This is a genomic window from Paracoccus subflavus (assembly GCF_004310345.1).
GTDB lineage: Bacteria > Pseudomonadota > Alphaproteobacteria > Rhodobacterales > Rhodobacteraceae > Paracoccus > Paracoccus subflavus.
In genome coordinates this window covers 1-110,882 of record NZ_SISK01000009.1, presented here as the reverse complement: position 1 = coordinate 110,882, position 110,882 = coordinate 1, and the positions used below count along the sequence as shown (strand labels likewise).

At 63.9% G+C, this 110,882-nt stretch carries 113 protein-coding genes and 7 pseudogenes (1 of these 120 running past the window's edge); 55 read left to right on the top strand and 65 right to left on the bottom strand.

What is annotated here, in order from left to right; genetic code table 11:
• Both secY and rplO read right to left on the bottom strand, forming a co-directional pair.
• A protein-coding gene (gene secY, locus EYE42_RS12430; RefSeq protein ID WP_130991640.1) for a preprotein translocase subunit SecY crosses the window boundary here: on the bottom strand, window positions 1-389 show its start. Its footprint begins 982 nt before the window's first position; only the first 389 of its 1,371 coding nucleotides appear in the window; its start codon is at window positions 387-389; its stop codon lies beyond the left edge, outside the window.
• Window positions 390-497: 108 nt separating this feature from the next.
• Complete coding sequence (gene rplO / locus EYE42_RS12425; protein WP_130991639.1) at window positions 498-977, bottom strand: 50S ribosomal protein L15; 480 nt, start codon at window positions 975-977, stop codon at window positions 498-500.
• Between the two features lie 216 nt (window positions 978-1,193).
• Here rplO and EYE42_RS12420 point away from each other — a divergent pair, with 216 nt between their 5' ends.
• The gene (locus EYE42_RS12420; RefSeq protein ID WP_130991638.1) at window positions 1,194-1,811 is read left to right on the top strand and encodes a hypothetical protein; all 618 of its coding nucleotides are present in this window, start codon (window positions 1,194-1,196) and stop codon (window positions 1,809-1,811) included.
• Here EYE42_RS12420 and EYE42_RS12415 read toward each other — a convergent pair.
• Window positions 1,808-2,527 carry a hypothetical protein gene (locus EYE42_RS12415; RefSeq protein WP_130991637.1) on the bottom strand — a complete coding sequence of 240 codons (720 nt, stop codon included), beginning with the start codon at window positions 2,525-2,527 and terminating at the stop codon, window positions 1,808-1,810. The genes EYE42_RS12420 and EYE42_RS12415 overlap by 4 nt on opposite strands.
• 155 nt (window positions 2,528-2,682) lie before the next feature.
• On the opposite strand from EYE42_RS12415, the gene EYE42_RS12410 reads away from it, so the two are divergent.
• On the top strand, window positions 2,683-3,369 hold the full coding sequence (locus EYE42_RS12410; protein WP_130991636.1) for a VPLPA-CTERM sorting domain-containing protein: 687 nt from the start codon (window positions 2,683-2,685) through the stop codon (window positions 3,367-3,369).
• A 63-nt stretch (window positions 3,370-3,432) separates the two neighbouring features.
• Here the strand turns inward: EYE42_RS12410 and rpmD are convergent, their stop codons facing one another.
• The 24 genes from rpmD to EYE42_RS12290 form a co-directional block, all read right to left on the bottom strand.
• Window positions 3,433-3,618 (bottom strand): 50S ribosomal protein L30, encoded by a 186-nt coding sequence (gene rpmD, locus EYE42_RS12405; protein ID WP_130991635.1) that lies wholly within the window; start codon window positions 3,616-3,618, stop codon window positions 3,433-3,435.
• 12 nt (window positions 3,619-3,630) lie between these two features.
• Complete coding sequence (gene rpsE, locus EYE42_RS12400; protein ID WP_130991634.1) at window positions 3,631-4,200, bottom strand: 30S ribosomal protein S5; 570 nt, start codon at window positions 4,198-4,200, stop codon at window positions 3,631-3,633.
• A gap of 123 nt (window positions 4,201-4,323) precedes the next feature.
• Window positions 4,324-4,683 carry a 50S ribosomal protein L18 gene (gene rplR, locus EYE42_RS12395; protein WP_103173019.1) on the bottom strand — a complete coding sequence of 120 codons (360 nt, stop codon included), beginning with the start codon at window positions 4,681-4,683 and terminating at the stop codon, window positions 4,324-4,326.
• 12 nt (window positions 4,684-4,695) lie between these two features.
• Complete coding sequence (gene rplF / locus EYE42_RS12390; RefSeq protein WP_130991633.1) at window positions 4,696-5,229, bottom strand: 50S ribosomal protein L6; 534 nt, start codon at window positions 5,227-5,229, stop codon at window positions 4,696-4,698.
• Window positions 5,230-5,241: 12 nt separating this feature from the next.
• Complete coding sequence (gene rpsH, locus EYE42_RS12385; RefSeq protein WP_130991632.1) at window positions 5,242-5,640, bottom strand: 30S ribosomal protein S8; 399 nt, start codon at window positions 5,638-5,640, stop codon at window positions 5,242-5,244.
• Between the two features lie 9 nt (window positions 5,641-5,649).
• Window positions 5,650-5,955: a 30S ribosomal protein S14 gene (gene rpsN, locus EYE42_RS12380; RefSeq protein WP_103173022.1), complete on the bottom strand. Its 306-nt coding sequence runs from the start codon at window positions 5,953-5,955 to the stop codon at window positions 5,650-5,652.
• Between the two features lie 17 nt (window positions 5,956-5,972).
• Entirely contained in the window at window positions 5,973-6,533 is a 561-nt protein-coding gene (rplE, locus tag EYE42_RS12375; RefSeq protein WP_130991631.1) for a 50S ribosomal protein L5, read from the bottom strand.
• On the bottom strand, window positions 6,533-6,838 hold the full coding sequence (rplX, locus tag EYE42_RS12370; protein ID WP_130991630.1) for a 50S ribosomal protein L24: 306 nt from the start codon (window positions 6,836-6,838) through the stop codon (window positions 6,533-6,535). The genes rplE and rplX overlap by 1 nt, the downstream gene beginning before the upstream one ends.
• Window positions 6,838-7,206 carry a 50S ribosomal protein L14 gene (rplN, locus tag EYE42_RS12365; protein ID WP_010400243.1) on the bottom strand — a complete coding sequence of 123 codons (369 nt, stop codon included), beginning with the start codon at window positions 7,204-7,206 and terminating at the stop codon, window positions 6,838-6,840. Before rplN ends, rplX begins: the two co-directional genes overlap by 1 nt.
• A 77-nt stretch (window positions 7,207-7,283) precedes the next feature.
• On the bottom strand, window positions 7,284-7,529 hold the full coding sequence (gene rpsQ, locus EYE42_RS12360; protein ID WP_130991629.1) for a 30S ribosomal protein S17: 246 nt from the start codon (window positions 7,527-7,529) through the stop codon (window positions 7,284-7,286).
• A gap of 11 nt (window positions 7,530-7,540) precedes the next feature.
• On the bottom strand, window positions 7,541-7,747 hold the full coding sequence (gene rpmC, locus EYE42_RS12355; RefSeq protein WP_130991628.1) for a 50S ribosomal protein L29: 207 nt from the start codon (window positions 7,745-7,747) through the stop codon (window positions 7,541-7,543).
• 709 nt (window positions 7,748-8,456) lie between these two features.
• On the bottom strand, window positions 8,457-8,870 hold the full coding sequence (gene rplP, locus EYE42_RS12350) for a 50S ribosomal protein L16 (RefSeq protein ID WP_126156001.1): 414 nt from the start codon (window positions 8,868-8,870) through the stop codon (window positions 8,457-8,459).
• A gap of 11 nt (window positions 8,871-8,881) precedes the next feature.
• A complete protein-coding gene (gene rpsC, locus EYE42_RS12345; protein WP_130991627.1) occupies window positions 8,882-9,598 on the bottom strand; it encodes a 30S ribosomal protein S3 in 717 nt (238 codons plus the stop codon).
• Window positions 9,598-9,978, bottom strand: coding sequence for a 50S ribosomal protein L22 (gene rplV / locus EYE42_RS12340; RefSeq protein ID WP_130991626.1), 381 nt, complete (start codon window positions 9,976-9,978; stop codon window positions 9,598-9,600). Before rplV ends, rpsC begins: the two co-directional genes overlap by 1 nt.
• 5 nt (window positions 9,979-9,983) lie before the next feature.
• Window positions 9,984-10,262, bottom strand: coding sequence for a 30S ribosomal protein S19 (gene rpsS, locus EYE42_RS12335; protein ID WP_130991625.1), 279 nt, complete (start codon window positions 10,260-10,262; stop codon window positions 9,984-9,986).
• 3 nt (window positions 10,263-10,265) lie between these two features.
• A complete protein-coding gene (gene rplB, locus EYE42_RS12330; RefSeq protein WP_130991624.1) occupies window positions 10,266-11,105 on the bottom strand; it encodes a 50S ribosomal protein L2 in 840 nt (279 codons plus the stop codon).
• Window positions 11,106-11,201: 96 nt separating this feature from the next.
• The gene (locus EYE42_RS12325; protein ID WP_130991623.1) at window positions 11,202-11,498 is read right to left on the bottom strand and encodes a 50S ribosomal protein L23; all 297 of its coding nucleotides are present in this window, start codon (window positions 11,496-11,498) and stop codon (window positions 11,202-11,204) included.
• Window positions 11,495-12,115, bottom strand: a complete 621-nt coding sequence (gene rplD, locus EYE42_RS12320; protein ID WP_130991622.1) for a 50S ribosomal protein L4 — start codon at window positions 12,113-12,115, stop codon at window positions 11,495-11,497. The genes EYE42_RS12325 and rplD overlap by 4 nt, the downstream gene beginning before the upstream one ends.
• Entirely contained in the window at window positions 12,115-13,011 is an 897-nt protein-coding gene (rplC, locus tag EYE42_RS12315) for a 50S ribosomal protein L3 (protein ID WP_130991688.1), read from the bottom strand. The genes rplD and rplC overlap by 1 nt, the downstream gene beginning before the upstream one ends.
• Before the next feature lie 10 nt (window positions 13,012-13,021).
• Entirely contained in the window at window positions 13,022-13,330 is a 309-nt protein-coding gene (gene rpsJ / locus EYE42_RS12310; protein ID WP_089386317.1) for a 30S ribosomal protein S10, read from the bottom strand.
• Window positions 13,331-13,623: 293 nt separating this feature from the next.
• On the bottom strand, window positions 13,624-14,949 hold the full coding sequence (locus EYE42_RS12305; protein WP_130991621.1) for a PorV/PorQ family protein: 1,326 nt from the start codon (window positions 14,947-14,949) through the stop codon (window positions 13,624-13,626).
• Window positions 14,950-14,957: 8 nt separating this feature from the next.
• Window positions 14,958-15,566 carry a polysaccharide biosynthesis/export family protein gene (locus EYE42_RS12300; protein WP_130991620.1) on the bottom strand — a complete coding sequence of 203 codons (609 nt, stop codon included), beginning with the start codon at window positions 15,564-15,566 and terminating at the stop codon, window positions 14,958-14,960.
• Between the two features lie 183 nt (window positions 15,567-15,749).
• Window positions 15,750-18,344, bottom strand: a complete 2,595-nt coding sequence (locus EYE42_RS12295; RefSeq protein WP_130991619.1) for a tetratricopeptide repeat protein — start codon at window positions 18,342-18,344, stop codon at window positions 15,750-15,752.
• A 72-nt stretch (window positions 18,345-18,416) separates the two neighbouring features.
• Window positions 18,417-19,106 carry a sugar transferase gene (locus EYE42_RS12290; protein WP_246020777.1) on the bottom strand — a complete coding sequence of 230 codons (690 nt, stop codon included), beginning with the start codon at window positions 19,104-19,106 and terminating at the stop codon, window positions 18,417-18,419.
• A gap of 409 nt (window positions 19,107-19,515) precedes the next feature.
• Between EYE42_RS12290 and EYE42_RS12285 the strand changes: the two genes are divergently transcribed.
• The 4 genes from EYE42_RS12285 (at window position 19,516) to EYE42_RS12270 (ending at window position 24,471) form a co-directional block, all read left to right on the top strand.
• Entirely contained in the window at window positions 19,516-20,451 is a 936-nt protein-coding gene (locus tag EYE42_RS12285; RefSeq protein WP_425466568.1) for an ExeA family protein, read from the top strand.
• Window positions 20,448-21,968: a GumC family protein gene (locus tag EYE42_RS12280; protein ID WP_130991617.1), complete on the top strand. Its 1,521-nt coding sequence runs from the start codon at window positions 20,448-20,450 to the stop codon at window positions 21,966-21,968. The genes EYE42_RS12285 and EYE42_RS12280 overlap by 4 nt, the downstream gene beginning before the upstream one ends.
• 21 nt (window positions 21,969-21,989) lie before the next feature.
• Window positions 21,990-22,862, top strand: a complete 873-nt coding sequence (locus tag EYE42_RS12275) for a CpsD/CapB family tyrosine-protein kinase (RefSeq protein ID WP_130991616.1) — start codon at window positions 21,990-21,992, stop codon at window positions 22,860-22,862.
• 226 nt (window positions 22,863-23,088) lie between these two features.
• Window positions 23,089-24,471: an oligosaccharide flippase family protein gene (locus EYE42_RS12270; protein WP_130991615.1), complete on the top strand. Its 1,383-nt coding sequence runs from the start codon at window positions 23,089-23,091 to the stop codon at window positions 24,469-24,471.
• Window positions 24,472-24,484: 13 nt separating this feature from the next.
• Here EYE42_RS12270 and EYE42_RS12265 read toward each other — a convergent pair whose 3' ends face one another.
• The 8 genes from EYE42_RS12265 to EYE42_RS12230 all read right to left on the bottom strand — a co-directional run bounded on the left by EYE42_RS12265 (window position 24,485) and on the right by EYE42_RS12230 (window position 35,073).
• A complete protein-coding gene (locus EYE42_RS12265) occupies window positions 24,485-25,468 on the bottom strand; it encodes a glycosyltransferase family 2 protein (RefSeq protein WP_130991614.1) in 984 nt (327 codons plus the stop codon).
• Window positions 25,465-26,919 (bottom strand): hypothetical protein, encoded by a 1,455-nt coding sequence (locus EYE42_RS12260; protein WP_130991613.1) that lies wholly within the window; start codon window positions 26,917-26,919, stop codon window positions 25,465-25,467. The genes EYE42_RS12265 and EYE42_RS12260 overlap by 4 nt, the downstream gene beginning before the upstream one ends.
• Before the next feature lie 373 nt (window positions 26,920-27,292).
• The gene (locus EYE42_RS12255) at window positions 27,293-30,022 is read right to left on the bottom strand and encodes a hypothetical protein (protein WP_130991612.1); all 2,730 of its coding nucleotides are present in this window, start codon (window positions 30,020-30,022) and stop codon (window positions 27,293-27,295) included.
• Complete coding sequence (locus tag EYE42_RS12250) at window positions 30,019-30,921, bottom strand: hypothetical protein (RefSeq protein ID WP_130991611.1); 903 nt, start codon at window positions 30,919-30,921, stop codon at window positions 30,019-30,021. Before EYE42_RS12250 ends, EYE42_RS12255 begins: the two co-directional genes overlap by 4 nt.
• Window positions 30,918-31,178, bottom strand: coding sequence for a spike base protein, RCAP_Rcc01079 family (locus EYE42_RS12245; RefSeq protein WP_130991610.1), 261 nt, complete (start codon window positions 31,176-31,178; stop codon window positions 30,918-30,920). Before EYE42_RS12245 ends, EYE42_RS12250 begins: the two co-directional genes overlap by 4 nt.
• Window positions 31,179-31,701: 523 nt before the next feature.
• A complete protein-coding gene (locus tag EYE42_RS12240) occupies window positions 31,702-32,925 on the bottom strand; it encodes a glycosyltransferase (RefSeq protein ID WP_130991609.1) in 1,224 nt (407 codons plus the stop codon).
• Window positions 32,925-34,058: a polysaccharide pyruvyl transferase family protein gene (locus EYE42_RS12235; protein WP_130991608.1), complete on the bottom strand. Its 1,134-nt coding sequence runs from the start codon at window positions 34,056-34,058 to the stop codon at window positions 32,925-32,927. Before EYE42_RS12235 ends, EYE42_RS12240 begins: the two co-directional genes overlap by 1 nt.
• A gap of 91 nt (window positions 34,059-34,149) precedes the next feature.
• Window positions 34,150-35,073, bottom strand: a complete 924-nt coding sequence (locus EYE42_RS12230; RefSeq protein ID WP_130991607.1) for a glycosyltransferase family 2 protein — start codon at window positions 35,071-35,073, stop codon at window positions 34,150-34,152.
• 305 nt (window positions 35,074-35,378) lie between these two features.
• On the opposite strand from EYE42_RS12230, the gene EYE42_RS12225 reads away from it, so the two are divergent.
• Both EYE42_RS12225 and xrtD read left to right on the top strand, forming a co-directional pair.
• A complete protein-coding gene (locus EYE42_RS12225) occupies window positions 35,379-35,960 on the top strand; it encodes a VPLPA-CTERM sorting domain-containing protein (RefSeq protein WP_246020773.1) in 582 nt (193 codons plus the stop codon).
• Window positions 35,961-36,158: 198 nt separating this feature from the next.
• Entirely contained in the window at window positions 36,159-37,760 is a 1,602-nt protein-coding gene (xrtD, locus tag EYE42_RS12220; RefSeq protein WP_130991605.1) for a VPLPA-CTERM-specific exosortase XrtD, read from the top strand.
• A gap of 4 nt (window positions 37,761-37,764) precedes the next feature.
• Here the strand turns inward: xrtD and EYE42_RS12215 are convergent, their stop codons facing one another.
• From EYE42_RS12215 to EYE42_RS12205, 3 genes are read right to left on the bottom strand one after another with little or no spacing between them, the layout of a single operon-like run.
• The gene (locus EYE42_RS12215; RefSeq protein WP_130991604.1) at window positions 37,765-39,060 is read right to left on the bottom strand and encodes a glycosyltransferase family 4 protein; all 1,296 of its coding nucleotides are present in this window, start codon (window positions 39,058-39,060) and stop codon (window positions 37,765-37,767) included.
• Between the two features lie 37 nt (window positions 39,061-39,097).
• A complete protein-coding gene (locus tag EYE42_RS12210; RefSeq protein ID WP_130991603.1) occupies window positions 39,098-40,276 on the bottom strand; it encodes a glycosyltransferase in 1,179 nt (392 codons plus the stop codon).
• Window positions 40,273-41,487, bottom strand: coding sequence for a glycosyltransferase family 4 protein (locus EYE42_RS12205; protein ID WP_130991602.1), 1,215 nt, complete (start codon window positions 41,485-41,487; stop codon window positions 40,273-40,275). The genes EYE42_RS12210 and EYE42_RS12205 overlap by 4 nt, the downstream gene beginning before the upstream one ends.
• A gap of 194 nt (window positions 41,488-41,681) precedes the next feature.
• Between EYE42_RS12205 and EYE42_RS12200 the strand changes: the two genes are divergently transcribed.
• Entirely contained in the window at window positions 41,682-42,752 is a 1,071-nt protein-coding gene (locus tag EYE42_RS12200) for a glycosyltransferase family 2 protein (protein WP_165455782.1), read from the top strand.
• Between the two features lie 19 nt (window positions 42,753-42,771).
• Here the strand turns inward: EYE42_RS12200 and EYE42_RS12195 are convergent, their stop codons facing one another.
• From EYE42_RS12195 to EYE42_RS12180, 4 genes are all read right to left on the bottom strand, one after another.
• Window positions 42,772-43,749 carry a glycosyltransferase gene (locus EYE42_RS12195; RefSeq protein WP_165455781.1) on the bottom strand — a complete coding sequence of 326 codons (978 nt, stop codon included), beginning with the start codon at window positions 43,747-43,749 and terminating at the stop codon, window positions 42,772-42,774.
• A complete protein-coding gene (locus EYE42_RS12190; protein ID WP_130991599.1) occupies window positions 43,746-44,345 on the bottom strand; it encodes a hypothetical protein in 600 nt (199 codons plus the stop codon). The genes EYE42_RS12195 and EYE42_RS12190 overlap by 4 nt, the downstream gene beginning before the upstream one ends.
• A 284-nt stretch (window positions 44,346-44,629) precedes the next feature.
• A complete protein-coding gene (locus tag EYE42_RS12185) occupies window positions 44,630-47,713 on the bottom strand; it encodes a right-handed parallel beta-helix repeat-containing protein (protein WP_130991598.1) in 3,084 nt (1,027 codons plus the stop codon).
• Between the two features lie 433 nt (window positions 47,714-48,146).
• Complete coding sequence (locus tag EYE42_RS12180) at window positions 48,147-49,664, bottom strand: phospholipase D-like domain-containing protein (protein ID WP_130991597.1); 1,518 nt, start codon at window positions 49,662-49,664, stop codon at window positions 48,147-48,149.
• A 184-nt stretch (window positions 49,665-49,848) separates the two neighbouring features.
• On the opposite strand from EYE42_RS12180, the gene EYE42_RS12175 reads away from it, so the two are divergent.
• The 4 genes and pseudogenes from EYE42_RS12175 to EYE42_RS12160 form a co-directional block, all read left to right on the top strand.
• On the top strand, window positions 49,849-51,030 hold the full coding sequence (locus tag EYE42_RS12175) for an MFS transporter (protein ID WP_246020779.1): 1,182 nt from the start codon (window positions 49,849-49,851) through the stop codon (window positions 51,028-51,030).
• Window positions 51,023-52,060, top strand: coding sequence for a glycosyltransferase family 4 protein (locus tag EYE42_RS12170; RefSeq protein WP_130991596.1), 1,038 nt, complete (start codon window positions 51,023-51,025; stop codon window positions 52,058-52,060). The genes EYE42_RS12175 and EYE42_RS12170 overlap by 8 nt, the downstream gene beginning before the upstream one ends.
• A complete protein-coding gene (locus EYE42_RS12165) occupies window positions 52,057-52,698 on the top strand; it encodes a glycosyltransferase family 29 protein (RefSeq protein WP_130991595.1) in 642 nt (213 codons plus the stop codon). Before EYE42_RS12170 ends, EYE42_RS12165 begins: the two co-directional genes overlap by 4 nt.
• 146 nt (window positions 52,699-52,844) lie before the next feature.
• A pseudogene (locus EYE42_RS12160) lies at window positions 52,845-53,005 on the top strand (transposase); the annotation flags it as partial.
• Window positions 53,006-53,368: 363 nt separating this feature from the next.
• Here EYE42_RS12160 and EYE42_RS12155 read toward each other — a convergent pair.
• The 3 genes and pseudogenes from EYE42_RS12155 to EYE42_RS12145 all read right to left on the bottom strand — a co-directional run.
• Window positions 53,369-53,745, bottom strand: a pseudogene (locus tag EYE42_RS12155) (transposase); the annotation flags it as partial.
• A 25-nt stretch (window positions 53,746-53,770) separates the two neighbouring features.
• Window positions 53,771-54,280: a hypothetical protein gene (locus EYE42_RS12150; RefSeq protein ID WP_130991594.1), complete on the bottom strand. Its 510-nt coding sequence runs from the start codon at window positions 54,278-54,280 to the stop codon at window positions 53,771-53,773.
• A 64-nt stretch (window positions 54,281-54,344) separates the two neighbouring features.
• Window positions 54,345-55,358 (bottom strand): substrate-binding domain-containing protein, encoded by a 1,014-nt coding sequence (locus tag EYE42_RS12145; protein WP_130991593.1) that lies wholly within the window; start codon window positions 55,356-55,358, stop codon window positions 54,345-54,347.
• 231 nt (window positions 55,359-55,589) lie between these two features.
• Here EYE42_RS12145 and EYE42_RS12140 point away from each other — a divergent pair, with 231 nt between their 5' ends.
• The 5 genes from EYE42_RS12140 to EYE42_RS12120 are packed head-to-tail and all read left to right on the top strand — an operon-like array spanning window position 55,590 to window position 61,158.
• On the top strand, window positions 55,590-56,636 hold the full coding sequence (locus tag EYE42_RS12140) for an ABC transporter substrate-binding protein (protein ID WP_130991592.1): 1,047 nt from the start codon (window positions 55,590-55,592) through the stop codon (window positions 56,634-56,636).
• Window positions 56,637-56,695: 59 nt separating this feature from the next.
• Complete coding sequence (locus tag EYE42_RS12135; RefSeq protein ID WP_130991591.1) at window positions 56,696-57,523, top strand: ATP-binding cassette domain-containing protein; 828 nt, start codon at window positions 56,696-56,698, stop codon at window positions 57,521-57,523.
• Window positions 57,520-58,776, top strand: coding sequence for a sugar ABC transporter permease (locus EYE42_RS12130; protein WP_130991590.1), 1,257 nt, complete (start codon window positions 57,520-57,522; stop codon window positions 58,774-58,776). Before EYE42_RS12135 ends, EYE42_RS12130 begins: the two co-directional genes overlap by 4 nt.
• Window positions 58,777-58,798: 22 nt before the next feature.
• Entirely contained in the window at window positions 58,799-59,530 is a 732-nt protein-coding gene (locus EYE42_RS12125; protein ID WP_130991589.1) for an SDR family oxidoreductase, read from the top strand.
• Between the two features lie 2 nt (window positions 59,531-59,532).
• Window positions 59,533-61,158, top strand: a complete 1,626-nt coding sequence (locus EYE42_RS12120) for an FGGY-family carbohydrate kinase (protein WP_130991588.1) — start codon at window positions 59,533-59,535, stop codon at window positions 61,156-61,158.
• A 36-nt stretch (window positions 61,159-61,194) separates the two neighbouring features.
• On the opposite strand, the pseudogene EYE42_RS16500 reads toward EYE42_RS12120, so the two are convergent.
• The 5 genes and pseudogenes from EYE42_RS16500 to EYE42_RS12095 form a co-directional block, all read right to left on the bottom strand.
• Window positions 61,195-61,398, bottom strand: a pseudogene (locus EYE42_RS16500) (DUF6362 family protein); the annotation flags it as partial.
• Window positions 61,399-61,664: 266 nt separating this feature from the next.
• Window positions 61,665-62,201, bottom strand: a complete 537-nt coding sequence (locus EYE42_RS12105) for a hypothetical protein (RefSeq protein WP_130991587.1) — start codon at window positions 62,199-62,201, stop codon at window positions 61,665-61,667.
• A 466-nt stretch (window positions 62,202-62,667) separates the two neighbouring features.
• Window positions 62,668-62,931, bottom strand: coding sequence for a hypothetical protein (locus tag EYE42_RS16380; RefSeq protein WP_246020772.1), 264 nt, complete (start codon window positions 62,929-62,931; stop codon window positions 62,668-62,670).
• A gap of 99 nt (window positions 62,932-63,030) precedes the next feature.
• Window positions 63,031-64,965, bottom strand: coding sequence for an AAA family ATPase (locus tag EYE42_RS12100; protein WP_246020770.1), 1,935 nt, complete (start codon window positions 64,963-64,965; stop codon window positions 63,031-63,033).
• Window positions 64,962-65,306, bottom strand: coding sequence for a hypothetical protein (locus tag EYE42_RS12095; protein ID WP_246020768.1), 345 nt, complete (start codon window positions 65,304-65,306; stop codon window positions 64,962-64,964). The genes EYE42_RS12100 and EYE42_RS12095 overlap by 4 nt, the downstream gene beginning before the upstream one ends.
• Window positions 65,307-65,656: 350 nt before the next feature.
• Here EYE42_RS12095 and EYE42_RS12090 point away from each other — a divergent pair, with 350 nt between their 5' ends.
• Entirely contained in the window at window positions 65,657-66,790 is a 1,134-nt protein-coding gene (locus EYE42_RS12090; protein WP_130991586.1) for a Fic family protein, read from the top strand.
• Window positions 66,791-67,390: 600 nt separating this feature from the next.
• Here the strand turns inward: EYE42_RS12090 and EYE42_RS12085 are convergent.
• Complete coding sequence (locus tag EYE42_RS12085) at window positions 67,391-69,979, bottom strand: DEAD/DEAH box helicase (protein WP_130991585.1); 2,589 nt, start codon at window positions 69,977-69,979, stop codon at window positions 67,391-67,393.
• A 360-nt stretch (window positions 69,980-70,339) separates the two neighbouring features.
• On the opposite strand from EYE42_RS12085, the gene EYE42_RS12080 reads away from it, so the two are divergent.
• Entirely contained in the window at window positions 70,340-71,599 is a 1,260-nt protein-coding gene (locus EYE42_RS12080) for a tyrosine-type recombinase/integrase (RefSeq protein ID WP_130991584.1), read from the top strand.
• Between the two features lie 35 nt (window positions 71,600-71,634).
• Here EYE42_RS12080 and EYE42_RS12075 read toward each other — a convergent pair whose 3' ends face one another.
• Window positions 71,635-72,231 (bottom strand): hypothetical protein, encoded by a 597-nt coding sequence (locus EYE42_RS12075; RefSeq protein WP_130991583.1) that lies wholly within the window; start codon window positions 72,229-72,231, stop codon window positions 71,635-71,637.
• Window positions 72,232-72,673: 442 nt separating this feature from the next.
• On the opposite strand from EYE42_RS12075, the gene EYE42_RS16105 reads away from it, so the two are divergent.
• From EYE42_RS16105 to EYE42_RS11995, 16 genes and pseudogenes are all read left to right on the top strand, one after another.
• Entirely contained in the window at window positions 72,674-72,919 is a 246-nt protein-coding gene (locus tag EYE42_RS16105; RefSeq protein WP_170309508.1) for a helix-turn-helix transcriptional regulator, read from the top strand.
• Complete coding sequence (locus EYE42_RS12065; RefSeq protein WP_130991582.1) at window positions 72,916-73,197, top strand: hypothetical protein; 282 nt, start codon at window positions 72,916-72,918, stop codon at window positions 73,195-73,197. Before EYE42_RS16105 ends, EYE42_RS12065 begins: the two co-directional genes overlap by 4 nt.
• The gene (locus EYE42_RS12060; protein ID WP_130991581.1) at window positions 73,194-73,589 is read left to right on the top strand and encodes a VRR-NUC domain-containing protein; all 396 of its coding nucleotides are present in this window, start codon (window positions 73,194-73,196) and stop codon (window positions 73,587-73,589) included. Before EYE42_RS12065 ends, EYE42_RS12060 begins: the two co-directional genes overlap by 4 nt.
• Window positions 73,586-74,596 (top strand): helix-turn-helix domain-containing protein, encoded by a 1,011-nt coding sequence (locus EYE42_RS12055; RefSeq protein ID WP_130991580.1) that lies wholly within the window; start codon window positions 73,586-73,588, stop codon window positions 74,594-74,596. The genes EYE42_RS12060 and EYE42_RS12055 overlap by 4 nt, the downstream gene beginning before the upstream one ends.
• 5 nt (window positions 74,597-74,601) lie before the next feature.
• A pseudogene (locus EYE42_RS12050) lies at window positions 74,602-75,054 on the top strand (DNA cytosine methyltransferase); the annotation flags it as partial.
• A gap of 241 nt (window positions 75,055-75,295) precedes the next feature.
• Window positions 75,296-75,685 (top strand): hypothetical protein, encoded by a 390-nt coding sequence (locus tag EYE42_RS12045; protein ID WP_246020783.1) that lies wholly within the window; start codon window positions 75,296-75,298, stop codon window positions 75,683-75,685.
• Window positions 75,682-76,356, top strand: coding sequence for a hypothetical protein (locus EYE42_RS12040; RefSeq protein WP_130991579.1), 675 nt, complete (start codon window positions 75,682-75,684; stop codon window positions 76,354-76,356). The genes EYE42_RS12045 and EYE42_RS12040 overlap by 4 nt, the downstream gene beginning before the upstream one ends.
• Window positions 76,357-76,420: 64 nt before the next feature.
• Window positions 76,421-77,959: a class I SAM-dependent DNA methyltransferase gene (locus tag EYE42_RS12035; RefSeq protein ID WP_130991578.1), complete on the top strand. Its 1,539-nt coding sequence runs from the start codon at window positions 76,421-76,423 to the stop codon at window positions 77,957-77,959.
• A complete protein-coding gene (locus tag EYE42_RS12030) occupies window positions 77,956-79,260 on the top strand; it encodes a restriction endonuclease subunit S (RefSeq protein WP_130991577.1) in 1,305 nt (434 codons plus the stop codon). The genes EYE42_RS12035 and EYE42_RS12030 overlap by 4 nt, the downstream gene beginning before the upstream one ends.
• Window positions 79,257-79,688 carry a hypothetical protein gene (locus tag EYE42_RS12025; protein ID WP_130991576.1) on the top strand — a complete coding sequence of 144 codons (432 nt, stop codon included), beginning with the start codon at window positions 79,257-79,259 and terminating at the stop codon, window positions 79,686-79,688. The genes EYE42_RS12030 and EYE42_RS12025 overlap by 4 nt, the downstream gene beginning before the upstream one ends.
• A gap of 15 nt (window positions 79,689-79,703) precedes the next feature.
• Window positions 79,704-80,465 carry an abortive infection family protein gene (locus tag EYE42_RS12020; RefSeq protein ID WP_130991575.1) on the top strand — a complete coding sequence of 254 codons (762 nt, stop codon included), beginning with the start codon at window positions 79,704-79,706 and terminating at the stop codon, window positions 80,463-80,465.
• Entirely contained in the window at window positions 80,465-83,596 is a 3,132-nt protein-coding gene (locus EYE42_RS12015; protein ID WP_130991574.1) for a type I restriction endonuclease subunit R, read from the top strand. The genes EYE42_RS12020 and EYE42_RS12015 overlap by 1 nt, the downstream gene beginning before the upstream one ends.
• 72 nt (window positions 83,597-83,668) lie before the next feature.
• Window positions 83,669-84,646, top strand: coding sequence for a hypothetical protein (locus tag EYE42_RS12010; protein ID WP_130991573.1), 978 nt, complete (start codon window positions 83,669-83,671; stop codon window positions 84,644-84,646).
• 332 nt (window positions 84,647-84,978) lie between these two features.
• Window positions 84,979-85,149: pseudogene (locus EYE42_RS12005) on the top strand (ParB N-terminal domain-containing protein); the annotation flags it as partial.
• A gap of 79 nt (window positions 85,150-85,228) precedes the next feature.
• The gene (locus tag EYE42_RS12000) at window positions 85,229-85,486 is read left to right on the top strand and encodes a type II toxin-antitoxin system ParD family antitoxin (protein ID WP_130991572.1); all 258 of its coding nucleotides are present in this window, start codon (window positions 85,229-85,231) and stop codon (window positions 85,484-85,486) included.
• The gene (locus tag EYE42_RS11995) at window positions 85,486-85,830 is read left to right on the top strand and encodes a type II toxin-antitoxin system RelE/ParE family toxin (RefSeq protein WP_130991571.1); all 345 of its coding nucleotides are present in this window, start codon (window positions 85,486-85,488) and stop codon (window positions 85,828-85,830) included. Before EYE42_RS12000 ends, EYE42_RS11995 begins: the two co-directional genes overlap by 1 nt.
• Before the next feature lie 200 nt (window positions 85,831-86,030).
• On the opposite strand, the gene EYE42_RS11990 is transcribed toward EYE42_RS11995, so the two are convergent.
• From EYE42_RS11990 to EYE42_RS11980, 3 genes are all read right to left on the bottom strand, one after another.
• On the bottom strand, window positions 86,031-86,564 hold the full coding sequence (locus tag EYE42_RS11990; RefSeq protein WP_130991570.1) for a DUF3489 domain-containing protein: 534 nt from the start codon (window positions 86,562-86,564) through the stop codon (window positions 86,031-86,033).
• A gap of 97 nt (window positions 86,565-86,661) precedes the next feature.
• Complete coding sequence (locus EYE42_RS11985; RefSeq protein WP_170309507.1) at window positions 86,662-86,889, bottom strand: hypothetical protein; 228 nt, start codon at window positions 86,887-86,889, stop codon at window positions 86,662-86,664.
• Between the two features lie 263 nt (window positions 86,890-87,152).
• Window positions 87,153-89,516 (bottom strand): heavy metal translocating P-type ATPase, encoded by a 2,364-nt coding sequence (locus tag EYE42_RS11980; RefSeq protein ID WP_211657942.1) that lies wholly within the window; start codon window positions 89,514-89,516, stop codon window positions 87,153-87,155.
• A 100-nt stretch (window positions 89,517-89,616) separates the two neighbouring features.
• Between EYE42_RS11980 and EYE42_RS11975 the strand changes: the two genes are divergently transcribed.
• The 5 genes from EYE42_RS11975 (at window position 89,617) to EYE42_RS11955 (ending at window position 91,565) form a co-directional block, all read left to right on the top strand.
• Window positions 89,617-89,898, top strand: coding sequence for a metal-sensitive transcriptional regulator (locus EYE42_RS11975; protein ID WP_130991569.1), 282 nt, complete (start codon window positions 89,617-89,619; stop codon window positions 89,896-89,898).
• Complete coding sequence (locus EYE42_RS11970) at window positions 89,898-90,221, top strand: hypothetical protein (protein ID WP_130991568.1); 324 nt, start codon at window positions 89,898-89,900, stop codon at window positions 90,219-90,221. Before EYE42_RS11975 ends, EYE42_RS11970 begins: the two co-directional genes overlap by 1 nt.
• Before the next feature lie 93 nt (window positions 90,222-90,314).
• Window positions 90,315-90,794 carry a DUF411 domain-containing protein gene (locus EYE42_RS11965; protein WP_130991567.1) on the top strand — a complete coding sequence of 160 codons (480 nt, stop codon included), beginning with the start codon at window positions 90,315-90,317 and terminating at the stop codon, window positions 90,792-90,794.
• Between the two features lie 4 nt (window positions 90,795-90,798).
• Entirely contained in the window at window positions 90,799-91,254 is a 456-nt protein-coding gene (locus tag EYE42_RS11960) for a c-type cytochrome (RefSeq protein ID WP_130991566.1), read from the top strand.
• A gap of 38 nt (window positions 91,255-91,292) precedes the next feature.
• Window positions 91,293-91,565: a hypothetical protein gene (locus tag EYE42_RS11955; protein WP_130991565.1), complete on the top strand. Its 273-nt coding sequence runs from the start codon at window positions 91,293-91,295 to the stop codon at window positions 91,563-91,565.
• A gap of 27 nt (window positions 91,566-91,592) precedes the next feature.
• On the opposite strand, the gene EYE42_RS11950 is transcribed toward EYE42_RS11955, so the two are convergent.
• From EYE42_RS11950 to EYE42_RS11925, 6 genes and pseudogenes are all read right to left on the bottom strand, one after another.
• Entirely contained in the window at window positions 91,593-92,243 is a 651-nt protein-coding gene (locus tag EYE42_RS11950) for a L,D-transpeptidase (RefSeq protein WP_130991564.1), read from the bottom strand.
• Between the two features lie 81 nt (window positions 92,244-92,324).
• Window positions 92,325-92,846 (bottom strand): DUF305 domain-containing protein, encoded by a 522-nt coding sequence (locus EYE42_RS11945; protein ID WP_165455780.1) that lies wholly within the window; start codon window positions 92,844-92,846, stop codon window positions 92,325-92,327.
• 24 nt (window positions 92,847-92,870) lie between these two features.
• Complete coding sequence (locus EYE42_RS11940; RefSeq protein WP_246020766.1) at window positions 92,871-93,488, bottom strand: DsbA family protein; 618 nt, start codon at window positions 93,486-93,488, stop codon at window positions 92,871-92,873.
• A 10-nt stretch (window positions 93,489-93,498) separates the two neighbouring features.
• Window positions 93,499-94,994: pseudogene (locus EYE42_RS11935) on the bottom strand (multicopper oxidase family protein).
• A 69-nt stretch (window positions 94,995-95,063) separates the two neighbouring features.
• Entirely contained in the window at window positions 95,064-95,390 is a 327-nt protein-coding gene (locus EYE42_RS11930; protein ID WP_130991563.1) for a hypothetical protein, read from the bottom strand.
• A 135-nt stretch (window positions 95,391-95,525) separates the two neighbouring features.
• Window positions 95,526-96,635, bottom strand: a complete 1,110-nt coding sequence (locus EYE42_RS11925; protein ID WP_130991562.1) for a TDT family transporter — start codon at window positions 96,633-96,635, stop codon at window positions 95,526-95,528.
• A 211-nt stretch (window positions 96,636-96,846) separates the two neighbouring features.
• On the opposite strand from EYE42_RS11925, the gene EYE42_RS11920 reads away from it, so the two are divergent.
• From EYE42_RS11920 to EYE42_RS11910, 3 genes are all read left to right on the top strand, one after another.
• Window positions 96,847-97,686, top strand: coding sequence for a LysR family transcriptional regulator (locus EYE42_RS11920; RefSeq protein ID WP_130991561.1), 840 nt, complete (start codon window positions 96,847-96,849; stop codon window positions 97,684-97,686).
• Window positions 97,679-98,278 (top strand): uracil-DNA glycosylase family protein, encoded by a 600-nt coding sequence (locus EYE42_RS11915; RefSeq protein WP_211657941.1) that lies wholly within the window; start codon window positions 97,679-97,681, stop codon window positions 98,276-98,278. Before EYE42_RS11920 ends, EYE42_RS11915 begins: the two co-directional genes overlap by 8 nt.
• A gap of 76 nt (window positions 98,279-98,354) precedes the next feature.
• Window positions 98,355-99,338, top strand: a complete 984-nt coding sequence (locus EYE42_RS11910) for a malate dehydrogenase (protein ID WP_130991559.1) — start codon at window positions 98,355-98,357, stop codon at window positions 99,336-99,338.
• Window positions 99,339-99,763: 425 nt separating this feature from the next.
• On the opposite strand, the gene EYE42_RS11905 is transcribed toward EYE42_RS11910, so the two are convergent.
• A complete protein-coding gene (locus EYE42_RS11905) occupies window positions 99,764-100,171 on the bottom strand; it encodes a DUF7282 domain-containing protein (protein WP_130991558.1) in 408 nt (135 codons plus the stop codon).
• 180 nt (window positions 100,172-100,351) lie between these two features.
• Here EYE42_RS11905 and EYE42_RS11900 point away from each other — a divergent pair, with 180 nt between their 5' ends.
• The 5 genes from EYE42_RS11900 to sorU all read left to right on the top strand — a co-directional run bounded on the left by EYE42_RS11900 (window position 100,352) and on the right by sorU (window position 104,378).
• Window positions 100,352-100,852, top strand: a complete 501-nt coding sequence (locus EYE42_RS11900; protein WP_130991557.1) for an RNA polymerase sigma factor — start codon at window positions 100,352-100,354, stop codon at window positions 100,850-100,852.
• Complete coding sequence (locus tag EYE42_RS11895) at window positions 100,849-101,613, top strand: anti-sigma factor family protein (protein ID WP_130991556.1); 765 nt, start codon at window positions 100,849-100,851, stop codon at window positions 101,611-101,613. Before EYE42_RS11900 ends, EYE42_RS11895 begins: the two co-directional genes overlap by 4 nt.
• A 113-nt stretch (window positions 101,614-101,726) precedes the next feature.
• The gene (locus tag EYE42_RS11890; RefSeq protein WP_130991555.1) at window positions 101,727-102,542 is read left to right on the top strand and encodes an extracellular solute-binding protein; all 816 of its coding nucleotides are present in this window, start codon (window positions 101,727-101,729) and stop codon (window positions 102,540-102,542) included.
• A 128-nt stretch (window positions 102,543-102,670) separates the two neighbouring features.
• Entirely contained in the window at window positions 102,671-103,855 is a 1,185-nt protein-coding gene (gene sorT, locus EYE42_RS11885) for a SorT family sulfite dehydrogenase catalytic subunit (RefSeq protein WP_130991554.1), read from the top strand.
• 61 nt (window positions 103,856-103,916) lie between these two features.
• Window positions 103,917-104,378 carry a SorU family sulfite dehydrogenase c-type cytochrome subunit gene (sorU, locus tag EYE42_RS16215; protein ID WP_211657940.1) on the top strand — a complete coding sequence of 154 codons (462 nt, stop codon included), beginning with the start codon at window positions 103,917-103,919 and terminating at the stop codon, window positions 104,376-104,378.
• Between the two features lie 159 nt (window positions 104,379-104,537).
• On the opposite strand, the gene EYE42_RS11875 is transcribed toward sorU, so the two are convergent.
• From EYE42_RS11875 to EYE42_RS11865, 3 genes and pseudogenes are all read right to left on the bottom strand, one after another.
• Window positions 104,538-105,242, bottom strand: coding sequence for an anti-sigma factor family protein (locus EYE42_RS11875; RefSeq protein ID WP_130991553.1), 705 nt, complete (start codon window positions 105,240-105,242; stop codon window positions 104,538-104,540).
• The gene (locus tag EYE42_RS11870) at window positions 105,239-105,748 is read right to left on the bottom strand and encodes an RNA polymerase sigma factor (protein ID WP_130991552.1); all 510 of its coding nucleotides are present in this window, start codon (window positions 105,746-105,748) and stop codon (window positions 105,239-105,241) included. The genes EYE42_RS11875 and EYE42_RS11870 overlap by 4 nt, the downstream gene beginning before the upstream one ends.
• A 296-nt stretch (window positions 105,749-106,044) precedes the next feature.
• Window positions 106,045-106,278: pseudogene (locus EYE42_RS11865) on the bottom strand (integrase core domain-containing protein); the annotation flags it as partial.
• A 5-nt stretch (window positions 106,279-106,283) separates the two neighbouring features.
• Here EYE42_RS11865 and EYE42_RS11860 point away from each other — a divergent pair.
• The 6 genes from EYE42_RS11860 to EYE42_RS11835 all read left to right on the top strand — a co-directional run bounded on the left by EYE42_RS11860 (window position 106,284) and on the right by EYE42_RS11835 (window position 110,791).
• A complete protein-coding gene (locus EYE42_RS11860; protein ID WP_130991551.1) occupies window positions 106,284-106,598 on the top strand; it encodes an EamA family transporter in 315 nt (104 codons plus the stop codon).
• A gap of 232 nt (window positions 106,599-106,830) precedes the next feature.
• Window positions 106,831-107,052 (top strand): hypothetical protein, encoded by a 222-nt coding sequence (locus EYE42_RS11855; RefSeq protein WP_130991550.1) that lies wholly within the window; start codon window positions 106,831-106,833, stop codon window positions 107,050-107,052.
• Between the two features lie 211 nt (window positions 107,053-107,263).
• Window positions 107,264-107,845 carry a PepSY domain-containing protein gene (locus EYE42_RS11850; protein WP_130991549.1) on the top strand — a complete coding sequence of 194 codons (582 nt, stop codon included), beginning with the start codon at window positions 107,264-107,266 and terminating at the stop codon, window positions 107,843-107,845.
• Between the two features lie 69 nt (window positions 107,846-107,914).
• Complete coding sequence (locus tag EYE42_RS11845; RefSeq protein WP_130991548.1) at window positions 107,915-108,586, top strand: winged helix-turn-helix domain-containing protein; 672 nt, start codon at window positions 107,915-107,917, stop codon at window positions 108,584-108,586.
• Window positions 108,583-109,914 (top strand): sensor histidine kinase, encoded by a 1,332-nt coding sequence (locus EYE42_RS11840; protein ID WP_130991547.1) that lies wholly within the window; start codon window positions 108,583-108,585, stop codon window positions 109,912-109,914. The genes EYE42_RS11845 and EYE42_RS11840 overlap by 4 nt, the downstream gene beginning before the upstream one ends.
• Before the next feature lie 235 nt (window positions 109,915-110,149).
• Window positions 110,150-110,791, top strand: coding sequence for a lysylphosphatidylglycerol synthase transmembrane domain-containing protein (locus tag EYE42_RS11835; protein WP_165455779.1), 642 nt, complete (start codon window positions 110,150-110,152; stop codon window positions 110,789-110,791).
• The last annotated feature ends 91 nt before the right edge of the window (window positions 110,792-110,882 follow it).

The following is a 110,882-nucleotide window of genomic DNA, read 5'->3' as shown; positions in this document are numbered from 1 at the left end:
GCCACAGTGCCATAGCGGGTGTACTGGTTGATCTTCTTGCGGCCCTGCTCGCCTTCCTTCTTCAACTGCTCCAGCGACGGTACCATCGCCGTCAGAAGCTGCACGATGATCGAGGCCGAGATATAGGGCATGATGCCCAGCGCAAAGACGCCCATCCGGCCCAGCGCGCCGCCGGTGAACATCGACAGGATGCCGCCGATCCCGGACTGCGCCTGGTCCATGAAGTTGCGCAGCGCCGCCCCGTCGATGCCCGGCACCGGGATATAGGTGCCCAGACGATAGATGATCAGCAGCCCGAGCGTGAACCAGATGCGCTGGCGAAGTTCGGTGGCCTTGCCGAACGCGCTCCAGGAAAGGTTCGCGGCCATCTGTTCTGCGGCTGACGCCATGTGTGTCGTTCCCGTGTCAAGACAGCGCCGCCGTGTCCGTTTCCGGGACCGGCGGCGCCAGGAAAAGCTGATTGCTGCATAAGGGGCGGTGCCGCCCCGTTCAACAGCTTATTCCGCCGCCGCCTGGGCCGCGACCGGCAGCGACACGCGGCCGCCCGCCTTTTCGACCGCCTCGACGGCCGATTTCGACGCGCCGGTCACGGAAATCGTCAGGGCCGAGGTCACCTCGCCCTTGGCCAGCAGACGGATGCCGTCCAGCTTGCGCCGCACCAGGCCCGAGGCGACCAGGGCATCCTCGGTCAGCTCAGTGCCCGCGTCGATCTTGCCCGCATCGACAAAGGACTGGATCTGGCCCAGGTTCACCACCGCAAAGGACTTGGCGTTCGGCTTGGTGAAGCCGCGCTTGGGCAGGCGGCGATAAAGCGGCATCTGCCCGCCTTCATAGCCGTTCAGGGCAACGCCCGACCGCGATTTCTGGCCCTTGATGCCCCGGCCGGCGGTCTTGCCCTTGCCCGAGCCCGGACCGCGCGCCACGCGCTTTTTCTTGCGGTTGGCGCCGTCGTTGTCGCGGATTTCATGCAGTTTCATGTCGCTTCTCCTTGGCCGGACACGCCCCCGAAGCGAAAACAGGGCGGACACGGCATATGGTTATTGAATCGGTGCCCCTTGGCACCCGCGGGCGTATAGACCGAACCGATCCACGGGGCAAGGGCGGCCTGGTCACGCCGCAGACAAGCGGATGTGAATTGCGCATCAGCGCCCCGATCCTATCACGGAAAACGATTTGCCCGATGGACCCTTTCCATGATCCGCCCCCTTCTTTGCGTCCTGTGCCTGTCCGCCGCCCCCCAGGTCACGAATGCCGCCGAGCCCGAGTTCTGCACCGCGCGCATCAGCGGCAAGGACGTGCCACTGGCCTATGACCGGGACGAGCCCGGGCTGAGCGATCATTTCAGCCGGCGCGAGGTCCTGTTCACCGCCTGGAAACGCGACACCTGTCCCAGCTATGTCGTGCTGCGCAGCCTGACCCCCGGCCTGTCGGATGCCGAACGCGGTCCCTTTTGCCTGCGTCACGATACCGGCAGCGATTCCATCATCGGCTATGACCTGGGGCGCCGCGACGCCTATGGCCGGTGCGAGGCGCCTGCCCGCACCGCCTGCCAGCGCGTGAACCAGACCCGCAATGCCGCCATGGCCATCAGCGGGGCAGCGGCGCGGGGCGCGGTGAACGGCCTGCGCGTCCTGCCCGACGGATCGGGGGCGGTGATCCTCAGCGGCACGCAGGGTTACATCTCCGGGGCCTTGTCCTCGATCGGCGGGGCGGCGGCGGCCATGGCCTCGTCCCCCGCCATCGCCGCAGGGGCCGCGGTGTCGGTGGTGGCGGTCGGCGGCGCGGTCTATGCCTGCCGCGAGAAAGGCTAGAACTCCAGCCAGGTACCGATCTTCAGCGCAGGTTCGCCCGGCCCGGCCAGGGGGGCGATCACGCCGGCCTCGATCTGGGCCGGGCCGGGCACGTCACGGACCAGCGAGGTCGCCAGCCGGGCCGACAGATCGCGGTCCCGTGCCGCCTCTACCCTCAGTTGGTTCACCACGGCCCAGGCCGGCGATGGCCGCAGCCCCCATGTCAGATCCAGCTTGGTCACCACCTCGGGCGTCAGATAGGCATATTCCACCCCGGTGAGGCCTTGGCGGGTGCGCAGGGATTCGGCCTTGCCCGAGACGGTGATCCGCCCCTCGGCCGTCAGCCAGCCGCCCTCCCACGGCCCCTGGAGGCCCCGCCCCCACATCAGGGCGATCCGGCTCGAGGGCAGCACCCTGCCATCGCGCCGGATGGCGCCGATCCCCATCGACCAGGACAGCCGGTTCGGCCCCGTTTCCTTGTCCAGGGACCGCTGATACCACAGCATCGCCGTGGTTTCGCCGACATCCGTGTAACCGATCTCGACCCCCAGGGTCCGGCGGCGCGTCAGGCCGTATTCCGCGTAAAGGCCGGTATGGGCATTGCCGGCGCGATCCTGTTCGCGCGTCACCGACACAAAGGCCTGGCCGGCCTCGCGGGCCCAGGGCCCGGCCCAGGCCGCCGGCACGGACACCAGCCCGGAAAGGGCCGCGCAAGCCAGGATCACACGTACCGTCACGGGATGCTCCGCCCAAGGGATTCCGCGGCAGGTTAGACACAACCGCGCGTTGCGGCGAGCGTTTTTTCCCGGCGGGGCGGGCTTCAATCCTTTTCGGGACCGATCGGACCCGTGCTATACTGTCGCCGGTTTCCATGTTGCGATCGAGGTGGATCATGAGACTCAGGGTTCTTGCGGCATTTCTGGCAGCCGGCGGGCTGGCAGGCGCGGCCGAGGCTGCGACGCTGATCGACGGCAGCACGCCGGGCCGCTACAACAGCGGCATCGGCACCGTTCTGGACGGAACCAACCCGTTCGGAGGCACCTTCATGTTTCCCCTTGCCGATGTCTTGGGCGGCGATCCGGCCCTGGACATCCCGGCAGGCAACGAGCCGGACCTGTCTGCGGCGTCCACGGCCCTGGGATCGTGGCTGACCAATCCGGCGGCACCGGGCGGCGCCTGGTCGGCCGGTCCCGTCGGGATCCCCGCCTCGTGGCCCATCAACAGCGAAACGGCCATCATCTACGAACTGGATGGCGGGGTCGGCGGCATCGGCAACGTCAGCGCGTCCTTTGGGGTCGATAACGGGCTGTTCGTCTGGCTGAACGGCACATTCCTGGGCGGTTACCTGCGCCCCGGCGGGGTGTCGCCGGGCGAATTCACCCTGTCGCTGGGAAGTCTGGGGTCCGGCATGAACTATCTCCAGATCCTGCGCGAGGATCACGGGGGCGCGTCCGGCTATGACGTATCCGTCACGGGGGACATGAACCCCGCGCCCATTCCCCTGCCGGCCTCGGGTCTGCTGCTGGCCGGTGGCGCGGCGGCCCTGGCTGGCCTGCGCCGGCGCCGGCGGGCCGCCTGACCGAAACCCAACGAAAAACGCCCCGGATGTCTCCGGGGCGTTTCGTCTGGCGATCCCTGCGGATCAGGCCTTTTCTTCGATGATCGCCACCAGATGCGGGATCTTGGCGACCATGCCGCGGATCGAAGGCGTATCCTCCAACTCGCGGGTGCGGTGCATCTTGTTCAGGCCCAGGCCCTTCAGCGTCTCGCGCTGGATGGCGGGGCGGCGGATCGGGCTGCCGATCTGCTTGACGACGATGGTTGCCATGCGCCTGTCTCCTTACGCTTCGACCGGCTCGGCGGCCGGTTTGTTGTCCTGCGGCAGGATGTCGGCCACCTTCTTGCCGCGACGCTGCGCGACCGAGCGGGGGCTGGCTTCCTTTTTCAGGCCGTCCAGGGTCGCGCGGATCATGTTATAGGGGTTCTGCGACCCCTGCGATTTCGCCACGACGTCCTGCACGCCCAGCATCTCGAACACGGCGCGCATTGGGCCGCCGGCGATGATGCCGGTTCCCGGAACGGCGGTGCGCATGATCACCTTGCCCGCGCCGTGGCGGCCTTCGATGTCATGATGCAGGGTGCGGCCGTCGCGCAGCGGCACGCGGACCAGCGAACGCCTGGCCTGTTCGGTCGCCTTGCGGATCGCCTCGGGCACTTCCTTGGCCTTGCCCTTGCCGAATCCGACGCGGCCGCGCTGATCGCCCACCACGACCAGGGCCGCAAAGCCGAAGCGCTTGCCGCCCTTGACGGTTTTCGACACGCGGTTGATCGCAACCAGACGATCCTGGAATTCCGGGTTTTCCTCGCGTTCTTCGCGGCGGCCGCCCCGGCGGTTGTCACGTTCTGCCATAAGGCATTCCTTCTGTGCTGGCGCGCGATCCGCGCCCGTTGTGCCAATCCTGGTGGGCGCCCCGAAAGACGCCCCCGGATCATCGGGACGGCGCGCCGGTTTCCCCGGACGCCGGCCGCATCATCAGAACTTCAGTCCGCCTTCGCGGGCGGCGTCGGCCAGGGCCTTCACCTTGCCGTGGAAGATGAAGCCGCCACGGTCGAAGACGACTTCCTCGATCCCGGCAGCCTTTGCCCGCTCGGCAATCGCGGCGCCGATCTTGGCGGCGGCCTCGACGTTGTTCTTGCCGACCAGGCCAAAGTCCTTCTCCAGCGTGCTGGCCGAGGCCAGGGTCACGCCGTTCAGGTCGTCGATGACCTGAACCGAGATGTTCTTCGACGACCGATGAACCGACAGCCGCGGACGGCCGTTCGACATCGCCCGCAGTTTGTTCCGCACGCGCAGGCGGCGCTTCTGGAACAGCTCTTGCTTTTTCAGTGCCATTTCATGCGCCCCTTACTTCTTCTTGCCTTCCTTGCGGAAGACGAACTCACCCTTGTAGCGGATGCCCTTGCCCTTGTAGGGCTCGGGCCGGCGCCATTCGCGGATGTTCGCGGCCACCTGACCAACAAGCTGCTGGTCGATGCCTTCCACAACGATTTCGGTCTGCTTCGGCGCCGTGATCGTCACACCCTCGGGCGTTTCGAAGTTCACGTCGTGCGAATAGCCCAGGGCCAGCTTCAGGGTCTTGCCCTGCATCTGTGCGCGATAGCCCACGCCCTGGATTTCCAGCTCTTTCTTGAAGCCTTCCGACACGCCGACCGTCAGGTTTTCCACCATCGAGCGGGTCATGCCCCATTGCTGGCGGGCACGCTTGGAGGTGCCGCGCGGCTTGACCGCAACCGACCCTTCCTCCAGCACCAGATCCACATCGTCGGTCGCCGTGAAGGTGCGGGTGCCCTTGGGCCCCTTCACCTCGATGGTCTGACCCTTGATCTCGGCCGTCACGCCCTTGGGCAGAGCGACCGGCTTTTTACCAATCCGAGACATCTGCTGCCCTCCTCAGAACACGGTGCAGAGGACTTCGCCGCCGACATTGGCGTTGCGAGCCGCTGCATCCGACATGACGCCCTTGGGGGTCGAGACGATGGACACGCCCAGACCCTGACGGACCTGCGGGATTTCCCTGGCGCCTGCGTAAACGCGGCGCCCAGGCTTCGACACCCGCGACAGTTCCCGGATCACCGGAGAGCCGTCGTGGTATTTCAGACCGATTTCCAGTTCGGCATGGCCGGCCTCGGTCGTCACTTCTTCATAGCCGCGGATATAGCCCTCGGCCTTCAGCACATCCAGAACCCAGGCGCGCAGCTTGGAGGCCGGGGTGCGCACGGTCGATTTGCCGCGCATCTGCGCATTGCGGATGCGGGTCAGCATATCGCCCAGAGGATCGTTCATCGACATGTTGCCCCCTTACCAGCTGGACTTGACAAGACCGGGGATCTGCCCCTGCGAGCCAAGCTCGCGCAGCATGATCCGCGACAGTTTCAGTTTGCGGTAATACGCATGCGGACGACCGGTCAGTTGGCACCGGTTGTGCAGGCGCGTTTCCGACGAATTACGCGGCAGTTCGGCCAGCTTCAGGCTTGCCTTGAACCGCTCTTCCATCGGGCGGGACTGGTCGTTGATGACCTCCTTGAGGGAGGCGCGCTTGGCGGCGAACTTCGCCACCAGACGCTCGCGCTTCTTTTCGCGCTCGACCATGGATTTCTTTGCCATATCTCTTACCTCCGCGATCAGCTATTGAAGGGCATGTTGAAATGCTTCAACAGCGCTTTCGCTTCCGCGTCGGTCGGCGCGGTGGTGCAGATGATGATGTCCATTCCCAGAACTTCGTCGACCTTGTCGAAGTTGATTTCCGGAAACACGATGTGTTCCTTCAGGCCCATGGCATAGTTGCCGCGGCCGTCGAACGAGGTGCCCTTCACGCCACGAAAGTCGCGCACGCGCGGCAGGGCCACGTTGATCAGCCGGTCCAGGAATTCGAACATCCGGTCGCCGCGCAGCGTGACCTTGGCGCCCAGGGGCATTTCCTCGCGCACGCGAAAGCCCGCGATCGAGTTCTTGGCCTTGGTGATGACGGCCTTCTGGCCGGCGATCAGCGACAGCTCCTCGGCGCCCTGCTTGACCTTCTTGGTGTCCTTCACGGCCTCGCCGATGCCCATGTTCAGGACGATCTTGTCCAGACGCGGGATCTGCATGTCGTTCTTGTAGCCGAATTCCTCCCTGAGGGCGGGCCGGATCGTCTCGCGATAGACCGACTTCAGGCGCGGTGTGTATTTGCTTGCGTCCAGCATCAGATCACGTCTCCGGTGGTCTTGGCAAAACGGACCTTCTTGTCGCCTTCCATGCGGAAGCCGACGCGGGTCGGTTTGCCATTGGCATCCATCAGCGCCAGGTTCGACAGGTCGATCGGCATCGCCTTGGGCGTGCGGCCGCCCTGGGTGGTCTGGGTCTGGCGCTGGTGACGGATCGCGACGTTGATGCCGTCAACGACCGCCTTGTTGTCCTTGGGCATGACGGCGGTGATTTCGCCCTGCTTGCCCTTGTCCTTGCCGGCCAGCACGACGACCTTGTCGCCCTTTTTCAGCTTGGCAGCCATCACAGCACCTCCGGCGCAAGCGAGATGATCTTCATGAAGTTCTTGGCGCGCAGCTCGCGCACGACCGGCCCGAAGATACGGGTGCCGACCGGCTCGCCCTGGTTGTTCAGGATGACGGCGGCGTTGCGGTCGAAGCGGATCGAGGTTCCGTCCTCGCGCTTCACTTCCTTGGCGGTGCGAACGACGACGGCCTTGCGGACGTCGCCCTTCTTCACCCGGCCCCGAGGGATGGCTTCCTTGACGGACACGACAATGATGTCGCCCACCGACGCATAGCGACGGTGCGAACCACCCAGGACCTTGATGCACTGAACCCGGCGTGCGCCCGAGTTGTCAGCGACATCCAGATTGGTCTGCATCTGGATCATTTGGTTTCTCCCGACCTTTGGGGACCGCCACGCGCGGCCCCAGGGTTTCGATCATGGTCTGATCTGTGATAATGGACTTACGCGGAAACCGCTTCGTCCGTCAGGACAGTCCAGCGTTTCGTCTTCGAGATGGGGGCGCATTCGACGATGCGAACCTCGTCACCCATCTTGAACTGGTTGTTCGCGTCATGCGCCCGGTATTTCTTGGACGAGCGAACGATCTTGTGCAGCAGCGGATGCTTGAAGCGGCGCTCGACCAGAACGGTGATGGTCTGTTCGTTCTTGTCGCTGGTGACACGGCCTTGCAGGATGCGTTTGGGCATGAAACCGCTCCTCAGTTCGCTGCGGCGGCATCGGCCGCCTTCTGGTTCAGAATGGTCTTCACACGGGCCACGTCGCGGCGCACCTCGCGCATCCGGGCGGTGCTTTCCAACTGGCCGGTGGCCTGCCGGAAGCGGAGGCTGAAGGCCTCCTTCTTCAGCGCGACAAGCTGATCCTTCAACTGGTCGGGCGTCTTTGACGTCAGATCCTGCGCTTTCATGGCGCTTTCCTTTCAACATCACCGGAGAGCCCCTGCATCGCAGGGCCACCCTGATTCCCGGTGGAGTTTCGTGATGAAGGCCGGCTTATACGGGTATTTCTGACAGGTTGCAAGTATTTACACCAGCTCAGGCGACCGAGGTCAGAACACTATCTTCTACGGGAGTATTGACCCATAGATACGTTTATTTGATCTCAGGACCAATTTTTTGTTGACACCCTACTAACAGATCAGGTATAGGCCCTTATAGATCGATCTTACAAATCTGGAGATCAGGATGCCTCAAGTTACAGATGAGAAAATTAGAGAAGTAGCTGAGACACTTTGGAGAGACGTATACGAGGCTAGTTTTCGCGGAAAGGAGCGCGGTAGATTTTGCCTTACACGCGAGCAAGTCAAAGCGGCTCTCGATACAAAAAGGCTGCACAACTCAACGGTATTGCGGCTACAGGAAGAAGCTCTTAGCCTTGGTTTGGTCATCATTGATCTGGATGACCTCTTTCCCTGCATCGAAGTTGACGTCGTACGTAAGTATCGGCGTCCCCCATCTGAAATTTTTAAAGCTTTCTTTTCAGTTCCCTCAAACACTGAGGAGGAAACTGATGACGACGACAGCTAACTCCAGCAAAATTATACGACTTGACTAAAGCGCATAGAGAAAGGCCCCCGGACTACCTCCGAGGGCCTTTCGACTATAATTGGTGCAGCCTTACCAGTCTTCGCGCGCCACGATGCGGGTCAGCACCGGCAGCTTGTTGGCGCCCAGGCGCAGGGCCTCGCGCGCGATCTCGTCGGACACGCCGTCGATCTCGAACATGATCCGGCCGGGATGGACGCGCGCGGCCCAGAAATCGACCGAACCTTTGCCCTTGCCCATCCGCACTTCGGTGGGCTTCGAGGAAACCGGCACGTCCGGGAAAATCCGGATCCAGACGCGGCCCTGACGCTTCATGTGGCGGGTGATCGCGCGGCGGGCCGCCTCGATCTGGCGGGCGGTCACCCGCTCGGGCTCGGTGGCCTTCAGCGCGAAGGAGCCGAAGTTCAGGGCGAAACCGCCCTTGGCTTCACCGTGGATCCGGCCCTTGTGCTGTTTGCGGAACTTGGTCCGTTTCGGTTGCAGCATGATTCAGCTCCTTAACGCGCGTCGCGGTCACGGCGCGGACCACGGGGGGCCGGACCTTCCTGAGCCTCGGCGGCCTTGCGGTCGCGGGCCTGGGGGTCATGCTCCATGATCTCGCCCTTGAAGATCCAGGTCTTCACCCCGATGATCCCGTAAGGGGTCGTGGCTTCGGCCAGCGCATAGTCGATGTCGGCGCGCAGCGTGTGCAGCGGCACCCGCCCCTCGCGATACCATTCGGTCCGCGCGATCTCGGCACCGCCAAGGCGGCCCGCCACGTTCACCCGGATGCCCAGGGCGCCCATGCGCATCGCATTCTGCACCGCGCGCTTCATGGCGCGGCGGAACGACACCCGACGCTCAAGCTGCTGGGCGATCGATTCCGCCACCAGGGCGGCATCGACTTCCGGCTTGCGGACCTCGACGATGTTCAGGTGAACTTCCGACTTGGTGAAGTTCGCCAGCTTGGTGCGCAGCACCTCGATATCGGCGCCCTTCTTGCCGATGATCACGCCCGGACGCGCGGCATGGATCGTCACCCGGCACTTGCGGTGCGGACGCTCGATGATGACGCGGCTGATGCCGGCCTGCTTGGCTTCCGTCTTGATGAAGTCCCGGATCTTCAGGTCTTCCAGCAGCAGGTTGCCATAGTCCTTGTCGTCGGCGTACCAGCGGCTGTCCCAGGTGCGGTTGACCTGGAGGCGCATGCCGATCGGATTGACCTTCTGACCCATTACGCTTGCTCCTCGACTTGGCGCACCTTGATGGTGATTTCCGAAAACGGCTTCATGATCTTGCCATACCGGCCCCGCGCCCGCGGACGGCCGCGCTTCATCACCAGGTTCTTGCCGACCCAGGCCTCGGCGACGACCAGGTTGTCGACGTCCAGGTTATGGTTGTTCTCGGCATTGGCAATCGCCGATTGCAGGCACTTCTTCACGTCGCCCGCGATCCGCTTGTGCGAGAAGGTCAGGTCGGCCAGGGCCTTGTCCACCTTCTTGCCGCGGATCAGTTGCGCGACCAGATTCAGCTTCTGCGGCGAGGTGCGAAGCATCTTGGTCTTCGCGAACGCCTCGTTCTCCGCCACGCGGCGCGGATTGTTTTCCTTACCCATGACGATTACTTCCTCTTGGCTTTCTTGTCCGCCGCGTGACCGTAATAGGTCCGGGTGGGCGAATATTCACCGAATTTCTGGCCGATCATTTCCTCGGACACGGCAACGGGAATGTGCTTCTGCCCGTTGTAGACGCCAAAGGTCAGGCCGACGAATTGCGGCAGGATGGTCGAACGACGCGACCAGATCTTGATGACATCGGATTTCCCCGAGTCGCGGGCCTTTTCCGCTTTCTTGAGCACATAGGCGTCAACAAAGGGGCCCTTCCAGATAGAACGTGCCATGGATCAGCGGCCCTTCTTCTTCGCGTGACGCGAGCGCAAGATGTACTTGTCGGTCGCCTTGTTGCTGCGGGTCTTCTTGCCCTTGGTGTCCTTGCCCCAGGGCGTGACCGGCGTGCGGCCGCCCGAGGTGCGGCCCTCGCCGCCGCCATGCGGGTGGTCGATCGGATTCATGGCGACGCCGCGCACGCTGGGACGAATGCCCTTGTGACGGTTGCGCCCGGCCTTGCCCAGGTTCTGGTTCGAATGATCGGCGTTCGACACGGCGCCGATGGTCGCCATGCATTCCTGCCGCACCAGACGCAGCTCGCCCGAGGACAGGCGGATCTGGGCATAGCCGCCGTCGCGGCCAACGAACTGGGCATAGGTGCCCGCCGAACGGGCGATCTGTCCGCCCTTGCCGGGCTTCAGTTCGACGTTGTGGACGATCGTGCCGATCGGCATCCCGCTGAACGGCATGGCGTTGCCGGGCTTCACGTCCACCTTGGCGCCGGCGATCACCTTGTCGCCCACGGCCAGGCGCTGCGGCGCGATGATATAGGCGCGCTCGCCGTCGTCATAGGCGATCAGCGCAATGAACGCGGTGCGGTTGGGATCGTATTCGATCCGTTCCACCGTCGCGGCCATGTCGAACTTGGTGCGCCGGAAATCGACGATGCGATACAGGCGCTTTGCCCCGCCGCCCTTGCGGCGCATGGTGATCCGTCCGGTGTTGTTCCGACCGCCGTTCTTGGTCAGGCCTTCGGTGAGGGCCTTGACCGGGCGACCTTTCCAAAGCTCCGAACGGTCGATCAGAACCAGCCCGCGCTGGCCAGGCGTCGTCGGTTTGTACGACTTCAATGCCATCTTTCTGTCTTCCGTTGCTTTGGACCAGGTGTGGTCCGTTGTCGTCAAAAGATCGCGGCCCCGGTTCAACCCGAGGCCGCGGATTCGCGCCTGTTATCAGAGTCCGGTGGACACGTCGATGGTGTTGCCCGGCTCCAGCGTCACATAGGCCTTCTTCACGTCGCTGCGGCGGCCAAGCTGGCCCCGGAAACGCTTTTGCTTGCCCTTGGTGATGGTGGTGTTGATCGCCTTCACCTTGACGCCGAACAGCGCCTCGACCGCCTGCTTGATCTGCGGCTTGTTGGCGTCCTTGGACACCTGAAAGACCACGCCGTTGTTTTCGGACGTCATGGTGGCTTTCTCGGTGATGATCGGCTTGACGATCACGTCGTAATGTTCAGCTTTCGCGCTCATTTCAACCGAGCCTCCAGAGCTTCGACACCCGAGCGCGTGATCACCAGCGTGTCGCGCCTGAGGATGTCATACACATTGGCGCCCATCGACGGCAGGATGTCCACGCCTTCGATGTTGCGGGCGGCGCGGGCGAAGCCTTCGTTGACCTCGGTCCCGTCGATCACCAGCACGCGCTTCCAGCCGTTTTCCTTGACGGCCTTGGCGACCGCTGCGGTCTTGGCATCGCCCAGGTTCAGATCCTCGACGATCACCAGTTCGCCCGCATTGGCCTTGGCCGACAGCGCATGACGCAGACCCAGGGCCCGCACCTTCTTGGGCAGGTCAAAGGCGTGCGAGCGCGGGGTCGGCCCCTTGTAGGTGCCGCCATGACGGAAGGTCGGCGCCTTGCGGGACCCGTGGCGGGCGCCGCCGGTGCCCTTCTGGCGATAGATCTTCTTGGTCGAATAGCTGACGTCCGACTTGCCCAGAACCGAATGGGTTCCGGCCTGCGCCTTGGCGCGCTGCCAGCGGACGACCCGCTGCAGGATGTCGCCACGCGGCTCCAGCCCGAAGATATCGTCGGCCAGCTCGATCGACCCGGCGACGCCGGAATCCAGCTTGATCACATCAAGTTTCATCACTTGTCTCCTTCGGGCGCGGCAGCGGTGTCACCGTCGGCAGCCTTGTCCGCATTGGGATCGGCAGCTTCCTTGTCGGCAGCGATCGCAGCCTGCGCTTCGGCCAATGCGGCTTCCTCGGCGGCGGCAGCCTCGGCGGCGGCGGCCTCGCGCGCGGCTTCCTCGGCGGCGGCGGCCTCGGCGGCGGCGGCTTCGGCCAGGCGACGGGCCTCCTCGGCGGCGGACTTCAGCGCGGCGGGATAGATCACGTTCTCGGGCGTCGCCTTTTTCACGGCATCCTTGATCGTGACCCAGCCACCCTTGGAGCCGGGAACCGAGCCCTTGACCATGATCAGGCCACGGTCGGCATCGGTGCGCACAACCTGCAGGTTCTGGGTCGTCACGCGGACGGCACCCAGATGGCCGGCCATCTTCTTGCCCTTGAACACCTTGCCGGGGTCCTGGCACTGGCCGGTCGAGCCGTGCGAGCGGTGGCTGATCGACACGCCGTGCGAGGCGCGCAGACCGCCGAAGTTGTGGCGCTTCATCGCGCCCGCAAAGCCCTTGCCGATCGAGGTGCCGGCGATGTCCACATACTGACCCGCGAAATAGTGGTCAGCGGTGATTTCTTCGCCCACATTGATCAGGTTTTCTTCGGCGACGCGGAATTCCGCGATCTTGCGCTTGGGCGCAACACTGGCCTTGGCGAAATGGCCGCGCAGCGCGGCGGTCGTGCGCTTGGCCTTGGCTTCACCGGCGCCCAGTTGCACGGCGGTATAGCCGTCGCGCGCGGCGGTGCGCTGATCGACGACCTGCAGGCTGTCCAGTTGCAGGACGGTCACGGGAACCTGACGGCCGTCGTCCAGGAACAGCCGGGTCATGCCCAGTTTCTTGGCGATAACACCAGTACGCAGCATCATCCCCTCCTTACACCTTGATCTCGACATCCACGCCGGCGGCGAGATCGAGCTTCATGAGGGCGTCAACGGTCTGCGGCGTCGGATCGACGATGTCCAGCAGACGCTTGTGCGTGCGGATTTCCCACTGGTCGCGCGACTTCTTGTCGATGTGCGGGCCGCGCAGAACGGTGAATTTCTCGATCTTGTTCGGCAGCGGAATCGGGCCGCGAACGGTTGCGCCGGTGCGCTTGGCCGTGTTCACGATTTCCTGGGTGCTGGCTTCCAGCACCCGATAATCGAAGGCCTTCAGCCGGATGCGGATATTCTGACTTTGCATCGTCGTCCCTCTGGCGGGGAGTTCCAGTCGAGAGGCTGACGACACCCCATGTGGCGCCAGCGTCGGACCGTATAGAAAGGGCAAGGCCGCCCCTTGGCGGGCGGCCCCTGCGCCTGCGACCGATTCCGAAGATCGGCTGGCGATGCGGGCTTATGACCGGTTTGGCCTGCCGCGTCAACCTGTGCCGCATTCGATCCGGCCGGATTTCCGCACGACAACCGTCGTTCCGTGCTGACACCGCCCTGCGGCCGCGGAACCCTCCGGCGTCCGCCCCTGACGGTCAGCGCAGGCGGTCAGCGCAGGAAATCGAAGCTGCGGTTCACGCCCAGATAGACGCGCTCCTCGTCTTCGCGCGTGCCGTTGCTGTTCTTGCTGCGGATGATGTTGGCGCCCGCCACCAGCGCGAAATCGGCCGGCAGGGCGCGGCTGTAGTCCAGCCCGAACGACACCGACCGCGCGTCCAGGCTGTCGCCCGACTGCACCTCGCTCTCGCGATAGCGGATGTTGGCGCCGATGCTGGACACCTCGGACAACTGCCTGCTGACGCTTGCGGACAGGTCCGTGCTCAGCGCCTCGTCGCCGTCGTTGTCGGTGACACCGGCGCGGCGCAGGGACGCCTGAACGGTGGACAGGCGGTTGACCTGCTGGCGATAGGCGATCTGGAAGACCGGATCGTAGTTGCCGTTGAAGCGTGTCACGCCGACCTGGCCCGACAGCGTAAAGCGGCGCAGGTCCAGGCTGCGGCCGACCGTCAGGTTCTCGCGGCGACCCGCCGTTCCGGGGTCCGACGCAAAGGACAGCGACCAGTCGCCCAGGGGCCGCGACCGGGTCAGCCCCAGGCGGATCGACGGCCCCTCGGCCGTCTCGTTGCCGTTCGGCTCATCGCGGCGGATGTTGGTGCGGGCCAGCTCCACGTCCAGGTTCGTGACCTTGTCCACCTGCATCGCGGCGCCCACGCCGATCCGGTCCGACCGGCTTTCCGACCCGTCGTCCTCCTCGGTGCGGCTGGAACCAGCCACGATGCGGCCCCGGATCAGAGGGGTCGGCTCCAGATAGATGGCCAGGTTGGCCCGGCGGGTTTCGCTGTCCGTGAGATCGGGCGAGGTGGTGCCGCTATAGTCGCGCCGGACCCAGAACAGGCCCAATTCCCCGCCCAGCGGCGCCTGGGTGCCGAACACATAGGTCATGCGCGCGTCCGTCTGGGCCACCCGCCCGCCATCCACGACCAGAAATTCGTTGGACAGGTCGTCGAAGAAAATCTCGCGTTCCAGATCGGTCTCGCGATAGCCGAATTCGGCCTCGATGGCGGAATTGCGGGCGCCCCGGCGGTACAGCAGCCGCGCCAGAGGATCGCCCAGGGCAAAGCTGCGGCTTTCTTGCGGATCGTTCAGGCGGAACGGGGCCGACAGGGTGATTTGCAGCGTCTGGGCGCGGGTGCCGGTGCGCAGCGACAGATCCAGGGGTGTGATGCCGATCAGATTGCCGTCCTCGACCGCGATCTGCTGACCCACCGTCAGCCGGGCCTCGGGGGCCAGGGCATCGTCATCCTGCCCGCTGGCCGCAAGGGGAAGCAGAGCCAGAAGCCCTGCCAGACCCGCCGCCGTCCGGCACTGCCGCATCGCTGCAATCATTCGAACAGGCCACGCTCGGGCACGATGATCACGTCGCCCTCGACCAGCACGGGGTCCAGGTTCATGCCCGCCCCGCGCATGATGGCGGCATAGTTCACGGTGATGACCTGACCCGGCATCGTGGCACGGCGCAACTGGATGCGCTTGGTCGCGGCAAAGGGCGTCAGCCCGCCTGCCTGCGACAGCGCCTGCAGAAAGGTGGTTCCGGGCACGACCGCCTTGGGTCCGGGGGAACTGGCCTCACCCATGATATAGATGTTGACCACATCCTGTTCGGGTTCGGTCTGGGTCAGCGGCATTTCCAGCGGCATCGCCGTCACGAACACCGTCGGAGGCGAGGCCAGGACGCCGGACAGCGACTGGCTGATGCTGTTGCTGACCGCCGTGGGCGACAGGCCCGCCACCCGGATGCTGCCCGCATAGGGAAAGTTGATGGTGCCGCCCGGCAGGACCGAAACCGTGCGGTTCAAGGACGCGTCCTCCAGCACCTCGATCATCAGGCGGTCGCCGGTCTGGATTCGGTATTCCTGCGCCTGTGCCGCCTGGCCCAAGCCCAGCGGCAGGGCCAGCAGAGCGGCCAGAATGAAACGCATCAGCATGGTCATGGATCAATCCCCTTGTCAGTGCCGAACGGCGTGCCCTTGGGCCATTCTGCCGTGCGGATCTACTCGTTACCATAATGTCATTGCCCGAAAGTTGACCGGGCGCGAAAACTTTTCGGGTCTGTCACCCCAGGATCACAGGCCGGGATGACGGCCCGCCCGGCCAGGGCGGCAGGCGGGCTGTCGTCAGTTCGTTCCCTCGGCAGCCGGCGCGGGGTCCGGGGCCGGTTCCGCGTCAGGCACCGCGGCGGCGTCATCGGGCGCCGGGTTCGGCACAGGGTTCGGCGCGGCGGCATCGGCCGGAGCGGGGTTTTCAAGGCGGGCCAGAACCTCTCGGGCCGCGGTGACCGACTGTCCTTCCTGCCCTTCCGGCAGCATGTCCAGACCTTTTTGCAACTGTGCGCGGGCAGCGTCGTTCTTGCCGACCGCAGCCTGAACGATGCCCAGGTGCAGTTGCACGATCGGATCGCCGGGCAACCCCTGCGCCGCCCCTTCCAGATAGGGCAGCGCCGCCTGGCTGTCGCCGTTCAGATGCTGGATCCAGCCATAGGTGTCCATGAAGGCGGGCACGGTGGTGTCGTTCAGGCGCCGCGCGACCGCCGTGGCACGGGCCACCGCCGCCGGATCCTCGGACTTCCAGGTGGCCAGAAGGCTGGCCAGGTTGTTCGCCACGATGATCGAAGCCGAATCACGGGCGTAAAGCTGTTCATAGATCGCGATGGCCGCGTCGATGTCGCCCATGCGCTCGACCAGTCCGGCCTTGCTCCACAGCAGGTCCGGGTTGTCCGGGGCGGCGGCAAGGGCCTGGTCGTTCAGCGCCAGGGCGCCGGGCAGGTCGCCTTCCTGCGCCGCCAGCCGGATCAGCGCCAGATGCGGGGCCGGATCGTCGGGCTGTTCGGCGACCAGCGCCTGGAACTGGTCGCGCGCGGCGGGCAGGTCGGCATTGGCCGCCTGGGCAAGACCCAGAGCCATGCGGGCCGGACGGCTCTCGGGATCGGCCGCAACCATGTCGCGGGCGATCGTCAGGGCGGCGGCGGTCTGTCCGGTCGCCAGTTGCGCGCGGATCAGGCCCAGCTTGGCGCCGGTATCGGCCTCTGCCGCCGTGGCCTGCTGTTCGAGATAGGCAAGCGCCGCGGCCTCGCCCTCCTGGCTGGCCAGACGGCCCAGTTCCAGCCGGTCGGCCGCTGAACTGGCCTCGGGGGTGCCGATCTCGCGCAGGCGGGTGATCACGCCCTCGGCGCGCGGCATGTCGGGCATTCCCAGATAGACCTGCCCAAGCGCCTGAAGCAGGGCCAGATTGTCGGGCGCCTGGCGCAGTGCGGGCAGCAGGGCATCCTCGGCCGGACGCCAGCGTTCCTCGGCGGCAAGCCGAGAAACCAGCCGCAGGGTTTCGCCAGGGGCATTGCCGGATGCGGCGGCCGCCTGCGACAGATAGTCGCGCGCCAGATCCGGCTCGCCCGCCCGTTCATAGGCATCGGCCATCAGGCTCAGCGCCTCGGCATCCTCCGGGGCCTGATCCAGAACGGCGCGCAGCGACAGGACGGCATCGTCCACCCGGTCGGTCTGGATATCCCAGGCCGATTTCAGCTTGAGCGCGCCAGGATGGCCGGCATTCTCGGCCAGCACCTCATCGACCTGCTGGCGGGCGCCCGCCGCATCGCCGGTTTCCACCAGCATCCGGGCAAGCTGTACGCGCACGTCGCGCGATGCGTCGGTGGGTTCCGTCACGCCCTCGAGGACGGCCCGGATCTCGGCAATCGCCTCGTTGCGCTTGCCGGCCTGGAAATCATAGCCCGCGCGCAGGGTGCGGAACAGCACGGGATCGCCACCTTCGGCAATGATGCGGTCTACTTCGGCCCGCGCGGCATCGACGCCGCGCTGCAATTCGACAAAGCGGACCAGATCGGCGCCGGGGGCGGGATTGTCAGGGGGCGCGGCGGCGGCCAGTTCGCGCAGGAAATCCTCGGCCTTTTCGGGCTGGCCCTGGGACATGTAGAATCGGACCAGATCCGCCTTGGCCTGGGTGTTTTCGGGAAACTGCTCGATGGTGGCGCGCAGATGCGCCTCGATGGCGGGGTTGTCCTGCCGCTCTGCCAGCAGGGCCAGCCGCTGCATATAGCGCTGCGGATTGTCGGGCTGCAGCTCCAGCAGGCGCGCGGTCAGCCGGTCGGCCTCGTCCAGATCGCCCGAGGATGCCGCCCGGTCCAGAAGGATGCCGATCAGCAGGGGATCGTCGGGACGTTCCGCGGCCAGCCGGACCGCCTCCTCGGCCAGTCGGGCGCGCTCGTCCGCGTCCTCGGCCTGGGTGGCGGCGCGGAACTGGCGGGTCAGGTCCAGAACCTGGACCTCGATGTCCTGGGGGGCGATTTCGACGGCGCGGGTGGCGTGACGCTCGAACTCGTCGCCCTGCTGGGCGTCAAAGGCCATGCGCGCCAGCGCGATCCGCACCGGCAGGTCGTCGGGATATTGCTCGGCCAGGCGCAGATACTGGCTGTAGGCCTGGCTGGTCTCGCCCCGCTGGCGGTGAACCTCGGCCAGGGCCTTGCGGGCCTCGTAGTGAGTGCCGTCAAGGTCGAAGACGTTGCGGAACTGGACGATGGCCCGGTCCGTGTCGCCCTGGTCAAGCAGTTGCAAGCCAGACTGGTAATACTCGTCCGCCTTTTCGGCCGTTGACTTGCATCCCGCAAGTGACAGGCCAAGCCCCGCGACCAGAACCGTGGAAAGCAAGAGGCGCTTGCCCCGACGGACGGGGTCGGCGCGGAAGGAAACGTCGAAAGTCATGATCGAAAGGGTCTCGTCGCGTTGGGCGCCGCCGGCTGCCTTCTGACAGCCCGCAACGGAAGGGACGCGACCTCAGTATCCGGTGCCGCGCAGAACCACCACAACCGTTCGCGCCAGAATCTTCAGATCCAGCCATCCGGACAGGTCGCGGTGATAATGCTCATCATAGCGCACCCTTGCAACAAATTCCGACTCGTTTCTTGCCGAGATCTGCCACAAACCGGTGATCCCCGGACGCAGCCGGTAATAGGCCCGGCCGTGATACAGATGCCGCTGGCCGATCATCATGGGGCGCGGGCCGACCAGCGACATGGTGCCGTTCAGCACGTTCAGAAGCTGCGGTAGCTCGTCCAGCGAGGTCTTGCGCAGAAGCCATCCGATCCGGGTGATGCGGGGATCGCGCTTCAGCTTCTGGGTGCTGTTCCACTGGCGGCGCGCCTCGGGGTCGCTGTCCAGGTGGGCCTGAAGACGGCGCTCGGCGCCCACGACCATGGTGCGCAGCTTCCAGATGCAGAACACCTGCCGGTTCCGGCCAAGACGCTTCTGCACGAAGAACGGATTGCCCCCGTCACAGGCGATCAGCAACGCCAGAAGAAGAATCAGCGGAAAGGTCACGGGCGCGGTCAGCAGAACCAGCAGCGTCTCGACGGACCGCTTGGCCCCGTTCCGATAAAAGCCCAATCCGTCCCTGGTGTCGCCCCGCCCCAGTTCCGGGACCACCATGTCGGGATTGAAATCGGTCATGCGCGAATTGATCGTCAACAGTCCCTCCATCGAGGACACACCATGAAACGTGGTCATGCGGCGGGGCGAACGGCCGTTCCGGCAAACCGGACAGCACAACCCCTGTCCGGGTACCGCGACGCACAACGACCAAAGGGTAGCATGAGGTTTCGTCGATCAGAACACTTAGATTAAAAATTGATTAAAACTTTGCGCGAGCAACCGGCTTTCCGGCACGGATGCTTGCATCGTGCGCCTTCAGGATGCAGGAATGTCCCGGCACTGCCCCGCAGCGCGAGACCCTGCCGGCACCGGGCGATTTCCGTTTGCTGCCGGTCCGATTCGCAGCGGTGGCTTCACTTTTATGCAGTTCGGCCGTCTGGCACGGTTGTCAGACTGGCAAAGTCCGGCGCGCAGGGGTATAGCGATCCCAAGCGTTTTCCGGGGTGTGTTCCGTTTGAGCCAGTTCTATCTAGACCATTACGGCTTCACGGTTCGTCCGTTCTCGATCCTGCCGGACCCGCAGATGCTGTTCTGGTCGGACCGGCATCGCAAGGCTTTTGCCGTTCTGGAATACGGGCTCATGACCCGCGCGCCCCTGACGGTCGTCACGGGCGAGGTGGGGGCGGGCAAGACCACCCTGATCCAGGCCTTGCTGAGACGGGTCGATTCCGACACGCGGGTGGGGCTCATCTCCAACGCCAGGGGCGACCGGGGCGATCTGCTGCGCTGGATTCTCAATGCCTTCGACATCGGCACCCCGCCGGGCGCCGATTATGTGGACATGTTCCAGACCTTCCAGGATTTCGTTCTGTCCGAATACGCCGCCGGCCGGCTGGTGGTTCTGATCTTCGACGAGGCGCAGAACCTGGGCGCCGAAACGCTGGAAGAACTGCGGATGCTGACCAACATCAACTCGGGCACGGACGAACTGCTGCAACTGATCCTGCTGGGACAGCCCGAACTGCGCGACATCATCACCCGCCCCGAACTGCGCCAATTCGCCCAGCGGGTCAGCGCCACCTTTCATCTGGGCAGCTTCGATGCCGAAACCTCGGCCGCCTATGTCCACCACCGCCTGCAAAAGGCCGGCGGCACCGGGTTCGAGATCGACGCCGCCGCCTGCACCCGCATCCATCACGAAGCGCGGGGCGTGCCGCGGATGATCAACAAGATCGCCGATCTGGCACTGGTCTATGGCGCTGCCTCGGGCCGCCGCGTGGTGGGCGTGGACATCGTCGATGAATTGCTGCGCGACGGCCTGATCCTGACCGCCGCCGAACCCACCCCGCCCGAATCCCCCGCGGGCGTTCCCCCCATGGCCGACCGCCCCGCAAGGCTGGTTCTGGCCCATGAGCAAGAGGTCAAGCGGGACGCGACATGATCGACCTTCGCTTCTACTGGTCCCTTCTGATGCGGCGCCTGCCGGTGATGCTGGCGCTGCTGATCATCTGCTCGGCATTCGGCGCGGTCTGGGCGATCCGTGCCCCATCCACCTATTCGGCTTCGGCCCGGCTGCTGGTGGAAAACCCCCGCATCCTGGACGGACGCGAAACCACCACCGACTCGGCCTCCGAGATGCTTCAGGTCATCGAACAGCAGTTGCTGACCCGCGCCAACCTGATCGACGTGGCCAACAAGCTGAACGTGTTCGGCGAGGACAGCACGTTGACGGTGGACGAACGCATCGCCCTGATGCGCAGCGATACCCGCGTCACCCGGTCCGGCGGACGGGACGAGGCGACCATGATGCAGGTCGGCTTCACCTCGGAAAATCCGCGCACGGCTGCGGCCGTGGTCAACGAATACACCACGCTGATCCTGGGCACGAACACCCGCAACCGCGTGGGCGTGGCCGAAAACCGCCTGGCCTTCTTCCAGCAGGAGGTCGATCGTCTGGCCCAGGATCTGGACCGGCAGAATGCGCTGATCCTGGAATTCAAGCGCGCCAACAGCGACGCCCTGCCCGAGAACCTGGAATACCGCCAAAGCCGCCAGTCGCTGCTTCAGGAACGGGTGGCCCGGCTTGACAGCGATCTGGCTGTGCTTCAGGCGCAGCGGACGGAAATGGTGCGCCTGTTCGAACAGACCGGCAGCATCCAGGCCACCGCCGCGCCCCAGACCCCCGAACAGCAGCAACTGGCGGCCCTTCAGTCCGAATTGAACTCGGTCCTGGGGGTTTATGCCGAGGACAGCCCCCGCGTGCGCGCCCTGCGCAGCCGCATCGCCAATGTCGAGAGCTCGATTCAGGCGCAGGGCCCCTCCGAGGACGGCGACAGCACCGGCAATTCGCTGCTCGACGTGAACCTGTCGCAGATCGACAGCCGCGTGGCGACGCTGGAAAACGAACGCACCCAGGCCTATGCCGAATTGGAGGCGCTGGCCGCCTCGATCAGCGCGACGGCCGCCAATGCCATCGCGCTCGGGTCGCTGGAACGCGACCAGCAGAACATCCAGGCCCGCTACAATGCCGCCGTGGCCAGCCTGGATCAGGCCCGGCAGATCGAACGGGTGGAAACCTCGTCCCAGGGCCAGCGCATCACCGTGATCGAGGCGGCCAGCGTCCCCAGCCGTCCCTCGGGGCCCAACCGCCAGAAGATCGCGCTGGCGGGAATTGCCCTGGGCATGGCGCTGGCGGGCGGGTTCTTTGCCCTGATGGAGCTTTTGAACAACGCCGTCCGTCGCCCGGCCGAGTTGCGGTCGCGGTTCCAGATCACCCCGCTGGCCGTGATTCCCTTTATCGAGGGCCGGGCCGAGCGTCGCCGCCGCCGCATCTATCGGCTGTCGGCGATCCTGGCCGTGTTGATCGTCATTCCGCTGGGCTTGTGGGCCCTGCATACCCAGTACATGCCGCTGGACATCCTGGCGCAGAAGATCGTCACCCGCCTGGGTCTGGGATAAGGCCACAAAGGAAGCCCACGCATGGAAAAGCTGCAAGCCGCCATCGAGATCGCGCGCAAGAAGCGCGAGGCCGAGCGCGGCGACATCGCTTCGGCGCCGCAAGCCCCGGCCCCGCAGGCCCTGTCCGTCACATCGACCCAACCCGCCGAAGGACGGGCCCCGGCCCATCCGCCCATGGGCACGGACGCCCTGTGGCAGGCCCTGCCGCCGGTCGAACTGGATCAGGCGACCCTGATCCGGTCGCGCATCCTGTCGCAAAGCGCCTCGCTGGAATCGACCCCCTTCGACGTGCTGCGCACCAAGATCCTGTACCAGATGCGCCAGAACGGATGGCGGAGGCTGGCCGTCACCTCGCCGTTGCCCAGCTGCGGCAAGACCACAACGGCGGTGAACCTGGCCCTGGCGCTTGGCCGGCAGCCCGAACTGCGGTCGATGCTGTTCGATTTCGATCTGCGCGCGCCCGCGGTGGCCGAAAAGCTGGGACTGCCGCAACCACCGTCGATCGCGCCGCTGCTGAGCGGGGAGCGCAGCATGGCGGAACACGGGCACCGGCTCGGGCCGAACCTGGCGTTGGTCCTGTCGGGCGAACCGCAGATGGACCCCACCAGGCTGCTGATGGCCGGAACGACCCGCGACACCTTGGCGCGGATTCAGGCCGACTATGCCCCCGACCTCCTGATCTTCGACCTGCCGTCGATCCTGATCGGCGACGACGCGCGGGCGTTCCTGCAGCATGTGGACTGCGCCCTGATCCTGGCCCGCGCCGACGAGACCCGCTATGGCGACCTGGACAGTTGCGAACGCGAGGTGGGCGAATATACCAATATCCTGGGCGTGGTGCTGAACGGCTATCGCTATGGCGACGGCAAGGTCGATGCCGAGGGGGGCCAGTGACCCGGCCGGGGCGCGCGCAGGCAGGCCGGCTTTCCTGCCGCTGATCCGGTTCCGGGGCTGCTTTGGGCCTGGATTTTCCCGCCTGTAAGGTTGTTCCACCACATTTTAGGCGTCGCCCCCCGTGACGGGGCCGCCGGATCGGTTTATGCCGTCGCCACGGTCCACCGCGGCCGCGTTCTGACAGCAAGGCCGGTGCGACGTGTGGAAGCATTTTTCGGGGGACAGCATGCGCAGCCTGGCGCTGCGCGGCACCGCCATCACCTTGGGCAGCACTGCATTCCAGCAGATCATGCGGCTGGTGTCGAACCTGATCCTGACCCGGCTGCTGTTTCCCGAAGCGTTCGGCCTGATCGCGCTGGTGGGCTCTTTCACGACCGGCCTGCAGATGTTTTCCGACATGGGGCTGCGTCCGTCGATCATCCAGAACAAGCGGGGCGAGGATCCCGACTTCCTCAACACCGCCTGGACGATCCAGATTATCCGCGGTGTGATCCTGTGGCTCGGTTCCTGTGCGCTGGCATGGCCCGTCGCCCAATTTTATGGCGAGGATCAGATCCTGTGGCTGCTGCCCCTGGTGGGACTGAATGCCCTGATCGGGGGGTTTGCATCGACAAAGCCGATCGTTGCCAGCCGCAACCTGCGGCTGGGCCGGCAGACCGTGATCGGCATGGCAATCCAGGTGATCAGCCTGTCCTGCATGATCGGCTTTGCCCTGATCTGGCCCTCGGTCTGGGCACTTGCGGTCAGCGGCCTGGTGTCAAGCACGATCAGCGTCTGGACCAGCCACCGGCTGATGCCGGGCGTCAGCAACCGGTTGCGCTGGAACCGCGAGGCTGCCCACGACCTGCTGAACTTCGGCCGCTTCATTTTTCTCAGCACCATGGCAACGTTTCTGGCCGCTCAGGGCGACAAGCTGTTTCTGGGCCGGATGGTCAGCCTGGCGGATCTGGGTATCTACAACATCGCCTTCTTTCTGGCGGCCTTTCCCGGAATGCTGGGCGGCAGGATCGCGGATCGCATCCTGTTTCCCCTGTATCGCCAGAAGATGCCTACGCAAGGACCGGACCGCCTTGCCAAGATCCGGCGGGCCCGCGACCTGGTGATCGGCGGACAGATGATCCTGTGCAGCATCATGGCCTTTCTGGGCATCTGGCTGGTCGATCTGATGTATGACAACCGCTACGCGGCCGCGGGACCAATGCTGGTCATCCTGGCGCTGTGCCTGCTGCCCAAGGCCGTGATGGTCGGCGGCTCGTCGGTGCTGCTGGCCGAAGGGGATTCGCGCCGGTTCTCGCGTCTGGTGATGGCGCAGACCGTTCTAGACATCGCCAGTCTGATTGCGGGCTTCTGGCTGTTTGGCATCTTTGGCGTGCTGCTGTCCCGAGGCGTTGCCTTTCTGGGAACCTATCCGTTGCAGCAGCTTTTTGTGGCGCGCTACAACGCCATGCATCTGGGCCGCGACATGATGTTCCTTCTGGCCAGCGTCATCGTCGCGGTTGCGGTGATCTGGCTGAACTGGGACGCGCTGAGCGAATTCTATCGCGTGTCCCGCGCGCTGGCCCCGGCGGTAACGGGCAGTTGGCAGCCCACGACCGTCTTTGCGCGGTAAGGTCCGCAGCAAATCACTTGTATTCGATCAGGCGGGCATTATCCCCGCGCAGTCGACGCAAGGCGTATTCCATCACGCCCAGGGCCTCGGGGATCTTGCCAAGCGTCAGAAACACCGCGCGCGTCCCGTCCCCATCGCGCCGCCACAGCCGCAGGATCTGCAGGGGCCAGGCCAGAAACGCCGCCAGAAACAGCGGATGGATCAGAACAGCGCCCAGGATCGCCAGCAGCGGCAGGGCCAGCCCCCAGATCAACGCCCGCCGGATCGGGGCGACATTGTGCCGCTCGGGTCCGGTTCCATGCAAGGCCGCCCCAAGCGCATAGGCATAGCCCCCGCGCCTGGCGCGTCGCCACCACTGGCCAAAGCGGTACATAGCCGCGTCATGGCGCGCCATCTCGGCGTCCAATCGCCAGATCTGCCAGCCTGCCTGCCGGAGACGGAGACAGAGCTCCGGCTCTTCCCCGGCGATCAAGGCAGGATTGAACCCCCCCGCTGAACGAAAGCAGGCAGCCCGGAACAGGGCGATCCCGCCGCAGGCCCTTGTTTGACCGACGGGCGTGTTCCATTCGTGATCCATCAGGCGGTTATAGACCGATGCCTCGGGGGCGACCTCGCGCAATCGCCCGCAGGCCACGGCGGCCTGCGACGTGTCACAGAGGAAGGCGGCGGCATGGGCAATCCAGCCCGGCTCCAGGGTGCAGTCGCCGTCGATGAACTGGATGAAATCGGGCGCGTCGGCGCCCTGCGGCAGGGCCTCGGCCCCGGCATTGCGCGCCCGTGCCGCGGTGAAAGGCCGCGACAGATCCAGCCGGACCACGATGGCACCGCGCGCCGCAGCCTCGGCAATGCTGTTGTCGGTCGAGCCCGAATCGACATACACGACATGGCGCAATCTGGCCGCATCAAGGCTGTCCAGGCACCGGACCAGCCGCGCGCCCTCGTTCCGGCCGATGGCGACGGCGTCGATCACGGGATGCCGACGGCTGCTGACGGTCATGCGGCGGGCACTCCTTGCGGGGGGTGGCGGCGGGTCTGCCGGGTATAGGCGTTGCGCCGGACATCGGGGCCCACGGGCAGGGGCGCCCCCGCGGTATCGGCGATCCGGCCCAGTTCCAGACGCCCCGCCAGCGCCCCCGCAAGAAGCCATGTGACCGGGGTCAGCGTCGCGTTCGGGATCAGGTCGATCATGTTGGCGGTCAGGGCCAGCCCCAGGCCGGCCGTTACCGGGGTCAGGGCAAGCTGCTTCCATCGCAGGCCCAGAAAGATCATCGGCAGCAGCAGCAGACCGAATTCGGCCAGATAGCCGATCCACCCCTTAGCTCCAATCGCAATGATCCAGCGTCCGTCGGTGATGCTGATGTCGTTGCCGTTTTCGTCAAAGATCCGGTTGCGTCCCCAGCCCCCCCAGCCGAAGGCTGGGCGCAGATTGGCCTTTGCCAGCAGCAGATCCTCGTTATCGAACCGGGTCCGCAGCGAGGCCTCCCGCCCCCTGTCGTATTGTCCGGCAAGGTCCAGGGCCATGTCGGTCGGCACCAGACCGGCGCCCCGCAACATCGGATAGGTCAGGATCGAACCGGCAATGATCGCGGCACCGATGACCTGCCAGCGGATCGGCAGGAACAGGATCATCGCCCCCAGCAGCAATCCGATCGCCAGGGCGCCGACCCCTTTGGACAGAACAAGGATCAGGAAAAGCCAGGCCGATGCCGCAAGCCAGCGCGTCCGCATCGCGCCCGTGCTGCTGCGCCACAGCGCCATGGCCGCCAGGAAGGCACTGCAAAAGAAAATCGCCAGCCACAGTCCGTGGGACAGAAACACCACCGGACGATAGCCGCCGGCCCTCAGGTGCTGCCGCCAGTCATGGGGGAAATAGCCATAGATCATCCGGCTGAGCTGCGGCGAAAAGCGCACCTCATAGAGCGCCAGCAGCGAATAGGCGATTCCTGCGGCAACCAGACCCATCAGCAGCACTCTCTGGGCGTCGGGATGGGCCAGATACTTGCGCGCCAGAACAAAGGGCAACAACGTGAACAGCGAAATCCCCAGAAACGACGCCGCGTCATAGACCCGCAGGGCCGGCAGCGTTGTTGGGCCGTATCGCAACGTGTCGGTGTTGGTCAGAACGGTGGCCACCGCCCCGAACAGCATCGTGGCAAACAGGATTCTCACCATGCGGCTGCGGGGCACCCATCCCGGCAGTACAAGGCCGGGTGCTAGCCCCCGCAATCGCGGCCCCTGGATCATCAGCATGGCGGCAAGGACGGCTGTCAGGGCCGGAATCGAATCCTTGTCCAGACTGGGCACGGCCGGCAATTCGATGGAAAAATTGCGCGGCAGCAGAAGATAGGCGCCCACAATGGCTGCCAGAACCGCCACCGCGGGCGACCGGGTGGCAAAAAGCCAGAAGACAACGACAGGCCAGAGCAGAATGGCAAGCATAGGTATCATGGCCAGGTTCCTGCCACACCCCGCCGACCGAGGCCACGATATATCGCTGTTGTCATCATGCTGGTCCGAACCCGTCCGTCTCGTCGCGCCCCGATAGAAAAGGTTCGGCAATGCCCCTTGCTGCCAGTCTGGTACGCCTGGCGTTGTTTCTTGCAAGCCATTTTTGACAGCAAGACCTTTACCAGAGGATAATGGCGATTACGAGAAAGACTTGTTTCTGTGTGTCGTAAAAGTCTGCGGCTTTTGCGCAGTTTCCCCGCTTCGGCCCCGGTTTCCCTGCCGGTATTCGTTACATGGCCGGCAACGGAAATCGGCGCCCTCGCGCTGATGCGAAGGCGCCGTCTTTTGGCCGACCGGTCCGGCGTTTGCCGGTCTACAACACCAGCACCAGTTTGCCCGCTGTCACTGTCACCCCCGCGGGCAGGATCGCGCCCTGGTCGGTGACGGTGACGCCCGGCCCGGTCAGGTCGTAGGTGCCGGGGGCCAGCAGGTCTGCCCGGCCGATCACGACCTGCGATCCGGTAGCCAGGACCACCGAGACCGTGACCGTGGGCTCGGCCAGGCCGTCACCGATGGCGCCCGAGCGGAACACCCGCAGCATCGGGATGCCCGCCGACAGGATCGCGCCCACGGTTGCGATCTTCTCAACGTCCAGGTTTGTGGTGTTGTTGGCTGTGAGACCGATGCCATAGACAAAGGTTTCCCCTGCCTGCGGCGTGCCGGTCAGATCCGTCAGCCAGGTGCGGTTCAGCGTGTTACTGCCCCGGTTCTCATAATCCGCGATGGTGGCCTGGGCCGTCGCGGTCTGGATGCGCCGACCCATGTCCATGACCTGCTGGCTCCAGTCGGCCCCGGCAGTGGCGACTGCGATGCCCGCGCGGAACTCCAGCATCCCGGCCACGGTCAGGGTGGCGGTGCCAGTGCCGTCCCAGCCGGCCATGACGCGCTGCCCGCTGACGACAAGGGCCTTTCCGGCCGGCACCGTGGCATCGGGGCCAAGCAGAACCTCGGCGTTGCCGCGCGCCTCCAGCGCCAGGTTCGAGACAGTTCCGGTCAGTGCCAGTCGCCCGCCATTGGCGCGGATCGTGACGGGCTGCGATGTTGCCCCAAGCCAGAGCTGCCCCGACAAGCGCACCGTGGCGTCCAGGCCATCGCCCAGCCCGCCCAGCGCCAGCCTGCCCGAAGTCACGTCCAGGGTGCCGCCGCCGCTGGTCAGGGACGCGATGTCGCAGTCCAGCGTCCCGAACAGGGGGCTGTGCCCGTCCAGATCGACGCTGTCGGCGACGTTCAGGCCCGGCAGATCCCCGGTGGACCAGTTCAGGCGGTTGTCCCAGCGGAACCCATCCGTGCGCGGATCGGGCCGGAAGAACAGATCGGCAGGCGTGGTCCGTTCCAGGATCGGCTGTCCGAACCGGGCCTTGGTCCATTGCACGGCCTCGCGAACGGTGCGTCCGATGCTGTTGCCGTCGGCGGCATCCCGCATGTAGGCAACGAAGTCGGGGAGGGCTGCCCGCGCAACGCCCAGCTTGGTGCCGGCGAACCGCTGGATGGTGGTCTGCTGCAAGACGGTCGTATCCAGACCCTCGACACGCTCGTTGGGTTTCCCCACCCAATTGAACACCTGACAGTCGTTGCCGCTGAAAAGCGTGTTGGTGTTATAGGGCGTTCGTGACGTGATCCTGGTCGAAACCTCGGTCAGATTCTCGGGATCGGCCAGATGCGCCACGATGCAGCCGATCTGGCCGGTCATCTTGCCGCTGATGTCAAATCCCCAGTCGAACCCGCCCTCCGAATCGTTGACCCGCTTGTAGCCCGCGCCATAGGCAACCAGGTCGATGGCGTTGTTGAACTGGTGAATCGGTCCCAGATTGGTGCCGGAATGCAGCCCGGCCGCAATGTTGTTGTCCAGAAACAGGTTGCGCTCGAACTGGCCGCCCGACCGGTTCTGCAGCCCCTGGGACGCATTGCGCGAGAACAGGCTGTCGCGCACATGCACGCCCTGCGAGCCGTACTGAAGATAGAACCCGTGGGAATACATGCTGGGCGGATGCGGCATCGTGGCCGCGCGGGCATGATCATAGCCCTCTTTCCAGCCATTCATGTCGCAAAGGCAACCGTCGATCATCAGGTTGTAGAACTCGGCCGCATAAAGCCCCGACTTGCGGTTCAGGTGCGACGCCCATTCGGTCGCACCGGCGGGCTCAACGGTATGGCGATAAATATCGTGAAAGCCCACCTCGCGCAGCGTGATCATGCCCGACCGCGAAAGGTCGTTCTCCTCCTCGGACATGCGGCAGTTCTCGAAGATCGTGCCATAGGAATACCAGGGCTGCGCCTTCCTGATCTGCAGGTTACGCCAGACCATGAAGCGCGGACCGGGCTTGATCCATTGCGCGCCGGTTGCCAGATGCGGGCGGGAACCGGTCCCCCAGGCATCTACCACAATGGGATGCAACTCGCTTTCGCCCTTGATGTTGGCAGGCCATTCGATGTTGTAGCTGTATCCGCGTTCCAGCATCACCCAGTCCGACCGGCCGTCCTTCGCGCCGCCCCACAGGGCGTTCTTCAACAGGTTGAAGGCATCCATGGCGATGGGCATGGCCACGGACCCGCCATACTGGGGCCGTGCAGCCAGCCAGGCTGCGGTGACGGTGGTCTCGGTCACGCCCGCATGGGCGGCAATCGCAGCCTTCGTCATCGCCTGCGCAGAGGCCGAGACATAAACCTTGCGGTGCCTGCGGCCCGGCTCGATCCGGAACCGCCCGTCGGCCTCCTGCGCCAGCCAGTAGAACAGGCCCGAATGCATCCCCCGCTGCTGCGCGCGGGGGGCGGCGCGGATAACGCCGGTCCGGTCGTTGCCCAGCGCAACCGACACCTCGACCGGGCCGGTCTGGTCCAGCAGGTCAACGGTCGTCTGCCCGTCGCTGCGCAAGACCGTGCGACCTGCCGACGGCGACGACATGGCCGCGTCATAAACGTTGACGCGTCCCGCGTGACCTTCGAACAGCTTGTGGGCGCGAGACCAGAGATCGACGCTCTCGGTCTGGCCGTTCGCGGCCAGGGTGACCTTGGTGTCGGGCGCGAAGTTGAAATCGATCTTCACAACGTTCCTCCGATGACGATTTCGTTTGACAACTGCTGACGCGCGCCGCGGCTGTCTGTTGCGATTTCCACAAAACCGATGCTGCCGCCCGCATCGGCGGACTGGACGTCATAGGTTTCCCCGGTGGCACCGGCGATGGAAACGCCGTTGCGCTGCCACTCGCCTGCGATGGTCACCGGTCCGGCCTCGCTGTTGCCGACCGCCAGACCGCGATGCAGCACGCTCAGTCGGCTGCCCGCCAGTCCTGCGCCCTCGATCCGGGCGGGCACCAGCCACACCGGGCCATCCGCCAACTGCGCCGGGTCGATGGCGTACTGGCCGGCGTAAACCTGCGGCTCGATCACCTCGACCATGGCCATGCCCGCGCCATCGGCGATCAGTTCCAGCGTGGCATCGCTGGCGACGTTCAGTCGGGCGGGTTCGGGCTGGGCCATGGCAAGCAGCGTAAAGGCCGCGGATACGACGGTGGTCTCGATGCCGTTCTGGCGGACCGTCTCGGCCACGACGATGTCCTGGGCCCGGACCCCGGCCACCGGCGCAAAGGACAGGCCGGTCGCCTCGCTCACCACAACTCCGTCGACCATCCACTGATGCGTGACGGAGGCCACGCCCCGCGCACCGTCATAGGCCCACAGGCCCGGCTCGACCGACAGCGCGCCATCTGCCTCCCGGATGACCGGGGGCACCAGGCATACCGGCCCCCGCACCAGATCCACCAGCGACAGCGGATAGCTGCCCGCATGGGCCGACGAGGACGCCACGTCGAGCATGATCGAGGTCGCCATCACCTCCTGGGGAACATCGTCGGCCATGACGACCAGCATCAGCCCCTGCGCGGGCTGCTTGTGCAGCGCACGAAGGGTTTGGGGGGCAAAGCCCACCCCGATCTGCAGCATCATGCGAGGGCCACGATGTTGGCGGCCGTGGTGCCGGTGGCCAGGATGCGGCGCGCGCGGATGGGGAAGGGGGCGCCCGGAACAACGAAAATCTGGCCTGTATCGCCCGCCACCGTGATCAGTTGGACCAGTCCTTCGGTGCCCACGGCAATGGCGCGGGTGGGAAAGTCCAGATCGGCGGCATCATCCGGCGTCACGCTGACCAACCGGACGGCCGGGCTTTCAAGCCCGGGGGCATGGTTGCGGAAAGGATCGTTCATGGAAGGCCCCTCTTGAGACCGACCGCCCAGGAAACGGGTCGGCACGGCGCGGTTGAAATTCGGCGCCGACAACCATCTATAGATTTGTGTTGACAAGGGTTTAACCAAGCGCGCGCCGCAACACGCTGCCAGGCAACGTTTCTTGCACCGGGGCCGCAGAACCGGAATACGGCGGTTTGATTACCAATAACTTAGAACACTGGGCTGGGAACAACCGCGGCAACGCCATGCCTGACCGGCTGGCCCGATCGAAAACCCTTGACACGGTTTCGCGCGCCCCTGCCCGAGGGTCTTGCATCATAGCCTTGGCCCCATGGGCCATGATTGATGGAAATGCCGTCTCGGGAATCGGGGGGGATCGGTTCGCCCGGCATCCTTCCGGCAGAACAGGCCCGGACCACAGAGATCGAGGGGCCATTCCGCCCGCAATCGTCTATTGAGCTGCTGCCACTCCAGGAAGGCCCCGGTTATGGGGGTGGGGCCGGGGTTTCAGGCAAAGTCCAAGATCGGCAATCCACCGCGGTCATTCCCGGACAGAGATGATGTCCGACCGGATGCGCGTCAGGATCGCGTTCCGGGAATAATGCTGCCTCTGCCATTCCGCCAACGCCGCTCCGGCCCGGTCGGCCCTGGCCCCATCCGTCAGGATATCCGCGCAGGCGGCCACGAAATCCTGCGGCGTCGCGGCCTCGACAGCATGGTCCAGGATGCCCTGGTCAAAGCCGCGAAAGGCATGGCTGACGCCGACGATGGGTCGGCCCATGGCCGCGGCCTCGATCACCTTGATCTTTGATCCGCCCCCTTCGCGGACCGGGCAGATGCACAGCCTCGCCCGACCGTATTCGGCCGCCAGATCATCCACCGGGCCCACGAAATCGACCCGTTCCAGATGGGAATACCGCGCCGCCATCTGGGGCCAGAGCGTGCCGCGCCCGACGATGCGCAGCCGGACATCGGGACAGCGGCGAGCCAGATCGGCCCAGCAGTGGTCCAGGAACCAGCGGATGCCGTCCCGGTTAGGGACATGGTTATAGATTCCGACAAACAGGATCGAATCGCCCTGCGACGGCGGCGGCAAAGCCCCCTTGTCGGGCATGATCGACGCTACGTTAGGCAGAACGACCGTGCGGACGCCCGGCAGGGGCCAGACGTCCTCCGGCGCGGCGAACCAGACCAGGGATGCTGCTGAAAGCCGTTCCTGCATCATGCGGGTCAGCCGGCGCACGGACATCCTCGGCAGTCCCGACGCAGCCAAGCGTTTGCCGAACAGGCGGACGAGACGGGCCGCGTATTTCTGGTCGTCTCGGTCGTCGATATCCACCATAGCCGCCACGCCGTCGCGTTTGGAAAACCCCGTAACCGTCAGGGCGTTGAAATACCGAAACAGCACCGCCTTCGCCCCTGTGCGCGTGACGAGATCGTCCAGCCGGGCACGAAATTCTGGATCGGGTTGCGCGAACTGGGCAGGGGCAATCAGACGCAGAACGCCACGGGGAACGAACCGTCTGATGCCGGTCGGATTGGCGTTCCCCTTGTCCCAGGTACCCCAGCCCGCAATCGACGCCGCCTGTGGCAGGCATCGGGACGCATTGTCCGGCATATCGTCGGACAGGATCACCACATGCACTGGGCCAAGCGCCGCAGCCGCATCCAGAAACAGCAGACTGCGTTGTCCGCCACCAGTGTCGGCTGTCGGAAAGTCGGGAATGACCAAAACAAACGTTGGCGTTTCGGCGGCATCGTCCATCACATTCCCTCGAAATTCTTTCGGCTCAGGTCCAAAACAACCGGCAGGCGTGCTTTCAGACGGGCTGCCAGTTCCGTCGTGCGCCTAGTGACGTTGTCTAGTTGCGGGCCGGCTTTCCCCGTCAAGACGTCCTCAAGCGTCATGGTCAGGCCCGTGATCCCGAAATGATCCATCAATCCCTCGAACTTGCCTTGATAGACCATGCATAGGGCCGGCGTTCCCATTCCCATGGCCGCGATGGCCAGATGCATCCGTCCCGTTACGACCAGGTCCACCATGCCCGCAAGCGCCTTCATCTCCCAAGCATCCAGCGTAGCAGGCACCCTGTACATCCGCTGCGCGAAACGCCCTTGCAGGGCGTAGTGCAACCGCTCCAGAACCAGCATGTCCCCCACCATGCCAGGGCGGGCGTCATGAGGCATAACCACGACCGCACGCCGGGGATCGGCGTCCAGCCAGTCTCCGACCACAGTGGCAAAGGCGCGGATGCCATCGTCGGTGGCATTGCACAGGGCGAGTCCAGCCAGATTCAGCCCCAGAAGGGTCGCCCCCTCGGCCCGCCGCGCTGCGATCCAGCGACTTGCCGCCTGTGCCTCGGGCGCGCAAATCTCGGGACGCAGCAGGAATGCCAGATCGGCGACAAGGCGGACCGGGCGTTCCAGGACCGCCTCCATCCGGGACTGCGAGATCGCGTCGCGTGCGTGCAGGTGCAGCCAGTGCGCCGCACGCAGAAAGGCAATGACCCGCTCGGACGGGGTTTCGGACCAACTGCTGCCAAAGACCCGCGTCTGAACGCCGCAGCGATGTAGCATCCGCAGGATCCTGAACCGCTTGAAGATGATCGAGGTGTTGTAAACCCCGTCTAGGATGTCGGCGCCGATCAAGCCGGCATGGCGCGCTCGCCCGGCCATTCCCGCCAAGCCGGCCAGTACCTGCAGCTTATGGGATCCCGGCGGGCCCGACACCGCAGAACGGGTTTGAAAGTTGTTCAGCCCGATCACCACCCGCCGACCCCTGGCCGCCAGCACCTCGGTGGCGGCCTCGACCATGGCCTGATCCCCCAGGCTTCCCGACGCGGTCGGCGGCAGAAGGCCCACCGTCCAGGTGGACGCGTTCCCGCGACTGCCCTGCACGCCTGTCTCATCCGAGGGTGGGGCGATGTTTCCGGTATGGCTTAGCAAGAGACCTCCTTGAGAGACGGCAGATCCCTTGTCCGGACCCAGATCACGTCCGTGCCTGCCGTGCCTCGATCTCGGCGACGGCCTGGGCCTTGCCCACTTTCAGGGCGCGGCGCTGATAGGCCCGGATGAAGGCGCGCAGTTCGGCATCCTCGTGCTGGCGTTCGCCGCGCAGCCAGGCGGCAAGATAGCCCTGAATGGTGGCAAGCCCGCCCAGCACATAGGGGGGATGGGCCATGCGATACAGCCCCGTGGCAATGAAGAACAGGGGGTCGGATCCCATGTAGTATTGGCCGAATCCGTGCCGCCGGCGTCCGGTAAAGACGCTTTTCTGCGACGATCCCATCGGCCGCAGATGTTCAAAGCGCAGATCCTCGTCGTTCCAACTGACCGCGATCCAGCCCAGTTGCCGGGCCTTGTGACAGTCGATGGCGTCCCACATGACCTCGCGCACGAATCCGCCGATCGCCTTGAAGCAGTCGCGGCGATAGAACTTGGTCATGCCGACCGACATCTCGTCGCCGCATTTTTCCGAGATCCATCGACCTGCGGCAGTGCGGAACCAGGGCTTGCCGGAACAGGTGCCGATGCGGGGATTTTCCTCCATCCGCCCGATCAGGATTTCAAAGTACCGGGGCGGCAGATCCAGATCCAGATCCAGCTTGCACAGATAGGGATAGGCATCGGCGTCCACCTGACCCAGGCCGAAATAAAAGGCCTCGATCACGCCGGGGCCGACCGCCCGGTGGCCCCGGTCCGGCTTGGTCACGACCTGGATGAAGGGATGGCGCGCCGCATATTCGGCCAGGATCGCGGGGGTGTCGTCCGTCGACCCGTCGTCTACGATGATCCATTTCGCTGGCGGAACGCTCTGGGCCACGACGCTGTCCAGGGTTCGGCGCATGTAGTCGGCTTCGTTCCGGCACGGCGACACCAGAAGATAGTCTCGGGAAGGGCTGGCAGGGATCATGGCTGTCTGTCTGAATGGTTTCCCGCCCTTCTGGACAGCAAGGGGACCGCTTGGCAAGGGCGAACGCTTCGCAGACCGAATCAAGGCACGGACAATACTATCGCTAAGGTTGCAGGAAAAAAGATATTATCTTCCGGTGGTTTCAAGACCGTCATGAATTTGTCTGAAATTCGTCTAAAGTTGCGAAATATTTAGCCGAAACCCCCTGCAAATCGGCTTGTGGGACATAGAACAAAAGTGTTAAAAATTTATCGATACCCACGCGGCCTAGCCGTTAACTAGTAGATAGGTGAATGATGAACGGAATGAAGACTATTCTCGCTGGTGCAGTTCTGGCAATGACCGCTTCTGCCGGCAATGCGGCGGTCATGTATGCCGACCAAGTGATTTCGGCAGACTATGGCACCTGCACGGGCTCGGCCTCGCAATGCACCTCGAACGACCGTCTGAACCAGGACAACGCCCTGGGCGCGACGGATGGCGCGTTCTATGCTCTGGGCTTCGGCGGTTCGATCGTTTTGGGCTTTGCCCAGAGCATGTTCCCGGCCGGTACCGTGTCGACCATGGAAATCACCTTCAACCGCATGATCGGCCACGACGAAGCGGTGCAAATCTTTACCCTGGACGACATGCAGAACGTCGTCGAGGATCTGGGCGTTGCCGTGAACAATCCGGATGGCAGCACCCGCCAGCGCGCAAACGCGCCTTTCTCGTATATCCGTCTTGTTGACGTGAGCAAGTCGGTGTTCCCGAACACCACCAGCTTCGACGGCTATGATGTTGACAGCGTTGCCGTTGCCCCGGTGCCGCTGCCGGCAGCCGGCGTCATGCTGCTGGCGGGTCTGGGTGGCCTTGCCATGGTGCGCCGTCGCAAGACTGCCGCCTGATCCGGCTTGAGACGATTTCCTGGGCCCGCCGTCATCGGCGGGCCCTTTGCTGTTTCTGGGCAAAACGCGCGTGAAGCAACAACAGGGATTTGAACGACTTGGCTGCAAGGACAGGGTGAATTCGCTATCCGGTCAGGCGCGATTCGCGCTATAGGGATACAGTCGGTTTTGTCGGTGTGTGGAAAAGGTATTCGGGTCATGGCGTCCAGCGCAAACATCCTCTCGGTCAGGGATCGGGAATCGTTCAATGCGGGGGGCCTGCTTCTGCTTGCCCTTGCAACGGTGGCCGCGGGCTGGTTCTTCATCGACGGGCTCGACGCGCTTCTGCTGGCCTGGCAGACCCCGGAATACAGCCATGGCCCTTTGATCCCGGTGCTGTCGGCCCTGATGTTCCTGCGGGAACTGAAACAGCATCCCCCCCGCCCTGGCGAGGTTCCGAACCGCTGGCCCGGCGTTGCGGTGATCGTTCTGGCCTTTGTCTTCGGCGCACTGGGCAAACTCGCTCAGGTCGACGACATCGTGGCCTATGCCACGATCATCTGGGTGGCCGGCATCGTCCTGGTCACGATGGGATGGTCGCGCGGCTGGCTGTTCTGGCCGTCGGTCCTGCATCTGGTCTATATGCTGCCGCTGCCTGCGACGCTGTATTACAAGATCTCGATCTTTTTGCAGATGGTGTCCTCGGAAATCGGGGTCAGCCTTCTCAAGCTGGTTTCGGTGCCGGTATTCCTGGAAGGCAACATCATCGACCTGGGCGTGATGCGCCTGCACGTGGCCGAGGCTTGTTCGGGCCTGCGCTACCTGTTCCCGATCATGTCGTTTTCCTACATCTTCGCCGTGCTGTATCAGGGTCCGCGCTGGCACAAGGCGGTGCTGCTGCTGGCCGCGGTGCCGATCACGGTGTTCATGAATTCGGTCAGGATCGCAGTGGCGGGAATCATCGCCAATTATTATGGAATCGAGTGGCTGGAGGGGTTCACCCATTTCTTTGAAGGCTGGGTGATCTTCATCATCTGCATCGTGCTGCTGTTCGGACTGGCGCGGCTGATGCTGATGTTCCACCCCGGCAACCCGTCGCTGGCCGATGCGCTGGATCTCGATACCTCGGGCCTGGCAGCACAGGCCGGACGCATCCGCCTGATCCGGCCATCGGCCGCGCTGGCCATGGCCGCTATCCTGGGACTGGCTGCGCTTGGCCTCTGGCAGATGGCGCCGCAGGACCGTGGCCAGATCGTTGCCCGCAGTTCCTTCGGCCTGTTCCCGACGCAACTGGGCGACTGGCAGCAGCGCGGCCCCGAGGAGCGGCTGACCCCCGAAATCGCCAAGGCACTTGCGGCGGACGACTATCGGCAGGCGACCATGCTCCGCGATGCGGGCACGCCGCCGGTCGGGCTGTTCATGGCCTTCTATAACGACCAGTCCAAGGGCGGCGTGCATTCGCCGGAAATCTGCCTGCCGTCCTCGGGCTGGGAAATCGCCAAGCTGGAGCGTGTGGACATCGCGCCGCGTCTGGGGCTGGACAGCAAGTTCATGCTGAACCGCGCCATCATCCAGAAGGGCGAATCGCGGATGATGGTCTATTACTGGTTCCAGCAGGGCGAACGCCGGGTGGCCTGGGACGTCGCGGCCAAGTTCTTCCTGCTGGCCGACGGCATCCGCTCGGGCCAGACCGATGGCGGCATCGTGCGGCTGACCACCCCCATGGGGGCCGATGAGTCCGAGGAATCGGCCGAAGCGCGGCTTCTGGACATGACCCGCGAAGTGATCGCACCCCTGCCGCGCTTCATGCCGGTGGAATGACCCCTCAGTCCGGCAAGGCCGGCAGCGGCCCGGTCTTGCCGGACAAGACCCAGTCATAGACCCCGGCGATCTGGCGGGCCTTGGCGTCCCAGGTGAAATCCCGCGCAACCCGGTCCCGCGCGGCCTGCGCCAGCCCCGGCAAGACCGAGGGATCGGCCAGAACGCCCTCCAGCGCGGCGCGAAATCCGGCCACGATCCGGTCGCGCGGTCCGATGGGAATCGCAAACCCGGTTTCGGCGCTGACCAGTTCGCCCGGCCCCGCGTAATCGACCACCATCGGCACGACGCCCAGCGCCATCGCCTCTAGAACAACGCCCCCGCCGAATTCGCGAATCGACGGAAAGGTCAGCAGATTGGCGCGGACCATCACGGCCTGCACGGCCTCGTGCGCCAGATTGCCGTGAAAGGTCACGGCCTCGCCGATGCCCAGCCGCTGCGCCTGCGCGCGCAGGTCGCCCATCATCGGGCCGTCCCCGATCATGTCCAGAACCAGCCGTCCGTCGCGGGCCAGTGGCGCCACCGCCTCCAGCAGCATGTCCGGCCCCTTGTAGGGCACCAGCCGCCCCACGAAACAGGCCCTCAGCGGCTGTGCCAGATCCTGCGGGGCGACCAGATTGAAGCGGGCCGGATCGATGGCGTTTTCAGGCAGCCACAGCGTCTTTTGACGATAGCGCCGGGGAATCTCGCTTTGGGTGTGGCGCGATCCGGCCAGAATCACCGAGGCGGCGGCCAGGCTGCGGTTGCGCAGTGGGTTCAGCTTGTAGGCGCCGCGCACATAGGACAGCCATTCGCGTTCGCGCCGCCGTTCCGCGTCAAATCCCCGGGGCCATGGCACGCCACCGTTCAGCGGCCCCAGGACAAACGGCACGCCCGCCGCCGCCACCCTGGCCGCGATGGGCGAGGCCACGGTGGGCGACAGAGGCGTGATCCGGTGGACAAGATCGTATTCCCCTGCCCGGATGCGGTCCCCGAACCGCTGCCAGACCAGCCGTTCGAAATAGGGATAGGACAGGGCATTGATGGCCGTGGTCATGGTCCAGCCCTTGCCCTTGCCCATTCGCAGGATCTGGGCCAGCCGGTGCATGGGGCGGGCGATGGCCTCGCTGTCGATGGCGGTGAAATCGCGCCCTTCGACAAGGCCCGCGCGCAGGATGGCCTCGCGGTTGCGGCTCTGGGTTGCGATGTGGACATCGGCCACCTGCCGCAGCGCCGATGCCAGCGACCAGCCGACCAGCGGGACCGAGACCCATTCGGGATTGGCTGCCTCGGCGATGACCAGGACGCGGGGGTAGCTTGGCATCATGGGAACATTTCCACTTCAGGAAAGACTGTAAGGCTCAGTTCGTACCGGCGATTTGGTTCAGCAGTTTTCGGGCATTCAGGCGATGATCGAACTGGGATAATGCGGTAATGCGCGCGGCCTCCCCAATGCGGCGGCACAGGTCCGGATCTCGTGCCAGCCGTGCCGTCATCCCGGCAATTGCACTCACGTCTTCCTGTTCTACCAGTAAGCCGTCCACGTTATGTTGGATCATATCAGGTGTGCCGCCGATCCGGGAACAGATCACCGGCAGACCGCAAGACATCGCCTCCATTACCGTGACTGGCGCCGCTTCTCCCTTTCCGATGGACGTCAGGGCAAGTGCATCAACCCCTTGAAGCAGGCCCAGGATTGCGGTTTCGTCCAGTGGACCTAACATTTCGACCTGATCTTGCAATCCAAGTTCACGAATTTCCGCTGTGATCCTGTTCTGCTCCGGTCCGTCACCCGCGATCTTGTAGTGAACAACCGTTCCGTCATCGCGCAGCCGCGCCAAGGCGCGCAAAAAGAAGCGATGTCCCTTTGCATGATTGAGCCGTGCCACTGTGGCCACCGTAAAGACAGGATTGACTTTCTGTAAGCCTGGAACAAAGAGGTCACAATCCACGCCCATCCAAATTACCGGCGCTTTGGTTTGAGGGCTGATCTGGGAAATCTGCTGGGCCAAAGACCGGGTAACAGCGGCGACAAAGCGAGTGTGCTTCATCTTAGCGGCGTGATCTGTGCCATAGACGGGTAGGTCGCCATGCAGCGTCAGGCTGTAAGGCAAATTGCCCAAGATATGTGCTAACGCCCCCAAATGGGCAGCGTCCGCACAAGAATGGATATGCAGATGGGTCACGCCATATTTGTGCGCGTCGGCTACTAGCATCGCGGCCGAGGGCAAAAGCGCGAGAAGCCTTGACTTTCCCTTTGCCGAGGTTTGCTTCAAGCCTGCAATATAGGCCACGGCTTTGGCCGCCCGCAGTGGGTGGCGCAGGATATGGTTTGTGGCCGGCCCAACGCGCGGCGGAAAAAGATAGGTCGTTCTCCGGACAGCCTCGACCGCGAAGTCATGCGGACAGGATCCAACCGGCGGACGACGGGTCGAGTAAAGCCTGACTGGCGTCCCCGCTTCTTCGATAGCCCTGATTTCCCGCCAGAAGAAAGCATGGGTCTGCCCAGGAAATTCGGGAACGAGATAGCCTAAGGTCATGCCATTTTTCCTTCTTGACGAAACAGCACGGCCAGCTTGACGGCCTGCTGCGCAATATCGAATTCGGCCTCGACCTTGTGCCGCCCGGCGGCGCCCATCGTGGCGGCGCGGGCAGGTTCGGCCAGAATGTCGCAGACCGCATCGGCCAGCGCCGCCCCGTCGCCGGGGACCACCACCCTGCCCGAAACACCATCCTCGACCAGTTCGGGAATGCCCGCAATGCGGGTGGCGACCACGGGGCGGCGCGCGGCCATCGCCTCCATCAGCACGACGGGCACGCCTTCGGCGAACGAGGGGAGCACGAAGACCGCCGTCCGGGCCAGGGTCCGCGCCACCTCGTCCTGGCTCTGGTATCCGGCAAAGGTCACGGCCTTTGACAAATCCAGGCGGCGCACGAGCCTTTCCAGAAGGGCGCGGTCGGGCCCGTCGCCGATCAGGGTCAGATGCGCGTCGGGATGGGCCGACCGGATGCGGGGCATCGCCTCGATCAGGACGGGCACGCCCTTGGCGGCGGTCAGTCGGCCCACGAACAGAAGGTTCTTTCCGGTGGCCGGGGGGGCATCATAGCGGGCAGGCTCGACCCCGCAATGGACGATGTGCAGCCGGGACCAGTGGTCCGGGGGGCTGGCCAGCATCGCCTGCGACCGGCAGAAATGCGAGATGCAGGACACGAATGCCGCGTCCGCGATCTTGGCGTCCAGCCGCCACAGCCGGGGATCGGTAAAGTCGGCGGGGCCGTGCAGTGTGAAGCTGAAGGGAATGCCCGCCAGGCGCGCCGCCAGCAGCGCCACCGTGCAACTGGCCTGGGCGAAATGGTTGTGCAGATGCGCCACGCCCCGCCGTTGCAGGTGCTGCGCCAGAACCGTCGCCTCGACAAAGTAGATCAACTGATACAGCGCCGCCCGCAGGCCGGGACCACGCATCGCCCAGGCCCTGCCCAGCGTGCGCAGATAGAGGCCCGGTCGGCGCAGGGCGGCGATCTGTGCGCCGATCAGGCGGCGGGGGGACCGTGCGGCGTCCAGCACGTTGAAGGTGGCCTCGGCCTCGGCCCGCTCGGCCGGGCCGCGATGATGCTCGGGCCCTGTCCGGCGGATCGAGCAGGTCAGGATCTCCAGACCCTCGGCCCGCAAGGCCGCGACCTCGCGCAGGACAAAGGTGTGGGACACGGCAGGATATTCGCCGACCAGATAGGCGACACGGGGGGCTGGCATGGGACGAACGGGGCTTTCGTGGCAGGTTCGCCAGCATCTAAGGCAAAAACGCCGCCCAAGGCCATAGCCCTGAGCGTTCCCCCATGTCTTTGGTTGCTTCCCCGGCGACGGCCATGGCCTGCGGAAAACCCCGGTTTGTCATCCCCCCGCGTTTGTCCTATGGCTTGCGAAACGGAGAAGGGGGTGCCTGTTCCATGCTGACCTGGTCGCTTGTCATCCCGACCTACAACCGCCGCGACGTGCTGCTGCGCGCCCTGCCGCTGGCGCTGGACCAGACGGTTCCGCCCATGCAGGTGGTGGTGGTCGATTCCTCGGACGACTGGACGGTGACGCGCGGTGCCGTTCAGGCGCTGATGGCGGATCGTCCCGGCATCCGGCTGGATTATCTTCAGGCCGACACGGCGTCGTCGGCCACGCAGCGCAACCAGGGGGTCGAACAGGCCAGGGGCGACATCGTGGTGATGATCGACGACGACACGTTCCTGTATCCCGATTTCGCCGAACGGGTTCTGGCGGTCTATGCCGCCGACCGGCGTGGCGTGGTGGCGGCGGTCGGCGGCAGGAATCTGCCCGTGCCGCCCGATGCGCAAGCTGTTTCAGGACTGGCGCGCAAGGAAAACGGCGCAGGAACTGCCGTGTCGGGCCTGCGCGACCGGGTCATGCAGTATCGCTTTGGCCGCTGGGTCAACCGGCATATTTTGTTTCAAAGCCTGCATACGCTGTTCCTGAAATACGAAGGTGAGCGTCCCAATGCGGTTCCTATGGAATTCGCGCATCTGGACGTGATCCCCACCGCATTCATAGCTGGCCATGCGCTAAGTGTGCGCAGGTCCATCGCCCTGTCGGAACCCTTTGATCGCGCTTTGCGATTTTACGCCGCGCTCGAAGATCTGGACGCTACTTACCGTTATGGCCGGCACGGCATCCTCCTGGGTTCGAACGAAGCGCGGCTGCACCATCACGAGGCAGCGGGCGGGCGGATCAAGCGGCGGACGACCACGACCTTTCAAATGCTTAACATGCTGGTCTTCATCAAGCGCAATGCCGACGACCCCGCCCGGTGGCTGCCCTCGTATCGGGCGATGCTGTGGCGGCGGCTCTTGGGCGAAACCATCAAGGACACGCTGTCGCGCCGCTGGGATCTGCCGCAGGCCCGCGGCGTGCTGACGGCCATGCGCCGCTGGCGCAAGGTCTGGAACACGCCCGTGGCCGACTTGGACCGCTGGTATCCCGATTATCAGCGCGACATCCGCGACAAGGGATGACAGGCGGGCAGCGACACCGCTAGTTCCTTGGCCCGCCGCGCAGCAGGGGACGCAGGACCAGCCGCGTGAAATCGCCGAAAAAGGCCTTGGGTGCCCTCAGTTCCTGCCCCCTGGCGCGGGCCAGCGGGGCGTTCAGGGCGGCGCCGGCCATCCAGGCCAGGCCCGTCGCCGCGGCACCCCAGCGACCGCGCGTCTTGGTATGGTAATGGCGCCAGGATTCATACCAGTATTCCGGCCTGCGGCTGCGCTCGGGCGCGCCGCTTCTGACGTCGGTGGCGGCGCCCTCGACATGCTGGACGCGGGCGGCGGGCACATAAAGGATGCGGTGGCCCGCCTTTGTCATGCGGAACATCAATTCGACCTCCTCGTGATACAGAAAGAAGTCGGGATCGAAGGCGCCCAGATCGCGCAGCACGGACAGGCGCATCATCACCGCCGCCCCGGAGACCCAGTCAACCGGCCCGTCGGGCTGATCGACCGGCAGAGAGATCACATGATGCCCAAACAGCCGGCTGACCGGACCGAAGTTCAGGGCACGGGCGAATTCGCCGCGCGCCGAGGGAAAGCGAAAGGCGGCCGCCACCCGGGCACCATCGGGCTGCGCGATGCCCGCCCCGGCCGCGGCGGCCTGGGGATCGGCGTCCAGACGGTCGGCCAGGATGGCGATCGCCTCGTTTTCAAGCTGGGCATCGGGATTCAGCAGGAACACGTAATCCGGCGGGGACGGGCTGTCCAGCAGGGCATGGATGACGACGTTGTTGCCCCGGCCAAAGCCGTGGTTTTCCGTCTGCGGCCACAGCCGGACCCGATCTCCCCAGCCGCGCGCGGCATGGGCCTGGGCAAAGGCCGCCGCGTCGCCGCCGGGCGAGGCATTGTCCAGCAGATGAACCTTGACCGGATGGCCGCCATGATGGCGTGCCAGAACGCTTTCGACCCCGGCGATGGCCAGATCGGCGGTTCCGTAATTGACGATGATGACGGCGACAGGGGAAGTCATGGCAGCACTCGATCGGTGTGATGGTGGACAGGCCTGCCCCTCTGGTACGAAACCCGAAGGGCGCCCAGCATGATCAGGATGGGGCCGGTCCATTCCAGGACGTTGTTGGCCCGCAGCCTCAGCAGCGGCACGCCCAGGATGCGGTCCATGTGGTGAAAGCCCGCCGCCCGCATCAGCACGAAAGTGCAGACAAAGACCAGCCCGATGACCGGCAGGGCGCTGCGCGGCCAACTGCCCCGCAGCAGGTGCAGCAGCGCCGCCACAAAGACGACCCCCGCAATCGCCAGCCCTGCCAGAAAGGCCACCTGCACCAGACGCCGCTGACCGTACCAGCCCTGGGCATGGGCCATGCAGCGCCCAAGGGCGGTCAGCGCCGATTGCAGGTCAAGCTGCTTGTTGACGGCCAGAAATCCCAGGATCAGCGCGGTCAGCATCCAGAAGCTGCGTTCCCGCAGCCGGGTCGCCGGGGGAAACGTCGCGCGGCTGGCGCGCCAGGCAATCACCATGGCTGCCAGATACAGCAGAACCGTTGCCCAGCCCCGCCAGCCGGGATCGCCGATCCCGGGCTGCCAGCGCGCCAGAATGCATACCATCATCAGGGCCGATCCATTCGGACCCTGCCGCGGCCCCGTTCACCGGTCTCCGCCGCAAATTGCGCGTGCGCCATCCCCGATCCTTTCCGCCTTGCCCCCGGACCCTGCAACGGCGTCCGGTCCGGCATTCCGGCGCAACCTAGCCAACCGGACGCCAGAGATCCAGCAGCCCCCCGCGCCGGTCGCCGCCAAAAAATGTCAAAGGCCGCATATCCGGTGCGGATCATGCGGCCCCTGGGTGCGGTTCATTCGCCCGCCCCCGCGATGCGGGGGCACGTCGGCCTGGATCAGATCGGATCGTCCGTGACAGCGGGCATGGATGCCTGCAGCGTCGTCCACAACGCCTTCAGCGCGGCATCCTGGCTGTAATCGACGAACCGTTCGTCGCCGGAGGTGGCGGTGCGGATCTGGCCGGTCCCCTTGCCCGCGTCGCTGACCAGCAGAATCACCTCGTCGCTGGTATAGTCATAGCGCACGAGCGCGTCGCGCTTGGTGCCAAGGCCGGTGATGGCGATGTCGTCGAACGCCCCGGTCATCTGGTCCGCGTCGATCAGCGTCCAGGTTCCGCCGGATTTCGCGCCAAGCGCCGACAGGTCGACAACCAGATCCCCGTCCAGACGAACGCCCGACAGGACGTCCGAGGTGTCGAAGGCCCCCGAATGGAATTCGGAAATCCTGCCCAGGCCCGACTTGTCGGCGGCAAAGGTCAGGGTCGCATTGTCGTGGAACTGCATGGTCGCTGCCTTGCCATCGCCGCCGTCGAAGCCGACCTTGGCCCTGGTCCCGGCCACGGTCAGGCTGCTGCCGCCGGCCAGATCGAAGCGTGCCCCGGCAGTGGCCAGCAGCAGTTGCGCGTCCTCGGCCATGTCGATGTCGGCAGACCCGGCAAAGGCTCCGGTGTTGGCAAGCCGTCCCCCCGCCATCTCGACCGTCAGGGTGTCGCTGTCGCGATAGCCGTCGATCCACACCTGTCCGGCATTGTCGATCTGCAACCGCCCTCCGGTATCGGCGGCCGATACCTCGCCTGCGATGGTCAGCTTGCCCGCCGTGGCCTTGAGCTGGCCGAAGTCGCCGAAAACGAAGTCGTCAACCGTCACGGTTTCCGTGGCAAACAGCACCCGGTTGCCGCCCAGATCGACGCTATCGCCGTCCTGCGTTCCGGGCAGATCCTCGGTCGACCAGTTCAGGCGGTTGTCCCAGCGCATCCCCTCGGCCCGGTCGTCGGGCACGAAGCGCACGACCTCGGCCTTGGCCCGAAGGCTGGTGTCGAGACCAAAGCCCTCGCGGAAGAACGCATTGATCAGATCGGCATCGACCGTCTTGTCCAGCTTGCCGTCCGCCTGGGCGCGCAGATGGTTTGCCAGATCCGAAATGGTGGCTGTCTTCCTGCCCAGAAGCTGTGCAGTGAAGTTCTGGATGGTGGTCTGGTCCAGAACGGCCGTGTTCAGACCGTCGATATTGGTATCGGGGCCACGGGCGCCGGTTTTCGGCAAGGGTTTGGCCCAGTTATAGATGATCGTGTCGTTCACATATCCCCCCAGGTCGGACAGGGGCTCGTGGACGATCTTTTTCCTGGCCTCTTCGGCGGAATTGTTCGGATCGGCCAGATGGGCGATGATGTTGTCGATCAGCGAGCTTTGCTTGGTATAATTGCCGATCCCCATGGATACGACGCCGTTTTCGAGGGCCAGATCCTTGTAACCGGCCGAGGTGACAACATTCCCTAGGAGAAGGGTATAGTTGCCGCCCTTGAAGAAATTGAGAGCCGCGTTGTTGTCCAGGAACAGGTTGTCCTCGGCCACGCCGCCCGGCCGCAACTGGGTGCCAAAGGAGGATGCGCGCATGAAGATGTTGTCGCGCAGGGTCACGTCGGTGTTGTTGCTCTGGACATAGAGGTTGTGGTTGAACTTGCTGGGCGGCATGGCCTTACTGGTGGACATCGCCTTGTCATAGCCTTCGGCCCAGCCGTTCCGGTCGAACAGGTTGCCGTCGAACAGCGCCCCGTCCACGCCCGAGATATAGGTGCCGGAAATCTTGTTGGCGCCGGCGTCCCAGATCGCCCCCGAATTGACCGGCTTGAGATGGGCGACGTCCACGATGTCGCTCTCGCGCAGGGTAAAGCGCGTCAGGCCCTGCGCAACGACCTCTTTGGCGGTGAAGCTGAGGTTGTCCAGCAGAACGTTCTCGCCCAGAAGGGCCTTGAACCCGTTCAGGTCGAGATCCTGGATCACGACATGCTTGGACTGGTTCTGGAAGATCTGGGCACCTTTTTCGATGATCGGATCGGTCCCCTCGCCATAGGCCCCCACATAGACGGGGTTGAGCGCACTTTCCCCCGACGCCCCGCGGCCGATCAGACGACCGGTATTCTCATAGCTGTAGCCCCGCTCGAACAAGAGCCAGTTCGAGGTCGCGGCCTGGCTGCGATCGGTCGAGGCATACCACAGTTGCATGCCCAGATCCGTCGCCAGCGCCTTGTCGGGGGTGGCGCCGTATTCGGGATTCTGCATCAGCCACCCGGCTGTGACCTTGCTGGCGGATATGCCTTCGGCCTGGGCAATCTCGGCCCGGGTCAGGCCGTGGGCACCCTCGGTGACATAGATCTTGCGGTGGTTTTCGCCATGTTCGACCACGGCGCGGCCATCGGCCCCGGTTTCCAGCATGTAGAAATCGCCCTGCCCCCAGCCCTTCGGCTCGGCCCCAGGGGTCACGTCGACCCTGGCATCGACTTCCTGGGTCTTGCCGTCCGCATAGGTGATTTCATACCGGAAGGACGTGTCGGACTTTTCCGTCGGCGCCTCGCTCAGCACCAGGGACAGGGTATTGTCGGGATTGACGCTGACATGGCCGTGGCTGGTCTGCGACAGGATGCGGATATCGGCAATGTCGCCGGCGCCGCTGATATCGATCGTCGTGACGCGACCGGCCTCGGCGGTCATCGCATCGACGGTCGATGGCAGGGGCACGCCGCCCCCGGTGTTCCCGCCCGTCCCTGCCTCGGGTTCGTCCCGGATCACCTCCTCCTGCGGAATATCCTTGACCGGGGGCACGGGGTCGGGATTGGCCGGGGCCACGGGATCGGGCGCGGCCGGGGGGGCGGGGTCGGGCTCGGTCGGAGCGGGCGCAGCCGGACCAGGCTCGACCTGCTCCGCGACCTGGAATCCCGTCTGCCCGTAGAAATCCTTGAAGGCATCTCCCAGAAAGCCCGACGATGCGCCGGTGTCGGGCAAGATCGTTCCTGGCATTGCCGCGGTGGCAGCGGGGCTGACGATCGACGAGGACGACTGGACCTCGACCTCTTCGGCACGAGACGACGGCGCGGTGGGCGCGATGATGCCGGGCAAGGCAACAAGAAGATCACGAAGCAGCATTTTTCTGTCCTGTAAAGATTATGACGCGGCCTGTCTGATGCGGCACGCGATTGCGCAGGGTCTTTACGAAGGACTGCCACGCAGAGGTAGCAGAAAGGTGTCAGCTAGGCAAATTCCTGCCCGATGCCACAAAAAAATGAGCGGTTTTCGGAGCTTGCCCCAAGGGAATCTCACCCCCTCAGTATTTCGCGGGACTTGACGCACGAGAAACGGTTTGACAGTCAGCCCATCCGACCATCCCGAAAGCCTGATCGGCATGGTGTTTCTTTGGTTTGGAAAAACGATTATCTTTCCGCATATTGCATCCGGGAATCAAAATTTCGATGCCCCTGTCCACTCGTTATGTCTGCATGTTCGCCATCAAAACGGATTTTCACCCCCTACGGCAGCCGCATCGGGAAAGTTGAGGGGCAGCAACGGTTCCCGCCGGCCCTCAGATGTCTTCACGCCGTCCCGGGTCACGCCCCCGCCGCGCCAGCCACAGCGCCCCGCCAAGGATCGCTCCGCCGATCAGAAGATGCCGCGTCGTGATGCCCAGCCGCGCCTCGGCGCTGCGTCGATAGCGCGGGTCGAAGAACCGCGTCCGGGCCAGCACGCTGCCCAGCCAGTTCTCGCGGCGCAGCGGCAAGGGGCGCAGCCCCCGCCCCTCGGCATGCCACAGGTGGTCCACCGCGCGCACAAGCCCGCCGTGGCGACCGATCCCGTCGCTGACGGCGGCGGGATCCGTGTCCAGATGCTCGGCCAGCAGGTCGTTGCGGAAATCCAGGATCAACCGTCGGGTGGCGGCGTCGGGGGCTTCTATGGCCACGTCGCATTCGGTGTCGAAGCCCATGGACCTGCGGTCGATATTGCTGGACCCGATGCGCAGCAGCCAGTCGTCCACGATCATGATCTTGGCATGGACATAGATCGGATCGCCCTTGTCGGTGACCGGATACAGGATCCGGAACCGGTTATGGGGATCGTGGTGGCGCAGGGTGCGCACCATCCGGCTGCGCGTGACATGCATGGCCAGATCCTCGAGATGGCCATGGGCGGCAAGCGGATTGATGACCACCACGTCGGGGCCGTCGGGTTCGGCCAGGCGCCGCCGGATGGCGCGGGTGATGCTGTCGGCACAGAAATACTGCGATTCGATATAGATGCTGTCGCGGGCTGCGGCGATGGCGTCCAGATACAGATCCTCGATCTCGTGGATGCCGCGTCGGCCGGCCTCGGGGGGGGCGGTGCGGGCGATGGCCACGGGGATGTCGTGAAAGGCCGACGCGATGCTGTCGGGCCAGATATCTTCGCCGGGGGCGAAATCCTCCTCCACCTCGGCATCGTGGGCGCGGGCCCAGCGGGCGCGGGCCAGTTCGGACAGCGCCGCGGCGGCGGGGCCGGACATCACGGTCGAGGCATCGTGCCAGGGCGGCGCGCAGTCCCCGCCCTTGAGGCAGCGCAGCGGATTGTCGTCCAGATGGCCGCGGTCGTCCCAGCGGCCGTCCGTCACGTCGATGCCGCCGCAGAACGCCAGGCTGTCGTCGATGGCGACGATTTTCTGATGGTGGCAGGCCCCCAGCGGATGGCGCCCGTCGAAGGCCAGATGGATCTGGTCGGGTGACATCAGCTTGACGGCGAGCGCGGGCAGGATGCGGCCCGGCGCGATCAGGGCCCCGCCGCTCCATTTCAGCAAATAGATGTCCAGGCCCTCGCGCCGTTCGACGATGGCCTCGAGAAACGGACCCACGCGGTTGGGAAAGCCGTCGGGCGCAAGGCCATCGGCATCGCTTTCGCCGGGCAGCATCTCGATCTCGAAATCGAAGTCCCAGCCGATCATCATCACCATGCGCCTGGCCTTGAGAAGCGCCTCGCGCAGGGCACGGAAATAGGCCTGGCCGTCGATGATGACGGCCATCCGCTCGGCGGTCTCGACGCGCCAGCAGTTGCGACCGGGCTTGAACAGGGTCATGAGAGGTCCATGGTTGGCGTTGACGTTCAATAAAGAAACAACGCGTCGAATCGTTGCATCAGACAATCGAATGACCCTGCGCGCCTGTCAGGGCCGGGCGCGCTTCATCGCACATCTTGCACCTTTCGCGCCGATGTCACAGCTTGCGGCATCGGTCGGAACAGGGGAGGTGCCGGTGCCAGCCATATCCGTGGGCATCGTCAGCCTGGTGCTGGCCTATGTCCTTTCCCAGTTCTACCGCGCCTTTCTGGCCGTGCTGACGCCCGTGCTGGGGACCGAGATGGGCGCCACGCCCGGCGATCTGGCCCTGTCGTCGGGGCTGTGGTTCGTGGCCTTTGCCCTGATGCAGATCCCGGTGGGACGGATGCTGGACCGGTGGGGGCCGCGCCTGACGGTGGCGCTGCTGCTGGGCATCGCAGGGGGCGCGGGCGCGGCGGTCTTTGCCCTGGCGCAGGCGCCCTGGCACCTGCATCTGGCGATGGCCCTGCTGGGCGTGGGCTGCGCGCCGGCGTTGATGGGATCGTACTACATCATTGCGCGCGAATACCCGGCGGCGGCCTTTGGCGCCCTGGCCGGGATGGTCGTGGGGTTCGGGTCGCTGGGCAATATCCTGGGCGCCACGCCGCTGGTCTGGGCGATCGAGTCGCTGGGCTGGCGGCCCACCATGGCAGGCCTGGGCGCAGCGACCGTGGCGGTGGCGGTGCTGATCGGCCTGACCGTGCGCGATCCCGCCCGGCTGGGGGCGGATCAGCCGAAAGGATCGCTGGCCGAGGTGCTGCGCATCCGTGCGCTGTGGTTCATCCTGCCCTTGTTCTTCGTCAACTACGCCGCCTCGGCCGCCATCCGGGGGTTGTGGGCCGCGCCCTATCTGGAACGGGTGTTCGATGCCGATGCGGCGCTGATCGGTCGGGCGACGCTGGCCATGGGGCTGGCGATGATCGCGGGCAATTTCCTGGTCGCCCCGATGGTGCGGCTGCTGGGCAGCCTGCGCAGGACGGTGCTGGTTTTCACCGGGGCCACGCTGGCGGTTCTGGTGTTCCTGGTGCTGAACCCCGATCCCGGCCTGGGTCTGGCCGTGGTCCTGCTGGCGCTGATCGGGCTGTCGGGGGCGGGCTATGTGCTGCTGATGGCGCATGGCCGGTCGTTCCTGCCCGATCATCTGGTCGGCCGGGGGGTGACGTTTCTGAACATGATCTCGATCGGCGGGGTGGGCGTGATGCAGTTCGCCTCGCGGCCGGTGTTCCAGGCGGCCTCGTCGGCATTTGCCCCACCGACGGCATTCGCGCTGCTGTTCCTGTTCTTCGCGGTGCCGTTGGCCATAGGCTTTGCCCTGTATTTCCGCACGCCCGAGGCGCGGCATGGATGACGCCCTGGTGATCGCCCCCAACCTGAAGCGCCGCCTGTCGGGGGTTACCGCCACCGTGGTGCGGCTGATCCCGGTGCAGGCCCGGATGATCGCAATCCGCGCGACAGGCCCCGGCCTGCCGCCCGGGGTGCCGCATATCCCGCTGATCCGCGCCGCCCTGATGCCGCGCGACCGGTGGCGGGTCTGGCACGCGCGGCGCAATACCGAAATGGCGCTGGGGCTGGTGCTGCGCCGCGTGCTGCGGCGGAAATACCGGCTGATGTTCACCTCGGCCGCGCAACGGCGCCATACCGGATTCACCAGATGGCTGATCCGCCAGCAGGACATGCTTGTCGCGACCTCGGACAAGGCGGCAGGCTATCTGGACCGTCCCGCGACGGTGGTGATGCACGGGGTCGATACGGATGTCTTTCATCCCCCTGCCGACCGGGCCGCGCTGCGCCGCGACCTGGACCTTGATCCCGACGCGGTGCTGATCGGCTGCTTTGGCCGGATCCGGGCGCAGAAGGGCGTCGATCTGCTGGTGCGCGCCGGGCTGCGGCTGCTGCCCCGGCGGCCGCATGTGCAGATCCTGTTCACGGGGCGCATCACGCCCGACAACCGCGCCTTTGCCGACGGGTTGCTTCCCGAGATACGCGCAGCGGGGCTGGAGGATCGCATCCGCTTTCTGGGCGAATTGCCCTGGGACCAGGTGGTGCGCCATTACCAGGCGCTGGATCTGTTCGCCGCCCCTGCCCGGTGGGAAGGCTTCGGGCTGACCCCGCTCGAGGCGATGGCTTGCGGCGTACCGACCGTCGCCGCCCGCGTCGGCGCCTATGAGACACTGATCCGCGACGGCGTGACCGGCAGTCTGGTGCCGCCAGACAATGAGGACGCGTTGTCCGAGGCCCTGCGCCGCTGGCTGGACGACGACGACGCCCGTGCGGCGGCGGGCCGGGCGGCCCGCGCCCATGTGGCGGCGAACCACGCCATCGAGGCCGAGGCCCGCGCCCTGGTCGCGATCTACAACGACCTGCTGGCCCGGCCATGAACAAGCTGCGCTTCTATGCCGCCCGGACCCTGCGCGACGAACAGGCGCTGCAGGCCCTGTCAGTCCCGCAGGCCGATCTGCTGGCCGATCTGGAGGGCAGGTCAGTCGCCTTGGTCGGCAACGCCCGGTCGCTGGCGCAAACCCGGCACGGCCCGGCCATCGACGCCGCCGATGTCGTAGTCCGCATCAACCGCGCGCCCATGCCTGCCGCCCACAGCCACGGCACCCGCACCGGCTGGCTGGCCCTGGCCGTGCGCCTGTCCGACGAGGACCGCGCCCGGCTGGACCCGTCGCGCCTGCTGTGGATGTCGCCCAAGCGCAAGCGGCTGGGCTGGCGGACGGCGAGCAGTCCGGGTTTCTATCTGCACCCCTTGGAGGATTACCGCGCGCTGCGGGACCGCCTTGCCGCCCCGCCCACCACCGGGGCGATGTTGATCGATCTGTTGCTGCGGTCGCCGCTGGCCAGCCTGACACTTTATGGTTTCGATTTCTTCGCCAGCCAGAGCCTGTCGGGCCGCCGCACCGCGGATCAGGTGCCCCACGACTTCAGCGCCGAAGCGGCTTGGGTCGCGGATTTGCAGAGGATGGACGGGCGCCTGGCATCGGCCTGCGGCCGATCGTCCGGTTCGCCCGCCTGAGATGACGGCAGAGCCGGTCCATCCGGGCTGGCGGGGGTGGCGGAAACGGGCACGAATGCTTTCACGCGTTCAGATTGGCAATCCCCCCGAAAGTAAGGAGCTGCGGAGGTCGAGTTTTATCGCCAGGATAAATAAGGAGATTCTGAATAAAGACAAGCAGATGCACGGAAGCGCAGATCATCGCGATCCTGCGGCAGGCTGAAGCCTGTGTGCCTGTGTGCCTGTGTGCCTGTGTGCCGAGCTTTGCCGCGAGCATGGCAGGAGCAACGCCTCGTTTTACAAATGGCGGGCGAAGTATGGCGGGTTAGCACTGCCTCTGGCTGCCGGCCGCGAGTTGAAAATCGATTGGCAAATCGCGGATCAATCGAGGAGGTAAAGACAGCGCTCCATGGAAGTTCAATTGCTCGCAACGCAATGGAATTCGGGGCCATGCGGTCGAAGCGTTCCGCAAGAAAATCCTTGTCCTCGTCATTGAGCTGATGCTCGAGCACTTGGGGCCAGCTGAAGCGTTCATCAGAATAGACTGTTCGTTTCTTGAAGAGCGTCAGCACACTCGATGGCGGAGGAGGAACCGCAAAGTCCTGTCCAGCTACAAGCACAATTGGTTTGTCTTCGCGGACGGCGTTGATAAGAAGTACTGCTGAAAGTCCTTGCATGTGCTGCGAGTGCCTTCGGCCTCGCGCCTGAGCAGCACCAAGAGCCGCCGGTAGCCGAACCGGCGCCGCTCATTGACCAGATCCCGCAGCCGACCGCGCAGCACGGTGTCTGGCGCACGTTGCAACTGGTAGCACCATCTTCCGGTCCGCCCCGCAATCTCGCACGCCCGCCGCTCCGACAGCCCGAAATCGGCCTTCAGATGCGCGACAGCCTCGCGCTTCACAGCGGGCGTTACCATTTTTTTGACAGCAGTTCCTTCATCGCCGCCATGTCGAGCATCTGCTCGGCCAAGAGCTTCCTCAGCTTGGCATTCTCGTCCTCCAGCGCCTTCAGTCGCTTGGCCTCCAACACCGTCATCCCGGAATACTTCGCCTTCCAGGCATAGAATGTAACCGGCCGGTTGTTACCACGGCGCTTAGGCCTTGATGCGGGCGACGAGGTCTTTGACATCGACAAAGTCGTCTAGGAACACGTGCCAAGTATCGGTGGTGACGCGGGCGGCCCTGAGCATGTCGCTTAGTTCGCCTTCGATGACGCCGACCGTGACTTCGCTTCCAAGATACAGGCGAAGCTGAGCGAAGACGACATCGCGAGAGACTACCGACGTTGCGGGATCGAACCAAAGGCTGGCCAGGCGCTTTGCGATTTCATCGTCCCTTTTCGCCAAGCTGGGGAGGCAATGATCGGATCTACCGATGTCGGGGATGTGAGTTGGGTGCTTCCAACGGCACAGGCGCGTATCGCCACCCATGTGATCGGAACCCCGGGACATTCGTGGCAGACCACGGCGCAGGGAAAGGCGGGAGCCGCGCACAAAGGTCTGGTTCATGCTGCGAAAGTGATAGCCGCGACAGCGGTCGAGATGGTCCGGAATGCGCGTCTTATCGAAGCCGCCAAAGCCAAGCTCAAGGCGCGGACGCGACATCGGCCCTATATCTGCCCGATTCCGCCGGAGGCGCAGGCGCCCGTCTTACTGCGATCGGAAGCTGTCAACACGGTCTGAGAACGCAAGGGACCAGGATAGGCTCGGACGGATGCCTGCGCGTATCCATGATGTCGAACGCCGTTTCGAGCATCTTGGAAATATTCTGCTGAACCATCCCGACATTGGACGGCAACAGAGCCGCGAAGGGATCGTAGTCGAAGCAGCCGTAGCGCAAACGCTGACGCGCCGCATCGTTCAGACCTTGACTCCATCGCACAACGCCTTCCAGCGAAATCGTCGAGTTGACGAATATGCCCATCGCATCGCGCGGCGAAAGCGACTTCATGGCCTGCTCCGCCCGGTCCGCAGAGTAGCCCGGCACCAATACATGATCTTCCGGCACGGCGATACCGCGCGCGTGATGGACATCCAGAAAGCCGCGCAATCGAACCGCCGTATTGTGATCGCTCGGGCGGCCCCCGACGAAATGAAGCGCACCTTCATAGCCGATCTCCCGGCACCGATCCAGGATGAGCGCGGTCAGTTCTCGCGCGCCGCCGTAATTGTCCGAGATGACCGAAACGGCCGCATTGCCCGGTAGATCGAGATTGATCGAGAGGACTCCAGCAGCTTCGCAGAGTGCGGTCAAATGATCCGGATCCGTGGCGCCGGTCGCAATCAGGCATTCCGCTTGAAACGAGATAAGTTCCTTGGCAGCCTCCACCTCGAGGGCCGGTTCGCGCTGGGTGCAGGTGACGACGGGAAAGAGGCCGCGGGCCCTCGAGATGGCTTCGAACTGCTCAGCGATCGATCCGAAATAACGGTTGTCGTATTTCGGAACGATCATGCCGACGATGTTGGAGCGGGCACGGCGCAACAGGCTCGCCTGCGCATTGGCAGAATAGCCTTCGCGTTCGGCAATCTCCGTGATTTTGGCAGCGAGGCGCTTGCTGATCCGGCGTTTTTGCCAAGATCCGTTGAGCACGGAACTGACCGCACTTGCGGAGGTCTCGGCCAAGCGCGCGATGTCATAGATCGTGGTCCGTTTGCCCGCCAATATCCTGCTGTCTTCAGCCAAGCTTCCATCCCTTACTTCAGCAATTCGCAAGAGACCTTGACAGGAAAGCGTCTCAATGACAACTTTGCACCATCGATTGAGCAAACTTGCACAATCGATGGTGCTGTAGTGCAGCACAGGGAGGAACAGGGAGGAGAGGTATTCGGGCAGATATTCTACCGATCGCCTCGACACATGAATGCGCCCGCTTGCGGTTGATACCGATGAGCGGCATAGACGGAGGAGAGATCGATGACTTCGAGAAAGCTTTTGCTCGCCGCGACGGCAGCAACACTCTGGATGAGTCCCAGTGCGCAGGCGCAGGAGCCGACCACCGTCGCGTTTCTGATGCCGGACCAAGCATCTACCCGATATGAAGAACACGACTGGCCCGGCTTCCAGGCAGCGATGCAAGAACTGTGTGCCGATTGCACGCTGGTCTACCAGAATGCCAATGCCGACGTCTCGCTGCAGCAGCAGCAGTTCAACTCGGTGATCGCGCAGGGAGCGACTATCATTGTGCTCGACCCCGTGGACTCGGCTGCGGCTGCGGGTCTCGTCGAGATCGCAAAATCTCAGGACGTGAAGGTCATCGCCTATGACCGACCGATCCCCGATACGCCGGCCGATTATTATGTGTCCTTCGACAATGAAGGCATCGGCTACGCGATTGCACAGTCGCTCGTGGAATACCTGCAGGCGGAGGGCGTCGAAGACGGCTCCGGCGTTTTGCAAATCAACGGCTCACCGACGGACGCGGCCGCCGGTCTCATCCGAGACGGCATCGACCGTGCGCTCGACGCTTCGCCCTTCGAGACGTTGGCTGAATTCGACACACCGGACTGGGCGCCGCCCCGCGCTCAGGAATGGACCGCTGGTCAGATCACTCGTTTCGGTGGTGAAATCACCGGCATCGTAGCCGCTAATGACGGCACCGCAGGCGGCGCAATCGCCGCGCTGAAGGCTGCTGGCGTGGATCCGCTGCCACCGGTCACCGGTAACGACGCGACGATTGCTGCCCTGCAACTCATCATTGCTGGCGACCAGTACAACACGATCTCTAAGCCGTCCGAGATTGTCGCTCGTGCAGCAGCTGAAGTTGCGGTGAAATTCATGAACGGGGAAACGCCGGAAGCCGAAACGACGCTCTACGACACGCCGTCGCAGCTTTTCGTGCCTGACGTCGTGACCCGCGAAAACATCAAGGAATTGGTTTTCGATGCGGGTATCCAGACCCCTGAAGAGGTCTGCACCGGCGAATATGCCGAGCCTTGCAGCGAACTCGGCATCACGGAATGATGTGAACGACTGCGGCGCCGGCTCATCCGGCGCCGCATCTCTCGGGAGGATATATCGATATGGTGTACGACCAGGCGTATGCCCGGCGCGCGAAGGGCGATTTGCTACTCAGCCTTCGCGGCGTTTCCAAGCAATTTGGCGCGGTGACCGCTCTGTCGGACATCGAACTCGACGTGCGGGCGGGCGAAGTGGTTGCCCTTGTCGGCGACAACGGGGCGGGCAAGTCCACGCTCGTGAAGGTGCTTGCGGGCGTTCATCAGCCCACCGCCGGCACAATCGAATATCTGGGCCAGACCGTGACGCTCGATACACCTGGCAAGGCACTCGAACTCGGTATCGCTACGGTGTTCCAGGATCTGGCGTTGTGCGAGAACCTGGACGTGGTCGCCAATCTCTTCCTCGGCCACGAAGTGTCGCCCTGGCGGCTCGATGAAGTGCAGATGGAAGTGCGCGCCTGGACGTTGCTCCAGGAACTCGCCGCACGTATCCCATCCGTGCGCGAACCGATTGCTTCCTTGTCGGGCGGCCAGCGTCAGACCGTTGCGATCGCACGGTCGCTGTTGCTCGATCCGCAGATCATTATGCTCGACGAACCGACCGCGGCCCTTGGTGTTGCGCAGACAGCAGAGGTGCTCAATCTCATCGAGCGCGTGCGCGACCGCGGTCACGGCGTAATTCTCATTTCGCACAATATGGAAGATGTTCGTGCCGTTGCCGATCGCATCGTCGTGCTACGGCTTGGGCGTAACAACGGCATCTTCACCAACGACAACAGCCATGAGGAATTGGTCGCCGCCATTACCGGCGCAAGTGATAATTCCGTTTCGCGCCGCGCTGCTCGCAAGCTCGATGAGCCGGCACACGAAAGCATTGGAGATGCGCGATGAACGAGACCGCTCCCAAACCACCGCCTTCTGGAAATCTTGACCGTGGCGATACCCGCGTGCGGCACGACGTGGGCATTAGGGGAGCCGTACGCTCATTCCTCGATCGTGTGCAGTCGGGCGATCTCGGCATGCTGCCGGTCTTCGTTGGCTTGCTCATCATATCGACGGTGTTCAGCGCGCTGAACCCAATTTTTCTCGCACCGAACAACCTCGTGAACCTGCTCTTTGACGCAGCTGCCGTGGGCCTCATCGCGCTCGGCATCGTCTGCGTGCTGTTGCTCGGCGAGATCGACCTCTCGATCGGGTCCATGAGCGGCCTTTCCTCTGCCCTTCTCGGGGTGCTGTGGGTGCAGAAAGGCCTGCCGATCCCACTGGCCATCGCCGGAGCGATCGCCGCTGGAGCATTGACGGGGATGACCTACGGGCTGCTTCGCAACCGTTTCGAGATGCCGAGCTTCGTCGCCACGCTGGCCGGCCTTCTCGCGCTGCTCGGCATGCAGCTCTATATTCTCGGACCGACAGGATCCGTCAACCTTCCATTTGCCTCCCCGCTCGTCCGCTTCGGCCAGATCTACATCATGCCGATGTGGCTTTCTTATCTCATGGCGATCATTCCCGGCGTGCTGATGATTGTCGGCGGCATGCGGACCATGAAACGACGCGCGGACGCCAACCTGTCTTCCTCCGGCATGAGCGTCGTCGTTCTCAAGGCAGTTGTGCTGACGGCGGCATTGCTTTTCGCCGTCTGGTATTTGGGCATGGGCCGTGGCGTGCCGTGGATGTTCGCCGTCTTCGTCCTCTTCGTCGTCATCATGGACTATGCGCTGCGTCGCACGAAATGGGGGCGCTCGCTGTTCGCAGTCGGCGGCAATGCGGAAGCCGCGCGCCGATCGGGCATTAATGTAAAGCGCGTACGCCTTTCAGCATTCGTGGTGTGCTCCAGCTTCGCCGCGCTTGGTGGCGTTTTCGCCGCGTCGCGGCTTGCTTCGGCCAGCCAGCAGGCCGGCACCGGTGACGTGAACCTGAACGCAATCGCGGCAGCCGTGATCGGCGGTACCTCTCTCTTCGGAGGCCGCGGCTCTGCATGGTCCGCCCTTCTCGGCGTGCTCGTTATCCAGGCGATCTCCAACGGGCTTACGCTGCTGAATCTTTCGTCTTCGCTCAGATACATGATCACCGGAGGCGTTCTGGCAATCGCCGTGATCGTCGATTCACTCGCACGCCGGTCGCGCGCAAGTCATGGCCGCGCATAGGCGCCGCAAGGAACCATAAGCAATGACCGACACGCCACTTTCCGGAAAAACTGCGGCCATCACCGGTGCCGCCTCGGGCATCGGGCTAGCCTGCGCGCGCCGCCTCATCGACGCTGGTGCCAAGGTGGTTCTCGTCGACCGCGCGGAAGCTCAGTTGCGCAAGTTATGCGAGGAGCTCGGCCCGAAGGCGAAGCCGCTCGTCGTCGACCTGCTGAACGGCCCGGAAGTGTCCGCCATGGACCAGGCCATCTCGGACCTTGTCGGCCCGCTCGACATCTTCCATGCCAACGCTGGTGCCTATGTGGGAGGAGCGGCTGCCGAAGGCGATCCGGATCAATGGGACCGGGTACTCAATCTTAATGTCAATGCGGCCTTCAGATCGGTGCAAGCCATCCTCCCAGGGATGATCGAGCGGCGGAGCGGTGACGTCCTTTTCACCAGCTCTGTCGCAGGGGTGGTGCCCGTCGTCTGGGAACCAGTCTACACCGCATCGAAATTCGCCGTGCAGGCCTTTTTGCATGCGACACGCAGACAGGTGTCGCAATACGGCATCCGCATGGGCGCGGTGTTGCCAGGCCCCGTCGTCACGGCGCTGCTCGACGACTGGCCGAAGGCGAAGAGGGAGGAAGCACTTGCCAATGGCTCACTGATGCAGCCTCAGGAAGTGGCCGAAGCCGTGCTGTTCATGCTGACGCGGCCACGCGGTGTCGTCATCCGCGACCTTGTCATACTGCCCAACAGCGTCGACCTCTGACCATGCCGCGCGTTCCCGCTTCTGACCGCTGCGTCATCGGTGTCGATGTCGGCACCGGCAGCGCGCGTGCCGGTGTCTTCGATCTCGACGGTCGCCTATTGGCGAGTGCCAAGCATTCGATTTCGCTCCACCGTGCGGTGGGTAGCAGGGTGGAACAGTCGAGCGCGGAAATCTGGCAGGCGGTCGCGAGCTCGGTTCGCTCCGCCGTCCTTGAAGCAGGCGTGCGTCCGGAGAGCGTGGCCGGCATCGGGTTCGATGCGACCTGCTCCCTCGTCGTCATCGGTGCCGACGGTCGAGGACTGCCAGTCGGCGATAAGGACCGGCAGGAACTCGACATCATCGTCTGGATGGATCACCGGGCCACGGAACAGGCAGAACGCATCAACGCAACCGGGCACGAGGTTCTGCGCTATGTCGGAGGCGTCATCTCGCCTGAGATGGAGATGCCGAAGCTTCTGTGGCTAAAGGAAAACCGACCGGAGGTCTTTCGCTCCGCGGCTCACTTCTTCGACCTCACCGATTTTCTGACGTGGAAGGCTACGGGCAGCCTTGCGCGTTCCTCTTGCACGATCACCTGCAAGTGGAACTACATCGCCCATGAAAGCCGCTGGAATCCGGGCTATCTCGCACTGATCGGCCTTCAGGAGCTCGCGGAAAATCAAGCCCGCATCGGCACGGATGTGGTGGTTCCCGGTGCAGCACTCGACGGCGGGCTGACAGCGCAAGCCGCATCCGACTTCGACCTGCCTGCTGGAACACCTGTCGCCGCCGGCCTCATCGACGCCCATGCAGGCGGTATCGGGACAGTCGGCGTTGCGAGCGATGTCACCGGCACGCTCGGTTACGTGTTCGGCACCTCGTCATGCACCATGACGACGACGACCGAGCCGGTTTTCGTGCCGGGCGTCTGGGGCCCCTACTATTCCGCGATGGTTCCGGGTCTCTGGTTGAACGAAGGCGGCCAGTCGGCAGCCGGCGCGGCGATCGAGTATCTCGTCGGCCTCCACCCCGGCCATGAGCGCTTCCGCGCAGAGGCGGCTCTCGAAAACGCATCGCTGCCCGAATGGCTCGCACGCAAAGCCGTCGAAGCGCTTTCCGGCGCACCGCTTTCCTCCGCCGTGACGTTGGCAAAAGGGTTACATGTTGTCCCTGAGTTCATTGGCAATCGCGCACCCTTTGCCGACCCCAAAGCGAGAGCAGTCATCGCCGGGCTTGGCATGGAGGACGACCTCCAAAGCCTTGTTGCGCTTTATGTCGCAGGACTCTGTGGCCTGGGCTACGGACTGCGTCAAATCATCGACACTCAAAGTGAACACGGCGCGCCGATCAAGCGCATCGCCATCAGCGGCGGTGCAGGCCAAGCCGAGATTGTGCGCCACATACTGGCCGACGCCACCGGACGGCCCATCGTTTCGGGCCGCTCAGAACAGCCAGTCCTCCTGGGCTCCGCCATCCTCGGCGCAGTCGCTGGCGGCTGCCAACCGGATATCGTCAGCGCGATGCAGACGATGTCCTCGGCGCAGAACACGATCGACCCCGTGCGCGGTGACATCGCTGAAACGCATCAACGCCGCTTCGCTGCATTTACAGAATTGCAGGCCAAGGCACGATCGATAAGCGGATTTTAGGGAGGCGTCCGGGTTTCTCGACTTCTCACGCGATCGCTCGCCATGGGCTTTCATGCAGACGATGCGACCATCCACGGGCTCGAGGCAGGCAGTCCAGGTCAGCGTTTCCTCCATCCGGCTGATCGCCTGCGGCGAGGGCAGCACGCGCATGGGCTTGGGCTCCTGCCCCACCTGGTCGGCGAAGCTGTGCAGGACGGCAGGCCAGGTGCTGAAGTAGCCCTGCCTGCGGGGCTCGGGCAGACGCTTCAGGACGAAGGCGGCTTCGGCCAGCCGTTCCTCGACCAGCGCGGGGGTCCCACACGGTCATCGCTGTACCTCCCGCCCAGTCGCGGCCGGGCCATAAAGCTTCTCGCCAAGCTGGCGCACCAGCTCCCGTTCGGGCTAGGTCAGGCGGTGATCGTCGAGGGCGGCGGCCAACACGCGCTGTTCGCGCTAGCCATCACGCTTGACCTCATCGGGATTCCGGCGACGGCCGCCATACCCCTTCGGTGCAAAACGCATCCCGGTCATTGCAGGCCCCCCTTAGTCTCGAGCGCCCAGAACAGGATCGCGATGGCATCCGGCTCGTTGTCATCGGCCGGGCTGAACCCCCTCGCCCGAGCTGCGGCAATCATCGCCGCCTTGTCGGCGTTGCCCTTGCCAGTGGCGTGGCGCTTGATGGTGCCGACTGGCACACCCTCGTAGGGCACACCCCGCAATTCGGCCCAAGCAGTCAGCGTGGCCATCAGCCCGCCATAGACATGGGCAGCGTCGGTGCCGACATGACGCCGGACCTCTTCGAACCAGATGGACGCGATGGGTCCCGAGAGACGGTCCAACTCGCCCAGCCAGTTGGTGAACCGCAGATAGCGCATGCCACCGCCATCGAAGCGGCCGGGACGGAAGGACACGGTGCCGCTGGTGATCAGCCCATCAAGGCCATGCAGCGCCCATCCTGTCGTGGTGCCAAGGTCGAGGGCCAACAGGTTGCGGCCTGACCTGACGGCGGTGGGCAGATCGGGGATGGCCATATGGGGTTGAGTGGCGAAGGACATGTCAGCCATGGGTGGTCTCCTCTTCTGGTTGGCTGCTCGTTGGAAGGTGACATCGGGTAATGCTGCGGAAGATGCGGACTGGCGTTGTCGGATCGGGTGATCGGACCCGCGGCAGGCCCCGTGCGCGAAACCCCTGGGGGTGGGCGTGGGAGAACCCGCCTGCGGCGTTCTCCCCCACCCCCGTAGGGGGTGGTTTCACCCCCGAAACTTGAAACCCTTATCAAGGCACTGACAGAAAACAGGAATTCCAGTTTCGGGAGGTTTATTTCGGCTGATCCTGCCGAAACTGGGTGCAACGTAGCCTTTGCGGCATCCGCGCAATCCTGCTGGGGCAGTTTCGGAAGCGGGCCGAAACTGGTTACAACTGGACCCTGCGTGGTCCTGCGTGAGTATGCCGAGACAGTTTCGGTAGCGCGGCCAATCTGGTTCAAACTGGTCCCTGCGCAGTGCCGCGCAAAGCAGTTGTCGGGGGCAATCATGGCCGTTCCCCCTTCGGATAGGCCCAGACATGCGGGTTCTCGACCTCGAGAAGCGCGCCGGTCTGCGGCGACTTGTAATGGGTGGGCAGCACCGCAACGCGTGCGAGGCGCACTTCGCCAGTCTCCGGATCGACCTCATCGCGCCCCAAGGGCATGACCATCCCCTCGACGCAGAGGTAGCCGAAGCGCGAGCGTGAGGGCCCAAGGCCATAGGGCGCTGCGTTGCGGACGAACTTGACGGCGCCCTTGGTGGCCTGCACGGCAATCCGGTCGCGGATAGCATCCTTGCCGCCCAGACCGCCCTTGTTCTCGAAGACCTCAGCGAACTGATTGACGGTGTAGAGCCGTCCCTCGGCCGCCTATTCGAGCAGGATGGACAGGATCACCTCCCGCTTGCGCACACGTTCTGCGTCGTATTTCGCGCCGACTTCGGCGCGGACCAGGCGCTCGTTCATCGGGTTGATCTCGACCCACTGGCCGCCAACCTTGTCGATCAGCTTCGAGGGCAGCGCCGGGCCATTCCTGAGCTCGATCTCGAGCTTGCGCTCCGGTGCGTCCTCGTCCGGCCGGTGCAGGATCAGGCCGGAGGTGTAGAAGCCCCTGAGCGCGCTGGCCCCCGACAAGGCAAGGAACGGATCGTTCTTCAGCTGCTGCTTCGACAGCTTTCGCGTGTGATGGACCAGGATCACCCCGCAGGCCGGGTTGATGTAGTCCCGCAGCACCTCCACCCGGTCCTTGAGGAAGAACATCATGGCGGTGTTGTCGTTTTCGCCGCCACCATCCGGACCGCCGTCGAAGAGGTTGCGGATCGGGTCGATGCAGATGATGTCCGGGCCCGCATCCGGAAAGGCTGCCTGGATGGCGCGGGCCACCCGCATGTTGCCCTCGGCGTCGAGCAAGATCTTCAGCTTCGGCATCGCCACGAAGGTGTCGCGTCCTGCCGCGAGAACTCTGTCGGGGAGCGCGATCTGGCCCAACCGCTCGCGCAGGTAGTGATACTGGATCTCGGCCGGCAGGTAGAACACCCGCAGCGGGCGTGGCGGCGTGGAGCCAAGGAAGGGCTGACCGGCGGCCATGTGCACAAGCCAGCTGATGGTCAGATCACTCTTGCCGACCTTCGGTGCGCCGCCCAGCACCAGCAAGCCACCCGGCGTCAGCACGCGGGGCGCGATGATATCCTCGGGCATCGGGCTGGTATCGTCCAGCAGTGCGCCGAGTGTGAAGGTGAGCATTTCACTGAGTGCCGGCGCTGCGCTGTCGAGGCGGACCAGCGCCGGACCATTCTTCTGCACATGCAGATCCCAGAGCCGCTCGGACTCGCGCTGCAGGCGCTCGATCGGCCAGGAGGGCCGCAACATGGCAGCGTTGTAGCCGCAGATCGCCTGCCAGCCCTCGTCCTTTGACATCCGGCCCTCGTGAACCATGCGGATGAAATGGCCGATCGCGGCTGATGCCCCCTCAAAGCGGGACCAGTCGTCCTGGCCGCCCTCGCGCACCGGGGTCACCAGCACGTCGTCGAGGCGGGGCTTTTCCGGGGTAATACTCCTGCTGGCGACCATCCCGGCCCCCTGCAAAGGCGGCATTTCGGCGACGCGCTCTGCGAACTCGTCGAGATCGACCTCGACGGAATGGTGCTCGCGGATTTGCACCAGGCGCTGGTTGCCATGCTTGTGATAGACAGTGCCTGCCACCCTGATCGGCTGGTGCGCAGACCGGAAATGCGTGTCGCCGCCGACCTTCAGGGCAATCTCGCCCCGCAGGCCGCAAAGACTGGCCAGCGCCGCCCCCTCGGCGGGTTCGGTCATCTTCCACCATACATGCAGCTTGCTGGCACCTTCGGAAGTCCGCCCGCCGCTCTCGATGATCAGGGTGGGTTGACCCAGATGACGCAGCAGATGGGCGAGCTTGGCGGGGATGTCGCCCGCATCGAGATCGACGACCAGTGCCTGCATTTGCAGGACTTCGGCGGCTTTGGCCTGTCCTGCCCCGGCGACCGTGCCCGGGATCACATAGACGGCGGCACCTTCGCGCCAGGCCAAGTTGGCAAATGTCGCAAGCTTTCCCGGTGCTGTGGCGTCGGCGTCGATCCAGACGTTGTGCGGCCGGCCCTCCTTGCCCTGCCCTATGTCGACAAAGCCTCGGACCGGGATCTGGCCCTCGCACCAGCCGAACACCACATCGAGTAATGTCGCGATCTGGGCCGGGTCGGGCTCCACGCCAAAGGGATCTTCGGCCGCCGGGGCGTCGTTGAAATCCTGCCATGGGCTGAAGTGGATGATGTTGTCTTCGGTCATGCGGGCAGCCCCCAGCAGCGCTCCGCCCACGGGCAGAAGCGGCATTCGAAGAAATCTCGATTTGCAGCGATGCGGGGCAGCAGTTCGCCCGCGTCGGTCGCCTGCAGGATCCGCACGCCCCGGTCCGACATGCGCTGCGCGAGCCCTGCATCGAAGGGCACATGCTCGTGGTGCAGTTCGGCCGTGTCCTTGTTGATCGCTGTGAACAGCGCCGGATTGGCCGAGATGCCGGGGACCGTCCCTTCTATGTAGGCCTGGTAGAGCGCGATCTGCGCGGCATAGACCGGCTTCTCGACGGCGACCCCATCCTTGACGCAGGCCCTCCAGTTCTTGGCGTTCATGGTCTTGCATTCCCATAGCGCAGGAACGCCGATGCCAAGTGGCTCAGGTGCCGCGGCGACGATCCCGTCGACATGGCCCCGGATGCGCCCACCCGCGACGGAAAAGCCGAACTGTTCGCCATCGGGGCGATTGCCCTTGCGGGTGTATTCTAGCACAGAACGCGGAGAATATGTAGGGCTCATGCCTTGATGCCATCTTCGCCGCCAGTCTCTGTCACCAAACCTGCTTGGAGGCAGACCGCTGGCGACAACGCCCTTTGATGTTAGAATTGGGCGATATTCTGTTGCCAAGCGCATTTGCTGTGACTAGGTTCGCAGCAACGCTCGTTGACGACAGAATCGGTGCCTGCATGATCATCAAACCCTACGATCTGACAGATGCCGTTATCTATCACACCGGCAGCTTTCCCTCTGGCTCACTCGACTACGAGGTGCTTCTCGGACCCCTTGAAGAGGCAGCGGCCTCCCTTGCCCGATACGATGCCAAGATGTCGGGAATGGTGAACAGCGAGTTGTTCCTCGCCCCCCTGCGCCGCCAGGACGCGGTCACCTCCTCCCGGATGGAAGGGACGATCTCGACCATCGAGGAGCTGTACCGACTTGAAGCCGAAGAGGATGCAGGCAGCACCGACCCTTACCGGGAGGCGCGCAACGACGACGTGGAGACCTACCTTTACTCCCGCGCGCTGCGGAATGCCCAGCAGGCGCTGGCCGAAGGCGCGCCGCTTGGGGAGCATCTGATCCGCACCGCCCATCAGCAGCTGCTGTCCTTCGGCCGGGGAGCCCGCAAGCGCCCCGGCAGCTACAAGGTTGAGCAGAACTACATAGGGGATGAACGGCGGGGAAGGATCTACTACGTTCCAATCGCCCCGGAGCAGCTGGGCCCAGCGATGGCCGAACTCGTCCGCTACATCAACGAAAGCTCGATGCGGCCCCTGATCCGCACCGCCATCGCGCATGTGGAGTTCGAGGCTCTGCACCCTTTCGAAGACGGCAACGGCCGGATCGGTCGAATGCTGATCACCCTGATGCTGTGGAAGCTTGGCGTCCTGCACCAGCCGAACTTTTTTGTGTCGGGTTACTTCGAGGCCCGCAAGGACGAGTACATCGAGGGAATGCGTGCTGTCTCCGCCACGGGCGATTGGACCGACTGGGTGGTATTCTTCCTCCAGGCGATGCACGCCCAGGCGACGGTCAACATCCAGACTGCCGACGCGATCTTCCACCTGCACGGCGAGATGCGGGAACGGTTTCGAGAAGTTCTGAATTCGCAGTTCCACGATCAGGCATTGGACTTCGTCTTTGCTAGTCCAGTGTTCCGCAACGACCGCTTCGTCGAACGCTCAGGCATCCCACCATCCTCGGCGCGAGCGCTATCCCGACGACTGGTCGAGGCAGGCATGCTGCGCACCATTGAACCGGCTTCGGGACGACGTGCAGCGATGTACGCCTTTGATCCGCTGCTTGATCTGCTGAAGGTGTGACGGTCATGGCCACGATCATCCGCACCGTGATGGGGGCCTCGCAAAACGTTGACCAGGTGTTGACAAGAATTTGGAATGACAAAAGCCGAGCGCAATGCTCGGCTTTGAAGTCTTTGATAAGACGTGGTGTTCTGGTTGCGGGGACAGGATTTGAACCTGTGACCTTCAGGTTATGAGCCTACTTGTCCGCTTTCAGGAAAACTTAGTGAAATTAGCTAGCTGCCGTGCAAGTTACTGAAATCGCCAAGATACAATGTCGGCATTGGCCGATTTTGGCCGCGCTTTGACGGTACTATGCGCGCCAAAACGGCGTCTGCGGGTTGAGGTGGCGTTGATGTGCCAACGGGAAGCGATTGCATGCATGGCTCCCCTCGCCCCACTCAATGACACGGCGCCGCGCGTTCGTGGCCTGCTGCCGGGAGGATGGTAACGGAGCCTGCGCTTTGTTCGTGTAGCGAGCGCAGCGCAACCGACGCTCCCGCTGAGACACAACTGTCCGTCCGCTTGAAAAAACATCGAAGGAAGCGAGAATGGACGAGCAGATCGCTCCGGCCGTCCCTGATTTCAAATTCGCAGCGGAAGCGGGCTTACCATCATCGTTCAGGGAACGCTCTGCAGGATACTGCTAGCACTTCGCTCCTTCAGCCACCTGTAAATCTGATCGGCACCCAGCCCGGCCTGTTCGAAGCGCTCCGCGGCCTCCGCTCGCCAGACCAGGTCGCCGGCTTGGCCGAAGGTTCGCCTCAACTCGCGCATCGTCTGGAGTGCCTGCTTCGCCCAATGCCGAAACGACTCTATCTCCCAGAGCGTAACGGAGTGGAGATGGGGGACGGCCCCCGACTTGGCCTTGGTCACTGGCGTGACCAGCACCGACAGAATCGTCGCATCGTCCGGCAGAGGGACATGATCCCGGATCCAGTTGGGATGCGAGGCCGCCTGTCGCGCCTTGGTCGCGTCAAGTACGTCATTAGACGCGCCAGCATGATCCTCGAATACGAAGCACAGATCGTCCGCCACCCACCAAGGGTCGGGCGATGCGTCGACCTCACGCTTTCCGGCACTAAAGCCCAGCATCTCCCCAAGGCGCACCTGCGCCTGCTCGAATCCTTCACTGGAGGCGAGCCCATGTAGGATATCCCGCTCTCGTTCATTGAACTTCCGGTCGGTCACCGTGCCGAGCCGTTCGAGCACACCCTCGACGCGCTCGATTTGACGGAGCAGCCGAGGGCTGCGGCCGACGGGCGGCTCCCCGGCAGCTTGATAGCGCGCCAATTTAACCAACCAAGGCAGGTCGGCGGCAGCCCGCTTCGAATGGTTGAAGTGGCCACGGGCCTTAACGCCAAGCGATGCGATACCCGCGCGCTCACCATACCACGCTGCTGATCCAGCCAGATAGTGCCAAAGCGCCCGGTAGCCCCGCAAATCCGGATCCGTGAGCCCGCCTAGCACGGCTTCCGCGGCTTCGAGGGCTCCTTCGTAATCGCCCTTCCAGAGGCGGCCCTGATACTCGATCTCCCGACCGACAATCGCTTGCAGCTCCCCCAGTGCCGGAAACGGCTGCTGCACCGCCGCGGCGCGTTTCCGAAGAACGTCGTTGTTCGCTGCATCCCATCGGGCGTCATTCGCCAGAAATATCTCTAGATTTTCGGTAATGTCGGCCATGGTAGTGCCGATCGACTGCTCATTGCCGAATTCGAGTTCGGCTTGGAGTTCGGGGTGCAAATGAACGCGCCGCCGCCGATCTGCCAGATAATCGGGCAACTCCTCGCCGGAAACAACCACGGCGGAGTAGTCCTCTAGCGAACGTGTGCAGCGGCCAATCGCCTGCAGCACGCGCGTTTGCACGCGGTCGTTGAAGAGCTGGGATGCCCCCATCCGGAGCATGATGAAGCGTTCTTGGAGATTGGCGGCGCGGGGCAGCCCCTCAATGAAGAGCAGGCGGCAATCTTTGCCGGGAAAGTCGATGCCATCATATCGATTCGCAATTACAGCTACTGCCTGCGGAGCGGTAACGAACGGCTGCTTCGACTCTTCTATGTCGTCAGCGCTGAACGTGGAAAATCCGAGATTATTTTTGATGTCTTCCCTAATCTCCTCGGCCTGCTGATCACTGGGCACGAGAACGAGACTTCGCCCCGCACGCTGCATTAATTGGTGACGCAGCGTCGCCACGTCATCGGCCTTAAGTGAACTGTCCGGAAAGATGAAGAACCGGCGACCAATACCCTGACGGTCCCAGCCCTCCGGAACATTTAAGCGCTTGATGTTGTTGCGACCCGTGAGGCGCTCTAGATCTCCCCCCGCACCGAGCGTGGCGGACATGAATATGCGCTGCCGCGCATTAAGGTAGGGACCGTGCTGCCATGTCGGTGCCAGCAGGGGACGGATGAGCAGTTCGGTTGCAGATATGTACAAATGGCATGCGGCAAGATGACTTCGGATCATCGACCATGCCCACCGAATGTCCAGCTCTTCGGCATGGGCGTCGATTACTGCCGTGAGTTCATCCGCAATTTCTGCAAAGATCGGAGTTGGGAGCTTGTCCACCCAGCGCCGGTCTTCTGGATTGCTGTCCCATCGTCCGGTCAACCGCGAAAAATCATATGCATCCAAATGCGGGCGCAACACACCGGTGAGCGCTTCAAAAAGCGCGCGATGCGGCTGCTTTGTCCGCTGAACACGAAGCGTCCACATCTCGCCGATATAATTTTCGGCCGCATGTGCATCGTCGATAATGATGACGTCTGGATCAGAGAAGAACGGATTGGTGTTAAAGAGCGAATTGTAGGTTGTCACGGCGACGCGATCGGCATTCTGATACTCGGCGCGCGCTTGTGGATCGTAATCTCGCTTGCCTCCCGTGAAGCCGTTTACTGTCAGTCCGTACTGGGTGCGGGCCTGCTCCACTGCCTGGTTCACAAGCTGCTTGGTGGGGCATAGATAGACCACCCGTTCCTTGAACTTGCGGCGGCGCCACTCGGCGATCATCAGCCCAACCAAGGTCTTCCCGCTTCCAGTCGGAAGCTGCAAGGCAACATCGGCGTCGGCCACTGCTTGCGCGGCATAGCTCCGCATAATCTCGCCTTGATGCAGCAAGACGCCGGGGATCGTGCGACGAGGGAGTGTAAGAAGGATTTCCTCCGGGCTCGCAGGGACGATCTCAGTAGGGGCCGCGCTTTTGAATGCCATTGCTTCTTCTCCTCGCGGTATCGCCTTTAGCAGGCGGTCGGAAAGGTGGCCAGTGGCAGCGCGGATTCACCTCGCGCTGAAAATCCATCGGAGTCGACGGAGCAGAAGCCCCGTTGGAGCCTGTCAGGCGATGCGCTCTTTTTCCTAGGCTCTGCTTAACGAGGACCGTCGGCTAACGGCCATGGTCAGGTGGTACTCTAAGTCGCAATGGACATCCGCTTTCGCCGACAACCGCCTCCGGGTGGCGCGCCCCGCCAGATGACCGCCACCCTGCGCCACCCCGCCACCCTTGTCGTCATGCGTTGCTTGCCTGGGGCGCGAATCCACGCCTCATGGGATGACGACTGAAGGGTGAGTTGCATGGTCAACCGACTGCGTTTGAACGAGAAAACCGTCCGCGAGGCCGATCCGGCTGCGGGACGTGACTACCAGATCTTCGACACCGAGGTGCGCGGCTTCGCCGTCTGCATCTATCGATCCGGGAACCGGGCCTTCACCATCGACTACCGCCATGCGGGGCGGCAGCGGCGGATGACTATCGGGCGCTGGCCCGAATGGTCGACCACGGCGGCGCGGGAGCGGGCGAAGGAGCTGCGGCGCGAGATCGACGCCGGGGGCGACCCGCTGGGCCAGAAGGAAATCGGCCGCGATGCCCCACGGTTCAAGGACCTGATCGCGCGCTACACTGAGGTGCACCTGCCGAACCTGTCTGATCGCAACGCCTCCGATCAGAGGTCGATGCTGGCGAAGATGGTGGCGCCGGACTGGAGCAACAGGCTGGTCACGGAAATCACCCCCTATGATGTCGAAAGGCTGCTGAACAAGGTGGCGGAAGGGCGGGCCCGGCCGTCCAAGGCCAAGCCGAACAACCGGGCGCGGAAGCTGCAGGGGGCGAAGCCCACTCCGGTGCGCGCCAACCGCACCGGCGAGGTGCTGCGCAAGATGTTCACCTATGCGGTCAGCTGGGGCTGGCGGGAGGACAACCCGGCTTCGGGCTTCCGCCGCCGGATCGAGAACCCGCGCGAGCGCTTCATGAGCCCCGAGGAAATCCGCAGGCTGGCCGAAGCGCTGGACGTGGCCGAGGACCGCCGCGCGGCCGACATCATCCGGCTTTGCATGCTGACCGGCGCGCGGGTCGGCGAGGTCCGGCAGGCGCGCTTCGAGCATTTCAACCTCGATCACCTGAGCTGGACGAAGCCCGCCAGCATGACCAAGCAGCGCAAGATTCACCGCCTGCCGATCTCCGACGAGGCGGCGGCGATCGTGCGGCAGCGCCAGTTGCTGGTGCCGCGCGGCTGCGCGCTGCTGTTTCCCGGCGATGTGCCCGGCCAGCCGGTGAAGGAAATACGCTGCTTCTGGGCGGCAATCCAGAAGACGGTCGGCATCCCCGACGTGAGGATCCACGACCTGCGGCACACCTTTGCCTCGCTCCTCGTCAGCGGCGGCGCCTCGCTGGAAATGATCGGCAAGCTGCTGGGTCACAGCCAGATGCAGACCACCCAGCGTTATGCGCACCTGATGGACTCGCCCCTGCGGGCGGGCGTCGACGCGGTGGCCAGCGCCTTCCGGCCCCGGCCCAAGCTGGTGCATGATGCCGATGAGGCGCGGAAGTCGGCCTGACCCGCTGCGCGACCAACCGCTTCCCATGCTGATGATCAACAGGATCCCCGCAGTGCTTTCCAGATCGGGGTGAGCCTGCGGCGGATGGTGCGTTCATCCGGCACCTCGCCGCTCTCGCTTGTGGCGACGAACCACTCCTGCACCTCGCCCAGCCATTCGGCCTGCGTGGCGGGCAGGCCCTGATCGTGCATCCGCACCATCAGCGCGATATACATCCCGTCCCAGTCGTAGCGCGCCGTGGATCCGATATGGGAAGCCGGGCGGCGCAGCAGATCGCAATCCGTCTCGAACCGGCGCACGTCCTCGGCCATGATCAGCAGGTCCGCGAGCGTGACCTCGATTCCGGTCCGGTGCTCCGGCAAGTGCACCCACTCAGTTTGGCCCAATGGGCGGACCTGCCACAACCGACTGATGGTCGGCCCCGTTCCACAACGGCGGAACATGTGCAGGATGTCCGTTACCGACACAGCGACAAAGCCCGAGACCTTCTGCATGCCCACGGTCACGGGTGCGATGGCGGTCACGATGTCAAACCGCCCGACCGATGCCCAGCCGGCGATATCGGCAAGGGTGCAGTCCCAGCGGGCGGCGGTTTCATGCAATGTGAAATAGACGCGAGGCGGCAATGCCATGCCTCAATTCCTTTCTGTGGTGTCTTGAAACAGGCCATCGCTCCGCGCTCCTGTCAGAGGCAGCCCCGGGCCTGGTAGTCGGAAAATTGGGGGTCAACCGCGCGGAAAATCCGCCGCGGCAGCCTGTCGGGAACGATCAGGCGCGCTTGAAAACGATCTCAGCCATCTCTGCTCCCCTCTCACATCGGTCGCGCGAACCACTCGCCCTTCGGATGAAAAGCAAGAACAAACCAGAAACACAAATCAACTCGCCTGCCCGCGGGTGGCGCAACGCTGCGACTCGGCGTCGCACCGGCGCACTGATGCTGAAAACCCCATGAAACATGGGGTGGCGCTGGTCCCGGCAAATGACCGCCACCCTGCGCCACCCCGCCACCCCCGCCGGTCTGCTCTCGCTGCCTGACGACGGCCGCCCATCCGGGACGGCAATCAGGAGGCAGAGATGACTCAACCACAGACTGAACCGGAGGCGGCCAGCACCGCGCTGCTCTCGGGCTGGATCACCCGCAAGGAACTGGCCGATGCGCTGGGCGTAACGGTCGACACGCTGGGGCGCTGGGAGGCGCGGCGTTTCGGTCCGCCCTGCGTGCGGGCAGGCCGCACGGTGCTCTACCGGCGGCGGGCCGTGCAGGACTGGCTGGCGGCGCAGGAGATGCCGCGGGCCCGCATGGCCGGAGGTCGGAAATGACCTGCACCTCCCGCACCATTCACTGTCCCGCCGCAAAGCCAAACTTGGGCGCTCCTTTCGCGCAGTGGCGGCAGGCACGGCTGACGGAAGCGCGCAGCATTCTCAGCGAAGCTGCAGATCACTCCATCACGCTGGTGACGCTTGCCGCCCTGGTGGTCGCCGATCAGAGCGACGACGACGCCGAGCGCGCCCGAGCCCACGATCTCTTGCGGCTGCGCGATTCCAGTCCGCTGCACGCCACTACCACGTCAACCTTTCGGCCCGGCGGTGCCGCATGAACCGCCGCAGCACCCCCGAGGCCGACATCCAGCGCGCCATCGTGCAGGCACTGCGCTTCGCCCTGCCCCGCGACGCCATCGTCCACCATTGCGCCAACGAGGTCACCGAGGCCGGGCCGCGCGGCGCCAGGCGTCAGGCGATCCTCGTCGGCATGGGCGTCCACGCAGGCTTCGCCGACCTGATCGTCATCTCCGGTGGCCGCGTGCTGTTCCTCGAGGTCAAGAGCCCGACCGGCCGGTTGCGGAAATCGCAGGAGGTCTTCCGCGACACGGTCGGCGCCCAAGGCTTCGGCTGGGCGCTGGTGCGCTCGGTCGACGACGCGCTGGGCGCTCTGGCCGATCACGGCTTCACCAGCCGCGTGCAGCTCCCGGCGCGGAGGGTCGCGCCATGAGCCATGCCGCCACCAACTGGGCCATCCAGCAGCGCGGGCTGAAGCCCACAACCAAGATCGTGCTCTGGCATCTGTGCGACCGGTTCAATCCGGACTACGGCTGCTTCCCCTCGCAAGCCCGGCTGGCCGAGGATTGCGAGATCAGCCGGTCCACCCTGAACGACCACTTGGACCGGCTCGAGGTCGCGCAACTGCTGCGCCGGGTGGCCCGGGTCGATCCAGTGACCAAACGGCAGATGCCGACCCGCTACATCCTGGGGTTCGAGGAGGGCATCGCCCCTCGTGATCCTGAGCCATGTCCGGAATCCGGACACGGAGATTTGCCCTTCGTCGGTGATGGTGATCCCTCCCCCCGCAGCGGAGATCCGGCTGACCCGTGTCCGGAAATCATACACGGGATCGGCGTCGGAGCCGTGTCCGATTTTCACCGCGAGCCGTGTCCGGAAAATACCGAAAGCCGTGTCCGGATTTCGGACACTAACCTTGTAAGAGAACCTTTAAGAGAACCAGTAAAGGAGGAGGAGGACGCGCAGGCGCGCGAGGCCGATTTCGATCGATTCTTCGCCGAGCTTCTGGGTGCGCTGGGCCTCGATCTCGACGCCACGCTTCCCGCCTGGTGGCAGGGCTGGCCTGCCCGGCTGCATGTGCGCCGATGGATCGATGACCTCGGGCTGACCGAGGACCGGATCATCGAGATCGCCACTGCAACGCGGCGCGATCATCCCGACCCGCCCGACGGACCCAAGGCTCTCGATCGCGCCATGGAACGCGCCGCCCGGCGCGATGCGCAGATAGCTGCAGATACCGGCGGCCGGAAATCCCCACGAAGGGGCAAGCGCGACGCTGGCCCTCGTCCCAGCACCGACGAACTCGCGGCCTTCTACGCCGAGTTGGTGAATTCGGACCGGTACCTCCCCGCCAACACCATCAGCAACACCATGCGCGTGGCAATGCTGAGCCGGGGTCTGGTCACGGCCGAACGCTTGCGGGCGCGAGGGGTGCGGTGAATGGCATGGTGTCACGTCCCCGGCACGGACTATCCCTCTGCGCAGGCGGCGGAGGCTTGGATCTGGGCCTCATGCTCGCCGAGTCCGGCTATCACACCCGCGCCTCCGTGGAATGGGAAGACTGGCCCCGCGCCGTCCTCATCGCCGCCCAGCGCGCCGGGTATTTCGCCCCGGCGCCAGTCTGGACCGACCTGCGCTGCTTCGATGCACGCCCCTTCCGCGGCGCCTTCGACATCGTGCTCGCCGGCTATCCCTGCCAGCCCTTCAGCGCGGCCGGCAAGCGTGAGGGCGCCGGTGATCCCCGCCACCTCTGGCTCGACGTGGCCCGCGTCATCGGGGAATGCCGACCCGAATGGGTCTTCCTCGAAAACGTCGCCGGACACGTCACCCTCGGGCTCGAGTCCGTCCTCCGAGAGATTTGGAGCATGGGCTACACGCCTGCGGCAGGCCTGTTCAGCGCGGCAGAGGTCGGCGCGCCGCATCAGCGACTGCGGATCTTCATCCTCGCCCGCACTGACGAGCCTGCATCCAGGGACCGCGAGCGACGACCCGGCCGGGAACAGCGACCTCACCCGGAAGGCCGACGAGCTGGTGCCGGGCATCTTCCGGGCGCTGCCGGACCAGTGGCCGACCCCGGCCGCGCAGAACTGGAAGGGATCGAGCGCGACCAGCATCACCCGTGCCGACGGCAAGTCCCGGATGGACCTGCTGCACTACCGGGCGGAGCAGGGCTTCACCCGCCCGGGCCCGATGATCTCGCCGGATGGGCCGCGGTTCTCGCAGCACGCCCCGATCTCGCGCCCGCTCTGGGCTTCGATGATTGCCTCGCATGGGCGCGCCGTCTCGCGGCGGATCCTGAAGGGTCGGTCGCGGCGGCGGCTGAACCCGCTCTTCGTCGGATGGCTGATGGGCTGGCCCATCGGGCACGCGCTCTGCGCCTGCTCGGGAACGGAGTTCACCCGCTGGCAGCGGCACATGCGTGGCGCTCTCTCGCAGCTGCCCATGGCTTCGGGCCCGTGGATCTGGCGGCCGACGGATGCGGCCCAGCGCCTGGCGCAGATGACCCTCTTTGACGGATTGCAGCCATGAGTTTCCACAAACAGATCGGCCGCGCACGCGGCACAAGGGTCAAACGGGCGCTGGGCGTGCAGGCGGCGCTGGAATGGGCGTTCCGGGTCGAGAAGGCACAACTGGAACTGCCCCTGCCCCGGAACGTAACCGAGGAAAGCTTCGGCTTCGGTCTCGAATACGTCCTGCTGCAGCGCGCGGCGCTGGGCTGCAAGATCGACGGCGGCCAGCACAAGATCGGCGGCTACACCCACGAGGACGCCGAGGTGATCGCCGCCACCGTCGCCGGGGTCCCTGACAGCCTCGGCGGCAAACGCATGGCGATCCGCATCGCCGAGCTGGCGCGCGCCGGGCTGACGCCGGACTGGATGCCCAGTGCCGTCACGCGCTGCGTGCCGCTCGAGGTGAAGCGCAACCAGCATGGCGAGCGGGCCACCACCATCGTCGTTGGCACCGAGCGCATCGTGACTCGCGGCAAGTGGCGTACGGTCGAGTTGCTGGCCTGCCCGGTCACCTTCCGCCCCCACCCGCAGCAGATCGAGGCCGCGCGCCGCGCCTATGACGAATGGTTGCAGGCGCTCGGCTGGATCCGTGACGGGCTGATTGCCGGCGGGATGCTGCGGGACATCGACGTGACGGCGGCGATGCCGAGGGCGCGGCCGTGGGAGGTGCGACCATCCGGCCGCGGTTAGCGGCTGGATTCCGCCTGCCGGCTGAAATACGGTCCGACCCGTATTCTCAGGGGCAGATTCATCAATGGCATCAGCAGACAACGGCTCCGACCTCGGCATTGAAACCAGCCTGTTCAAAGCCGCCGACAAACTGCGCGGCAACATGGAGCCGTCGGACTACAAGCACGTCGCCCTTGGCCTGATCTTCCTCAAGCACATCTCGGACGGGTTCGAACTCAAGCGCCAGGCGCTGCTGGCGGAGTATCCCGAGGGCGCCGAGGACCCCGACGAATACCTCGCCGACAACATATTCTGGGTGCCGCAGGAGGCGCGCTGGTCGCATCTGCAGGCCCACGCCAAGCAGACGACCATCGGCAAGTTGATTGACGAGGCGATGATCGCCATCGAGAAGGTCAACCCGTCGCTCAAGGGCGTGCTGCCCAAGGACTACGGCCGTCCGGCGTTGAACGCCGTCATGCTGGGCGAATTGATCGACCTGATCTCGGGCATCGCGCTGGGCGAGGGCAAGGACAAGGCCCGCGACCTGCTCGGCCGCGTCTATGAGTATTTCCTCGGCCAGTTCGCAGGCAGTGAGGGCAAGCGCGGCGGCGAGTTCTACACCCCGCGCTCGGTCGTGCGAACCATGGTCGAGATGCTGGAGCCTTACAAAGGCCGCGTCTATGACCCCTGCTGCGGCTCGGGCGGCATGTTCGTGCAGTCGGAAAAGTTCGTCGAGGCGCATGGCGGCCGGCTGGGCGACATCGCCATCTACGGGCAGGAGAGCAACTACACCACATGGCGGCTGTGCAAGATGAACCTCGCTGTGCGCGGGATTGACGCCGATATCCGCTGGAACTCGGAGGGCAGCTTCCACAAGGATGAATTGCCTGACCTGCGCGCCGAGATGATCCTGGCCAACCCGCCCTTCAACATCTCGGACTGGGGCGGCGAGCGGCTGCGCGAGGATGCCCGCTGGAAATACGGCATTCCGCCTGCGGGCAATGCCAACTTCGCCTGGCTGCAGCATATCCTGCATCACCTGTCGCCAACCGGCACGGCCGGGGTGGTGCTGGCCAATGGCTCGATGTCCTCGACCCAGTCGGGCGAGGGCGAGATCAGGAAGGCGATGATCGAGGGCGAGGTCGTGGACTGCATGATCGCCCTGCCGGGGCAGCTGTTCTATTCCACGCAGATTCCGGCCTGCCTGTGGTTTCTGGCGCGGGACAAGTCGAACGGCATTGCCCGTGACGGCAAGCTGCGCGACCGGCGGGGCGAGGTGCTGTTCATAGACGCCCGCAAGCTGGGCTTCATGGTGGACCGCACCCGGAAAGAGTTCTCGGACGCCGACATCGAGCGGATTGCCGACACCTATCACGCCTGGCGGCTGGGCGAGGGCTACGCCGACGTACCGGGCTTCTGCAGGTCGGCGAGCATTGAGGACATCCGGTCCCACGGCCACGTCCTGACGCCGGGCCGCTATGTCGGGACTGAGGCGGCGGAGGAGGACGACACGCCCTTTGCTGAGCGTTTCGCGGGATTGCAGGCGACGCTGGAGGGGCAGTTCGCCGAGGCCGAGGAATTGACGGCGACGATCCGGGCTAGGCTGGCGGGGATTGGGTCATGACGCCAGATTGGTCCGTCGAAAAACTCGGTGGCCTTGTCGATGCAGCCCGAGGCATATCATACGGCATTGTTCAGCCAGGCGAGCATCAACCGGATGGCATCCCGATAGTCCGGGTGAGCGACCTCAAGGGTGAGATCGTAGAGATGTCGAAGCCGTTGCGCGTTGCACCGGCAATCGAAGCCGCACACGCTCGGACGCGTCTGCGCGGCGGCGAACTCATAATGAGCATCGTCGGCACGGTTGGCCAGACCGCGATCGTCGATTCAAGTCTTGCAGGCTGGAACGTTGCCCGCGCCGTTGCGGTAATTCCGGTAAAGAAAGATATCGGCCCCTACTGGATACGCCTTGCGTTGAAGGGTGGGCCAGCACGGGCACACATCCAAGACCGTCTGAATACGACGGTCCAAGCGACGCTGAACCTTCGCGATCTGGCCAGTCTTCCGATTGTCATGCCTCCAGCTCCTGAACGTGAGACCATCGCCGCCACCCTCGGGGCGCTGGATGACAAGATCGAGTTGAACCGGAAGATGAACGCCACGCTAGAGGCCATAGCGCGGGCGTTGTTCCGCGACTGGTTCGTCGATTTCGGCCCCACCCGCGCCAAGATGGAAGGCCGCGAACCCTACTTCTCCCCCGACCTCTGGTCCCTCTTCCCCGACCGCCTCGACGCCGAGGGCAAGCCGGAGGGGTGGGAAGAGAAGCCGCTGACCGAGTTCTTCTCGATCATCGGTGGGGGGACACCGAAAACCTCGATCACGGACTTTTGGGACGGTCCGATCCCATGGTTCTCGGTGACCGACACCCCGCCCAATGGCAGTGTCTTCGTGACCTATACCGAAAAGACCATCTCTGACGCCGGCCTGAATGGAAGCTCGGCGCGTCTGGTGCCGAAGGGAACGACCATCATCTCTGCCCGTGGAACGGTCGGCAATCTTGCTGTCGCGAGCCGCGAAATGACCTTCAATCAGTCCTGCTACGGCCTGCGCGGGGCGGGTTCGGTTGGGGATTATGCCAGCTACCTGATTGCCCAGAACATGGTTAGCCAGTTGCAGGCAATGGCTCACGGTTCGGTCTTTTCCACGATCACGAGGCAGACGTTCGAGTCGTTGTCTTTGCCGATGCCATCCGACAGGGTTCTGGATGCGTTCGAGGATGCAGTATCGCCGATGTTCGACAAGATTTTGGCAAACGTGCATGAATCCCGCACCCTCGCCCAGACCGGCGACCTCCTGCTGCCGCGTCTGATGTCAGGGGAGTTGCGGGTGGCCGACCTCGACAGCCACAAGGCAGAGCACGCATGACCGATATTGCACGGGCCAATCTCAAGCGGGCTATCGTCACCCGGCTGGACAGCATCGCCGACGAACATCGCCTAGGCCATCAAGCTGCCTACGCCAACAGGTACAAGATGCGGTCGCACCACGACGCGCCGATCGAGCTGATGTTCGAAAAGCACCCCGACACCGAGCCGCATCTATGGGTGCTGACCGCGCAGGTTGCCTCGATCCCCGAAGGTACTCTGGTTGCAGAGCCCTATTCCAAAGCGGACCTCTACAAGACTTCGGCAAAAGGTGGCGGCAAGCAATATGGCCGTCATTCCGCTTTGAAAGATATGGGCATGCTCGGTAAGGCCGATCTGGTCCGCTTTACCCTGCGCAGCATGGCCGACCTGGACGTTGTCTTGTCGGCCGTCATGCAAACGCAGCGGCAAGGGCGCCGGAGCGAATGATGGAGCGCCAGGTGCATGAGTAGCGATTGGTATCCAGGCATTGAGAGATTCTGCGAGCATTGGAACCATGCGCCGATGCTGCAGCAAACGTTCGATACCTTGCAACAGACCTTTGCCGAAGGTCACGATGCCTGTATCGACGCGTCGAAGGGCCTCGTCGAATGCGCTTGCCGCGTGATCATCGAAAACCTCGATGATCCGTCCAACCCGATCAAGGATTGGAAGGACAGCCCTATTAAGGCAGACACCCCGGGTTTCAAGGATTGGGTCTCCGGCGCACTGCGCTTGCTCAACCTGACAGAAAGCCGCGACGATCCGTTCAGCAAGCTTCTGTCGCAGCATTTCAAGCTGGTCGACGCATTGGGTCACTTCCGGAATATGGCAGGGCCAATCAGCCACGGAAAGGAAGGGTTCGCACACAAGCTCTCGGCACATCACCGGCGGGCCGCAGTGCTTGCCGCAGATGCCCTCGTCACCTTCCTGCATGAAGCTTACCTCGAGCGCGAACCCGACCCTGTCACGACGCTTGAGCCGTACGAACGCCTTCCCAAGTCAAATGCCCTCATTGATTTTCACGTCGAGGCAGAAGCTGCAGGCAATGAAGACGGGTGGCTGGCAATTACGCTACGGCTTCCGGGAGACGAAACGCTCGACCTCACGGTAGAGCCCTCCCGCCTTCTATTTGGCGTAGATCGTGAAGCCTACAAATATGTGCTGAGTCTGTGCCGCGACGCCTCGCTGCCTCCAGCGGAGGACGACGAGGAGGAGGCAGCCTGATGGCGCCACTGACCGAGGCCGAGGTCGAAGCCGTCCTGCTCGATCAACTTGCGGGACTGGGCTATGCCTGCCTGAACGACGCGGTTTCCGGCCCTGACGGGTCCGCGCCCGAACGCGAGGCCTATTCCGACACCATCCTGTCCGGCCGGTTACGCGCAGCCATTGCTCGGCTGAACCCGCAGATCCCGGAGGACGCGCGCGAGGATGCCCTGCGCCTGGTGATCGCCAGCCAACGCCCCTCGCTAATTGAGGAAAACCGCCGCCTGCACCGCTTCGTAGTCGAGGGCGTGCCGGTGGAATACCGAGCCGAGGATGGCACGATCCGCGGCGATGCTGTGCGGCTGGTGGATGCAGGGGACCGGCTGAACGACTGGCTGGCCATCGCGCAGTTCACGGTGATCGAGAACGGCAACAACCGCCGTCCAGATGTGGTGGTGTTCCTGAACGGCGTAGCCGTCGCCGTGATCGAGGTGAAGAAACCCGGCGCCGAGGCCGCAACGCTTGGCGCGGCATTCAACCAATTGCAAACCTACAAGGCGCAGATCCCGTCGCTATTCCGTACCAATGCGGTGCTGGTCACGACCGACGGCATCCAGGCGCGCGTCGGTTCGCTGACCGCCGACCTCGAACGCTTCATGCCCTGGCGCACCACCGACGGCAGCGACGTGGCGCCCAAGGGCGCCCCGGAAATGTCGGTGCTGATCGAGGGAGTCTTTGCCCGTGAGCGTCTGCTCTCCCTGATGCGGGACTTCACGGTCTTCGGCGACGCAGGCGGTGGCGTCGTCAAGATCATCGCCGGCTATCACCAGTTCCATGCCGTGAAACGGGCTGTCACCAGCACGATCGAGGCCAGCCGGTCGGAAGGCGACCGCAAGGCCGGGGTGATCTGGCACACGCAAGGATCGGGCAAGAGTTTGCTGATGGCCTTCTATGCCGGGCAGCTGGTGCGCGAACCGGCGATGGAAAACCCCACCATCGTGGTGATCACCGACCGCAACGATCTCGACGACCAGCTGTTCGGTACCTTCTCCATGTGCCGCGACCTGATCCGCCAGACCCCGGTGCAGGCCGACAGCCGCGAAGATCTGATGAATACGCTGTCACGCGCCTCCGGTGGGGTGATCTTCACCACGATCCAGAAATTCGCCCCCGAGAAGGGCGAAGCGTACCCGCAGCTGACCGATCGCCGCAATGTCGTGGTGATCACCGATGAGGCCCACCGCAGCCAGTATGGCTTCAAGGCGCGGATCGAGAAGACCGGCGAGATCGCCTATGGCTTCGCCAAGCACCTGCGCGACGCGCTGCCCAATGCCTCCTTCATCGGCTTCACCGGCACACCGATCGAGCAGGATGACGTGAACACGCCGGCCGTCTTCGGCCATTACATCGACGTCTACGACATCAGCCGCGCCGTTGAGGACGGGGCGACGGTGCCGATTTACTATGAGTCCCGTCTTGCCCGGATTGAACTGCCCGATGCCGAAAAGCCCAAGGTGGATGCCGAGATCGAGGAGCTGACCGAGGACGAGGCAGTCAGCGAACAGGAACGGCTGAAGCGCAAATGGTCCAATGTCGAGGCGCTGGTCGGGTCTCAGAAGCGTCTGGCGATGGTCGCCGAGGATCTGGTGGCCCATTTCGAAGCGCGCGTCCAGGCCATGGACGGCAAGGCCATGGTCGTCTGCATGAGCCGCCGCATCTGTGTCGACCTCTACGACCAGATCGCCGCACTGCGGCCCGAATGGCATTCGGATGACGACAACGCCGGGCTCGCAAAGATCGTTATGACCGGCTCTGCCTCGGACCCCGAAACCTGGCAACCTCACATCGGTGGCAAGGCCCGGCGTGATCTGCTGGCCAAGCGGGCGAAGGATCCGAAAGACCCGTTGAAGCTGGTGATCGTCCGCGACATGTGGCTGACCGGCTTCGACGCGCCCTCGATGCACACGATGTATATCGACAAGCCGATGCGCGGCCACGGCTTGATGCAGGCCATCGCCCGGGTGAACCGCGTGTTCCGCGACAAACCGGCGGGGCTGATTGTCGACTACATCGGCATTGCCCAGAACCTGAAATCCGCGCTGGGCCAGTATTCCAGCTCGGACCAAGAGCAGGCCGGGATCGACGAGGCCGAGGCCGTCGCCGCCCTGCTGGAGCGCCTGGACGTCGTGCGTGCCATGTTCCACGGCTTCGACTATTCCAAGGGGCTGACCGGCACGCCGCATCAGCGCCTCGTCGCGCTTGCTGAGGCGCTTGACTGGATTCTCGCGAAACAAGATGCGGCTGCGCGGCGCGAAACCGACAAGGAGACCAAGAAGGCCGCGCATCGGCGCTATCAGGACGCGGTGCTGGCACTCTCCAAGGCCTTTGCGCTCAGTTCTGCCAGCGATGTGGCGCGCGAGGTCCGCGACGAGGTCGGTTTCTTCCAGACCGTGCGCGCCGCCATGGTGAAGGCGTCCGACACCTCGGGCCGGTCGGCCGCCGACCGCGACCTTGCGATCCGCCAGATCGTGAATGGCGCGGTCGCCTCGACCGAGATCGTCGACATCCTCTCGGCGGCCGGGCTTTCGTCTCCGGACATTTCGATCCTGTCGGACGAGTTCCTGGCTGAGGTCGGGCAGATGGAGAAGAAGAACCTGGCCCTCGAGGCCCTGCGGAAGCTACTGAACGACGAGATCAGGTCGCGCAGTCGGTCGAATGTGATCGAGACCCGGAAGTTCTCGGAGCGGCTGGAAGAGGCGATCTCGCGCTATCACACCAATGCCGTCAGCACCGTGGAGGTGCTGCAGGAACTGATCGCGCTTGCGAAGGAAGTCCGCGAGGCGCGGAACCGTGGCGGGGAAACCGGGCTGACGCCGGACGAGATCGCCTTCTACGACGCGCTGGCCGACAACCAGAGCGCTGTCGATATCCTCGGCAATGACCAGTTGAAGATCATCGCCCACGAGTTGCTTAAGGGTCTCAAGGCCAATGTCAGCATCGACTGGGCGCACCGTGACAGCGCACGGGCACGCCTACGCGTTCTCGTGAAGCGAATCCTGCGGAAGTACGGCTATCCGCCGGACCTAGAGGACGCTGCCGTTCGGGGTGTCCTGGCTCAGGCGGAGGCCATGCTGTCAGAAGTTTCCAGTTGATAAAAATCCCATAGTGCGGCGGCGAAAACCACCCTTAACTATAACTGACGTAGAGCTGAGAGGGCTAGCTGCATGAAGTTCAAACCGCGCAACCTTCGTGCGATTGCCGAAATGGTCATTGGTGACGCGGCCTATTTTCCTCGTCGGTCCAGCTTTTTCATTACCAGTTTTTTCGAAGAGTGCGATCTCGACTTCGTTCACGATGGCAGCACACGTGCGATTTGGACTTCACAACGCCTCGAAGAACTCTTGGAAGAACCGCAACCTGCCGCCTTCCAGCTGCCAACACGCTTTGTCGTTTTGCTTCGGACCCTGATGGACCCACGCGAGGCTGAAGACGGCGACCTTGACCGCAGTAACGCCTTGGCTTCGCTGAATGAGCCCCTAACGAGGGAAGGCTACGAAGCCTATTATGACGAAGAGCAAACGCTGCAGGTTCGGCACATAGGCAGCAAAACAGTGTCGACGGCGACCAACCCCCACCGCCCCCTAACCCCCAAGGAAACAGAACGTAAGAGGCAGCTGAACGCTTATCTCGACACATGCAGCGAGGACGAGTTGATCGAGGAAATCCTGTTGCCCTTGTTTAGGCAACTTGGCTTTCACCGCCTCACGGCCGCTGGTCACGCCGACAAGGCCCTCGAGTATGGCAAGGACGTCTGGATGCGCTTTGTGCTGCCCACCCAGCATGTCCTGTACTTCGGCATTCAGGCGAAGAAGGGTAAGCTTGACTCAGCAGGAATGACGAAGGGATCGAACGCCAATATTGCGGAGATTTACCAACAGGTCTTGATGATGATGGGGCACGAGATTTTCGATCCGGAAACGAGCAAGAAGGCCCTCATCGACCATGCTTTTATCGTCGCAGGTGGCATCATAACGAAGCAAGCGCGCAACTGGCTGGGAGGAAAGCTCGACGCGTCAAAGCGCAGCCAGATAATGTTCATGGACCGCGAAGACATCCTGAACCTTTACGTGACCTACAACATTCCCCTTCCAGCGAACGCCCTGCCGAAGCTCGACGCGTTGCCTGACGAGATTCCGTTCTGACCGGTTTGCACGTCAACGTCGGGTTCGGGCTGACCTCCCCTCCCAATGGTTCCTCCCTTGCCCTAAACGTATGCGGGGGGGCGCAGCGCAGAAGATTGCCAGCGTCAGGCATTTTCACCGGGGAAGCCAGGGGGAAGCCACCTGAGCCAACGGCGCGCCGTTTTGGCCAATAAAACAAGGCTTTGAGCGCCGCCGCAGGGTGGATTCCTCGGTGGCCAGACCGGAATCCACCGGAATCCAGTTTGCGGAATCCAGTGGGAATCCACCACGTCGGAATCCACCGGGATCCACCCCGCCCGAAGCCACCAAAAACCACAGGACCACCCTGCCCCATGGACCTCACCTTCGCGCCGCGCCAGATCGAGTTCTGGCCGATCGAGCGCCTGCGCCCCTATGCCCGGAACGCGAAGATGCACGCGCCCGATCAGGTGGCACGCATTGCCGCCAGCATGGCCCGCTTCGGCTGGACCGTGCCATGCATGGTCGGGGACGATGGCAATTTGAGAGTAAAGCCTGATGAGGGCCGTATCGACATCAAGCACACAATGGCATATATTGCCAATCGCCTGCATGGAGATACACATGGTCACGCGAAACGTCGTTCTGACCGATACCCAATCCGATCTTGTTGACCGGCTGGTCGCCTCCGGGCGCTATCAGAACGCCTCCGAAGCGCTGCGGGCCGGTCTGCGGCTGCTGGAGCGCGAAGAAGCCGAATTTGGCGACCTGCGCGCCCGACTGGAGGAAGGGCTGGAGCAGGCACGACGAGGCGATCTGGCTGAGGGCAGTGGTGAGGATGCCATCCGTCGCGCCTTTGCGACCGCACGTGAAATATCCTGATGCCGAAACCCTGGCGTCTGACGCGGGCTGCAGAAGCTTCGCTGATCGACATTGCCCGATGGACAGTCGAAACCTTTGGGTTGCGGCAGGCCACAGCCTATGAGGAGGATCTGATCGCCATCTGCCGTGAGATCGCGGCGGGAAGCGCAGTATCACAGGATTGCCGACGGCTGATTGACCCGGCTCTCAAAGAAGATCTGCGTTTCGCGCGTGCAGGCCAGCATTTCGTCGTCTTTATCGAAGAGGCGGAGCAAGTGATCATCATCGATTTTCTGCATGCCCGATCCGACCTGCCACGCCGGCTGGCCAATCTGACGGTCGCGACAGGCGATCGAAATCAGTAGCGTGAGATCGTCCTGCAGGCTGCAATCACCATCTGCGCGAACCGTGAATCTCCCCAGCACACCTCTTCCATCCTTCACCAACGGACCTCGACCAGCGTCAAAGCCATCCTGCGCTACGCACAGAAAGCAGCTGGCAGGCGTCGAGCGAGGAATTGATGATGCCGTGCCCTGACACCCTGGAAGCGCGGTGGCCGCAATGATCACCCGGCAGGGCAAATTTTATAGACCCGACCCCGAGCCGGGCATTCCTCGGCTATCACCCGCAGGCCAAGCTTCTTTTTCAGCGATCCGGAGATCGCGCCCCGAATGGAGTGCGACCGCCACTCCAGTTTCCCTGCGATCTCGGCGATGGTCGCGCCTTCAGGGCGCTGCAGCATGGCGATCAGCTGGGCCTGTTTCGTGCCGGGGCGCTTGACAGCGACGATGACCTCGGGCTTCGCGTCGCGTAATCCGGCCATGGTCCCGACCAGAACAGGATCGATGCCGATGGCGTCCAGCCCGGCATCGGTGGCGATCAGCGTGGTACCATGCCCATCGCCGGTTTCGCGCCAGAGCGGTTCGTTACGCCGGAGGTTGGCTTCGACCTCCTCGATGAAGCCGAGTTTTGCCATCCGGCCGATGGCCATCTTCGCGGAGGCGCCATGCAGCCCCTTGGGCAGCGGCAGGGCGAGATTGCCCGGCCGGACGCTGGCGCGGGTCAGGATCAGGATCTGAGTGTCGGTGAGTTTCGTCATAGTGGGCTCCGTGCATCGCCGCCGCAGGTCGCGGTCGGCTTCTACGGAGCCGGGCCCCGCTCTCGGCGGGGCTGGGCCGTCGGTTCGAATCCGTGCGTCAGGCCGCGTGTTCGCCCTCGCCGAAGGTAAAATCGCTGATCTGTTTCAGCAGATGGGCCTGATACTCGAGACTGCCGAGGTCGCCCCAGTTCACCTGATCCGGGTCCGCCCCGAAATGGTCCTCGCTGAAGGCCTGCAACCGGGCCAGCATCGAGTCGATCTCGGCCTTTTTCGCGATGAAGGCGCCGAGGGCGGCGTCATTGATACGGGCGGGTTTGCGGGTCATTTCGGTCTCCGGTGCAGCGTTTCGTTGATGCAGCATCGCTCTCGTGCGCCCTGAAGTGTAGAGAATTCGGAGCAATAACAGTGCTTTCTGATGCACATCACCATCATCTTCGGAGCCCGACATGCAGGGCATGAGTGAACGGGCCTATGCGGCCCATGCCGGGCTGTCGGGCAGCACCGACAGCGCGACCGTCAGATCGCAATTCAGAAGGAGAATGGGCTGCCACTTGTCTCGGCGGAAATCTGATCGTACACAATCGCCCTCTATAGCTTCACCCGCTTCAGCCGCAACGCATTGGCGATGACCGAGACCGAGGACAGCGACATGGCCGCCGCCGCGATCATCGGCGATAGCAGCAGGCCAAAGACCGGATAGAGCATCCCTGCCGCCACCGGGATCCCGGCTGCGTTATAGATGAAAGCAAAGAACAGATTCTGTCGGATATTGCGCATGGTGGCCACGGCCAGCTTGCGGGCGCGGACAATGCCTGTCAGGTCGCCGCCCAGCAGGGTCAGCCCGGCGCTTTCGACCGCCACATCGGCGCCGGTGCCCATGGCGATACCGACATCCGCCGCAGCCAACGCCGGTGCGTCGTTTACCCCGTCGCCCGCCATGGCGACCTTGTTCCCCTTGCCGCGGAGTGCGTCGATCAGGTCCTTCTTGCCTTCAGGCAGCATTCCGGCGCGGACCTCGTCGATGCCCAACCGGCTGGCCACGGCCTGCGCCGTGCGTTCATTGTCGCCGGTTGCCATGATCACCTTGATGCCCAGATCGTGCAGCTCACGGATCGCCGCCTCGGCGGTGGGCTTGATCGGGTCGGCCACGGCGACCAGCCCCGCCAGCCTGCCATCACGCGCCACAAACATGGCGGTCTTGCCTTCACCGCGCAGACGATCGGCGGTGTCCTCGCCCGTGTCGCAGTCGATGCCAAGCGAGGTCATCAGCGCGTTGTTGCCAAGCGCCACGTCCCGGCCATCTACCTTGCCGATCACCCCCTTGCCGGTGATGGCCTCGAACTCCTCGCCATTGCCAAGGCTCAACCCGCGCGCCTTCGCGCCCTCGACAATCGCCTCTGCCAGCGGGTGTTCGGATGCGCGTTCCAGCGCGGCGGCGGCGGCCAACAACTCATCCTCGGGCACGTCACCGAAGCTGGTCACATCGGTCAGCGCGGGCTTGCCTTCGGTCAGGGTGCCGGTCTTGTCGACGATCAGGGTGTCGACATCGGCCATCAGTTCCAGCGCCTCGGCATTCTTGACCAGCACACCGGCCTGCGCCCCACGCCCCGCCGCCGTGGTGATGGAAATCGGCGTCGCCAGCCCAAGCGCACAGGGACAGGCGATGATCAGCACCGAGACCGCCGAGGCGACGGCGAAGATATAGGACGGGCTGGGGCCGAAGATCAGCCAGACGAAAAAGGCCGCGATGGCGATCACCACGACGGTCGGCACGAAGATCGCGGAAACCCTGTCGGCCAGCCCCTGAATAGGCGCCTTGGACCGCCGCGCCCCCGCGACCATCTGCACGATCTGCGACAGCACCGTATCGGCACCGACATCGGTGGCGCGGATCGACAATGAGCCGTTCTTATTAATCGTGCCGCCTGTCACACGGTCGCCTGACACCTTTTCGACCGGCACCGGCTCACCCGTGATCATGCTTTCATCGACCGATGAGCGCCCTTCGACCACCTCGCCATCGACCGGCACGCTGTCGCCGGGCCGCACCCGCAACATGTCGCCCGCCATGATGTTTTCCAGCGGCGCATCATATTCGCTGCCATCAGGCAGGATGCGCCGCGCCGTCTTGGGTGCCAGATCCATCAGTGCCCGGATCGCATCGCCTGTGCGTTCGCGCGCGCGCAGTTCCAGCACCTGCCCGACAAAGACCAGGGCAACGATGACCACGGCAGCCTCGTAATAGGTGCCGACCATGCCGCCCATCCGGTATTCCTCGGGAAAGATACCCGGCAGGAAGGTCGCGAACAGCGAATAGAGATAGGCCGCGCCGACCCCCAGCGAGATCAGCGTCCACATGTTCGGCGAGCGGTTTTTGAAGGAATCCAACCCGCGCTGAAAGAAGGGCCGCGCCGCCCAGAGCACGATGGGCGTGGCCAGCAGGAACTCTAGCCATACGGCGGTGCGGTGCCCGATCCAGTCACGGACCGGGATGCCCACCATCTCGCCCATGGTCAGGATCAGCAGCGGCACGGCGGCGGCCACGCTGACCCAGAGCCGCCAGGTGAAATCAGTCAGTTCATGGCTGGGTTCATCCGAGGGGATCATCGGCTCCAGCGCCATGCCACAGATCGGACAGGCACCGGGTTCGTCGCGGACGATCTCGGGATGCATCGGGCAAGTCCACTGCGTGCCTGCCGGCGCGGATTTGTCGGCCTTGGCCGCCGCGCCCGAGGCGTAGAACCACGGATCGCCGTCGAACTTCGACTGGCAACCGTCCGAGCAAAAATAGAAGGTCTGTCCCTCATAGTCGCGGTGCCGCGCCTCGGGCTTGATCGTCACCTGCATGCCGCAAACCGGGTCGATGGCCTTGCCGGGATCAGCCTGTGCCGGTGCGCCACCGTGTGTTCCGTGATCGTGATGCCGATGCGAATGATCGTGCTTGTGGTCCATGACTCTCTCCCGGCAGATACCTATAGGGGGTATATCAGACTTGCTCTATACCCCTTGAGGGTATAGCACAAGCCGCGGATGTTGAAGATCGGAGCCCTCCTTGGCGCATGACAAGCAGAACCGAGACGCGATCCTGAAGCGGCTTTCCCGCCTGAACGGTCAGGTGCAGGGCGTGTCGCGCATGGTCGAGGATGGGCGCTATTGCGTCGACATCCTGAACCAGACCGCCGCCATCCGGTCTGCCCTGCGCGGCGTCGAACGCTTGCTGATCGATGATCACGCGCGAAGCTGCATGGAAGACGCGATCCAATCCGGCGATCAGGACCGTCAGCGGGTGATGTTCCGCGAGGTCGTCGAACTGATGGAAAAGGTGCGCGACTGATGCGGTTCCTGCTGTCGGCCCTGCTTGCTGTCATGCTGGCGGTGATGATGCCGCTGGCCCTGACGGGCGCCGCCTCGTCTGAAGCATCGCCGACGGCCTCGAAGGTCGAAACATCCCTGTCGCCAGCCGCGCATGAATGCTGCACCCCGCAGCGCGACTCTCCACATGGCGACTGTGCGGCCTGTGCCGCGCTCGGCCATACCGAGGTCACGCCGGATGCGGCCCGGTCGCCACGCCGAATCCGGCACATTCCTCCACTGGTGGATATGAAATCCGCCAGGCCGCGTTTTCCGCTGCCCCCTCCGCGATCCGCTGCTCTCTGACCGAGTAAGACCCGAGGGGTCACAAGCTGATCAAATGCGCCACGACAGAGGTGAGCGACCCTGCGGCGCGCAATATTCTGAAGGAAATCAGACATGAGCAACCCTAACCTCTCGCGTCGCGGGGCGATCCTTGCGGTCGCCGCGATGCTATCGACAAGCTCTAACCTTGCCTTTGCCGCCACCGATTCGGACGAAAAGCTGAACCTGATGAGTGTCACCAAGGACCCCGGCTGCGGCTGCTGCGGCGCCTGGGCCGATCTGGCCATCGAGGCCGGTTTCGAGGTCGAGACGACCGAAACCGGCGATTATGTCGGCATGAAGCGCGATGCCGCCGTGCCCGAAAACCTGTGGTCCTGCCACACGACCCGGATCGGCGGCTATATCGTCGAGGGCCATGTGCCCTTCGCGGCCATAAGGCAGCTTCTGGAACAGCGCCTGGACATCACGGGAATCGCCGTGCCGGGGATGCCCGCCGGATCGCCGGGCATGGGCGGCGGGGTCGAGGCCACCGCTGAGGTCATCGCCTGGGGTGGTATTGCCGGTGACGGGCGCGCCTTTCCGCTGGGCGGGTAGCAAAATGGGGCGCAACGCACTCATCCTCATCGCAGCGGTCGGTCTGGCCGCTGCGATCCTGATCCTCTGGCGCGGCAGCGGGGCCACCGGAACAGCCGCGCAGGATCAGGCCGTGATAACGCTTGGCCAGCGGCTCTACGCCGAAAACTGCGCCAGTTGCCACGGCGCCGATCTGGAAGGCCAGCCGGACTGGCAGACCCCGCTCGCAAATGGCCGCTATCCGGCGCCCCCGCATGACGAGACCGGCCACACATGGCATCACGCCGACGCGCTTCTGGTACAGATCATCCGCGACGGCACCGCCGCCGTGGTCGGTGATGGCTATGAAAGCGACATGCCCGGCTTCGGCGATGTCATGAGCGACGCCGAAATCGCCGCCGTTCTGGCCTATATCAAATCCACCTGGCCGGAACGCGAGCGCGCAATCCAGAGCCGCATCACCAAAGACAGCGCGCCGTAACACCCAAGCGCGATACCACCCCACTCAAGGAGTCTCCCATGCAGAAAAGAACCGCCGCCATTGCCCTGACGCTGCTCGTCCTTGCCGGATGCGCGGCCCAGACGCCCGATATCGCTGCCGAAGCGGCCTCGCCCTATCCCATTCCGAACGAGGTCGTCGCCATCGCCGGCCCCAATCAAGACCTGACCACGGCGCGGCTGGACCCGGCGGATGATTGCTATTGGTATTATCATGCCGGGCCGGTCGAAACGACGCTGGTGCCGCTGCGCGCCGCGAATGGCAACCATATCTGCAACGCGCGCACGTCCTGACGCCCGGCATCGCCGGAGGGCAGCCGTTTAGCTTATGGCCGTCACGCTGCCCTCCGGCGAATAGAGATAGGCCGTCGCGCCCATCTGGACCCGTGGATAGAGCCCGTTGATATGGGCCATGACCATGCGGACGCAGCCGGAACTGGCCCTGCTGCCGATCGAGGTCGGAAACGGCGTGCCGTGAATGCGCAGATAGGTGTCGCGCTCGCCGAGATAGAGATACAGCGCACGCGAACCCAGAGCGTTCCGAGGGCCGGGTTCCATGCCGTCCTCATATTGCGCATAGACCTCGGGTTCGCGCTCGATCATGTTGCGCGTCGGGGTCCAATGCGGCCATTCGGCCTTGCGTTTGATCGTATAGGTGCCCGGCTCGTAAAGATCGCCCCTGCCGATGGCCACGCCGTAACGCATCGCCGTGCCGCCCTCTTCGATGTGATAAAGGTATCGGGCCACCGCATCGACATGAATGTCGCCCGGCACCAGCCCTGCGTTCGCAGTGACTCGCTGCGGCAGGTAACGCGCGTGCAGTCCCCAGGGATTGGGACCACCGGCCTCGACCTCGGCATCCCAAGCGGCCTTTTGCGCCGTGTCGGGCCAGGTTGAGGCCATGACCGGCGTGGCGGCGGCCGCCGAAAACAGCGCCGTCGTCGTGCGGATGAAATGTCTGCGTGTCAGCATGTGATTGCTCCTTGTCCTTTCCTTGTATCTTCAGATGGAAGCGGCAAGCGCAGCGACTTCTGCGATTGCCGTGCCGAATCTTCAGCGCCCATCGACCTCTGGCGTCGCCGCTGGCCCGCCTTCCAGATCGGCGATCAGCGCCTTCATCTCCGCGATTTCCAGAGTCTGCGCCTCGATGATGCTGTCCGCCAGCGCCCGGACGCGAGGATCCGAGATATCCGCACGGGTGGATGTCAGGATCGCAATGGAATGATGCGGAATCATCGCCTTCATCCAGGCGGTATCATCGACCGTTGCCTGACTGCGGACCAGAAACAGGCCAAGCGCAAATGCCAGAATCGAAACGCCCGCGACGATCAAATTGGCACGCGGACTGCGATACATCCCCAGCATGAAGGCCAACATGATCAGCGCCATGGCACCGCCCATGTAGAGCGCCATCCACATCCGGGTCTGGCTGAAAAAGACGTGATCGATCGCCCAGGTGTTCAGATACATCAACCCGAACATGATGACCGTCGAGGTGACGATCATCGCCGCAAAACGGCCATAGCTTCCGCCGCTCAGGCTTCCGTGGCTGTTGTGTTGATCAGAATGATCCATGACGTTGTCCTTTCGTGAAATATGTCAGTTGCGCCGCGCGGCGGCGACAAGTTCGGCCAGTTTCGCTGACGAAATGGCGCCAAAGCGCGAATCCGATCCGGCGATGAAGGTGGGTGTGCCGACAAGCCCCATCGCCTCGGCCAGCGCATTGGACTTCTGGATATGTTGGGCAATCTCCAGGCCGCCCATATCGCGCTGCAACTGCTGAGTGTCTAAACCCATGGATCGCGCGACACGCAGGACGCTGGCCCTTTCGGCCCGGGGTTTCTGACTCAACAGGACGCGATGAAAGTCGGCGTAGCGGCCCTGCTTGCGCGACGCCAGCGCCGCGCGGGCCGCGAAAACCGAACCCTCGCCAAAGACCGGCCATTCCCGCATCACCATCCGCAAGCCGGGATCGGCTCCTAACACGGCATCCACCACTGGCATCATCGCGCGGCAGAACTGGCAGTTATAGTCGAAGAACTCGATCAGAGTCGCATCGCCATCAGGATTGCCGAAGATCGGCGCATTCGCGTCATGTTCAAGCTGCCTGCGGAATTCGGGTGGAAGCGAATGACCAGCCCAAGATAGGCGCGGTGCGATGGCCATCGCCGGGGCGGTAAGGGCCAGGGTCAGGATCATGCGTCGCTGAAACATCATGTCACTCCCGTCACGCCGAGACCGCGAACGTCGTCATCATGCCGCTGGCAAGATGCGGCATGTGGTGACAATGCAGCATCCATTCCGCCGCCTCGCCCGCATCCAGCGCCACCGTGACCATCGACATGGGCGGCACATAGACCGTGTCGCGCAATGCACCGGAAAACCGTCTGCCATTGATCGCGACAACTTGGAAATGATGGCCATGCAGATGCATGGGATGGCCCATCATCGACATGTTGTGAAACATAATCTCGACTCGCTGGCCGGATATTGCTGTGACCGGGGCGCGGTCCTCGAACACGCGGGCATTGATGGTCCAGCGATAGGGCTGCATCTGTCCGCTCAACATCACCATGGGTGACGCATCGGCAACTCGTTCTGTCAGCGGCGCAACGGCACGCAAGGCGGCTTCCTGCGCAAGGTCGATATCGAATGCAGGTGCGGCCTCGTCTGCCATTCCGAGAATGACCGGCACGTTGGCGCCAGCGGTCGCAAGGATCAGGCCGGTGCGCTCATGCGCGCCTTCGCGCAGCGCAAGGATCGGCCAGGCGCCGCCTTCGGCGGGCAGGTCAAGCTCGATATCCAGGCGCTGCCCCATGGCCAGACCGAAGCGCGTTCCTGGCAAGGGCTGCACCGGCTGGCCATCCACCGCCACAAGCCGACCCGGAACCTCGCCGCTGTCGAGCCAGAACACCGTGGCAGCAGCCGCATTGATGACCCGCAGCAGGACTCGGCCGCCCTTTTCCACCCGCACAACTTCCGGGTCGCTCAAGGTGCGGTCATTCACCAGATAGGCATCGAATCGAAGTCGTTCAGGTCCATCTGCATCCCGGCCATACCGGGCATGGACATGCCGCCCATTTCCGACATCCCGTTCATGGCCATACCGCCACCCATGTCATGGCCGGCATGGGGATCGGCTGGTTGCGACATATCGGCTTCGGCGGCCTCGCCATGCCCCTTTCCCAAGCGGATTTCGGCCAGCACCTCTTCCGGCGGGCGGAACGAAAAGTCGTGAAGGAACATGGTGACCTCTTGCCGATCAGCTCGCAGATCCTCGGGGCGGCGGACGATCAGGGGCGCGGCCAGCAACTGCATCTCCTGAATGGGCACATGGCTGTGCATCCAATGCGTGCCGGCTGCGGCCTCAAAATCATAGGCACGCGTCTCTCCTGACTGCAGCAGCGGCATCGGCATATCGGGAACGCCGTCCTGTGCGTTCGGCGGGATCTGTCCATGCCAGTGAATGATCGTCGGTTCGGTCAGATCATTGGTCAGGTCCAGCAGGAAACGCTGGCCCGGATCCAGCGTCAGCCCGGTCGCTCCGCTGCCGTTGATCAGCCCGAAAACCGTGGCGGCGCGGCCATCGATGTCCAGCGTGCGCGTCGCTGCCTGCAAGGCCAGCGCGGCTGGCTGCGCCATGCTGGTGCGCGGGATGGCAAAAGCTGCGGCCATGGTAGCGGATGCGGCCAGAAAGCCGCGGCGATTCAGTGTGCAAGTCATATGAATAATCCATCAGATCCCGTAGGGCGAACCATGTTCGGCACCTTGAAAGGTGCGGCAAGCAAGTGTTCAGATGGATTTCGGAGGGCGGTATCCGGGGCCGACCAGACGGCCCTCATACGTCAGGGCCGTGAAGTGCCGCTTCAGAGACCGCCCGATTTGGACGGGGGCGGTTTGCGCGCCTGCGATCCAGGGTGCCGGTGTGCCCAGGCAGACAATGGCGCAGGCATCGGACATTCCGCTTTCTGGCGCATGATGGGGTTTGTGGCACTCACCGGAATCGCATGCGGCCATTGCCGGTGCAGAAGCCACAATCTGGTGGGACGGCGTTTCAGATGCCACCGCCATTTTCCCATGATGCATCGCCCCGACCGAGGCGAGCAGAATGACCAGCACGGAGCATATCCAGCGGCGCATCATGGGTTTAGGAGCTATCCCTTCAAACAAGATCGACAGTAGGCGCGATAACGTGCCGTTTCAAATCACGGATTGCTCAGCGTCGTGTCACGAAAGACAGGCGTGGCGATCATCTCAGTCTTCCTTCAGGCAGGGCGCGACGAACAGATCGCCCCTCCAGGCACCGCGCAATGTGCGGGTCGCGACCACGAGCCAGATCGCCGCCAGCAGCGCCACCAGCCCGAGGCCTATAACCCCGATCGCGGCGATGGGCAGCAGGCTTGCCAGTTTCAGCGTCGCCACTGCGAAAACCCCGATCGGAAAGGTATAGCCCCACCAACCCAGATTGAACGGCAACCCCTCGCGGGCGTAACGCGCCGTGATCAGCGTGGCGATGGCGAACCACCACAGGCCGTAGCCCCACATAATCATGCCGCCGATCAGGCCGATACCCTTCGCGGCCCCGGCATAGGCGCTTAGCCCATTTGCGGCGAAGATGTCGGGAGCGGCCTCGCCCAGTGTCATCAGGCCCAGCGCGCCGGTCCCGATAGGGCCAAGCGCCAGCCAGGCCGAGGCCGCCATCGAGGCATGCGGCAGCTTGTGTAGCACCAACCGCAGGACCAGCACCACCAGCACGCTCATCGCGATGGGCACCGACAGCGCCCAGAGGATGTAGGACACCCAGATCACGGTCAGGCCGTTCTCCACATGCGGCGCGAGCAATCCGCCCGTCACTGCCGCGACCTCGGCCGCGACCATCGGAAGCAGCCAGACGGCGGTCATCTGGTCGATGGAATGGTTTTGCCGCGTGAACATCATATAGGGGATGGCGATGCCGCAGGCAGCGGCCATCGCCACGTCAATCCACCACAGCGCTTCCGCCACCCCCACCGCCCCGCGATAGATCAGCAGGCCGTTGATGATCGTCGCCAGCCCCATCGGAATGCAGCCGAAGAACATCGATACGACCGAATGCCCGAAGATGCGCCGCGCACCGTCGAAGAAGAATACCCACCGCGCCGCATAAAGCACGCTGAACAGCGCGAATAGGCCGATATTCAACAGCCAAAGCGCCTCACCCACAGCCCGGAACTGGGTCTGGGCAAGGGCGATGGACAGAATGCCGGTGCCCATCGTGGCCGCAAACCAGTTTGGCGTGAACTGGCGCACGATCTCGCGCGGGCTGTCGAGGCGGCTGAGAGGTTGAAGGCCAAGCGATACGGCGCGCATTTTCTCGAAGGTCATGTGATTTCTCCTTGCCGCAGGGATAGAAACACTGGCACCTGGCGTCCAACGGATTAAACTTGTCTGAATGATCGGATTTGTCGATGATTGAACATGACGATCTGGACGGAGGCGGGGTTTTGGGGGCGCTGAAGGGCGAAGGCGGAATGAACGGCCTGATGGCCAGCTTAGGTTCCCTCGTGGCCTTCGCCCTGTCGCGTCCGAGGACCCCATGACACTGGAACAGCTTCGCATCTTCATCGCCGTCGCCGAGCGTCAGCATGTGACCGAGGCCGCGCGCGCTCTGAACCTGACCCAATCCGCGACCAGCGCCGCCATTGCCGCGCTGGAGGAGCGCCACGACGTGCGCCTGTTCGACCGCGTGGGCCGCGGCGTTGTGCTGACCGATCTTGGTCGCAGCTTCCTGCCAGAGGCACGCGCGGTCATCGCACGCGCCGAGGATGCGGCGGGGTTCCTTGCGGCATCGATGGGGCTTCACCACGGACGGTTGCGGCTGGTCGCCAGCCAAACCGTCGCAAATTACTGGTTGCCTCGGGTCATGCAGACTTTCCATGCCGCACATCCGGGCATCGACCTGACACTGCGCATCCTGAACACCTACGACGTCGGTCAAGCGGTGGCCGAGGGCGAGGCAGATCTGGGCTTTGTGGAGGACGAAGTCACTTCCGCAGCCCTCACCCTGACACCCGCCGCGACGGACCAGTTGGTCATCGTCGCCGCTGCCCCCGTGGCCGATCTGGCGCAGACGCCTTGGGTGATGCGTGAACAAGGGTCCGGCACGCGGGCCATTCTGGAGCAGGCTCTGACGGCAGCGGGCATCACACCACGCATCGCGCTGGAACTGCCATCGAACGAAGCCGTGCGCGCAGCGGTCGAGGCCGGAGCCGGCGTCACCGCCCTTTCGCGTGTCGTGGTGGAAGCCTCGCTTGCCGCAGGCAGGCTGACGGAAATCGCCTTCCCCATCCCGCCGCGCCAGTTCCACGCCGTCCGGCCAACCGGGCGTCATGTCAGCCGTGCCGCTCAGGCTTTTCTGGAATGCGCGCTTGGATGAGGTTCTGCGCGCCTTGATAGCGATCCCCTCGACCCAACGCCTGTTCAACCCCTATCGCGACCACAACCCTGCGGTGGAAGGGCCCAGCGCCCCGCGCATTCGGTGCCAGAACCTGCGCATCTATCTGGAAGCGACGCCACCCGGCACGCCCCTTTGGTTGGGCGAGGCGCAGGCGCGGCGGGGCGCATGCCGCACCGGCATACCGTTCTGCGGAGAATTGGCCTTGCCCCGCCTCGGCCTGCCGCTGATCCAGCCGACGAACGAGGCGTTGCCCGACGGACCCACCGCCCGGGCAATCTGGGACGCGGCACCCGATCCGCTTCCGCTGTTCTGGAACGCGGTCTCACAGCACCCCCATCGCGGGGACGGTCGCACCCGTTCGCCGACGGCGGCCGAGATCGTCGTCAATCTGCCCGTGCTGCGCGCACTGATCGCGTGGAAACGTCCGTCGCGCATCCTGTGCATCGGGCGCATCGCCGAGCGCGCTGCAAGGGACCTGCCCGTTCCCGCCACCTATGTCCGGCATCCTGCGCAAGGCGGACTGCAACAGTTCCGCATCGGAGCCGCCGCATTCATCGAACAAAGCGATTGATTCGATAGAAACGATGCGTTGGACAGCACCGCGTCGCGCGCCTAAATCTGCCAGCACATTTTTACCCGAGGCTACCATGACCACACCCACCCCAAAGCGCATCGCCGTGACCGGTGCCGCTGGCCAGATTTGCTACGCCTTGCTGTTCCGCATCGCCAAGAACGATGTCTACGGCCCCGATCAACCGGTGATCCTGCAACTTCTGGACCTGCCGCAGGCACAGGACGCCGTGCGCGGCGTGGTGATGGAGCTTGAGGATTGCGCCTTCCCGCTGCTGGTCGACACGATCATCACCGACGATCCGGCGACGGCCTTTCGCGACGCCGATGCCGCGTTCTTCGTCGGCTCTCGTCCACGCAGCAAGGGGATGGAGCGGCGCGATCTGCTGTCTGCCAATGCCGAGATCTTTCGCGCGCAGGGCCGCGCCCTGAACGAGGCAGCCAAGCGCGAGGCGAAGGTCGTCGTTGTTGGCAACCCCGCCAACACCAACGCGATGATCCTTGCCGCCAACGCGCCCGACTTTCCGACCGAGAATGTCACATCGATGATCCGTCTGGACCATAACCGCGCGCTGACCCAGCTTGCGGCAAAGGCAGGCGTCGCGGTGGACAGCATCGATCGTCTGGCCGTCTGGGGCAACCACTCCCCCACCATGTTCGCCGACTGGACCAATGCGACAAGTCAGGACGATAGCCTCTCCGACATGATCGGCGACGACGCGTGGTATCGCGAAACGCTGATCCCGAACGTCGCCCGCCGCGGCATCTCAATCATCGAGGCGCGGGGCGCATCGTCAACCGCATCCGCCGCCAATGCTGCCATCGGCCACATGCACGACTGGATCAACGGCAGTGACGGCAAATGGGGCTCGATGGGCGTCCATTCGAACGGTGAGTATGACATTCCGGCCGGGCTGATGTTCGGCGTGCCCGTCATCTGCACGGATGGGCGCTACGAGCGCGTCGAAGGGCTGACCTTCAACGACTTCCAGCGCGAGATGATGGCCCGCACCATTGCCGAACTGCAGGAAGAGCGCGAGGCCGTCGCGGCCCTTCTGTAAAGCTGCGCGGCCGAAATATTGCTCTGTTGAAAAGCCATACGCATCAGGGTTGTGACGATATGCGCCGACGATAGGTCAACTCCCGGCGTGTGATGAAACCTGAACGCCAGCGCGGCAATCGCTGCGGCCATGGAACGATCGTGCAACAGAGAGTTCGGGTATGAACTTTCATTTTCGATTTCTCAATTTATTCACGGGCGGATCACAAGTGATCCGCCCGCCAGCTTGTCAGCCTTCGACTTCGCCGCTGCGGGCACCGTCATCAACCGGAGGCTCTGACGCTGACTCGTAGAAGGCGAAGAACAGGGCCGCTACCACCGATGCTATGATTCCGGCGATTGGTACCCAGTGCCAGCGCTCTGATTTCCCGAGGTCAGGTTCAGGGTTTGACATTGGAAGTCCTCCGTTGCGTGTCCGCCGCAGCTTCAGTTCGCGACTTCGAATTTCGCGACGACCGGACCGTCATCGCCCATGACAGGCTTGTCGTGTTCGGTGCTGTCGGGACCGAATTCATAGACACCCGCCTCACCATCATCGACATGAATCATGACGACCAGCGGGCCACCTTCGGAAGGCTCGGTCAGGGCCACGGCGACGTTCTCGGTGGTTCCCGCCTTGATATAGGTGTGACCGATCGATGCGGGGACAACCGCCTGACCGTCCTGCACCGCATGCATCACCAGCCAGCCATCCTGTTCGGCCGTCACCGACTGGATGATGACGGATTGCCCGAATTCCTGCTGATCGGCCGAGATCACGTTTTCGGCGGCGGCGATACCTGCCGCGGCGGGAACAAGCGCGACAGCGGTGGCAAAGGCTTTGAACAGAGGCATGTGATTTCCTTTCCTGATGTGGGTTCGGGCACCCGAAACCGGGCGCACTGCAGGAAAGACGACGGCAAAGCAAAAACCCTTCCAAAGAATATTCGCATCCATCCGATGGAATGAAGTCACCCCCTGACACGTCATTATGGCAAGCGCCCGGCCCTGACCCGGCGCGCAGGAGGACCGCCGATGCCATCTCGCGATACCCTTGGCCAGGAGGCCGACGCCATGAAGCGCTATGCCATCACGCTGACGCGCAACATGGACGATGCGGATGACCTTGTGCAGGATTGCATGGAACGCGCCCTGCGCAAATGGACGTTACGCAAGGCAGGCGTCCCCCTGCGCGGCTGGCTGTTCACCATGATGCGCAACCTGCATGTTGATCGTTGGCGGCGGCAGAAGCGGCAGACAGCCACGCAGGGGGACCCGGAAAGCACCGCGCCGGTGCTGCCTCCAAACCAGGACGATCATGTCGAACTGAACAAGCTGCTGGCCCATGTCATGGCCTTGCCTGACGATCAGCGGATCGCGCTGATCCTGGTCAGTGTCGAGGGGTTCACCTATGGCGAGACGGCAAAAACGCTGGGCGTGCCGGAAGGAACCGTCCTCAGCCGCGTCAGCCGTGCCCGCGCAGCACTTCGCGCGGCGACAGGTGACGCAGCTCCGAAACTCAGGAGCGTCAAATGACCCGACCCATTGACCCAATCAGTGAAGACGACCTGATCGGTTATGTTGACAATGCCCTGACAAGCGAAAGGCGGGCGCTGGTCGATGCGCATCTGCTGGGTGACGATGCCGCCCGGCGCAGGATCGACGCCGACTTGGTCATCGCCCGCGACCTGCGCCGGGCGTTCGACGGGCTTGTGGCTGCCAGCCCTGCCACGATGCCGGCACAAAAGCCGACGACCCGCCAACCCATCGCATGGGCCGCGTCATTGGCCGCCGCCCTGTTCGTCGGTGGAATCATCGGCTGGCAAAGCCATCCTGATGCGCCGGTGGCCATCGTCGCGCAGGGCATCGCCGATGAGGCGCTGGCCGCGCATCGCACATTCGTGGTCGAGGTCGCGCATCCCGTCGAGGTCACGGCCGACGACAAGGGACACCTTGCCACCTGGCTGAGCAACCGGCTGGGCCGCTCTTTCATCGTTCCCGATCTGCGTGTCGCCGGTTTGGAACTTGTCGGCGGCAGGCTTCTGCCCTCACCATCCGATCCGGCCGCGCAGCTTATGTATGAAGACCAGAAAGGCCAGCGCCTGACGCTTTATCTCAGACGCGGAAAGGACGGCGACCCCGAGTTCCGATTTGCGCAGTCAGCGACCGCACAGGCCTTTTACTGGAGCGATACGGAATTCGGCTACGCGCTGGCAGGCAGCCTACCGCGCGAGCGACTGCTGGAGATCGCACATCTGCTTCAGGCGCAGCTGAGCGACGATGGCACCCCGATCTGACTTCACGGGATGGTGATGACCTGACCCGGAAGGGTTTGGCCGGCGGAAGCGTCTGTTGGACTACAGGCCGACGCAGTTCGGCCAATCAACCACCAGCACATGAAAGGGAAAACATGCGTATTCCGTTAATCCTCACGGCGATCTTCGCCGCTGCAGCACCAGCAATCGCTGAAACCGCCTCGGAGATGGCGGGCAAGACGCCGCTGCACGATCCCTCCATCCAGCATGCGCCCAAGGATGGTGTCGTAAAGCTGTATGGCGCTGGCGGTCCGCACACTGCCTTTCAGAAGGTGGCGGATGCCTGGGCCAAGACCAGCGATGTGAAGGTCGAGATCATCGCCGGGCCCGAGGCCGATTGGAGCAAGGATGCGCAGGCCGATGCAGACATCATGTGGGGCACGTCGGAGCAGTCGATGACCGCCTATCTGCTGACCTATACTGCGTTTTCCTCGGGCTCGGTGCAGCCGATCTACATCCGTCCGGCGGTGATTGCGGTCAAGGCGGGCAACCCCGACAATATCACGGGTATCGAGGATTTGTTGGCCGACGGCAGGAAGATCGTCGTGACCGAAGGGTCCGGCATCTACAACACCTCGGGCACGGGCGTGTGGGAGGATGTCGCGGGTCGTCTGGGCCGGTTGGATGACATCGCCCGGTTCCGCAAGAATATCGTGGCCTACGGGCTGGGCTCGGGCGCAAGCTACAAGCAGTTCACCGAACAGGATGCCGATGGCTGGATCACCTGGCCGAACTGGCCGCTGACCAAGGACGACCTTGATCTGGTCGAGATCGAGCCTGATCGCCGCATCTGGCGCGACCTCAGTGTCGCACTGTCGCCCGATGCCGATCCCGAAGCGCAGGCCTTCCTCGATTTTCTGCTGAGTGACGAGGCGCAGGAGCTGATGGCGACCGAAGGTTGGACCCGCTGATCCGGAACAGCGGCACGCGCGCAAATATTCCGAAACGCGATGGAATAAATTCGCCGCGCTGCACGTCTATGCCAGGTGGAGGGCCGGTTTCAGCTTTGCCGGCCCATCCGCGACCAAGGGAGGAAACAATGACGAAAATACCCAATCTCAAAAGACGGCATTTCCTGATCGGCACGGCGGGCGCAGCCACGGCCATCGCCACCGGCCTGCCCGCCATGGCGCAGGAAAAAGCCAAGGCGCTGCCCGACTATGTGGCGTGGAAAAACGCCGATGACGTGATCGTTCACACTAAGGAAACGATCGAGACCAAGCGCGCCGCACAGGGGATCGAACTGGTTACGCCCAGCAACAGCCTTTACGTGCGAAACAACCTGCCCGCCCCGCCCGAGGATATCGTAGCCGACCGCGACGCCTGGGAAATCGAATTCGACGGCGTCGCCAATCCCACCACGATGACGGTCGGCCAGTTGAAGACCGTTGGTGTCGAAACCGTCGTCTGCGTGCTGCAATGTTCGGGCAATGGACGCGCGTTTTTCGACCACGAAGCCAGCGGCACGCAATGGGGCGTCGGCGCTGCCGGCAATGTCATCTGGACCGGCGTGCCGGTGCGCGCCCTTGTCGAGGCCATGGGCGGTGCCAGCGAAGGCATGACATGGCTGACCGGCACTGGCGGCGAGGTCATCCCCGAGGGGATTCCGGCAGAGACGGTGCAGGTCGAACGCTCGGTCCCGGCCGAGTTGATGGACCGCGCGATCCTTGCCTGGGACATGAACGGCGAAGCGATCCCGCTGGCCCATGGCGGCCCCTTGCGGCTGATCGTGCCGGGCTATTACGGCGTCAATAATGTCAAATACATCAAGAAGCTGGCCTTCACCGCCGAGGAATCGCCCGCCAAGATCCAGCAGACTGGATATCGCATGCGCCCGGTTGGCGAGGCCGGCGATCCGTCGCAGCCCTCGATGTTCGAGATGAACGTCAAGTCATGGATCACCGGTCCGCTGGCCGATGCCGCGACCGGCAAGGTGCAGATCCATGGTGTGGCTTTCGGTGGCACCAGTGCTGTCAACAAGATCGAGGTTTCGACCGACGACGGCGCGACCTGGACAGAGGCGGCTTTCATCGGTCCGGATCTGGGCGAATATGCCTGGCGACCCTTTGTGCTGATCGCCGATCTGCCCGCCGGGGAACATGTCCTCGCCAGCCGTGCGACCAACGCGGCGGGTGATACTCAACCCGAAACGGTCGAGCCGAATGAACGCGCCTATGGCCATAACGGCTGGCGCGCCCATGCGGTCGACCTGACCATCACCTGATCCCAGGCGGTCGATGGCCGGCCCCGCCATCGACCGCATCAGAAAGCGACGGAGTTATTCCATGCCATCCAACACAACGCCCCTGTTCGGCGGCGCATTCCTTCTTGCGGCCATGATCGCCGGCGCGGCACATGCCGAAACCGATCTCGACGCCGGGCGAAAGATCTTTACCGAGGGGACCGAGCCCACCTGTTCGATCTGCCACACCATGGCGGATGCGGAAGCGACGGGCGAGATCGGACCAAGCCTCGACGAATTGAAACCGACCGCCGATCAGGTGCGCACCGCCGTAACCAGCGGCATCGGCGTCATGCCCGCCTTTGCAGAGATGATGTCCAAAGAGGATATCGAGACGGTCGCGCTTTATGTCGCCGAGGTCACCGGCGGTGCTTCGGAGACGGGCGCCACGGATGCGACGGATGCGACGGATGCGACGGATGCGACGGATGCGACGGATGCCGCAGCAGAGGAATCGGTAGGAACCGACAAGGCGGAACCTTCATCCGAAGCCGCAACCGAATGACCGGAGCGCGCCGCCTCTGAACAGCACAACAGCAATTGTTCCGCAAGGTGCGGGTTCCAAGCGGATCATTCCTCCCTGCCCCGGAAAACCTACTTTGCGGAACATGCGACAGGCCCGGACGTAACCGCGTCCGGGCCTGTCATTGGAGCTCGATCTGCCTCACGTGCAGGTTCGGGTCTCCCCAATCGCCTCTTGCAGCGCGACCACCGTGTCTGGCGATCCGGAGGTATGGCCCCTCAGATAATCAACGATCAGGCCAAAACGCTTCTGATCCATACCCTCGCTGAGCAGCATGTAATTGCGATCGCTGGCAGCCCATTCCGCAAATTGCAGCACCGTCTGACCGGGCGCATCCAGATCACCATCGGAAATCAGCAGGGTCGCCCTGCAGCCGTTCGGCCCGGCATAATGCGCCGCCTCGGTCTTGCCGACGCTGCGCGTCGCCACAAGCACCAGCCCGGCCACCGTCAGATCGGGCAACCCGGCACCCTGCTGACCGGACGCGACGCTTGGCATGTTGTCGTCGCCTTGGCTGGCCGCTGTGAATTCAGCATGGATCGCGGCGGGCGACGGATCCGCGCCGATACCCGCGCCCAGATAGAACGCAAGCGCAAGGCTTGCCGCCAGCGCGCCAATTCCGGTCCAGATCAGCCGACGCCGCGGCTGCACAGGATCATTCGCCGCCGCCAGCCGTGGACGAAGCGATTTCAGCTTCGCTGATTGTGCCCGAAGTTCCTGCAACTCGGCGTCCAGCGCCGGCTCTTCCTTCAGCCGACGCTCGAATGCGCTGCGCTCGACGGGGGGCAGTTCGTCGTCATGATAGGCATTCAGCAACTGCCAGTCGGTTTCGGATAAGGTGCTCATCTTGCCTTGGGTCTTCCTGTGTTTTCCGGCCGCTCGCATCCCTCGACCAGATCCCTGAGTGCCTTCCGGGCCCGGCTGATCCGGCTCATGACCGTTCCCGTGGGCACATCCAGAATCTCTGCCACCTCGCGATACTTCAACTCCATGATGTCGATCAGGAACAGAATCTCGCGCATGTCAGGCGGCAGCTGCTGGAAAAGCATGCGCATCTGCATGTCTGACTCGTTGTCCCGCCCGGCATACGACACATCGGATAGACGTTCCTCGCGGGCAAAATATTCCCTGCGAACGCAATTTTTTCTCAATTCATCATTGTGAAGATTGCGGATGACCCGAAACATCCACGGCCGCAAGCCGGCAATATCGCGCGGCCGCGTCGTTGAGCGCAGCGCCCGTTCGATGGAATCCTGCACCAGATCGTCCACCTCATCGCTTTTCCTGCAGATCGACAGCGCATAGGCGCGCAATTCGGGCAGAAGTGTCAGAAGAAGTTGTTCGGGCGCCATGAACAGCAGTTAGCACGAAGATTTGCAGTATGCATCCTGCACGACCATTATGCCGCTTGAAGATATCCCGGTCTTCACGGTCAGATCCGTGATCGTCGAACATCATGATCGGAGGCAGGATGAGATTTTTTGACACCTGGCAGGCATGGGCCCTGCTATCCGCCAGGTTCGCGGCACTGACCGCGATCTTTGCGAGGGTCGGAATCGAAAACATCAATTCCGATTTCGCGACCCTAGAGGTGGTTCGGGGGATCTGAACAGGTATTGGGCGTTTCCTAAGTGGGTTTCCGCCTTTGTTATGCCGCTGCCGTTTGGGGCATTGGCGGGTTGAAGTAGGCCTGATCGGGGGTTCTCCCGTCAAGCGACGAATGAGGCTGTCTGCTGTTGTAGAAGCCGATGTAGCGGCTGATCCCGGCGCGGGCCTCGGGGACGCTGGCATAGGAGTGCAGGTTGACCTCCTCGTATTTGATGGTCCGCCACAGGCGCTCGACGAAGACATTGTCGCGCCAGGCGCCCTTGCCGTCCATGCTGCCTTATCCGAACCATCGTCATATTGCTCGCAGCGGCAGGGATCGTGGTTGCCACCGGGCATTGGCAGGATCCGGCGACGATTTCGCCCCGGACATGGACCTTCCTGATCCTGTCCGGTCTGGCGACGGGCTTTTCGTGGCTGTGCTATTTTCGCGCGCTGAAGCTTGGCGAAGCCTCGAAGGTTGCGCCGATCGACAAGCTGAGCGTCGTCCTTGTCGCGATCATTGCCGTTCTGTTTCTGGGGGAAAGGCTCAGTCTTGCGGGTTGGGCGGGCGTGACGATGATCGCTGGCGGTGCCATTCTTCTGTCGCTCAGTTAACGTAAAACCGGTGGCGGATCGTTTGAGGGCGTCCTCGTCCGGTGCGAATGCGTCGCCGGGATGAAAAGGCCTCGGCAGATGCTGCACGTCTTGCTGACACCGGGATGAGCAGCAGATCATAGCCCGAGCCCGAGAGCAGTTCTCAAAGGATTACCGATCTGTAACCTTCCCGCCAGCGCGCTGTCAGACACCTGCCCCATCTCTATGATCATCAACGAACGGAGTGCATGAGATGAAACGACTGAAATCGACCCTGGCGACAATCCTGCTGGTTTCTGCCGGTGCAGCCGCAATTGGGTTGGGCACCGTCATGGCAGTCGCCGCGCTGGTGATCGGACTGGTTGTCGCAGGTGCCGCGCGGCTGGCCGTGGGCGCACAAAAACAGCAAGTGTCCAATGAGGCTGAACCCGACGAAAGGGATGTTGTTGAAGGTGATTTGGCAACGGCCGGCTGAACGCCGTTGCCGCGACGCATTTGCCCCCGCAGACCCGAATGATTTCGCCCCGCCGACACGCTCGGCGGGGCGCTGCGTTTCTCGTTGTCCGGAAGTCGCGGAACATTACGCACAAGTAATCCGGCAGCGATTTTTCGGTCATCCGGCACCCCCAGATTGAGGTCATCGAAAGGCAATCACGCCCGACGACGAACCGAAAGGAAAGACGACAATGAAACGCAAACTGGTTACCCTTCTGACCGCTGGTGCGGTCTCTGCCGCGGCCCTTGCCGGAGGCACCGCATTCGCCAGCGGCGATGGCAACGATCAGGCCGAGGTGCAGGCCTTTCTGGGCGCACCGCAGAATATTACCGCCGCGATCGCTGCTGCCGAAACCGCCAGCGGTGGGAGCGCCGTCGCCGCCGAGTTCGATGAGAAAAACGGCACCGGCTACTATGAGGTCGATACCATCGCGAATGGCAAGCAGGTATCGGTCGAGATCGACGCCATATCCGGCCAGGTGATCAAGACCGAGGATGAAGGCGATGTAGCCAATGCCGATGACGATGACGATGACATTGTGGACCCTGCGCAACTGGGCGCGCCGCTGACCCAACTGGTCGCCACGGCCGAGCAGAATGGTTCGGGCAAGGTAATGTCGATCAGCGCCGAACATGAAAACGGCCAGGCCGGAACGATCGAGGTCGAACTTGCCAATGCCGATGGCACCACGCAAGAATTCGCCATGGCGGCTGACGGGACCATGACTCAGTTGGCCGATGATGACGGTGACGAAGACGGCGACAACGACTGATCCGAACCATCGACCTGCCAATCGCCGGCCCCTTTTCCGGGGCCGGCCTAGTATCTGGAAGAGGGGCCAATGCGGATTCTGGTGATAGAAGATGACCGCACGACCGGCGATTACATCGCCAATGGCTTGCGCGAAGAAGGGCATGTCGTCGATCTGACCCGTAACGGTCGCGAAGGTTTGCTGACCGCGCAGACCAACGACTTCGACGTGCTGGTTGTTGACCGGATGCTGCCCGATCTGGATGGGCTGTCGCTGGTCCGCACGCTGCGAGCCGCGAAAAACCTGACCCCCGCGCTGTTCCTGACCGCTTTGGGCGGCGTCGATGACCGGATTGAGGGCCTGAACGCGGGCGGCGACGATTATCTGGTCAAGCCCTTTGCCTTTGGCGAGCTGTCCGCCCGGCTGGCGGCACTGGCCCGCCGCCCGCAGATGCGTGACGACGAATCCACACTGTCCGCAGGCGATCTGCAAATGGACCTGATCAGGCGGAAGGTCACGCGCGGCGGGATTGAGATCGACCTCTTGCCACGCGAATTTTCGCTGCTGGAATGCCTGCTGCGCCGAAAGGGCCGCGTGCAGACCCGCACTATGCTGCTGGAGGCTGTGTGGGAACTTAGCTTCGATCCGCAGACCAATGTGGTCGAAAGCCATATCTCCCGCCTGCGCGGCAAGGTAGACAAGCCCTTCGCGACCGAACTGATCAAAACCGTGCGCGGTGCGGGCTACAGGATAGAAGCATGAGGGCCGAATGGCGCGACATCCTGCGCTCGACGCCGATGCGGCTGACGCTGCGGCTGGTCGCGCTGTTCGTGCTGATCAGCCTGCTGACCTTCGCCGCGACCTGGTGGCTGGCCAACAAGACACTTCTGGACGCCGCCGAAAGCACGCTGGATGTCGAACTGGACGAACTTTCCGCCTCTGGTAATGCGGCCGGTATCATTGCAGCCGTCAATATGCTTTCAGCGAAAGCCGAGCCCGAGGATATGATCCTGCGTTATGAGAGCGCGAATGGTATTGTCGGCAATTATCGCGAAGCCTTACCGGGCAACGGTTTGCGCGAATTTGATCCGACCGACAGAAGCGATGACCTGAGCGACCGCTACATCGTCAAAAGCCGCGATGTGCCGGGCGGGGTGCTGACGGTCGGTCAATCGGCCGATGCCTTCGATGAATTGCGCGAGGTCTTTGGGCAGGTTCTGTCTTATACCTTGCTGCCTACTGTCCTTCTGGTCCTCGCCGCAGGGATGATCAGCGCACGCCGTTCGGCCCGCAGGCTTGCGGCAATCGAAGACACGCTGGACCGGTTGCGCGACGGCGATTTGTCAGCGCGTCTGCCAGGCATGCCCGGCCCCGCCGATGACTTGTCGCGCGTCGGCACAGGCATCGACCGGCTGGCCGAAGCGCAGCAGGCGTCAACCGAGGCCCTGCGTCAGGTATCAGCGGACATCGCGCATGATCTGAAAACCCCGATTCAGCGCCTGTCGGTGCAATTGGCCGAGGCCCGCGACGAACTGCCCAACGGTGCCTCGACCGTAGCACTTGACCGCGCCGAAGCCGAGGTGGCCGGGATCGTCTCGACCTTCCAATCCTTGCTCAGCATCGCGCAGATCGAAGGCGGCAGTCCACGTGCGCGCTTCGCGCCAGTCGATCTTTCGGCGCTGGCCGCGACGATGGCCGAGGTCTATGAACCTGCCGCCGAGGAAAGCGGACACAACCTGCGGATCGATATCGGCAGAAAAGCGAAGGTCATGGGCGACCGCGCTCTGCTGGGTCAGATCATTGCGAACCTGATCGAAAACGCCCTGCGCCACACGCCAGCGGGCAGTGATGTTGCGCTGACGGTCGATGGATCACGCCTGACGGTTGCGGATAGTGGCCCCGGAATCCCGGTTGACGAGCGCGAAAAGGTTCTGCGCCGTCTCTACCGCCTTGATCGCAGCCGCAGCACGCCCGGCAGCGGCTTGGGCCTTAGTCTGGTCGATGCGGTCGTCAAACTGCATGGCGGAACGCTGGAGTTGCAGGACAATGCGCCCGGCTTGCGTGTCGAAATCAATCTCGCCGAAACATGAACATTACCAATATTTAATTTTTGTCCCAAGAAGAGGTCAGAGGGTCGCAATAGCCTTATCAATCAGAATATTAGTTGATGGCTATTCGGTTGGCAGATGGCTGAAGATGTTGGCAAATAACGACTTCGGTGATTGTGCAGCTCCCAGCGTGCTTTGAAAGCAACGGCGAGGGACAAGGAACAGGCGCAGAATCATGACGGACATTAGTTATCCACGCGAATCAGCGAGCAACAGGATGTTTGGCGCTCGGTTACGGGCGTATGCGCCGTATCTTCTGGCCGTACTTCTGTTCGGGCTGGGTGCCTATGCACTCTACCGGCTTCTCGCGCCGGTCGATATTCAGGCGGTGGCGGATCAGATCCGGACCACGCCCTGGCACCTGATCGCGCTTGCGCTTGGCGCAACCTTTGCCGGCTATCTGTGCCTTGCCGCCTATGACTGGTCGGCGCTTCATCATATCGGCAAGCCGCTGCCGCTGCCGGTGGTGATCAGCGGCGGGTTTCTGGCCTATGCCTTCGGCAATACCATCGGCCTGACCGCCGTATCCGGCGGCGCGGTCCGCTGGCGGCTGTATTCGGGGCTAGGCCTTGATGGTTATGACATCGCGGCGGTGTCGACCTTCACGGCGATGGCCTTCGGGGTGGCGGCCACGCTGGTCGGGCTGGGCGCGCTTGCCGTGCATCCGATGGCGCTGGCCTCGGTGCTGCCCTTTCAGCCATTCAGCGTCAGGCTGCTGGCAATCGCCGCTATTCTGGTCATTCTCGGGCCGCTGGTCTGGGCCTCTGTCACCCGGCGACGGCTGAAGATCGGCCGTTTCGAATTGCAGGCACCATCGCCCGGTTTGCTGGAGATATGGGCAAAAGTTGGTGACGCCTGATCAGGCGGCGGCTTGAAGTTGACGGAGGCCGTCGCGGAACTCAATCCCCTGGATGATCTCCGGCAGGCGGTTCTGGCCGTCGAGTTTGCGC

Coding starts and splice junctions, on each gene's coding strand:
- rplN (WP_010400243.1), bottom strand. CDS start 7,206: ATGATCCAGATGCAGACCAATCTGGATGTCGCTGACAACTCGGGCGCA.
- EYE42_RS11845 (WP_130991548.1), top strand. CDS start 107,915: ATGCGGATTCTGGTGATAGAAGATGACCGCACGACCGGCGATTACATC.
- EYE42_RS12280 (WP_130991617.1), top strand. CDS start 20,448: ATGATCGACCTTCGCTTCTACTGGTCCCTTCTGATGCGGCGCCTGCCG.
- EYE42_RS12205 (WP_130991602.1), bottom strand. CDS start 41,487: ATGCCAGCCCCCCGTGTCGCCTATCTGGTCGGCGAATATCCTGCCGTG.
- EYE42_RS11835 (WP_165455779.1), top strand. CDS start 110,150: ATGTTTGGCGCTCGGTTACGGGCGTATGCGCCGTATCTTCTGGCCGTA.
- EYE42_RS12090 (WP_130991586.1), top strand. CDS start 65,657: ATGATCATCAAACCCTACGATCTGACAGATGCCGTTATCTATCACACC.
- rplR (WP_103173019.1), bottom strand. CDS start 4,683: ATGGCACTGAAAAAGCAAGAGCTGTTCCAGAAGCGCCGCCTGCGCGTG.
- EYE42_RS12295 (WP_130991619.1), bottom strand. CDS start 18,344: ATGACTTTCGACGTTTCCTTCCGCGCCGACCCCGTCCGTCGGGGCAAG.
- EYE42_RS12080 (WP_130991584.1), top strand. CDS start 70,340: ATGGTCAACCGACTGCGTTTGAACGAGAAAACCGTCCGCGAGGCCGAT.
- EYE42_RS12065 (WP_130991582.1), top strand. CDS start 72,916: ATGACCTGCACCTCCCGCACCATTCACTGTCCCGCCGCAAAGCCAAAC.
- EYE42_RS12265 (WP_130991614.1), bottom strand. CDS start 25,468: ATGACCGTCAGCAGCCGTCGGCATCCCGTGATCGACGCCGTCGCCATC.
- sorU (WP_211657940.1), top strand. CDS start 103,917: ATGCCATCCAACACAACGCCCCTGTTCGGCGGCGCATTCCTTCTTGCG.
- EYE42_RS12225 (WP_246020773.1), top strand. CDS start 35,379: ATGAAGACTATTCTCGCTGGTGCAGTTCTGGCAATGACCGCTTCTGCC.
- rpsQ (WP_130991629.1), bottom strand. CDS start 7,529: ATGCCCAAACGCATCCTGCAAGGCCGTGTCACCAGCGACAAGAACGAA.
- rpsN (WP_103173022.1), bottom strand. CDS start 5,955: ATGGCAAAGAAATCCATGGTCGAGCGCGAAAAGAAGCGCGAGCGTCTG.
- rplC (WP_130991688.1), bottom strand. CDS start 13,011: ATGCTGCGTACTGGTGTTATCGCCAAGAAACTGGGCATGACCCGGCTG.
- EYE42_RS12105 (WP_130991587.1), bottom strand. CDS start 62,201: ATGGCTGACATGTCCTTCGCCACTCAACCCCATATGGCCATCCCCGAT.
- EYE42_RS11920 (WP_130991561.1), top strand. CDS start 96,847: ATGACACTGGAACAGCTTCGCATCTTCATCGCCGTCGCCGAGCGTCAG.
- EYE42_RS12085 (WP_130991585.1), bottom strand. CDS start 69,979: ATGGCATTCAAAAGCGCGGCCCCTACTGAGATCGTCCCTGCGAGCCCG.
- EYE42_RS12040 (WP_130991579.1), top strand. CDS start 75,682: ATGAGTTTCCACAAACAGATCGGCCGCGCACGCGGCACAAGGGTCAAA.
- rplV (WP_130991626.1), bottom strand. CDS start 9,978: ATGGGTAAGGAAAACAATCCGCGCCGCGTGGCGGAGAACGAGGCGTTC.
- EYE42_RS12100 (WP_246020770.1), bottom strand. CDS start 64,965: ATGACCGAAGACAACATCATCCACTTCAGCCCATGGCAGGATTTCAAC.
- EYE42_RS12420 (WP_130991638.1), top strand. CDS start 1,194: ATGATCCGCCCCCTTCTTTGCGTCCTGTGCCTGTCCGCCGCCCCCCAG.
- EYE42_RS12130 (WP_130991590.1), top strand. CDS start 57,520: ATGAACGAGACCGCTCCCAAACCACCGCCTTCTGGAAATCTTGACCGT.
- EYE42_RS12260 (WP_130991613.1), bottom strand. CDS start 26,919: ATGATACCTATGCTTGCCATTCTGCTCTGGCCTGTCGTTGTCTTCTGG.
- EYE42_RS11905 (WP_130991558.1), bottom strand. CDS start 100,171: ATGCCTCTGTTCAAAGCCTTTGCCACCGCTGTCGCGCTTGTTCCCGCC.
- EYE42_RS12210 (WP_130991603.1), bottom strand. CDS start 40,276: ATGACCTTAGGCTATCTCGTTCCCGAATTTCCTGGGCAGACCCATGCT.
- rpmD (WP_130991635.1), bottom strand. CDS start 3,618: ATGGCAACCATCGTCGTCAAGCAGATCGGCAGCCCGATCCGCCGCCCC.
- EYE42_RS12195 (WP_165455781.1), bottom strand. CDS start 43,749: ATGACTTCCCCTGTCGCCGTCATCATCGTCAATTACGGAACCGCCGAT.
- EYE42_RS12245 (WP_130991610.1), bottom strand. CDS start 31,178: ATGAACGATCCTTTCCGCAACCATGCCCCCGGGCTTGAAAGCCCGGCC.
- EYE42_RS12010 (WP_130991573.1), top strand. CDS start 83,669: ATGAAGTTCAAACCGCGCAACCTTCGTGCGATTGCCGAAATGGTCATT.
- EYE42_RS11995 (WP_130991571.1), top strand. CDS start 85,486: ATGCCGAAACCCTGGCGTCTGACGCGGGCTGCAGAAGCTTCGCTGATC.
- EYE42_RS12150 (WP_130991594.1), bottom strand. CDS start 54,280: ATGTCGCGTCCGCGCCTTGAGCTTGGCTTTGGCGGCTTCGATAAGACG.
- EYE42_RS16105 (WP_170309508.1), top strand. CDS start 72,674: ATGACTCAACCACAGACTGAACCGGAGGCGGCCAGCACCGCGCTGCTC.
- EYE42_RS12135 (WP_130991591.1), top strand. CDS start 56,696: ATGGTGTACGACCAGGCGTATGCCCGGCGCGCGAAGGGCGATTTGCTA.
- EYE42_RS12000 (WP_130991572.1), top strand. CDS start 85,229: ATGGTCACGCGAAACGTCGTTCTGACCGATACCCAATCCGATCTTGTT.
- rplX (WP_130991630.1), bottom strand. CDS start 6,838: ATGGCTGCCAAGCTGAAAAAGGGCGACAAGGTCGTCGTGCTGGCCGGC.
- EYE42_RS11970 (WP_130991568.1), top strand. CDS start 89,898: ATGCGGTTCCTGCTGTCGGCCCTGCTTGCTGTCATGCTGGCGGTGATG.
- EYE42_RS12060 (WP_130991581.1), top strand. CDS start 73,194: ATGAACCGCCGCAGCACCCCCGAGGCCGACATCCAGCGCGCCATCGTG.
- EYE42_RS12215 (WP_130991604.1), bottom strand. CDS start 39,060: ATGCCAAGCTACCCCCGCGTCCTGGTCATCGCCGAGGCAGCCAATCCC.
- EYE42_RS11965 (WP_130991567.1), top strand. CDS start 90,315: ATGAGCAACCCTAACCTCTCGCGTCGCGGGGCGATCCTTGCGGTCGCC.
- EYE42_RS12305 (WP_130991621.1), bottom strand. CDS start 14,949: ATGCGGCAGTGCCGGACGGCGGCGGGTCTGGCAGGGCTTCTGGCTCTG.
- EYE42_RS12410 (WP_130991636.1), top strand. CDS start 2,683: ATGAGACTCAGGGTTCTTGCGGCATTTCTGGCAGCCGGCGGGCTGGCA.
- EYE42_RS11890 (WP_130991555.1), top strand. CDS start 101,727: ATGCGTATTCCGTTAATCCTCACGGCGATCTTCGCCGCTGCAGCACCA.
- EYE42_RS12325 (WP_130991623.1), bottom strand. CDS start 11,498: ATGAGCGCGAAAGCTGAACATTACGACGTGATCGTCAAGCCGATCATC.
- rplE (WP_130991631.1), bottom strand. CDS start 6,533: ATGCTGGACGCAAGCAAATACACACCGCGCCTGAAGTCGGTCTATCGC.
- rplO (WP_130991639.1), bottom strand. CDS start 977: ATGAAACTGCATGAAATCCGCGACAACGACGGCGCCAACCGCAAGAAA.
- EYE42_RS11895 (WP_130991556.1), top strand. CDS start 100,849: ATGACCCGACCCATTGACCCAATCAGTGAAGACGACCTGATCGGTTAT.
- EYE42_RS12020 (WP_130991575.1), top strand. CDS start 79,704: ATGAGTAGCGATTGGTATCCAGGCATTGAGAGATTCTGCGAGCATTGG.
- EYE42_RS11900 (WP_130991557.1), top strand. CDS start 100,352: ATGCCATCTCGCGATACCCTTGGCCAGGAGGCCGACGCCATGAAGCGC.
- EYE42_RS12270 (WP_130991615.1), top strand. CDS start 23,089: ATGCGCAGCCTGGCGCTGCGCGGCACCGCCATCACCTTGGGCAGCACT.
- EYE42_RS11985 (WP_170309507.1), bottom strand. CDS start 86,889: ATGACCCGCAAACCCGCCCGTATCAATGACGCCGCCCTCGGCGCCTTC.
- EYE42_RS11910 (WP_130991559.1), top strand. CDS start 98,355: ATGACCACACCCACCCCAAAGCGCATCGCCGTGACCGGTGCCGCTGGC.
- EYE42_RS12240 (WP_130991609.1), bottom strand. CDS start 32,925: ATGGACGATGCCGCCGAAACGCCAACGTTTGTTTTGGTCATTCCCGAC.
- EYE42_RS11980 (WP_211657942.1), bottom strand. CDS start 89,516: ATGGACCACAAGCACGATCATTCGCATCGGCATCACGATCACGGAACA.
- xrtD (WP_130991605.1), top strand. CDS start 36,159: ATGGCGTCCAGCGCAAACATCCTCTCGGTCAGGGATCGGGAATCGTTC.
- EYE42_RS11840 (WP_130991547.1), top strand. CDS start 108,583: ATGAGGGCCGAATGGCGCGACATCCTGCGCTCGACGCCGATGCGGCTG.
- EYE42_RS12045 (WP_246020783.1), top strand. CDS start 75,296: ATGGACCTGCTGCACTACCGGGCGGAGCAGGGCTTCACCCGCCCGGGC.
- EYE42_RS11945 (WP_165455780.1), bottom strand. CDS start 92,846: ATGGATCATTCTGATCAACACAACAGCCACGGAAGCCTGAGCGGCGGA.
- EYE42_RS12120 (WP_130991588.1), top strand. CDS start 59,533: ATGCCGCGCGTTCCCGCTTCTGACCGCTGCGTCATCGGTGTCGATGTC.
- EYE42_RS12170 (WP_130991596.1), top strand. CDS start 51,023: ATGGATGACGCCCTGGTGATCGCCCCCAACCTGAAGCGCCGCCTGTCG.
- EYE42_RS11960 (WP_130991566.1), top strand. CDS start 90,799: ATGGGGCGCAACGCACTCATCCTCATCGCAGCGGTCGGTCTGGCCGCT.
- rpsE (WP_130991634.1), bottom strand. CDS start 4,200: ATGGCAGAACGTGACAACCGCCGGGGCGGCCGCCGCGAAGAACGCGAG.
- EYE42_RS12095 (WP_246020768.1), bottom strand. CDS start 65,306: ATGAACGCCAAGAACTGGAGGGCCTGCGTCAAGGATGGGGTCGCCGTC.
- EYE42_RS12180 (WP_130991597.1), bottom strand. CDS start 49,664: ATGACCCTGTTCAAGCCCGGTCGCAACTGCTGGCGCGTCGAGACCGCC.
- EYE42_RS11990 (WP_130991570.1), bottom strand. CDS start 86,564: ATGACGAAACTCACCGACACTCAGATCCTGATCCTGACCCGCGCCAGC.
- EYE42_RS11955 (WP_130991565.1), top strand. CDS start 91,293: ATGCAGAAAAGAACCGCCGCCATTGCCCTGACGCTGCTCGTCCTTGCC.
- rpmC (WP_130991628.1), bottom strand. CDS start 7,747: ATGAAAGCGCAGGATCTGACGTCAAAGACGCCCGACCAGTTGAAGGAT.
- EYE42_RS12035 (WP_130991578.1), top strand. CDS start 76,421: ATGGCATCAGCAGACAACGGCTCCGACCTCGGCATTGAAACCAGCCTG.
- EYE42_RS11875 (WP_130991553.1), bottom strand. CDS start 105,242: ATGAGCACCTTATCCGAAACCGACTGGCAGTTGCTGAATGCCTATCAT.
- rplB (WP_130991624.1), bottom strand. CDS start 11,105: ATGGCATTGAAGTCGTACAAACCGACGACGCCTGGCCAGCGCGGGCTG.
- EYE42_RS12190 (WP_130991599.1), bottom strand. CDS start 44,345: ATGATGGTATGCATTCTGGCGCGCTGGCAGCCCGGGATCGGCGATCCC.
- rpsC (WP_130991627.1), bottom strand. CDS start 9,598: ATGGGTCAGAAGGTCAATCCGATCGGCATGCGCCTCCAGGTCAACCGC.
- EYE42_RS12200 (WP_165455782.1), top strand. CDS start 41,682: ATGCTGACCTGGTCGCTTGTCATCCCGACCTACAACCGCCGCGACGTG.
- EYE42_RS12300 (WP_130991620.1), bottom strand. CDS start 15,566: ATGACCATGCTGATGCGTTTCATTCTGGCCGCTCTGCTGGCCCTGCCG.
- EYE42_RS11855 (WP_130991550.1), top strand. CDS start 106,831: ATGAAACGACTGAAATCGACCCTGGCGACAATCCTGCTGGTTTCTGCC.
- rpsJ (WP_089386317.1), bottom strand. CDS start 13,330: ATGCAAAGTCAGAATATCCGCATCCGGCTGAAGGCCTTCGATTATCGG.
- EYE42_RS12075 (WP_130991583.1), bottom strand. CDS start 72,231: ATGGCATTGCCGCCTCGCGTCTATTTCACATTGCATGAAACCGCCGCC.
- EYE42_RS12230 (WP_130991607.1), bottom strand. CDS start 35,073: ATGATCCCTGCCAGCCCTTCCCGAGACTATCTTCTGGTGTCGCCGTGC.
- rpsH (WP_130991632.1), bottom strand. CDS start 5,640: ATGTCGATGAACGATCCTCTGGGCGATATGCTGACCCGCATCCGCAAT.
- EYE42_RS11925 (WP_130991562.1), bottom strand. CDS start 96,635: ATGACCTTCGAGAAAATGCGCGCCGTATCGCTTGGCCTTCAACCTCTC.
- sorT (WP_130991554.1), top strand. CDS start 102,671: ATGACGAAAATACCCAATCTCAAAAGACGGCATTTCCTGATCGGCACG.
- EYE42_RS12125 (WP_130991589.1), top strand. CDS start 58,799: ATGACCGACACGCCACTTTCCGGAAAAACTGCGGCCATCACCGGTGCC.
- EYE42_RS12015 (WP_130991574.1), top strand. CDS start 80,465: ATGGCGCCACTGACCGAGGCCGAGGTCGAAGCCGTCCTGCTCGATCAA.
- EYE42_RS11940 (WP_246020766.1), bottom strand. CDS start 93,488: ATGATGTTTCAGCGACGCATGATCCTGACCCTGGCCCTTACCGCCCCG.
- EYE42_RS12140 (WP_130991592.1), top strand. CDS start 55,590: ATGACTTCGAGAAAGCTTTTGCTCGCCGCGACGGCAGCAACACTCTGG.
- EYE42_RS12055 (WP_130991580.1), top strand. CDS start 73,586: ATGAGCCATGCCGCCACCAACTGGGCCATCCAGCAGCGCGGGCTGAAG.
- EYE42_RS11870 (WP_130991552.1), bottom strand. CDS start 105,748: ATGGCGCCCGAACAACTTCTTCTGACACTTCTGCCCGAATTGCGCGCC.
- rplD (WP_130991622.1), bottom strand. CDS start 12,115: ATGAAACTTGATGTGATCAAGCTGGATTCCGGCGTCGCCGGGTCGATC.
- EYE42_RS12165 (WP_130991595.1), top strand. CDS start 52,057: ATGAACAAGCTGCGCTTCTATGCCGCCCGGACCCTGCGCGACGAACAG.
- EYE42_RS12275 (WP_130991616.1), top strand. CDS start 21,990: ATGGAAAAGCTGCAAGCCGCCATCGAGATCGCGCGCAAGAAGCGCGAG.
- EYE42_RS12025 (WP_130991576.1), top strand. CDS start 79,257: ATGACCGATATTGCACGGGCCAATCTCAAGCGGGCTATCGTCACCCGG.
- rpsS (WP_130991625.1), bottom strand. CDS start 10,262: ATGGCACGTTCTATCTGGAAGGGCCCCTTTGTTGACGCCTATGTGCTC.
- EYE42_RS12185 (WP_130991598.1), bottom strand. CDS start 47,713: ATGCTGCTTCGTGATCTTCTTGTTGCCTTGCCCGGCATCATCGCGCCC.
- EYE42_RS12250 (WP_130991611.1), bottom strand. CDS start 30,921: ATGATGCTGCAGATCGGGGTGGGCTTTGCCCCCCAAACCCTTCGTGCG.
- rplF (WP_130991633.1), bottom strand. CDS start 5,229: ATGTCTCGGATTGGTAAAAAGCCGGTCGCTCTGCCCAAGGGCGTGACG.
- EYE42_RS11950 (WP_130991564.1), bottom strand. CDS start 92,243: ATGCTGACACGCAGACATTTCATCCGCACGACGACGGCGCTGTTTTCG.
- EYE42_RS12030 (WP_130991577.1), top strand. CDS start 77,956: ATGACGCCAGATTGGTCCGTCGAAAAACTCGGTGGCCTTGTCGATGCA.
- rplP (WP_126156001.1), bottom strand. CDS start 8,870: ATGCTGCAACCGAAACGGACCAAGTTCCGCAAACAGCACAAGGGCCGG.
- EYE42_RS11850 (WP_130991549.1), top strand. CDS start 107,264: ATGAAACGCAAACTGGTTACCCTTCTGACCGCTGGTGCGGTCTCTGCC.